Raw genomic sequence first — 115343 nt, 5'->3', positions numbered from 1 at the left:
TTTTTGCAGGAGAACATCATTATTGCCGCGTCTGAATCGCAAAGCCAAGGCAGCTCAGTGGCGCATCCCAATTGGCAACAGCAGCTTTCCCATGCCATTCGCGACCCAAAAGTCCTCTGCGAACGTATAGGACTCAGCCGCGAATGGTGGGCAGGCGCCAAAGTAGGCCACGATCTGTTTGAAGTGTGTGTGCCTGAAGCGTATCTCAACAGAATAGCCTATGCCGACATAAACGACCCGCTGCTGCGCCAAGTGATTCCGTTAGGCGAAGAAGCGCTCACGCCCCATGGCTACGTCAACGACCCACTTGAAGAAGCCGAACACCAGCCCGTTAAAGGGCTGATTCATAAGTATGCGGGCCGCGTGCTGCTGATCGCCAGCCCTAACTGTGCGATCAACTGCCGCTACTGCTTTCGTCGCCATTTTCCCTATAGCGACAACTCGCCCTCCAGGGCCCAGTGGCAGCAAGCTCTCGACTACCTTCGCAGCGACACCACTATTCACGAGGCGATTCTCTCCGGCGGCGATCCGCTGGCAGCCAATGATCGCCAGTTGGCATGGTTGGTGGAACAGTTAGAAAGCATCCCGCATCTTAAACGGCTGCGCATTCATACCCGCCTGCCGGTGGTGATTCCCGACCGGGTTGACGACGCCCTCCTTGGCTGGCTAGCGTCGACCCGCTTACAAAAAGTCGTGGTGCTGCATATCAACCACGCCAACGAGATTGACCAAGCAGTGGTCGAAGCCTGCGCGCGGCTTAAACAAGCCGGAGTGACGCTACTCAACCAGAGCGTCCTGCTGCGTGATGTTAACGACGATGTGCCAACCTTAGCTACTCTGTCGGAACGGCTATTTGAAGCGGGCATTTTGCCCTACTACTTACACGTACTCGACCCCGTACAGGGCGCTGCGCATTTTGATGTGCCGGATAGTGAAGCCCGTGAGCTTGTTGCTCAACTGCGCGATCATTTACCGGGGTTCTTGATGCCGCGCCTGGTGCGGGAAATTCCTAGTAAGGGCAGTAAAACGCCACTTTGACGCTGACCAAGCGGCACAAATTAGTGCATAAAGCTGTTTTTTCGCACCATTAAAATGCATACAGAAAATCAGTGCCTTAACTGTTCTTACAGTGCCTGCACTGTAATTAACTGAAATGGAAAGATTTAGGTTGAATCGGCCACGATTTTGCTCTGTATCTAAGCGTAACAAACGGGGTATCGGTAGCTAACGCTGCCAGACAATTTAGTTTCCAATAGATCGCTAGGGTTCCGACACCATCAACGTATTACCCCTGATGGCTGTGGCTGGTCCGAGAGCAATCGACCTAATGCTAAGGCAGAAGGTTACACGGCGGGACAAAAGCCCGGGAGGATAAGGTGCAGTGATGCGCCGATGCCCCCGAGTTTTCTCTTAGCCGCTGGAGGCTGCCATGACCCGTTGCAATCGTAACTCTCTGAAACTGTTTTCCCTCGCCCCCTTATCTACTGCACTGCTGGCTTCAACTATTGCCATCACTCCCGCCCAAGCCCAAGAACGCGATGAATTTAGCGTCTGCTGGTCGATTTATGCGGGCTGGATGCCTTGGGCCTACGCCGATATTGAAGGCGTAGTCGACAAATGGGCCGACGAGTACGGCATCAGCATCGATGTGGTACAGGTCAACGACTACGTCGAGTCAATTAACCAGTTTACCTCGGGCAACGTTGACGGCTGCGCCATGACCAATATGGATACGCTAACCATACCCGCCGCCAGTGGCGTTGATTCTACCGCTTTAATTGTTGGCGATTACTCCAACGGCAATGACGGCATTGTCATGAAAAACAGCGACGAACTTGCCGATATTGAGGGCAGCAACGTCAATCTGGTTCAGTTCAGCGTATCGCACTACCTGCTCGCTCGGGCGTTGGAGAGCGTCGGTTTGACTGAGCGCGATATTGAAACCATCAATACCGCCGACGCGGATATTGTCGGACTCTTCACCAGCGAATCAACCGAAGCCGTTACTACCTGGAATCCTCAACTCAGTGCCATCACTGAGATGCCCAACGCCAATGTTGTGTACACCTCTGCCGAAATTCCCGGCGAAATTCTTGATCTGATGGTCGTCAACACTCAAACCCTTGCCGAAAACCCCGACCTAGGTCACGCCCTGGTCGGTGCTTGGTACGAGGTCATGGAGCTGATGGCCAATAACGACGAGCGCGCACTAACGATGATGGCCGATGCGGCAGGTACAGATTTGGAGGGCTATCGGAATCAGTTGGCGGCCACCTATCTATATACCGATCCCGCTGAAGCTATTGAGTTGATGGAGAGCCCCGAGCTGCTCGACACCATGGAGCGGGTCGCCGAGTTCAGCTTTGAGCACGGTCTGCTCGGCGACATGGCGCCTAATGCGGGCGTTGTCGGCATCGAGACCCCCAGCGGCGTGTTTGGCGATGAGAACAACGTACTACTGCGCTTCAATCCAAGCTTTACCCAAGCTTATCTCGACGCCCAGTAACGGCTTGCAACTACTTTAGCGCGATGGGAGTGGCGTCTGCCGCTCCCCCTGCTCTCATCTTCCGTGGACACCGCCATGAAGCGATTAATAAACCTAACGCCTTCCCGGGGAAGCCGTTGGCTATTAGGGCTACTGCCTTTTTTGCTGCTGGCGATGCTTTATATGAGCCTCTCCAATGCAAGATTGGCAGAAAACCCTAACGACCGTCTGTTGCCGACACCCTCTAATATGGCCAGCACCTTTTATCATTTGGCCATCGCCGAAAATGTTCGTACGGGGGAGATTGTGCTATGGACAGACACCTTCGCAAGTCTAGAGCGCATCGTCATCGGCGTGGGCATTAGTGCCCTGATTGGCTTAGTCGTGGGCATCGTCAACGGCGGCATCCCCATCATTCGCGCCAAGTTCTCACCGCTGGTCACCGTCGCCTCACTGATTCCTCCCATGGCGATACTGCCCATTCTGTTTATCGCTTTTGGCACTGGCGAGGCTGCCAAGATCGCGCTAATTGTCATTGGGGTCACCCCGTTTCTTATTCGGGATTTACAAGGCCACGCCCTACGGCTTCCCGACGAGCAGTTGATCAAAGCGCAAACGCTAGGCGCCAGCTCTTGGCAGGTGCTGCTAAGGGTCCTGCTGCCCCAGCTTACGCCTCGGTTACTGAACGCCACCCGGTTGGCGCTAGGCACAGCGTGGCTGTTTTTGATCGCTGCAGAAGCCATTGCCGCTCAGGAAGGGCTTGGCTACCGCATCTTTCTCGTCCGTCGGTATCTTTCCATGGACATAATTCTGCCCTATGTCGCCTGGATCACCCTGCTGGCGTTCCTGCTTGACCAGCTGCTGGCCTGGGTATCGCGGCTGGCATTCCCTTGGTACCACTCAGGCGAAGGAGATAAGTCATGAGCCTGCTGGCGGCCAAACGGTTAGAAAAGCACTACGGCAACCATGTGGTGCTCGAAAATCTTAATTTCAGCGTTGAGCCTGGCGAGTTTGTCACCTTAGTGGGTGCTTCAGGCTGCGGTAAAACCACCTTTCTAAAAATGCTGTTAGGCACCGAAGCCATCTCGCGCGGCAGCTTAACCCTGGATGATCAGCCCATTCCCAATGAACCGGGGCCGGATCGCGGCGTGGTGTTCCAGAAGTACTCCGTGTTTCCCCACTTAACCGTGCTCGGCAACGTGATGATTGCCGATGAGCTGCACAGTTCCAAGCTGCTGGGCAAAAGCTTCGGCGCTACCAAGCGTCGCGCTGTGGAAAAAGCCCGCGCGCGCATCGACGAAGTCGGTTTAGATCACGCGCTTAACAAATACCCCCACGAGCTTTCCGGTGGTATGCAGCAGCGCCTGGCCATTGCCCAGGCGCTGATGATGCGGCCGCGTATTTTGCTGCTCGATGAGCCTTTCGGCGCGCTTGACCCGGGCATCCGCCAGGATATGCACGTGCTGATCAATCGCCTATGGCAAGAGCAGCAGCTGACAATTTTCATGATCACCCACGACTTAAAAGAGGCCTTCGAGCTAGGTACTCGGCTGTGGGTCTTCGATAAAACCCGCCACGACCCACAGGCACCTGAAGCCTTTGGGGCCACGATCACCTACGACCTGCCCATTTCCAGAGACCGTCCCTCAACAGATTTACAAGAGGCGCTTCAACAAGGCGGTCTGAATACCCACTCCCAGGAGACGCTGCTATGACAGACGCTGTTATCAATAGCCAGCCCGCTTACACCACCCATTTACCCGGCGGGCACCACTGGTCGCTGCGCCTGCGCCGTGGCACCACTCTGACCCTGACCGCGCAGGAAGCCGACAGCAACGTAGGGCTTTTGTGCTACAACCCAGAAAACCTGCTGGAACGCTTAAACCTGCCCGACACCTTGAAGTGCCAGCACACTTTTAAGCTCACCCAGGGCCACTGCCTTTACTCAGATATGGGGCGCATTTTCGCCTCTATCACCCATGACGACCTAGGCTGGCACGACAGCGTGAGCGGCAACCTGATGCCCCATCATCTGCTGAAAAAAGGCTGGCAGCCAATCAGCTATCAGCAGGCCCACAACGACTGGACCCTCACCGGTTTCGACGCCTTTTTGGTCGAGCTCGCCAAGTATGGCCTGGGCCGTCGGGATATGGCCGCCAATCTCAATCTCTTCTCCCGCGTCGAGAGCGACGACGAGGGCAAGCTACGCTATATGCCCGGCCACTGCCAACCCGGCAAAAGCGTGACGCTGCGCTTTGAAATGGACACGCTGGTGCTGCTGCACACCTGCCCGCACCCCCTCGACCCCAGCGCTGACTACCCCCGCCGCGGTTTGGATATCGCCCTCGGCACCGCCGAGCCGCCCACAGAAGACGACCCCTGCTATCGCTCACGGCCGGAAAACGCGCGCGGCTTTGCCAACAATCGCCTCTATCACCTCGGCTTATAAGGAAGACGCCGTATGATTATTGAAAGCACTTTACGCCCCGAAAATGCCTTGAGCCGCACCACGGTGAACGCGGGCGATCACTACATTGGCACCGTTAAGCGTGGCCAGACCCTGCGCATTCTCGATTTAGAGGGCAACCAGGCCGCCGACACGCTGTTCTTCAACGCCGACAATACCGCCGAGCGCTACAGCGCTATGGATACGGTACGCGAGCAGGGGGCGGTCTACCTCACCGCTGGCACTACGCTGATGTCCAGCGAAGGTCGCGCCATGCTGACGATCAGCGCCGATACCTGCGGCCGACACGATACCCTGGGCGGTGCCTGCGCCAGCGAAAGCAACACCGTGCGCTACGACCTGGAAAAGCGCCATATGCACTCCTGCCGGGATAACTGGATGCAGGCGATTGCCAACTATCCGGAGTTCGGCCTGACCAAGCGCGATATCACCCACAACATCAACTTCTTTATGAACGTGCCGGTCACCGCCGACGGCGGGCTGACCTTTGAGGACGGCATCTCCGCGCCGGGCAAGTACGTGGAAATGGTCGCCGAGATGGATGTGATCGTGCTGGTCTCCAACTGCCCCCAACTCAACAACCCCTGCAACGGCTACAACCCAACACCCATTGAACTGTTGGTTTGGGAATAAGTGATTCGCCCTAGGGACGACCCTAGAAGGCCAAGCAACCTGCGGGACGACCCGCCTTTGTTTGCAGGCAGTGCCATGTCCATCAAGAAAACATTTAACAAAGTCCTGATTGCCAATCGCGGTGCCATTGCCGCGCGCATTTTACGCACGCTGAAAGCCCTCGGCGTAGGCAGCGTGGTGGTTTACGCCGATGCGGATCGCGACGCCCCTTATGTCCACCAGGCCGATGAGGCTTACTCTCTCGGCGAGGGCGGCGCCAGCGACACCTATCTGGATATCGACAAGCTGATCGCCATTGCTAAGCAGAGCGGCGCCCAGGCAGTGCACCCCGGCTACGGTTTTCTGTCAGAGAACACCCGCTTTATCACCGCCTGCGACACAGCAGGACTGATCTTTTTAGGCCCCACCGCCGAGCAGATTGAACAGTTTGGCCTCAAACACCAAGCCCGTGCGCTGGCCGAAAAAGCCGGTGTTCCGCTGGTACCCGGCTCCAAGCTGCTTGACAGCATTGATGAAGCACTCAAAAGCGCCGAGCAGATCGGCTACCCGGTGATGCTTAAATCTACCGCCGGTGGCGGTGGGATCGGCATGCAGGTATGCCAAAATACCGCCGAACTTGAGCGTGCCTTTGACTCGGTCAAAGGTCTGGGCCAGCGCAACTTCGGCGACGACGGGGTGTTTCTGGAAGCCTATATTGCCCGCGCCCGCCATATCGAGGTGCAACTGTTTGGTGATGGCCAGGGCAAGGTGGTCGCGCTCGGTGAGCGGGACTGCTCCACCCAACGCCGCCACCAAAAAGTGCTTGAAGAGTGCCCTGCTCCCAACCTGCCGGAACATGTCCGCCAGGCACTCCACGAAACCGCCGTTCAGCTAGGCAAAGCAGTTAACTACCGCAGCGCCGGTACCGTTGAGTTTATTTACGATACCCAGCGCGAGGCATTTTATTTTCTTGAAGTGAATACCCGGCTACAGGTTGAGCACGGCGTCACCGAGATGGTCTACGGCGTCGATATTGTCGAATGGATGGTCAAACTGGGAGCAGGCGAACTGCCATCCCTTGAGTCACGGACCAAAGACCTTGCCCCCAGCGGCCACGCGGTGCAAGCCCGCCTCTACGCCGAAGACCCCGCTCACGACTTTCGCCCCAGCGCAGGCTTACTCACCGAAGTCGATTTCCCACAGGCTGACGGCCTGCGCATCGACCACGCCATCGAGGCCGGGCTTGAGATCTCTGCGTTGTTTGACCCCATGCTGGCCAAAGTGATTGTTCACGCCGACAGTCGTGACAATGCTATTGAACAGTTGGCGGACACTCTGGATCACGCCAGCGTTTATGGCATTACCACCAACCGCACCTGGCTCGCCCATGTGCTGCGCGCCGAGCGTTTTCTGCAGGCGGATCTAGACACGCACTGGCTAACCACGCTGGAGTGGGCACCGCCCGTTATCGAGGTGCTCGCGCCTGGCACGATGACCACCATTCAGGATTTCCCCGGCCGCCAGGGCCATTGGGATGTGGGCGTACCGCCCTCGGGGCCGTTTGATGACTGGTCGTTTCGGCTGGGTAATCGTCTGCTCGACAATCCCGCCGACGCCGCCGGGCTTGAGATCACCCTCACTGGCCCGACGCTGTGCTTTCACCGCGCGACGCAAATTGTGCTGGCGGGTGCCGATCTGCCTGCAACGCTCGATGGAAAAGCGGTCAGCTTCTGGCAGGTGATTGATATTCCCGCTGGCGCCACGCTGACCCTAGGAAAGGCCGCCGTAGGCGCGCGCGCCTATTTATTGGTTCGTGGCGGTATCCAGTGCCCGCGCTATCTAGGCTCCCGCAGTACCTTTACCCTGGGCCAGTTTGGTGGTCACGGCGGACGTGCGCTGCGCAGCGGTGATATGCTCGATTTACCCGTGCTTGCGGCTGTACCAGCGACACAACTTGATCAGGCGCTGATCCCCACTTTTGGCAATCAAGACGGTGGTAAAACCTGGCAGGTGGCCGTACTTTATGGCCCCCACGGTGCGCCGGACTTTTTTACCGGTGACGATATCGAGCGCTTCTTCGACCACGAGTGGGAAGTCCACTACAACTCCAGCCGCACTGGCGTCAGGCTGATTGGCCCACGGCCCGAGTGGGCCCGCGCCGACGGCGGCGAGGCGGGCCTGCACCCCTCCAATATCCACGATAACGCCTACGCCTTCGGCACTATCGACTTTACCGGCGATATGCCGGTCATCCTCGGCCCCGACGGGCCATCACTGGGCGGCTTTGTCTGCCCCGCCACCGTGGTGCGCGCCGAGCGCTGGAAGCTGGGGCAGCTCGCCGCGGGCGATAAAGTGCGCTTTGTGCCAGTCAGCCTTGCCACCGCCCGCGCCGTTGAAGAGCGCCAGCTAAAACAACTGGCGTCTCTCACCGTAGTGCCCGTCGAAGAGATTCAGCCCGAGCGCGACACTCCCATCGTCCGCGATGTGCCCACCGAGCAGGCCGGTGAGCGCATTGTTTACCGCCGCGCCGGGGATGATTTTCTGCTCATCGAGTTCGGGGCCATGGAGCTAGATATTGCGCTGCGCTTTCGGGTTCACGCCTGGATGCTGTGGTTACAGCAACACTCGCTACCCGGCCTGCGGGAATTAACCCCTGGGATTCGCTCGCTGCAGATTCACTACGAGCCATTGGAACTACCCCTGGATGAGCTGCTCGCCCATCTGCAAAACGCCGAGCAGGCGTTGGTCGATGTGGAGTCATTGGAGGTCGAGTCACGGGTAGTGCATCTACCGCTCTCCTGGGACGACCCAGCCTGCCAGGAAGCCATCGATAAATACCAGCGCAGCGTGCGCCCGGATGCGCCCTGGTGCCCCAGCAACCTGGATTTTATTCGCCGTATCAACGCCCTGGAAAGCGAACAGCAAGTGCGCGATATCGTCTTCGATGCCAGCTATCTGGTGATGGGCCTGGGGGATGTCTATCTGGGTGCGCCGGTGGCGACCCCACTTGATCCCCGCCAGCGCTTGGTCACCACCAAGTACAATCCCGCGCGCACCTGGACAGCGGAAAACTCCGTGGGCATTGGCGGTGCTTACCTGTGCGTTTACGGCATGGAGGGCCCCGGCGGCTACCAGTTTGTTGGCCGTACACTGCAAATGTGGAACCGCTACCGCACCACGGCGCACTTCGAGAACCCCTGGCTGCTGCGCTTTTTTGACCAGTTGCGCTTTCATGACGTCAGCCACGATGAGTTGGAGCAAATTCGCCGCGACTTCCCCCACGGCCGCTATGACTTAGCCATTGAAACCGCCCGCTTCCGCTTGGCGGACTATCAGGCCGAGATCGATAAGAACGCCGAGGCAATTGAGGCCTTTCGATCAAAACGCGAAGCCGCCTTCCAGGCAGAAATGGCCGCTTGGCGGGCCAATGGCCAGTTCACCTTTGAGGATCAAGCCCCGGAAAGCGTCGAGGTCGCAGCGCTAAATGACGATGAACTCGGCATCGAAAGCCCCGTCACCGGCAGTCTGTGGAAGTTACTGGTGAAAGAAGGCGAGCAGGTAACCGCTGGCCAGCCGGTGGCGCTGGTGGAGTCGATGAAAATGGAAGTTGAGATCACCGCCCACTGCGCAGGTCACGTTGTGCGGCTACCGATTGCTGAAGGCGCGTCCATTGCCGCTGGTCAGCCACTCGTTGTGCTTAGCAGTGAATAGGAGGCGCAATGCTGACCAGTGAACATTGCTTTTATCACCTTCCGTCACAGTTAATGAATACAGGAGTTTACTTATGCCACATCGCCTAGCCCTCGACATCACAAGCCTTCACACCGCCTACCAGCAGGGTGAGCTCACCCCTGCTTCGTTGATCGACGAGCTGCTCGCCCAAGCGGACGCCCACGGTAAAGAGCCCGCCTGGATTACTCGCTTGACCCGTGAGCAGCTGGAACCTCACCTCAAGCGCCTGGAAGGCGAATCGCCGCAAACCTTGCCGCTTTACGGCATTCCGTTTGCGATGAAGGACAATATCGATCTCGCTGGCATCCCCACCACGGCGGGTAGCCCGGCGTATGCCTATACACCCACCGAAAATGCCTTTGTGGTGCAGCAATTGATCGATGCGGGCGCCATTCCCATGGGAAAAACCAACCTGGATCAGTTCGCGACGGGCTTGGTGGGCGAACGAGCACTGGAAGTTTACGGCACTCCTGCCAATGCCTTCGACCCGATGCTGGTGCCCGGTGGCTCCAGCAGTGGCTCGGCAGTAGTGACGGCAGCGGGTATGGTCAGCTTTGCGCTGGGTACCGATACCGCGGGCTCTGGCCGTGTCCCCGCCTGCTTTCATAACCTTTACGGGGTTAAGCCGAGCTTAGGGCTGCTTAGCACCCGCGGCGTGGTGCCCGCCTGCGCCACGCTGGATACCATCAGCCTGTTTGCACTGACCGCTGACGATGGTGCCAAGGTGCTGGATATTACCGCGGCCTATGATAACCAGTGCGCCTGGTCACGCCAGCATGACTTTGCCGTACACGGCAAGCGCTACGGTAAGGCGCCTACGGCGTTTCGCTTCGGTGTACCGCTTGAATCCCAGTGGCAAACCGATGCGGCCTATACCCAAGGCATGCACCTGGCCATTGCCGAGCTGGAAGCCCTTGGCGGCAAAAAGGTTGAGCTTGACTATTCACCGCTACTGGCCGCAGCGCGTTTGCTCTACGAAGGGCCATGGGTGGCCGAGCGTTACCATGTGATTCGCGACCTGATGGCGAGTACTCCCGAGGCAGTACACCCGGTCACTTTCCAGATCACCCAAGGTGGCGCCACGCCACTGGCGGTCGACGCCTTCGATGCGCGCTATAAGCTCGCCGAGTACAAGCGCCAGGCCGACGCAATCATCAGTCAGGTGAATGTGATGCTCTCGCCCACCACCGTCACGCATCCAAGCAAGGCCGAGGTAGCGGCGGATCCCATCGGCGTTAACTCCCGCTTGGGCACTTGGACCAACTTTATGAACTTGCTCGACTACAGTGCTCTGGCGGTGCCGGTGGGCTTTAGCGAGCGCGATTTGCCGGTGGGCGTCACGCTGTTTGGGCCGGTGTTTGCTGACTTAACGCTACTCTCCCTGGCCCGTGCCCTTGAAGCGCGCTTGATGCTGCCGTTAGGGGCCACAGGCGTAAAACACCCACCGCTGGTCGAACTCCCCGTTGCTACCCAAGATGGCAGCATGGAGCTGGTGGTATGCGGTGCGCACCTGCAAGGCTTGCCGCTTAATCACCAGTTGACTGAACGCGGCGGCGTATTGGTGAGCACCACCCAAAGCGCACCGCGCTACAAACTGTTTGCCTTGGCAGGCGGGCCGCCTAAACGCCCGGCAATGCTTCGCGACGACAACGGCCAAGCCATTGACGTAGAAGTATGGCGACTGCCGATTGCGACCCTGGGGAGTTTTCTCGCGGGCATTCCTACCCCACTCGGTTTAGGCCAGGTGGAGCTCGCCGACGGTAGTTGGAAGTGTGGTTTTATCTGCACTGCAGGGGCGCTTAATGAAGGCGGTGAAGCAGAAGACATTACCGAGTTTGGCGGCTGGCGGGGGTGGCTGGCGAGTCGATCATAGCGCTAATACGAGGCCCATCGGCATGTGGAGCACTGCGCAGGGGCCTCTTTAACTATTTTTTAACTGAAACAAGTTTTAACTGACATATGTTTTCACTGAGATATGTTTTAACTGAGCTCTTCCGGCTTCCCTTGGGTGCGCTTGGCCAACGACCGATTAGCAACCTTAAAACATACTCGCATCAGCGGCATCAGAAGCCACAATAGCGGTGTGAGTAACCAGCGGTAGATAAAGCGTGTAATAAACAGCACCGGCAGAAGCACAAATAGCCAGATCAGAAACTGGCCCAACCACACTGGCCAACCAAGCCACGTCGAGAGATTGGCACCCAGCGCACTGACTAGGCTTGGGTGTCGCACCACCACGTAAGCAGTGCCCGCGACCGCTGCCACCTTAGCTATACGCGGCAGCGTGGCAAAGCGTCCGCCCGAGGCAATAAAGCCTTGGCGCAAACCGGCCCGAGCCCTCTGAGCTTCCACACTTCCCACTCGAGCAGCACGAGCGGCTCTGCCTGCGCGTAGCACCTTAACCGTACTGGCCATGACCAACAGATCGACACCGGCCCAGCCCAGATGGCTTGCACCAATATTGTCGCCCTGCCGCCACTGACTTTCTAAATCGCGCAAGCCGCTGGTAAAGAAATCGCCTACGCCCGCCACCAAGCGCTCGCCCTGCAACCACTCGACGTCGCCTTGATCATTGACCACGAACTGATTTAGCAGCGCATGGCCATTAGCATCCAGCAATGCAATCCCCATCTGGCCGCGTCGATAAGGTGTAAACTCCGAACTCACCTCGCCCTCTTCATCGCTCCACCATCGGCTAACCTGCTGATAGCGCTCACCAACCCAGTGCTGGGCGCGCAGGGTAGTGATATCGTGATCACGGAAGTAGCTGATGGGCAGTACCGCATCCGCGCCAAAACGCACCAGAACTGCCTGGAATTGAGAAGAAAGCCCGTAATCGAGCAGTGTGCTGCGTGCTAGATCACCATGGCGCAACACCGCCAGTGAGGCACTCATCCACAGCGCCTGGTCGGCGGCGTAGCTGAGAAACAGCGCGTTGATCTCTGCAGACTCTTGTTCAAGCGTGGACTCTAAAGAGGGAAGCGCCCGCCCTACTTCCAGGCGCACCAACTTGTCTTCAAACGGCTCGTGAGAGGCCACGGCAGAAAGCAGCCCGGCAATCACCACTGCTGATAGCGCTATTAACTGCCAGGGCCGCATCGCCATTTACCCCAACGTCTCCGCCGTCACGTTGGCCGCCGCAGGCTGGGTAGAATGGTGTCGATTGATCGCGCTGAGAACGCCTTTCATAGAGGCACTGGTGATGCTCTCATCGGTACCCACCCCAAACACCGCTTTGCCGTCGATGCGCACTTCCACATAGGCAATCGCTTCAGCGTCGGCGCCTTGGCCACGGGAATGTTCGTGGTAGTCGATGATTTCCACATCGTGCCCAGCCCTGGCAAGTGCTTTAATAAAAGCGGCTAACGGGCCATTGCCTTCACCGTTGAGCGTTTGTCGTTCGCCGTTTTGCTCGACCACGGCATCCAGCGTGACTTTGGGGCTATCAGGCTCCGACGACAAACGGTGGTTAACTAATCCAAACGGCGCACGCTGCTCTAAATATTCATCCGAGAACGCCTGATAGATCATCTGTGAGGTGATCTCACGCCCAGTGCGCTCGGCTACTTCCTGCACGACCTGACTGAACTCGATAGAGAGCCGACGCGGCAGCTCAATACCGTGTTCCTGCTCAAGTAAGTAGGAAACCCCGCCTTTACCCGACTGGCTATTAACCCGGATAACCGCTTCGTAACTGCGGCCCACATCCAGCGGGTCGATGGGCAGATAGGGCACATCCCACAGAGCGTCAGGATTAGCGCGGCGATCCGCCATGCCTTTTTTGATCGCGTCCTGGTGGGAACCGGAGAAAGCGGTAAACACCAAATCACCCACGTAAGGATGGCGCGGGTGTACCGGCAACTGGTTGCAGTACTCCACTTCGCGCATCATCGGGGTGATATTGGAGAAGTCGAGCTGCGGGTTAACGCCCTGGGTGTACATATTCATCGCCAGGGTCACGATATCGACGTTGCCGGTACGTTCGCCGTTGCCAAATAGAGTGCCTTCTACACGGTCAGCGCCAGCCATCAGCGTTAGCTCGGCTGCCGCAACGCCGGTGCCACGGTCGTTATGGGGGTGAACGCTGACAATCAAGTGGTCGCGATTTTTGACATGGCGGCAGAACCACTCGATCTGGTCGGCATAGTTATTCGGCGTTGCAACTTCCACCGTGGCGGGCAGATTGACGATCATGGGCTTTTCAGCGCTGGAACCGTAAGCGGCCATGACCGCTTCGACGATCTCAACGGCGAAGTCCATCTCAGTGGTGGTGAAAAGTTCCGGCGAGTACTGGAACGTCCAATTGGTTTCCGGCGCGGCATCCATTTGTGCGCGAATCTGCTGGGTAGCCTCCACGGCGATTTGCACGCACTCAGGCTTATCGACGTTGAATACCACTCGGCGAAACATGGGATCAGTGGCGTTATAAACGTGGACAATGGCGTTCTTGGCGCCTTTCAAGGCTTCAAAGGTGCGCTCAATCAAGTGCGGACGCGCCTGGGTCAGCACCTGAATGGTCACATCCTCAGGAATTTTATCCTGCTCAATCAACGAGCGCACAAAATCGAAGTCCGTTTGCGATGCTGACGGAAACCCCACCTCTATCTGTTTGAAACCGACACTAAGCAGCATGTCGAACAAGCGCTGCTTGCGCTCTTGATCCATGGGATCAATCAGCGATTGATTGCCGTCGCGCAGATCGACGCTGCACCAGATAGGCGCTGATTCAATGCGCTGGCTCGGCCACTGACGGTCGGGCAGATCAACGGCCACAAAGGGACGGTATTTTTTGGCAGGATCAGTCAACATCATGGCGGCTCTCCGAAAATCAGTCAGTTGCGGGCTTGTCGATGTGCTTGCAGCCCACTTTGTTCTGGGGTGTGGGGGCTATTGAGTAGGCTTGGGTGAGGGCTGACTCCATGCGATCAAGCTGTGCTTTCAGCCCGCGAACGTCATTGCGTAGCGACTGCAGCTCAGCCTCTTCGCCTTCGCCGTTGTCCAGCGCCATTTGCGCGCTCTCTTTCTGCATCACGTCCAGCACAATGCCAATCATCATATTGAGAAAGATAAAGGCGTTCAAAAAGATAAAGGTTAAAAAATAGATCCAGGCGTAGGGATAAACCTCCATGGCAGGATAGAGCACGGCGGTGGCCCAGCTCTCAAACGTCGCCACCTGAAACAGCGTTAGCATCGCTAGGGAGATGTTACCCCACAGCCCCTCATCAACATTGTGAAAAAGAAAACTGCCAATAGCGGCGTAAATATAGAAAATGATAAACATAAGTAGTACCACGTAGCCCATCCGTGGAACTGATTTCACCAGCGCACTGAGTAGCATCTGTAGCTCGGGAATCATCGACACCAAGCGCAGTACCCGGAAAATACGCAGCAGCCTCGCCAGCAGTACCATTTCCGAATCGTCCATGGGAATTAGGCTGGCGGTAACAATCAGAAAGTCAAAAACGTTCCAGCCCTTTTTGAAAAAGCTTAGCAGGCTGCGCTCTGCGGCCATTCGGATTAAAATTTCGATCAGGAAAAAAATCGTTACCGCAATATCAAGATAGAGCAGCCACTGCTCAACCTGAGTGGTTTCGTCATAGGTCTTTGCCCCTATTACCAGGGCGGAAATAACGATAATGGCGATCACCACGGCTTCAAAAAGCTTATTTGAGCGCAGCTTTTCAAAGCGGGCCTGCCAGGTAGTAAAGGCGTCACTCATGTAACAAAAAATCTCTTAACGGTTAATCCGCACACTTTATACTAAAATTACACACCTACTACACAAGTGATATCCTGTTGTTTCACTTGATGTATCCTACGCCACCAGAACGCCTCTATAGGCGCCCTGTTGGTACTCTTTTGTTTAGCCGCTGGATGACCCCATGACACTGCTTTGGATAGCCTTATTGCCTCTGCTAGGCGTACTGGTACCGGCACTTACCGCACAGCGCGGTCGCGGTTTCTGTTCACTTGCGACTGCCGTGCTGCCGGCGACTGCCTTAGTAATGACGCTACTCAACGTGCCGGCTCTGCTAGACGGTGAGCAGCTGCGCTTTTCGGCCGCCTGGATGCCTGAGCTGGCGCTGAACCTAGCGTTCCGCCTGGATGGGCTGTCGCTACTGTTCAATCTGCTGATACTCGGCATTGGCCTGCTGATTATTCTCTATGCTCACTACTATTTAGCCAAAGATGAGCCCTATGGCCGATTCTACGCCTTCCTGATGCTTTTTATGGCATCAATGGTGGGTATTTCAATGTCGGACAACCTGATTCTACTCTGGCTATTCTGGGAGTTAACCAGCCTTTCCTCGTTTTTGCTGATCGGTTACTGGTCGCACCAGTCGGACGCCCGTAAAGGCGCACGTATGGCGCTAACGGTGACGGGCGCAGGCGGTCTGGCACTGCTGGCAGGCTTACTGCTGCTCGGCGATATGGCGGGCAGCTTCAACATGGGCGAGGTGCTGGCCAGCGGAGACGTTATTCTTGCCGACCCGCGCTACCCGCTTATGCTGGGTTTAGTACTGTTGGGTGCGTTTACCAAATCAGCTCAGTTTCCGTTTCATTTTTGGTTGCCCCACGCCATGGCGGCGCCCACGCCAGTATCGGCCTACCTACACTCGGCCACCATGGTAAAAGCGGGCATTTTCCTAATGGCACGGCTGCACCCCGCCATTGCGGGTAGCGAACTGTGGAGCGTAGTGGTCTCGTTGGTGGGCATTGTCACCATGCTATATGGCGCCTGGTTTGCGCTGATGAAAACCGACTTGAAGGGCATTTTGGCGTTCTCCACCGTTAGCCATTTAGGCTTGATTACCGTGCTGTTGGGCATCGGCAGCCCCATGGCGATTTTGGCGGCGCTATTTCACATTCTGAATCACGCCACCTTTAAAGCCGCGTTGTTTATGAGTGCTGGCATTATCGATCATGAAACCGGCACCCGAGAGCTGAAACAGCTCGGTGGGCTGAAAAAAGCCATGCCGGTGACCGCGCTACTAACTACCCTGGCAGCGGCAGCGATGGCGGGCGTACCGCTGTTTAACGGCTTCTTATCCAAAGAAATGTTCTTCACCGAGGCGCTAGCGACGCCCGTTCTAGGTGGCCTAAGTTGGTTATTGCCTGCGTTGGCGGCGCTCGGTGGTATCCTTTCGGTCGCTTACTCGCTGCGTTTAGTACATGCCGTGTTCTTCAAACCGGCCCGTGAAGCGCCACCAAAATCGCCCCATGAGCCGCCGCACCTAATGCGCCTGCCGGTAGAAATATTGGTCGTACTCTGCGTAGTGGTGGGTCTGTTCCCGGCCTTTATGGCAACGGGATTGTTAGAACTTGCCAGCCAAGCGGTAATCGGGAGTCCGCTCGATTTTCATCTGGCGATCTGGCACGGCGTTAATCTACCGCTCATCATGAGCCTGCTTGCCTTTGTGGTGGGTATTGCGCTGTATTGGCGGCATGCCGATATGCGTCGATTTACCCAGCAGTTTGCCGGGGTGGATGCCCGGCGCGTGTTTGAACGTATTCTGGTTTCCATGGGCTATCGCGCCGAGCAGCTTATCGCGGCCCTGGAAGGCAACTCGCTGCAGCGCTATGTGGGATGGCTCTGGCTAGGCGCATTAGTCATGGGTGGGGTCGGTCTGGTTCAGATCACCGACTTAACGGGTGCTGCTGGCAATCAAGAGCTGGATGGTATCCTCATACTCGGGGCGGGAATGCTTATGTTTGGCGGCATAGCGACCGCCGCCACCCACCGCTACCGGCTGATTTCTTTGCTGATGCTTTCGGTCGTCGGATTATTTGTGGCACTCACCTTTGCCCGTTTCTCGGCGCCCGATTTAGCCCTGACACAGCTTTCGGTGGAAGTCGTGACCATGATTCTGCTGATGCTGGCGCTATTTTTCCTGCCGCAGAAAACACCCCGCGAATCCAGCCCGCTGAGGAATATCCGCGACATGCTGCTAGCCGGCTCACTGGGTCTGGTGATCGCCAGCCTTAACTACGCGGTGATGACCCGTGACACGCTGTCGATTTCTAGTTTCTTTATGGAAAACAGCAAGCCAGGCGGTGGCGGATACAACGTGGTCAACGTCATTTTGGTCGACTTCCGGGGCTTCGATACCTTGGGTGAAATCACCGTACTCGCCATCGCAGGTCTGGCGATTTTCAAGCTACTAAATCGTTTACGCTTGTTTATACCGCACAGTGATGGTGAAGGCCGAGTATGGTCACCTGATCGCTACCCGGCGATTCTAACCTCCATCTCAATGACGCTACTTCCATTGGCGCTATTGGTGTCAGCGTTTATCTTCCTGCGCGGCCATAACGAGCCTGGCGGCGGCTTTATTGCCGGGCTGATTACCGCGGTAGCACTGATTCTGCTGTATATGGCGCGAGGCGTGGCGTGGGCGCAAGAGCGCTTAAACTTCCCCTTCCAGCCAGTGGCGGTCATTGGGGTGGCCATTGCCACGCTAACAGGGTTAGGCAGTTGGCTGTTTGGCTACCCGTTCTTAACATCCGCATTTGGTTACTTCACGCTACCGCTGATCGGTACCTTTGAATTAGCCACCGCACTCCTATTCGACCTCGGCGTTTACTTAGCCGTCGTGGGCGCTACGTTAATGATTCTTGCCAACCTGGGCAAAGTGACCACCGCCCACCGCCCTGTGACCGAAGCTTCTGAAAAAGATGCCGAAGCCAGCGCTGCAACGCCCTCTGCCAAGGAGCCTCGCTAATGGAACTGCTCTATGCGATGACCACCGGCGTATTGACCGCTTGTGGGCTCTACCTCACTCTTCGCGGCCGCACCTTTCCGGTCGTAGTGGGCCTTACGCTGCTCTCTTATGCAGTGAATCTTTTCCTGTTTTCGATGGGTGGATTGACCACTGACGGGGCCACCATTGTGTCTGAAGGAACTGACTACGCCGACCCGCTCCCCCAGGCGCTGGTGCTCACCGCCATTGTGATCGGCTTTGCGATGACGGCATTTGTGGTGATCTTGGCGATGCGCGCACGTAGCGAAGTGGGTAACGACCACGTCGACGGTAAAAAGGAAGACCGAGAATGATGCAGCACCTGATTGTTTTTCCTGTTGTTCTACCGTTAGTGGCAGGTATTCTACTGCTTTATCAGCGCCAAGGATTAGTACGTTACAAGCGCGCAGTGAGTGTTACCGCCACCGCGCTACTGCTGCTGGTAGCGATTGGCTTGTTACGCCAAGCGGCTAGCGGTGAAATCACTTACTACGCACTCGGTGATTGGCAAGCTCCGTTCGGCATCGTACTGGTGCTTGATCGTCTCTCGGCCTTAATGTTGCTGCTGACTGCTGTATTGGCCGTTGGCGCAGTGGTCTTTGCCTGCGCGGGCGATGACGAGAAAGGCAGTAACTTCCATGGCCTTTTTCAGTGGCAATTGCTGGGCATCAACGGCGCTTTTTTAACTGGCGACTTGTTCAACCTGTTCGTCTTCTTTGAAGTGCTGCTGCTGGCGTCTTACGCCCTGCTACTGCACGGTGGCGGCAAAGCGCGCATTCAGGCAAGCGTCCACTATGTAGTGCTCAACCTGGCGGGCTCTTCGCTGTTTCTGATTGCGGTGGGGATTCTGTACGGCGCCACGGGCACGCTAAACATGGCCGATATGGCGATCCGGGTCGCTGACCTACCGGCAGAGCGCGATGGTTTAGTGACCGCCGGTGCACTCATGCTGCTAGTGGTGTTTGGGTTAAAAGCGGCGATTCTGCCGCTCTACTTCTGGCTGCCCAAAGCCTACGCCTCGGCCCCCGCGCCGGTGGCTGCACTGTTTGCGATTATGACCAAAGTGGGGATTTACGCCATTCTGCGCGTCTACTCACTTATTTTTGGCGATAGCGCTGGCGGCTTGGAGGCGCTGGAGCAGCCCTGGGTATGGTGGCTGTCGCTCGGCACCTTGGCCGCCGCTGGCGTTGGGGTAATGGCCGCACGGGATTTGCGCTTGCTGGTGGCTTACCTGGTGTTAGTATCGGTGGGCACGCTGCTGGCAGGTATCGGCATGCGCTCCTCCCAGGCGGTCTCGGCGTTACTCTATTACCTGATCCACACCACGCTGATCACCGGTGGTCTATTCCTGCTAGCAGAAATGATTGGCTTGCAACGTGGCAAAGCCGGCACCCGTTTGGTCAAGGGTCGCCCTATGGTGCAAGGCGCAGGACTCGCCATGCTGTTTTTTGTCGGCGCCATCGCCGTGGCAGGCGTGCCGCCGTTTTCCGGCGCGTTCGGCAAGGCATTAATGCTTAATGCCGCCGAGGGCTCCCAGCGCCTATGGCTCTGGCCGTTGCTGCTGCTGACCAGCCTTGCTTCGCTGATTGCCCTTTCCCGGGCAGGCTCTACGCTGTTTTGGCGTAGCCACCGGGGCACGATCAGCGGTAGCTCACTGCCCCGTTGCCAATGGTTTGGGGTTATCTGGCTGCTCAGTGCAGCCCCGCTATTAGTCGCACTTGCAGGGCCTGTGAGCAGCTACACTCAAGCCACGGCTGAGCAATTAGCCAACCCTCAAGTGCTGATTCGCACGCTACTACCTGATGCTGGAGATGCCCAATGATCGCCCCGCGTTCCTGGCTACCCACGCCTGTATTATCCCTACTGCTGCTGGTCGTTTGGCTGCTGTTAGTACGCAGCTACGCTTTTGGTCAGTTCGTACTCGGCGGCTCATTAGCTATTTTGATTCCCCTACTGACCCACCGCTTTTGGGATGCCCGTCCACTGATCGGCAAGCCCTTCATGCTGCTGCGGTTTATCTTCCGGGTACTGGGCGACATCATCACCGCCAACTTTGAAGTGGCTTACTTAATTGCCAACCCATGGCGCAGACTTAAGCCTCATTTTATTGAATATCCGCTAATGCTCGAAGAGCGCTTCACCATCACGCTACTGGCCAACACGATCAGCCTGACCCCAGGTACCGTATCGGCCAATTTGCGAATGGATGGTAAGTCTCTGCTAATTCACGCCTTAAATGTCGACGATGAAGAAGCGCTGATTAACCAGATTCGTGAGCGCTACGAACGCCCGCTCAAGGAGATTTACGAATGCTGAGCATTGCGCTTTATATCACCTTAGCGCTGGTGGTGATGGCACTGTTGATGAACCTATACCGGCTGACCATCGGCCCCAGCCTGCCCGACCGGGTACTGGCTCTAGACACTATGTACGTCAACTCGATTGCGCTAATTGTGTTGTTAGGGCTTTGGTTGAACAGTAAAACCTATTTTGAGTCGGCGCTGCTGATCGCGATGCTAGGTTTTATCAGCACCGTCGCGGTGTGCAAATATATTCTACGCGGAGACATCATCGAATGATTAACATGAGCTGTCGAATGATGAATACAAGCGGTCGTTTGATGAATATGCGTCAGGGGGAACTATGCCAGTCATCATAGAAGCGCTTATTTCGCTGCTGCTGATCGCTGGCGGTGTGTTTGTGTTTATCGGCTCGCTGGGGATGGCGCACCTGCGCGATTTCTATATGCGCCTACATGGCCCTACCAAGGCCACCACCTTGGGCATCGGCTGCATGCTGATTGCTTCGATGCTGTATTTCTGGAGCATTGACGGTAAACCGGATGCTCAAGAGCTGCTGATTACGCTATTCCTGTTTATTACCGCCCCCGTCAGCGCCCACCTGTTAGCCAAATCCGGCTTGCACCTGCGCTTAAAACACGCTGATAAAACCCAGGGTAAGCCGGTAGAGCTACGCCCTGAAGAAGTGGGCGAGAAGCCGGTACCGCACCCCGATAAAGGCCATGGCTAAAACGGGTAAAATCACATCAAAATAAAAAACAAGGCGGCGCCTAATGGCACCGCCTTTTTTATGGCGTTAAATTCTGCTGATGGTAACCCAGCAGGTAGAGAACACCGTCAAGGCCCACCGACGATATCGCCTGGCGCGCCTGGGCGCGCACTAAAGGTTTGGCGCGAAACGCGATACCCAGACCCGCCTTGGCGAGCATTTTCAGATCGTTGGCACCGTCACCCACAGCAATGGTTTGATCCAGGCTAAAACCTTCCCGCAAGGCAATGGTTTCTAACAGTGCAGCTTTGCGCTCGGCGTCGACAATCGGTTCGCTCACAGCGCCGGTTACTTTGCCCTCTTCGATGATCAACTCATTGGCATGGATCTCGTCAAAACCAAGCTTCTCCTGCAAGTGATGAGCAAAATAGGTAAAACCGCCTGAGAGGATCGCCGTGCGGTAGCCCAAGCGCTTTAGGTTGGCCATCAACCGTTCAACGCCCTCCATCAACGGCAGCTCTTCAGCGATTTCCGCTAGCACGGACTCATTCAAACCGGCCAGCTTACTCATCCGCTCGCGGAAACTCGCTTTAAAATCGAGCTCGCCGCGCATGGCCCGCTCGGTGACTTCTGCGACCTCTTCGCCAACCCCATGGCGGCGAGCCAGTTCGTCAATGACCTCGGCTTTGATCAGCGTGGAGTCCATATCGAAACAAACTAAACGGGGCTTAACGTGATCGCGTGTATCGGCTTGGATAACAATATCAACGCCCAGGGTTTCGCTCAGTACCAATGCGGCATTGCGCACGGCCTCAACATCTACCCCGCCTACCAGTCGTTGCTCAACACAGTCGATACCTTCGCCCTGCTGTCTATCGGCAAGGCGCTGGGTGCTGATTTCCTGTAGACCAAACTGCCCGATAAGTGCGTTTACTTGGGCCTGAATATCCGCGCTTAATCGCGGCGCTAAAACGGTTAGGATCAAGTCACCGTTTGCCATCACTTAGCTCCTACCATCATTTATTCCCCTGCCTCTAAACGGTCAACTTTTTGGAAGCCGCGGGGCAGCTTGCTACCACGTCGGCCCCGCTCGCCACGATAATAGGCCAGATCGTCGGCTTTTAGGGTTAACTTGCGCTTACCGGCATGAATCATGAGTGCGTCACTGGCGGCTAACACCGCGATACCGGTGACAAACTCCTCCCTGCGGGCAGCACGTGGGCCTGGGATATCGAGCATCTTATTGCCTTTGCCTTTGGACATCTCCGGCAATTGATCTAGCGGGAACAGCAGCAATCGGCCTTCGTTGGAAACCGAGGCCACCCACAGCTCGTCGCCCTCTGGCACGTCAACCGGCGCCATCACATTGCAGCCTTTGGGCAGGCTAAGCACCGCTTTACCGGCTTTGTTCTTGCCGGTGAGCGTATCCAGCCGCGCCACAAAACCATAGCCACCGTCGGTAGCGAGCACAAAGCGTCGTTCGGGTGGTGCAAACATCAGCCCTGCCATTTTCGCTCCAGCCGCCACATTAGCGCGCCCGGTAACCGGCTCACCCTGCCCCCGCGCACTCGGCAGGTTATGCGCCGATAGCGTATAGGCACGCCCGGTGTCATCCAGCAGCACCAGAGGCTGATTGGTTTTGCCTTTCGCTGCCAGCTGGAAGCTGTCCCCGGCTTTATAGGAGAGCCCCTCTGGGTCGATATCGTGCCCTTTCGCCGCGCGAATCCAGCCTTTATCAGACAGCACCACGGTAATCGGGTCAGCGCCAAGCAGCTCTACTTCAGACAGCGCTTTGGACTCTTCGCGCTCGACCAGCGGTGAACGGCGTTCATCACCATGCTCTTTACCCGCCGCGCGGATCTCTTTTTCGATCAGGGTGGTGAGCTTGGCTTCGCTGCCTAACAAGCCTTCTAAATATTTGCGCTCTTTTTCCAGCTCGTCCTGCTCGCCGCGAATTTTCATCTCTTCGAGCTTGGCAAGGTGGCGCAAGCGTAGCTCTAGAATGGCTTCGGCTTGACGCTCGGAGAGGCTAAAGGCCGCGATCAGCGAAGCTTTAGGGTCATCATCTTCGCGAATAATGCGGATCACTTCGTCCAGATCCAGGTAGGCGATCAGCAGGCCTTCCAGGATATGCAGGCGGTCTTCGACCTTGCCTAAGCGGTGTTCTAAACGGCGGCGCACCGTGCTGCGACGGAACTGCAGCCACTCGCCGAGCATTTCGGGCAGCGGCATCACCCGTGGGCGGCCATCCAGGCCGATCACGTTCATATTCACCCGCACGTTCTTTTCAAGATCCGTGGTGGCAAACAGGTGGGCCATCAGCGACTCAACGTCGATGCGGTTGGAGCGCGGTTCGATCACCAGACGAGTGGGTTCTTCGTGGGTCGATTCATCGCGCAGGTCGGCCACCATGGGCAGCTTTTTGGCCTGCATTTGGGCGGCAATCTGTTCAAGCACCTTGGCGCCGCTGACCTGATAGGGCACCGAGGTGATAACGATATTGGCTTCTTCGCGGATGAAGCGGGCGCGCAGCTTGACCGAGCCACGGCCGGACTCATAAAGCTTACGCAGATCCGCGGGCGGGGTAATAATTTCCGCATCGGTGGGAAAATCCGGCGCGGGCACGAATTCCATCAAATCCGCGGTAGTAGCCTTGGGGTTGCGCAGCAGATGGCAAGTGGCTTCGACAATTTCCGAAACGTTATGGGGCGGAATATCGGTAGCCATACCAACAGCGATCCCAGTACCGCCGTTGAGCAGCACATGGGGAAGCTTGGCGGGCAGCACCAGCGGTTCCTGCATGGTGCCATCGAAATTAGGCGCCCAATCGACGGTACCCTGACCCAACTCCCCCAGCAACACTTCGGCAAACTTGGAGAGTTTGGCCTCGGTGTAACGCATGGCGGCGAAGGATTTAGGGTCGTCGGGGCTACCCCAGTTGCCTTGGCCGTCCACCAGCGGGTAGCGGTAGCTAAACGGCTGCGCCATCAGCACCATGGCTTCGTAGCAGGCGCTATCGCCATGAGGGTGGAATTTACCCAGTACGTCGCCGACGGTACGCGCCGACTTTTTGTACTTGGCGTTGGCATGCAGCGCCAGCTCGCGCATGGCGTAAATAATCCGCCGCTGCACGGGCTTCATACCATCGCCAATGTTGGGCAGAGCGCGGTCGAGAATGACGTACATCGAGTAGTCGAGATACGCTTTTTCGGTGTAGTCGCGCAGGGAAAGACGTTCGACGTCGCCCTCCGCTACTTGAATATCCATATCGATCATATCCTACCTTAACAACAAAACCGCCCCAGTCGGGGCGGCTGATAAGCGGACGCGCGGCCACTTAACATGGCTCGCTAGGTTAATTGATACCTTTCGTTTGATGCCTTCGTTTCGTGTGCTAGTGCTGCCGTTTGAGAACTGCCGTGAAACTCATCAAGCAATCCTTTCAAGCGCTGGGCCTGAAGCGACAGCTCATTAGCAGCACCAGCGGCCTGGCTAACCAAACCGGCGTTCTGTTGCGTTACCGTATCCATTTGGGTAACGGCCCGATTGATCTCGTCAATGCCGTTGGTCTGCTCGCCAGACGCTTGGCTGATTTCACTAATTCGCGCGGTCACCTCTTCAATCGCCACTACAATTTCTTTCATGGCAGATTCAGCCGCCTGAGCATAGCCACTACCGGTCGCAATCTGCTCAGAAGTGGTTTTAATCAGCCCATTAATGTTTCTGGCAGAGGCAGCACTGCGTGACGCCAGCTCGCGGACTTCGCTAGCCACCACGGCGAACCCACGACCATGCTCACCTGCCCGCGCTGCCTCTACCGAGGCGTTTAGCGCCAATATATTGGTTTGGAAGGCAATATTTTCAATCACGCTAACAATGGTAGACACTTCACCGGAGCTTTCGTTGATCGCTTCCATGGATTGCGCCAGCCGCGATACTTGCTCACCACCTTGCTTAACTTTTTCCACTGACTCCTTCGCTCGCTGGTCTGCCTCTTGGGCGTTGTCAGCGTTGCGCTTCACCGTTGCCGCCATTTCTTCCATCGTGGAAGAGGTCTCTTGCAGAGAAGCTGCTTGCTCTTCGGTGCGGCTAGAAAGCTCGGTATTACCCGCGGCAATTTCCGTCGACTCACTGGCGATGGCATCCGCCACGCTGCGCACGTCGCCAAATAGATGCTGCAGTTTATCCGAGTAGCGGTTGACAGCGCTGCGTAGCTCGCCAATTTCATCGTCGCGATAAATAGTCAGCTCACGGCTAGAGCCACCCTGCCCTAACTGATCAATCTGCAGCGTGGTACTGCGAATTTGCCGCAACAGGATGCGTCCACCCCACCAACCAAGAGCAAGCAACAGCGCTAACAAGGGCAGAATGACAACCAACAAATCACGCGTTAGGGTACGCGCCAGCGCCGTCACTTCCTCTTGAGGCGTCATTAAACCAAGCGTCCAGCCAGTATCCTGCATATCAAACAAACGCACCGAAGCGGGGGCATTCAACACACCTGCGGTTTCAACGCTGACTTCGTCACGCCCTTCATTTAGGCCATCAATTACCGGCTGCAACCAAGGCATACTGCTTATTAAATTCGCCAGACCTTGCATCTCATCCGTTTCCAGATCAGCACCCGGGAAATGAATCACATTGCCCGCGCTATCAAGCACAAACGCATAACCACCGGTCGCACCGCCGTTTTCAGTTAAGAACTCGGCCACACCCTCAAGCTGCATATCAATAGTGGCCACGCCCGCAAACTCATCATCGAGATAGTAAGGGACGCTACACGTCACCATTGCCACGCCCGTAGCAGGATCACGATAGGCCGTTGACCACACGCACTGCCCTGGTTCGGCGTCACGGGCGCTGCTGTACCACTCTTCATCCTGATAGGGCGACATACCGGGGGCGTTGTAATCATCTAAAAACTCAAGCCCGCCCTGCTCGTTCCTTGCCCAAAAGAAGCTAAAGCGCTCAACCCCTGCTTCAAATGCATTAGGCTCTGGCCAAATCCCCCCGCCGACAATGACGCTGTTACCATTGTCATCCACCACTCTAGGGAAGGCTTGCAAATAAAGTTCTTCTTCGCGAGGTAACGACTCAGCCAACGCGGCAAGGCTCGATGTATTGCCTTCAACCCGCGATAACTGCGCATCCAAAGCGTTAACGATCGATCCGCCTGTTCGATCCACCAACGACTGGCTTGCTTCAATCACCAGCGGTTGCCCCCGCCACGCCATCACGGCGTAGATACTGGCGGCCATCAGTAGCATAAGTGCAAGTGCAGCCAGTGTTAGCTGCCTAGATATGGTTTTAAACAATTTTTTTCCCCTATGAATGTGCGGTTATTAGAATTTGTAAGCCCTACATTCAACTATCGGCTAAAGCACGCGTTACTGTAACGATGCCTTAACAACGCCTTATTAACGCTTAGCTGTTTTATCTACACCTCGATATCGGCAAGGTTACCGTAATCTTCCAACCACTTTTTACGATCGCCCGCGCGTTTTTTGGCTAGCAACATATCCATCATCTCCATGGTGCCATCGCCATCGGTCAAGGTGAGCTGCACCAGTCGCCGGGTTTCCGTGGACATAGTGGTTTCACGCAGTTGCAGCGGGCTCATCTCCCCCAAGCCTTTGAAACGCTGCACATTAGGCGTACCGCGCTTACTGGCCAGTTGCTTGAGAATGGCAGCCTTTTCGCTCTCATCCAGCGCGTAATGCACTTCTTTACCCAGATCGATGCGGTAAAGCGGCGGCATGGCCACATAGACGTGGCCCGCATCTACCAAACTCGGGAAGTGGCGCACAAACAGCGCACACAGCAGCGTAGCGATGTGCAGACCATCGGAGTCGGCGTCGGCGAGAATACAGATCTTGTGATAGCGCAGCTTTTCCAGATCGGCGCTGCCGGGGTCGGCGCCAATCGCCACCGCAATATCATGGACTTCCTGGGAGCCGTAAATATCGTGGGTTTCCACTTCCCAAGTATTCAGGATCTTACCGCGCAGCGGCAGTATCGCCTGGGTTTCACGGTTTCGCGCCTGTTTGGCACTGCCGCCGGCAGAGTCCCCCTCGACCAAAAACAGCTCGCTTTGCGCGGGGTCTTGGCCGGAGCAGTCCGCGAGCTTACCGGGCAGCGCCGGGCCAGAAGTGACCTTTTTACGGGCAACCTTCTTAGCTTTTTTCTGGCGATTCTGCGCCGCGCTGATGACCAGCTCAGCAATCGCTTCGGCTTGATCCACATGGTGGTTCAACCATAGGGAGAAAGCGTCTTTAACCACGCCGGAGACAAAGCCCGCAATAGTTCGCGACGAGAGACGCTCTTTGGTTTGCCCGGCAAATTGCGGGTCGAGCATTTTTACCGAGAGCACAAAGGAGGTGCGCTCCCAAAGGTCATCGGCGGTGAGCTTGATGCCGCGGGGCAACAAATTGCGGTATTCGCAGAATTCCCGTAACGCGTCCAACAGCCCAGAACGAAAGCCGTTTACATGGGTGCCGCCCTGGGGTGTGGGAATCAGGTTGACGTAACTCTCCAACAGCGCTTCGCCGCCTTCGGGTAGCCACTGAATCGCCCAGTCCACACCGTGCTCATCGTCGTTAAAATGGCCAACAAAGGGCTCCCGAGGCAGCACTTCATAGCCGTCGGTGGCTTCAACGAGATAGTCGCGCAGGCCATCGGCGAACTGCCACTCGGTGGAAGTGCCATCTGGTTCTAGCAGGGAGACTTTTAAACCGGGGCACAGCACCGCCTTGGCACGCAGCAGGTGTTTCAGCCGGGTCAGCGCTAACTTGGGGCTATCGAAGTAGCTTTCATCGGGCCAGAAACGCACCAGCGTGCCGCTCGCTCGCTTAGGCGCTTTGCCGATTTCATGCAGGTCTTCGACTTTTTCGCCAAACTCAAACGCCATGGCATGGCGCGCGCCATCGCGAGTGACTTCGACATCCAACCGGCGGGAAAGCGCATTCACCACCGATACACCTACCCCGTGTAGACCACCCGAGAAGCGGTAGCTAGTGGAGGAGAACTTACCGCCTGAATGCAGCTTGGTAAAGATAAGCTCAACGCCAGAAACGCCATGCTCAGGATGCAGGTCGATAGGCATACCACGGCCATTGTCCTGCACTTCGATCCCGCCGTCGCTATGCAGCACAACGTTGATCTCGGTGGCATGGCCCGCCAGCGCCTCATCGACGCTGTTATCGATGACTTCCTGAGCAAGGTGGTTAGGGCGTGTGGTGTCGGTGTACATACCGGGACGTTTACGAACCGGCTCGAGGCCCGACAGGACTTCGATGGAACTCGCGCCGTACTGAGAGGCATCAAACTGGGTCATGTAACGTCGGTTCCCTGAAAAAGCGTACTTATCAATTCGTACTTAGCAATTCGTACTTAGCAAATCGTACTGGCAGCCATATTGAATGCTGAAACGAGTCATTGGCGGCTTGCAAAGAAGCACAGGATAGCGGAAAAGCAAAAAGCTGTATATCTAGCCATGCTTATTGCCAGGGGCGCCAAGGATAGGTCACTCCTGCTCTGCCGCCCAGAATGCCTCAATCAACCCGCGGCTTGAGGCATCCATCCGCGATAGATCGCCTTCACCGTCGATGATTTTCTGGGTATCGGTGGCAATCTGTTTACCCAACTCAACGCCCCACTGGTCAAACGGATTAATATCCCAAATGACCGCCTGAACAAACACCTTATGCTCATAAAGCGCGATAAGCGCACCCAGCGTAGAAGGCGTGAGTTGATCAAGCAGCACCGTGGTGGAAGGCTGATTACCCCGGTAACGCTTATGCTCCGGCCTTGGGCCGTCATCTTCCAAGGCATCGTCACCAAGCATCAATACACGGGACTGGGCAAAGCAATTGGCCAGCGCCAGACGGTGCTGGGTTTTAAGGTGGCGCCGGGTATCCGGGTCTTCCACCTCATCGTAGCGTTTGAGCGGTGCAATAAAATCACACACCACCGGCTGCGTGCCCTGGTGCAGCAACTGGTAAAACGCGTGCTGGGCATTAGGGCCAAGCTGGCCCCAAAGCACCGGGCAAGTCGAGTAGTTAATCGGCTGGCCTTGACGGGTAACCGACTTGCCGTTGGACTCCATCTCCAGCTGTTCAAGGTAGGCAGCGAAATATTCCAATCGCCCGTCATAAGGCAGTATGGAGTGCGCGCGGATATCCAAAAAATTGACGTTCCAAATCCCCGCTAACGCCAGCAGCACGGGCAGGTTCTCCGACATTTCTGCCTTAGCGAAATGGTGATCCATGGCGTGCGCACCGGCCAAAAATTCGCGGAAGTTCTCCATCCCCACCACCAGCGCAATCGGCAAGCCAATAGTGCCCCACAGCGAGTAGCGCCCACCTACCCATTCCCAAAAAGTTAACTGGTGGTCGTCCGCAATGCCCCACTCGGTCATTTTGTCAGGACTCGCCGACACCCCGATGAAGTGTTGGCGAACAACTAACTCAGCACTAATCGGAGTCGCACCATGCTGGGTCAAACGGCCCAACAGCCATTCCCGGGCAGTGTTAGCGTTAGAGAGCGTATCAATGGTCGTGAACGACTTGGACGACAACACAAAGATAGTGGTTTCAGGGTTCAAACGGCTTAGATAATCCGCCAACTGCGAACCATCCATGGTAGAGGCAAAATGCACCTCAACCGGATGAATACCTTTCGGCCGAAAGTCTGCCAAGGCGTGGGTAACCATCAATGGCCCCAGGTCGGAGCCGCCAACGCCAAGATTCACCACATGCCGAATCGGTTTGCCGGTGGCGCCCCGCCACTGCCCTGCGTGCAGCCGACTGACCAAGCGCTCCATTTGGGCAAGGCTTTCGTGCACGGCAGCAACGATATTTTCACCTTCAACCTCGAGCGTGGCATCGGCAGGTAAACGCAACGCCGTGTGTAACGCCGGACGGTTTTCGCTAACGTTCACTCGCTTACCGCTTAGCAGTGCCTCAATCGCTGAAGGCACACCCGCTTCAGTAGCCAGCGTAAACAGATGCTCGAGCGTATCGTCATCCCAGCGCTGCTTGGAAAGATCCAGCGTCAAGCCCGCCACCTGGCGAGTAAAGCTCTCCCAGCGCGAGGGTTCGGTGCCAAACAGCGTTTTTAGGTGAACGTGCTGCAGCGTTTCAGCGTGATGCTTTAACGTCTGCCACGCAGGTAACGTATCGGGGGTAGCGCTTGATGCTGAGGCCATGTGGCATCTCCAGTGGCGTCGTTCCGTGCAAGGTCTGTTCTGGCGTACTGTTCTGACATACTGTTCTGACATACAAAGGGCGCGTAAACTACGCAGCCTCATTTACAATACCGGCTTGCCCATGAGTGATGCATCTTACCGTGACGCTATCTTTTCGACACCCCTTGACCGCGTAGCGCGGTTCTCTTTCGATGAGAAGGTAGTCGCCTGTTTTCCTGATATGATCCGCCGATCAGTGCCTGGCTACGGGCAAATTTTGGGCATGCTGAGTTTAATTGCCCAGCGCCATCTTCGCCATGGCGCCCATGTCTATGACCTCGGCTGCTCGCTGGGCGCCTCAGGCCTTGCGCTGGCGGGGGCGTTGGCGCCTGACGCTTTTCGCTACACAGGCGTCGATCTTTCACCCGCGATGGTGGCTCAGGCACGGCAAACCTTTGCGGATGAATGTCCAGCGCACTCTATCCAGGTGGAAGAAGCCGACATTCGTACCCTAGAGTATGCGCCTTCCGGCATGATCATTCTCAACTTTACCCTGCAGTTTCTGCCTGCTGCCGACCGCGATGCGCTGTTGGCACGGCTGTATGCAGCGCTGGAACCTGGCGGCGTGCTGATTCTTTCTGAGAAAACCGTGGATGCTGACGAGCGCGATAACGCTTGGCGGGTCGAACGCTACCACGATTTTAAGCGCGCCAATGGCTACAGCGATTTGGAAATCAGCCAAAAACGCACAGCCCTGGAGAACGTTCTGGTGCCAGACACGCTGGACGCGTTGCATGGGCGGCTAAAGCAGGCAGGCTTTCCGCGCTCAATGACCTGGTTTCAGTACCTCAACTTTGCCTCGCTGATTGCGTTTAAGGAGGGTTAAAGGTGTCGCCGTTATCCGACGATCATCGCGCGATTTATCAGGCGTTTTTAGATCAAGCTAGCCTGGATGCCTCGCTAACACCCTGGTTAGCGAAGCTGCCCGAGCAGCTAGCTTATGGGCTTGACCGCAACCGCCACGGCGACTTGTCTGCCTGGGAAAAGGCCGTGGCCAAACTTCCTGCGCTCCCCAATGAGCGGCACGTCCAGCTGGACAGCGATACTGTCAGCGTCGATCTCGATCTTAGCGACAGCCAGCGGCGCCAATGCTTTAATCTGCTGAGCAAGCTTGCCCCCTGGCGTAAAGGCCCTTTTCAACTGGGTGGCATCCATATTGACACTGAGTGGCGCTCGGATTGGAAGTGGCAAAGAGTGGCGCCACACCTGGCACCGCTAAAATATCGCAAGGTGCTCGATGTGGGCGGCGGCAGCGGCTACCACGCATGGCGCATGGCTGGGGCAGGTGCGGCTTTTGTGTTGGTGATCGACCCTTCGCCACGCTTCTACTGGCAGTTTCAGGCGGTTCGTCACTTCGTCGGCGATGCCGATGACGGTAGAACGCAGTTTTTACCCGTGGGTATAGAAGATGTGCCAGACAACCTAGGCTTTTTCGATACGGTGTTTTCCATGGGCGTGCTCTATCACCGTCCTGCTCCGCTGGAACATCTTCAGCAGCTAAAAGCGGCGTTGGCACCGGGTGGCGAGCTGGTGCTGGAGACCCTAGTGGTCGAAGGCGATGAGCGGACGGTCTTTGTACCCGGCGAGCGTTACGCCGCCATGCCCAACGTCTACTTCCTGCCCTCTTCCCAAGCGCTCTGCCACTGGCTGGAGCGCTGCGGCTTTACCAATGTGCGCGTGGTTGATGAAGCCGTTACCACGCTAGACGAGCAGCGATCAACCGAGTGGATGACTTACCAATCGTTGGCCGACTTTCTCGACCCTGAAGACCGCACCCGCACTATTGAAGGCTACCCCGCCCCGCGCAGAGCGGTGATTTTGGCCAATAAGCCTGGGTGAAAGCTACCTTCTCAAAATCACCAGCCAGCGCCCTAAGTTCATCACACTAGCGAGTGAGGCTGCCACATAGGTAAATGCGCAGGCGGTAAGCACATGCCGGGCGCCGGGCATATCGTAAGGTGGCACATACTCTTTTAGCAGCGGTAGTGCACGGTTAAAGCTGGCATCGAACTCTACCGGCAAGGTCACTAGATGCACCAATGCCGCGGTGCCAAAGCTGATGACCGCCATGGCAATCACAATCGCCAGGCCACCCGGCAAACGGGTCAATAGAAACAGGAACGGGGCGGCCATCATCAATAGAGCGCCGAGTTTTTCGGCTTTTTGCGCAACGCCGACTAATCGGCTGCGCGCCAGCAGTGGCGCGTAGCCCTGATGATGTTGAATAGCGTGACCGACCTCATGAGCGGCCACGGTGACGGCAGTTAGCGAGCGGCCATCATAGTTGTCTGGGGAAAGCCTCACGCAGCGCGTTTCGGGGTCGTAATGATCGCCAAATTCGGTGCGCTCCACACTTGCTCCCTCAATGCCCAGCCTGCGCAGCAAATGATCTGCCAGTTCGGCCCCCGTGCCGGGATAATCGTCTCGGCCACGGGTATGGCGCTTGAGCACCCATTTAGCCCACACATTGGGGAGCACAAAAACCGCCAGCGCAAAAATGATCAGCAGAACAACCATGGCAGCCCCTGTTGATAAGCCAATGCACGCGAATAGCCACACGCACATATTTTTCACAGACCGAATGGCTGTTTTACCACGGGGACTGACTTGGCAACAGCGTTATGCGGGAGTGTGGTTAGGTAGGATCGTTGCGGTGCTCTTCTACGTCGCGCTGAACCGCCTGCAAGCCGTGTGCAGAGATATCACCCTGGGCGTGGGCGTGTTCGGCGATCAGCACGCTATCGGCAGCTAGTACCAGCTCGCACTGGGTACCCACCAGCTCATCGCGCAAGCGCTGAATGGCCTCCTCCCGCTTAGGATCTTTATCCACACGCCGAATGTAGATAGCTTTAATGCGGTTTGGGTAGGCTTTGACAATTTCGATATACACTTCTGGATCGTGCTGGCCGCTATCACCAATGAGTATGCAAGGCATATCGTTATAAAGGGTAAGCATACGATTGATCAGATCACGTTTGTGCTCTTCGGCACGGCGCGGCCAGGGCTTGCGCCAGGAGATCCCCCACTCGCGCAGAAATATAATGGGGCCAACGGGGATACGGTTGATCTGAAAGAAGGTTTCAAGCATTTCGTATATCGCCCACGGCCCGCGAGAGACATACAAAATGGGGCGTTCAGCGCGTTCGCTTACGCCGCGATGCAGTGCTTGATAAAGCGATGCGACACCAGGAAAAGCGGTGCGGCGGTGGGGTTTTTTAACAAACAGGCGATAAAGCATTTTGAGTTTTTCCGCTACGCCGGTAAACATAACGGTGTCATCAATATCGCTAATCACCAGCAAGTCCGCCTCTGGCGGTGGCACGTAAACTTCTACATGGGTGCGTACCGGGGTCTGACCGGGGCAATGCACCAAGATATCAGCGCGGTGCCAAGAAACATCGATCGGCAGCGTATGGCTAATCGGCAAGTGGACATCAAAATAGCCATCGCGATCAGTGCCCACGCAGAGTTGGTTTTCGCCAATATGTATCTCAACCTGAGCATCAGCCAGCCCTCGGCGCAAAACCCGCCGTGCAACATCGGCGGTGTCGCGCAGCATGCCATGGCGAGGGATGATGCGTCCTAGCGCGGCTTGGCGAAACACCCTTCCCATGACAAACACTTCACGCTGAGATCCATAGCCACGGTAAGGATGCACCACCATACCACCGCGACCACTGTCACCTTTGATAGGTTTGGCAATTACGTGGACAAGCCTTTTGACAAAGCTTGCCCACTCACGCAATAAGCTCATCAAGCGTGCTGACCAGAATGACGCCCTTCTTGAAGCTCCTCAAGTAACTTGGCGTTAAAGGCATCCAAGTCTTTCGGCGTGCGGCTGGTCACAAGGCCACTATCAACTACAACCGATTCGTCGACCCATTCAACGCCTGCATTGCGCAAATCCTGGGCAACACTGGGTACCGAGGTCATGCGACGCCCTTCGACCACGCCTGCGTTGATTAAAATCCACGGCGCATGGCAAATAGCCGCGACGGGTTTGCCCGCCTGGAAAAACGCTTTGACGAAGTGAAGAGCTTCTTCATTGGTGCGCAGCTCATCAGGGTTGAATAGGCCACCGGGAAGAACCAAGCCGTGGTAGTCGGACTCATTGACATCAGCAAGCGCTTTATCTGCCTCGTAAGTATCCCCCCAATCGGTTTCCGCCCAAGCGCGAATCCCTTTTCTATCGGGAGTGATGATGTGAACCTCGACACCCTCTTTTTGCAGGGCAGCACGCGGCACGCTGAGCTCTGACTCTTCAAAACCATCGGCGGCTAAAATCGCCACGCGTTGTCCGTTTAATGCTTGTTTCATCATGCTCTCCTTTTCGTGATGATTTGCGTTAGTAACGCTTCACCATTGTGGCGCATACAGTAACAGCGTCAAGCTAACCTGCTAACGAGTTAACTGGCTGCACTAAGCGTTATAGACAATCTTGCCTGCCTCACCAAGATCGTAGCCGCCCAGCTGCCTCGCTCGCTCAGCAAAGCGTGCCTGATGAGTAAATGCCAACAGCCGCCGTACGGCGGGTTCGAAATAGCTACGCCGCTGCATCACTAAATCAAATGGCTCTTGGCATAGCGGAATAAAGCTTAACTGCTGACGATGGGCGGCAGCTTCAATGCCAAGCCCTACATCAGCTTCGCCCTGGCTGATGCTAATTGCCAAATCATCCTCACTTAATGAAGCGTGTGGCGCCCAGTTAAGCGCGGAGCTATCAATCCCCGCCCGTGCTAGCAAACAGCTCAGCAGCCTCGCTGCTCCCGCATCTGGCTGGCGATATGCCACGCGAATATCGGGCCGCTTCAAGTCGTTCATCCCATGGATTTTTAGCGGGTTATCTGTTGGCAAGAGCAACCCCTGGCGTCGCTTGGCCCAGTGCACTATCAGCAGGTCGCGCATACCGCTTAAACCAAGCAGGCTGGGCTCGTTGTAGCGTTGGGTGGAAGCATCCAGCAGATGAATACCTGCCAGCATCGCCTTGCCATCAATCAAACGCCGTACACCGTCGCCGCTGCCCTGGCAGAGCATCGCTAAATCAGAGCCGCTCTCTCGAATCGACCATTCCAGCAGCGGATCCTGACTCCCCGCGACGACCAGCGGTACCGAAAAACGCTGCGCCTGGCCGCCTTCCAAATGGCTCAGCACCCATAAATCAATCTGTTGGCGGGGAAACAGCAGCTTTCCCGTTACCCGGCTACAAGGAATCTGGCCTTGGCGAACCAGGTCGTAGACCTTGCGCTCTTTTAAGCGTAAATAGTCAGCGACTTCTGCGGTGGTCAGGTAAGCATATTGTTCAGCCATCGCAACGAGCCCTCCGCTGGGTATAAGCAATTTACTGCATAAGACTGCATGAATTTCAGCCTCAAGTGCATTAGGTCATTTTTCAGTACATCATGCTCAATATCACATAATAATGACGCCGATGCTCAATGCTGACCAGTGACAACGCCTTTAGTACCGCCCTCGCCCTAATCCTGAGTATGGATAACGCGTTAATCTCCATTGTGGTGCTCTCGCTGCAGGTATCGCTGGTGGCGGTGATTATTGCCAGCCTAATAGCGCTGCCCTTAGGCGCCGCGCTGGCGCTGTGGCGCTTTCCCGGTCGCAATGTAGTGATTATTGCCCTTAATGCCTTGATGGGTTTGCCACCCGTAGTCGCCGGGCTGTGCGTTTATCTGCTGCTTTCACGGGCAGGCCCGCTAGGCGCCTGGGGGCTACTATTTACGCCGACGGCGATGGTGATCGCTCAGGTGATTCTGGTACTTCCCATTATCGCCGCCCTTACCCGCCAACAGGTTGAAGCGCTCCACAGCGAGTATGCCGAGCAGTTGAACTCACTGGGGCTTACGCGCCTACGCATGATCCCCACTCTGCTATGGGATGCGCGCTTTGGGCTGATCACGGTGATCCTGGCCGGCTTTGGCCGCGCCAGTGCCGAGGTCGGCGCGGTGATGATTGTGGGTGGCAATATCGATGGCGTTACCCGCGTAATGACCACCAGCATTGTGCTGGAAACCAGCAAGGGCAACCTGCCTATGGCGCTTGGCCTGGGGATTATTCTGCTCGCCCTGGTCACCATGATTAATGCTATCGCCCATATAATCGGCGAAACGGCGAAAAGGCGGCTGGGATGAACGCACACTACGCTCCTCCCACCGCCACCCTAGAGCTCGATAGCGTGGGTTTTATCCATCGCGGCCATACGCTGCTCAAGCCTACTACCTTGCGCCTGACAGGCTGCCAGCGAACACTCATCATGGGCCCCAACGGCGCGGGCAAAAGCCTGCTCATGCGCTTGGCCCATGGCCTATTAACGCCTACCAGCGGCACAGTACACTGGCAAGGCGCGCCACCTGCCCAAGCCATGGTCTTCCAGCGCCCCGTGCTGCTGCGCCGCTCGGCGCTAAATAACCTGACCTACGTATTAGCCATTCATAAAACAGCCCGTCAAAACCGCAAATCCCAGGCAATGAGTGCGTTAGAGAGGTTTGGTCTGGCGCATCTCGCCAAACGGCCAGCGCGGGTGCTATCTGGCGGCGAACAGCAACGTTTGGCACTGGCACGTGCTTGGCTGCTCAATCCACAGGTGCTGTTTCTAGATGAACCCACCTCCGCACTCGACCCTGCCGCCATCAAGGCCGTTGAAGATGCCGTGCTTGAGTTTCACCACAGCGGCACGCGCATTGTGATGACCACCCACGACCTACACCAAGCACGCCGTTTGGCCGATGACGTGCTGTTTTTGCATAACGGCGAGTTGCTGGAACACACCTCCGCCAACGACTTTTTTACCGCTCCCTCCTCACGTGAGGCTGGTGCGTTTATTCGCGGCGAACTCGTTTGGTAGCCCTGAAACAGCTAGATAAATGAAAAACGATCAAGGAGCCATACCATGAATAAGACTACTGCATTGTTAATCGCAGGCACGCTAGGGCTCTCCTGGAGCGGCACGCTGCTGGCAGCGGATGACTACATCACACTGGCCTCGACCACCTCGACCGAAAACTCAGGTTTGTTCGACGCTATTATTCCTACCTTCACTGAAGAAACAGGGATTGATGTACGCGTGGTAGCCGTAGGCACCGGGCAGGCGTTTGAAATTGGTCGCCGTGGCGATGCCGATAGCCTGCTGGTACACGACACCGCGGGCGAAGAGCAGTTTGTGGCCGATGGCTACGCCACCGAGCGCCTTAATGTGATGTACAACGATTTTGTCATCGTTGGCCCCAGCGATGACCCTGCTGGCATCAGTGCCAGTGAATCAGTCACCGATGCCATGCAACGCATCGCCGAGAGCGAGTCGCCCTTTGCCTCACGGGGTGACGATAGCGGCACCAACCGCGCTGAGTTGCGTCTATGGGAAGATGCGGGCATCACGCCCCAGGGCGAGTGGTACCGCGAACTGGGTAGTGGCATGGGCCCTACGCTGAATACCGCCGCGGGTATGGGCGCCTACACGTTTACCGATCGCGCCACCTGGGTTGCGTTTGAAAATCCACAAGACTTAACGCTACTGTTTGAAGGCGATGAAGCGCTGTTCAATCAGTACGGTAGCCTGCTGCTTTCAGCCGAACGTCACCCGCACTTGAAACACGACCTCGCTGCCCAGTGGCACGAGTGGCTCGTATCAGACGAGGGGCAGCAAGCGATTGCCGATTACGAGGTGGATGGGCAGCAGCTGTTTTTCCCTAACGCCGAGTAATCTTGCAAGTCCCCAAAATAGTAACGGCACGCCTTGCAGGCGTGCCGTTTTGCTCTAAGCGATTACATTTAGCGGTTAAACAAGCTGCTGATATCTTTCGCTTCCCAGTGGGGGAAATGCTTACGCACCAAGGCATTCAGATCGCGTTCAAGGGCCGCCCAGTCGGTGGCACTTGATGCACTGCCTGAAGCGCTTGCAGTGCCACGAATCATACCTGCGCCTACGGTCACATTGGTCAGCCGATCGATAATGATAAAGCTGCCGGTGCCCGGGCTGGTGCGGTAGTCATCCACCGGAATGGCCGCGGTCAGCTCCACGTCGCAGCGGGCAATCGCATTTAAGTCCAGCGAGTGCGTGGCATGCTTTTCCAGAGTATTAACGTCGATTTGGTAATCAATCGCGCTGACCTGGCCGGAAAGGTCGCGGGTCGCCAGCTTGAAATCATACAGCTTACCCGGCGTTAAAGCCTCGTCCTGCATCCAGACAATATCGGCTTTAAAGCTATTGGAGAGCGGCAGTTCGCTATCTGCCGCTACCAGCCAATCGCCACGGGAGATATCGATCTCATCTTCCAGTGTTACGGTGATGGCTTGGCCAGGATAAGCCGCCGCAAGGTCGCCATCAAAGGTGACAATCCTTGCAACCCGCGATGTTTTACCCGACGGGAGCGCCTTAACAGCTTGCCCGGGACGCAACACACCAGCCGCCAAAGTGCCGCAGTAACCGCGAAAATCAAGGTTTGGGCGGTTGACGTACTGCACAGGCAAGCGCAGGTCAGTGAGGTTTTGATCGCGGGTTATCTCGACGCTCTCCAACAGCTCGATCAGCGTTTTCCCCTGATAACTGTCGGTAAAGTACCAGGGCGTTTGTTCACTACGATTGACCACATTGTCGCCATTCAGCGCCGACATTGGCACAAAGCGAATATCCGACGCTTGGAGATTAGTGGCAAAGGCACGGTACTCATCGACTATCTCGTTAAAGCGCTGCTCGGAGAAGCCCACCAGATCCATTTTATTGACCGCAATCACCAGATGCTGGATACCCAGCAGGTCGGCGATAAAGCTGTGACGACGAGTCTGGGTCTGCACACCGTAACGGGCATCGATCAAGATAATCGCCAGGCTGGCCGTGGAAGCGCCCGTGGCCATATTGCGGGTGTACTGCTCATGCCCCGGCGTATCGGCAATAATGAACTTACGCTTATCGGTAGAGAAAAAGCGGTACGCCACATCAATGGTAATGCCCTGCTCGCGTTCAGACTGCAGGCCATCCACCAATAGCGCCAGATCAACGGTATCACCGGTGGTACCGCTGGTTTTAGAGGCCTGGGTGATCGCCGCCAACTGATCTTCAAAGATCATTTTCGAGTCATGAAGCAGCCGACCAATCAGCGTCGATTTGCCGTCGTCAACGCTGCCGCAGGTAATAAAACGCAGCAGGTCTTTGTTTTCATGCTCGTGCAGGTACTCTTCGATATTGTCGGCAATTAAATTGGATTGGTGAGACATTAGAAGTACCCCTCGCGCTTTTTCTTCTCCATCGAACCCACTTGGTCACGGTCAATGGCGCGGCCACTGCGCTCGCTGGTACGGGTCAGCAGCATCTCTTGAATAATTTCCGGCAGCGTCGCCGCTTCTGACTCCACCGCACCGGTCAGCGGGTAGCAGCCAAGCGTTCTAAATCGCACCGACTTCATTTCCGGTACTTCGTCGGGCGCTAACGGCATACGCTCGTCATCCACCATAACTTGCATACCGTCGCGCTCAACGATAGGCCGTTTGGCCGAGTAGTAGAGCGGCACAATAGGAATCGACTCTAAATAGATGTACTGCCAGATATCCAGCTCAGTCCAGTTGGAGAGCGGGAACACGCGAATCGATTCGCCTTTATTAACCTTGGCGTTATACACATTCCACAGCTCAGGACGCTGATTTTTGGGATCCCAGCGGTGATACTTATCACGGAACGAGTAGACACGCTCCTTGGCCCGTGACGCCTCTTCATCGCGACGGGCACCACCAAAGGCCGCATCAAACCCGTGCTTTTCCAGCGCTTGTTTAAGCGCCTGGGTTTTCATGATGTCGGTATATTTAGCGCTGCCGTGGTCGAACGGATTGATATTCGCCGCCCGCCCCTCTTCATTGGTGTGCACGAGCAATTCCATACCCGCTTCAGCAGCCATACGGTTACGGAACTCGATCATCTCGCGAAATTTCCAGGTGGTGTCTACGTGCAGCAGCGGAAAAGGCGGCGTACCTGGGTAGAAGGCTTTACGCGCCAGATGCAGCATGACTGATGAGTCTTTACCAATGGAGTACATCATCACTGGGTTGGAGAACTCAGCGGCGACTTCGCGGATAATATGAATAGACTCCGCTTCTAACTGCTTAAGGTGGGTCAAACGCGCAGCATCAGGGGCGTTAAAAGCTTCCCCCTGCGTCGCTGAAGAAACAGTAGACAATTGGGTCATGGCCCCTTACCTCACAAAAACATGCTCGTCACACAAGCTAGAAACAGTGTACGTTCTAATATTGTACGTTCGTATGCAGTTAGGGTAACGCCTAGCTGATAATAACCCAAAAGAATTAATAACTATCTTTTTATTCCTAAATCACCTATCTGAGAGTGAGAAAGAGATAACTTCTGGAGACTGTCTTCTATTCGATGCGCTCAATCCAACTTTGCCACTCGCCCTGTTGAGCATCACTCCCAGTCAAATCAACAATGCGATAGCCAGGCCGAGAGGCCTCATCAACGGCGAACTGCTCAGCGGCAGGCAGGAACTGATCTGCCATTGCTGGGCAGCCATACACATCAATAGTGGGTTCGCCTGCACCTTCGCCTAAACCTTCACCTAAGCTATGGTGCTCGGCGTAGGCTTGATGTACGTGACCAAATAGGACGATTTTGACCTGTGGGCATTGGCTTAGCAGTTGCCAAAACGCGTCGCGATCCTGCAAACCAATGGCATCCATCCACACCGCGCCTACGTCCACAGGCGGGTGGTGCATGGCGATTAGCGTGGGTCGCCCATCCTGTTCAAGCTGCTCAGCGAGCTTGGCAAGTCGCTCGCTTCCCAGTTCCCCATAGGGCTTGCCTTCTACCTGGGTATTGAGCAGCAGTATGCGCCACGCCCCCATGTCCACTTGGTCGACCATCGGGCGCTCGGCAGCCATCAACTCGAGCTGGTCGTGATTACCCGGCAGCCAGTACCAGGGGCAAGGCAACTGTTCCATCGCCTGCACTGCTAAAGCGTAGGATGCGGCTGAGCCGTCCTGACTAACGTCACCGGTAAACAGCACGATATCGGGCCTTGCGGCGACAACGGCGCTCAACACCTGCTGAAACTGCCGCCAAGGGATGCCAGCGCGGGAGCGTGCCTGAGTATCCGCATACAAGTGAGCATCGGTAATCTGTACTACCCGCATTAGGGCATCTCCGGCACATCAGCGGTATGGCCGTGGGCAAGGCCGTGAGCCAGCCACTCGCCTAAGAAACGATTGAGCTGCAGCTTCTCATCCGGCTGATGCATGCGAGCGTTGGGATAGCGATAGCGGCCACTAAAGTGGCGCTCGCGCTGAAAGTCGGTCACCTCCGCCATACGCACATCGTGATAGAGGTGTACCCGCATACGCGGCCCTTCCAGAACAGCGTCTAGCGGGCCGGTCTGGGACACATCCACCATGGTGGTGTAAGGCGCCTGCTGTTGAATATAGAGATGCAGATCGCCGAAATGCTGTTTATCACCGCGCAGGGCAATATCACGGCGCTGGCCGGTCTCCATATCGCCCACCAGGCGCACCAAGCGTAAATAGTTGGCGCTGCACTCCCCTTGGAGCGATTTTAAATCGGTGACATAGGCCGTTCTCGCCATGTTCACTCCTTATCTGTTTCGCTTTGCGTCGTTTCGCTGTTCGTCGTCTCACTTGTCGTCGTCTCACTTGTCGACAAAGCTCGCTGAGAGGCGGCACGCAGTGAAGCTCGCTGGCTATTAAGCCAATGTAGACCAATTAAACACATGGCGTTGTCGAGTCGCCCCTGCTCTAAGAGTTCCCAGGCGTTCGCAAAAGGCATGACATGAACACGGATATCCTCATGCTCTTCGTCTAAGCCATGTATCCCACCTAATCCTTGGGTATCTACCAAACCACAAAATAGTGTTACTTGCTCGTTGCAGGCGCCAGGACTGGGATAATAAGTGTGTAGTTTGGTCAGTTGGGCCACTTTGCAACCGGCCTCTTCCCACGCCTCGCGACGCGCCACGTCTTCCAGCGATTCGTCTTTTTCTGCCAAACCGGCGACGATCTCAAGCTTCCAGGGAGATACGGCGTCATCAATGGCGCCAGCACGAAACTGCTCAATGAGCACCAGTGAGTCGCGCTCGGGGTCGTAAAGCAGGACACCCACCGCATCAAAGCGATTGTGCACTTCGCGGCGCATAGGTTCGCTCCAACCGCCTTCAAATAGCCGGTGGCGAAGCTCTAAAGCTTCCAAGCGGAAAAACCCCTGGTGCAGCGTTTCACGCTTAAGCAGCTCAACATCATCGCGCTTTAAATCTGGAACGCTAAGCGCCGTGTTTTTAAAAGGAGAGCGCTGAAAGAGAGAATTCTGAACAGAATCGTTCTTGGAGTTGGACGCCATGAGGCACTCCCAGTGGTGATAATCGATCTATTATCAATGCTTGCCACCGGGAATGCCAATTCAGTGGGTAGTTTACAGTTGATTAAGCAACGCCTCGGCATCGCGGCGTAGCGCCTCATCGGAGACTTGCCGATTTTCACGAGCGGTGCCGTTAACCGCACGCTGGGCGTGCTCGCGGGCGGCCTGCTCATTGCCCTCTTCTTTCAAAAAGGCGGCATAGTAGTAGTTCACATCAATACCGTCTGGGCGGATCTCCAGGGCACGCTGGAACATGCGTTCAGCGGTATCGCTATTGCCAAAGCCAAGTGGTCGCCCCGGAGCACGGTCATAAAGCGCCCCTAGCGTGACATAGGCTGAGCCATTCAACCCCTGGGGATCTATTTTAATCGCCTTTTCCAAGGCATCACGCGCATCACCGGCGGTACCTAATGCGCCTAAACCACCGCGTTCACGGGCATAAGAAGCCAGAATAATACCCTGCCAGACAAGTACGTCAGCTTCGTCGCTGTGCTGCTCGGCTAATTGCTCCGCTTCGCCAGCCAAGGACTTCAGGGTGCGTTCACGTTCGTTGGCGGGCATCTCAGTCACGGTATGCTCCCAGCGGTTCTTCAGCGAGAATAACTCACCTTCAAATGCGCTAGCGGTTAACGAAGATAGCACCAGCGTGCTGCCAATAGCGGCAGCGATCAATGAGCGTGATAAGGATATACGTGAAAAAGAGGGAGTTCGCATAGTTGCTCCTAAATTATTGTTGTCCTGCTCTTACCTACCATGAGACCCACCAACAGCGGGCCTCTCACCCAATATAGCAAAAAACCTAACGAACGTTTGAATGATTTACCAACAGTATGCTGCTTGGTTGCTTCGCGCAATTAACGTAAGGTAGATAGCTCGAAACACGATAGGGAATAGGTAATGAAAGGCCGCAATATGACCCGCTGGCGCGATCCAGCCAAAGATCCGCGTCAAGCCCCTAAGAGCAACCTGATTACTCCAGAGGGGGCGGCTCGTTTGCGCGCTATTTTGGATCACCTGTCGCGGGTTAAGCGCCCCGCTATTTCAGAGAAAGTAGGTGAAGCGGCCGCCCAGGGTGACCGCAGTGAAAATGCCGATTACACCTATAACAAAAAAGAGCTCAACCGCGTTATTGCCCGGATTACCTACCTGACAAAACGTTTGGACGAGCTGCAAATCGTCGACCGCCTACCTGCCGACACCAGTAAGGTTTTTTTCGGCGCCTACGTCAGCCTGGAAGATGAAAACGGCGGGAAGGTTCATCTTAGGATTGTGGGCCACGATGAAATCGACACCAAGAAGCGCTGGATCAGTATCGATGCCCCCATGGCCAAAGCATTGCTTAGCAAACAGGTGGGTGACGAAGCAAAGGTGCTCACGCCTAACGGTGATACGTTTTATACCATCACCGCTATTGATTACACTGGCTAACCGTTGCTCCGTTAACGCGTTGTTCCTTTAACGCCTAGCTTTGTAAGACCTAGCTTTGTAAGACCTAGCTTTCTTTGTAAGACCTAGTCTTGTAAGGAATAGTCCACTGTGGTGACGACGCGAACACGCTTAGTTTGCGGCGTGTAGCTATCCAAGTCCTCAATGGAAAAATAGCCCTGGGTCGCCTGACGAATCTGGCCCACCTGGCTACCGGAATCCTCGGCAAACTGCTGTGCGGCGTTGCGCGCATCAGCAGTGGCCGCCGCGATCATGTCGGGCTTGATAGCATCAAGACCGGTAAATAGAAACTCCGTGCGATATTCGTAGCTGGGCGAGAGCAATACGCCCTCGCGCACCAATGAAGTCGCACGGGGGATCGCCTCAATCACACCCTCAACATCCGGTGAGCGCAGCAGCAGCGTCGCTTCAGCGCGGTAGCGCTCATCCGGGCGCTGACCGCCGTACTGATTGCTAAATTGATCGGTAATCCTTGGTGGAGTGGAACTAACATGCTCCGTTGCAAACCCCTGCGCCTCCAGAAAATCACGAATAGCCTGCTCATCGCTGGATAACTGCTGCTCAAGCTCGCTCAAGCTATTGGCGCTGACACTGTAGTTGAACGGCCACAGCACCAAATCCGCAGGCACTTCTCGCTCGGCTAAGCCACGCACTGTGACGCTACGTGACGACTGCTGCCATACTTCCGCTGCTCCCTTGATATAACTACCGCTCCATACCAGCCCCAGCGCCAGCAGCCCGCCCAGCAAAACGGCACTGCCCAGTACCGCCGTATTTCGAATGTTTTCCGCCATTGCCGCCACTCCCGCTAACGCTCGTTAAATTAACGACTACTTATTTGCATCACAGCCTTTAACAACCTCAGTCCTTAACAACCTCAGCCCTTAACAACCATGGCCCTTAACAACCATAGCCCTTAACAATAGCGCTTAAAGGTAAATTAGTCGGTGGCCGATTGTGGCAAGTTTAAGGAAATTCCTGTTGCCCTTGAGCAGTAGGCGGGTATTAAAACCACTCTGTTTAGAAAAAAAGTGCGGGCAATGCCAGCGATACCGCAAGTACAATTATTGACGTACGTAAACCTGCACAACCGGAGTAATCCCGGTTGGGATCGCTGAATTGATTAGCGAGGATGCAGTGGTGGCCGCATTGTAAAAGGGCTTGAGATAGAGGCGCTTTCACAGTGACACTCCTCGTTTCCAAGGAATAAAGTCCATCTGCGACAAACGTGTTGCCTTAGTCACATAGCGGCCCGACGCAGTTTCAATACACAGGCTCAGCAACTGATCCGCTAACTCAGCGATCTCGCTTTCACCGCGAATGATCGGGCCAGCATCAAAGTCGATGACATCGCTCATTCTGCGTGCCAGTTCGCTGTTACTGGAGATTTTGATCACAGGAGCAACCGGGTTTCCCGTAGGTGTGCCTAAGCCGGTGGTAAACAGTACAAGATTGGCACCTGAACCCACCAGGCCAGTGGTGGACTCCACATCATTGCCAGGCGTGCAGAGCAGGTTAAGGCCCTTGCGGGTCATCGGTTCGGTGTAGTCGAGCACATCGACCACGGGACTGTCGCCGCCCTTCTTAGCCGCCCCTGCCGATTTCATGGCATCGGTGATTAAACCGTCGCGGACATTACCTGGCGAAGGGTTCATGGAGAAATCCGCCCCCACCGCATGGGCATGGCGCTGGTAAGCTGCCATTAACGAGGTAAACCGTTCGGCTACTTGCGGATCACCACAGCGGGCGAGCAACTCATGCTCTACGCCACACAGTTCGGGAAACTCGCTCAAGATGCCGCTACCGCCCAACGCCACCAGCCGATCCACCACGGCGCCAACCACTGGGTTGGCAGAGAGCCCGGAAAAACCATCCGAGCCACCGCATTCAACCCCAAGGGTCAGTTCAGAGAGCGGTGCTGGTTGACGAGTGACCTGATTGGCCTGCTTAAGTCCATCAAATATCGTCGTGAGTGCATCACGAATCAATGCCTCTTCGCTGTCGGTCTGCTGCTGCTCAAAATAGCTAACTGGCTTGTGGCCGTTTGGATCACGCGCGGCGATGGCTTCCTGCAACATAGTGATCTGCGCTTTTTGGCAGCCTAGGCTGAGCACGGTCGCCCCTGCCACATTGGGGTGGCAGATATAGCCTGCGAGTAAATCGCAGAGTGCGCCAGCATCGCCGTCCGTACCACCGCAGCCCAGCTGGTGCACCAGAAAACGCACGCCATCCACATTGGGGAATAGCCGCACACCAGCGGGCAGTGCCGATTCAGCGGCGCCGTCACCATGCAATAACTGCCTCGCCATACGCTTGTAATCGTGGAAGGGGTCGTCCCCCAGAGCATCAGCAACGCACTGGCGCAGCACCTCAATATTGCGGTTCTCGCAAAATACCAAAGGCACTACTAACCACACATTGGCCGTTCCCACTCGGCCATCCGGTCGGTGATAACCATCAAAGGTCGTCGCCTCAAACGCGGTTACCTCAGGGGGCTGCCACGCCTGCTGCTGAGTATTGACGGTTAACGCGTCTGTCGAGTGCACCAAGTTTTCAGTCGTAATAGCCCCACCCGCCTCAATAGGCTGGGTCACTTTACCGACCCTAACGCCATACATAATCACCATATCGCCAACAGCCATATCGTTAAGTACGAACTTATGCTTATGGCGTACAGGCCCAGGGAGTGTAATCACCAACCCTTGATCCTCGATCACCGTACCCGCTGGCAGGTCGCTCAAGGCAACACGCACATTATCCAGTGCATGGATTCGCAGCGTGAGATGGGGCGTTTGAGTAGCTATTAGGTCACTCATGCGTGTACCTCTTCAGCTTCAGCATCAATCGAAATTATGGCCTTAATAACCTGATTGGTCGGGTCGCACCATTGGGGCATATGGGTGGGCACATCGGCGAGCGGTGCCCGATGAGTAATCATGGCTTCAGCGTTAATACCGCCGCTCTCCATCAGCGCCACCACGGTATCGAAGTCTTCGCGAGTGGCATTGCGGCTACCCATCAGCGTTAGCTCTTTCTTATGAAAGTCTGGATCGCTAAAGGTAATATCGGCTTTCACCACACTTACCAGCACATAGCGCCCGCCATGGCCTGCCAGATCGAACCCTGCCTGCATGGCACGAGGGCTTCCAGTGGCATCGAACACTACGTCTGCTAATGCGCCCCCATTCAATTGGCTTATTAGCTCAGCCACATCAACGTCCTGAGGGTTCGCCACCGCATCGGCGCCGAGTACATCGCGGCAAAAAGCCAACCGGGAAGCGTTGGTATCTACCATCAGCGTTCGTGCACCTCGGCTTTTAGCTACTTGAAGCACGCCCATACCAATTGGCCCTGCGCCAACGATCACCGCAAGCTCATCTGCTTGTAGCACGCTACGCCTTACCGCGTGAGCACCAATCGCCATGCACTCAACCAGAGCGAGCTGATCGATAGAGAGTGTTTCCGATACCACCAAGTGAGGAGTAGGAACGGCTAAGTACTCCGTCATGCCGCCATCTTGATGCACGCCAATCACTTGCATGTTCTGGCAGCAATTGGTTTTATGCTGCTGGCAGGCACGGCATTCACCGCAATGCAGATAGGGTATGACATAAACCTGCTTACCCAGTAAGTGCTGGGTATGGCCATCAGCGACCTCGACTATCTCACCGGCAAGCTCATGGCCTAATACCCTGGGATATTCAAAATAGGGCTGATTACCACCATAAGCATGAATATCCGTTCCACAGATACCGATACGACGAATACGCACAATAGCGTAACCAGCGACACACTCAGGGCGGCTAGTGTTACGCAGCTCTAAATGGTGTGGTTTTGAACAGACGAGAACTTGCATTAACGCGCTCCTTTTACCAAGCCCTGGTTGCCAAGCGCAAGCTACTAGCGAGCCTATTACCCACCAATGCCTTTGACTTTAAGCCTGCACAACACGCTGCAGCTGCTCACCTAAGCCATCAATACCTAAACGCATTCGCTGCCCATCACGGAGGTAAACAGCGGGCTTCTGGCCCATGCCCACACCGGGAGGGGTGCCGGTTGAGATAACATCACCAGGCTGCAAACTCATGAAACGACTCAAGTAACTGATCAGAAAAGGCACTTGATACACCATGGTGCGCGTATTGCCATCCTGGTAACGGTGGCCATCAACCTCCAGCCACATATTCAACTGGTGTGGATCCGTCACTTCATCACGGGTTACCAACCAGGGGCCCAAGGGGCCGAACGTATCGCAGCCCTTGCCCTTGTCCCAAGTACCACTGCGCTCCAGTTGAAACTCGCGCTCGGATACATCATTAACCACGCAGAAACCCGCCACATGGGACATGGCCTCGGCTTCATCTATGTAACGGCCACCCTTGCCAATAATCACCCCAAGCTCTACTTCCCAATCGGTTTTTTTGGAGCCACGGGGGATTTCCACGTTGTCATTGGGGCCACAGATAGCGCTAGTCCACTTATTGAAAATGACCGGCTCTGGGGGAACCTCGGCGCCGGTTTCTGCTGCATGATCGGAGTAGTTGAGACCAATACAAATAAACTTGCCCACCTGACCAACACAAGGCCCTAGACGTACATCAGCCGAGACTTCTGGCAATGAAGAGAGATCCACATCGCGAAGCTTCTGCAACCCTTCGTCACTCAACACATCACTGGCCACATCGCTAACGATGGAGGAAAGATCACGCACCTTACCCTGGCTATCGACAATGCCCGGTTTTTCCTGGCCCGGCGTTCCAAAGCGTAAAAGTTTCATATTGTTATTCCTTCTAAAGTAATCAGTTAGCCCAACCACCATCGATCAATTGCGTGGTGCCGGTAATAAACTGCGACTCATCACAGGCCAGAAAAGCCGCCAGTGCAGCCACTTCTTCCACTCGCCCCAGCCTACCCATCGGTTGGCGGGCAATAAAAGAGGCTAACACTTCGGCATCGCTGCGCCCCTCTTTACGTGCCTGCTCAGCAATACGCTGTTTAAGAGAGGGTGACTCAACGGTGCCAGGGCAGATCGCATTGCAGCGAATGCCTTGGGTCATAAAGTCTGCTGCTACCGACTTGGTCAGTCCGATCACCGCAGCTTTAGAGGTTCCGTAAGCGCAGCGATTAGCCACCCCTTTAATGCTAGAGGCCAGGGAAGCCATGTTGATGATGCTGCCACCTCCCTTTGCCAACATGCCCGGTAAAAAAGCCTGCAAGGTATGAAACATTGAAGTGACATTAAGATCCATCGATCGCTGCCAAGTGGCCTCGTCACACTCAAGCACCGTGCCACCTGCCACCATACCGGCGCAGTTAAACAGTACATCCAAGGCCGGCAATGCATCGGCTAAATGGTGGATCGCTTGGCTATCCGTGACATCCAGGCGATAAGCTTCAACGCCCGGCATCCCCTCCAAGTTAGCAATATCAATATCTATCGCGAATACGCGTGCGCCCTCGGCAACAAAGCGCTCAACGCTAGCACGCCCAATGCCGTTTGCAGCGGCGGTGATCAGTGCAGTTTTGTTCTTGAGTCTCATGTTATTGCACATCCCTAACGGCTATGGCGCGTCCCTAAAAGCGGTGGCACGGCCTTGAAAAGAATGGGAACATACATCAGGTCAAAACATCCAGCCATCCAATGGCCTGACCAATAAACCGAGTATGATTGGAAAACTTTGGCACTGGCAAGCCTCAAAAGACCGAATAGCAGCTTTTGAGAATAAACTTTAGTAGTTATAAACCTTGGTAGCTATAAACTTTAGTAGCTATAAACTTCAGCCAAAACTCGCCAATGAAACGGATAGGAAATACTCTGAATGCCGATTCAAACCATCCGCTCGCAGCGCCTTTATCGCCAGATTGCTGATCAGTTACAGCAATTAATCAATGATGGTGAGTTCCCCCCAGGCACGCTCTTACCCCCCGAGCGAGAACTTGCCCAATCTCTCGGCGTCAGTCGGGCTTCGGTAAGAGAGGCTTTGATTGCTCTCGAGGTGGTTGGGCAGGTAGCTGTTCGGGTCGGTCATGGTGTCGTGGTTCTTGAGTCACGCCCCACGCCAATGGAATCGGTGATGCGCGCGGCCGCTCGCACGGAGCCCTGGGCAATAGACCCAGAGTTCGAGAGCGAAATTGAGCTCAATCTGGACGAAGAGATTCCCCCCTTTTCACTTCTCCAAACGCGCCGCTACCTGGAACCGGAAATTGCCGCGTTAGCAGCCATGAACGCCACCGAAGAGGATATGAAAGCGATCCGTTTGGCATTTGAGCGGAATGTATCTGACAACGCCAATGGCGGGCGCAACTGCGCCGGAGATCGATTGCTACATATTCGTATTGCTGAGGCCTCAGGCAACGCCGCCTACGCGCTTGTTATCAAGCATCTGCTTGGCCACAAGTACGGCGCCATGTTTCGTCGGCTCCAGGAACTATTTATGGAAACAGATATGCCCCAGCGCTCTCAGGACGACCACAAGCGCATCGTTGAGGCCATTGAAGAACGTAACCCAGCTGCTGCTCGCCGCGCCATGGAAGTGCATCTGGATCACGTACTTAATGTGTTCTTTGCAGAGTAAGCGTTTAATCAAAAGTCCAGGGCCTAGCGCTGTGTCTTAACCGCACCGTAGACCTTGAAGCGACGATTATCCGCCAGGGTCTGGAAGTCTTGAAAAGCGCGCTGTAAGTGGTCGGGGTACGGTAGAAATCCATTCGCTACAATGATCAAACGGCCGCCTGTGTTTAGGTGCTCGGGCGCTTGGCTAATCAAACGCTGGCTGGGGCCATAGCTAATATCGCGCTCTTTATGGAACGGCGGGTTACTGACAACCCAGTCAAACTGCTCGCCTTCAAGGGCGCTGAATACATCACTGCAGAGCACCCGCCCTTCTAGCCCATTGGCCGCTAAGGTTCGCTTGCATGCCTCTACCGCAAACGCGCTGACGTCTACTGCGGTCACCTGGTGGCCACGCTGGGCCAACCAGGCGCTAATAATGCCGTCGCCACAGCCCATATCCAGCACCTTAAGTGGTTTTTTGGGCAAACTACTTTCCAAGCTCTCCAACAGTAATAGCGTACCTTCATCAACTTTGCCGTGGCCAAATACACCTGGATGGCTGGCTAATGTTAAATCCAGCGTCTCAAACGTTTGCCAAGCGGTGTCGCTGGAGGAATCCAACGCGACGGTATGTGTAGCAAATAAAGAGCAGCGCCGCGCGTTGTCACGTTTATCCCAGGGCATGCCCAGCTCATCAAGTATCTTAGGGACACGCTTAATGCCGCCTTGATGCTCACCGACAATTTCAATGGGTGTCCCTTCAGGAAGCTGCTCGCATAACCATTTGAGCCACCAAATACCTAACTGGTGTGCCTTCGGCCAAAACAGCACAACCTCTTTGCCGAATGGCTCGTCCGCGGCTAAGTCAAAAGGCGTTCGGGCCTGCTTGCCGTTCGCCTGCCACTCATGCAGTGCGTCAAAATCGCCACTTACCACCCCCGTCGATTGGTCAATGAGCCAGCTATCAACCGGTGGGCCCACGACCCACAGCGATGCGTAGTTATCTTTTTGGCGCTCTAACAGCTGGCAAGCTGGGGCTTGGGCACTCATTCAATGAACTCCGGTTTAGTTAATGTATAAAGCAGGTAGCGACCCAAGCGCCAATGAGGGTCATGGCGACAGTAGTGTTTCTCCAGCGCCAGCAGCGTGGCACTTTCTGCTGGAGTGGCGGGCGGGTGGCGCAAGTAATCTTGAAAGACACGGATACCGGCGACAGCGTCTATTCGTAAGCCGCTCTCTGCGCTCCACAGCTCAATTTCCGCATGGCTAACGGGCGAAATAGGCGTCAATCGTTGGCGCTTGCCCTTACCGGCCAAGCGATCGCTCAAGGCTTTCTCTAAATTGCCTTTGACCGCATTCGAAAAGCGCAGGGCGTCGCGGTTGAACACCATTAAGCTAAGCTGGCCGCCAGGTACCAATAGATTACTCAAGGTACTTAGCGCCGCTTGAGGATCCCCCAGCCACTCCAACACTGCATGGCAAGTAATAAGAGGCCATGGGCCTGGGGCATGCTCCGTTAACCGCTGCAGCGGGGTCTGCAGATACGTAATAGACTCTTCCGGTAACGTTTTAGCATCCCGATGCCAGTTTTTTGCATAGCTAAGCATATCCACTGAGGGCTCAGTCATCGTTACTCTGTGCCCCCGCTCAGCGAACCATGCCGCTTGCTGGCCCAGGCCACCGCCCACATCCAGCAACCTCTGGCCTTTTAGTTGCAGCATTTCCGGCAGCAGGTAGTCGAGCATGGCTAAACGCAGCTCACCTCTGGGCGCCTGGTAGAGCGAACGGGAGAACTTCTCTGCCAGACCGTCAAAATAGCGATCGCCTGCTTGGGTTAACTCATAGCTGGTCAATTTAGGATTTATTAATTTAGATTTTTGCTGCATGCCACGGGCATCGCTGTAACAAGGAAATGCGCAGTTTAACTGATTATTTCTACTCAACCGAACGACAATCTAGCCCGTATCAAACACAAACAAAAGTTATCAAAACATTACAAATGACACTTAAAATAAATATAAATAGGTTTGCAAATAGGCGCAAAATGATAGCTAATCGACATGGGAATAGCGTTCTATCGAAGTAGCAGTGACAAGCACTAGTAAAGTGAATAGAAAGGTATGACAGTTACCACCAAGTAGATGTAAATTATAACAAAATAAATACGGTGGATTTTATATGCTTATCGACACAACTATTCAAAATACTACCAACCAAATAATTAAGTCGTTGTTCAATAAAGATCACATCATTACCATTTTTTCTAAAGAAGCTGCTCACTCTATCGAGGCGACAGCAGTTAAGGTTGAGCCTGATAACAGGAAAATCACGTTAGAAATAAAGTACACTGGCCTTTCGCTGTCTCCCTACCTAAATAACGACACCATATCGTTTGATATAGAGGCTTCGCGGCATGGGCATGACGCTGAAGAAATTTATAACATTGAGCACGTTCCTGCTCATATCATTCAAATAGACACCCACACTTACCACCTAGAGTGCCAACTACCCAACTCCATCTTTTCCTCTGATAACCGTGGTGCGTTGAGGGTTCCTTTTGTTCTTGGCATGCACGCCCGTGTGTACCTGGAAGTGTTTGCCCACGAGCTCAATATAGAGGGAAAAGTACGCAACCTTTCAGTGGGCGGCTGTATGGTAGATGTTCGCCTCGAAGACAGCATTGCGCTTTCTGTCGATCAGATACTTCCAGGTGTAACGCTAAAATTTCCCAATGGAGAGGCATTTAATACCCAAGGCCGCATACGGCATATGCGCCCTTTTGGCAATCATGGCCATGCCGCCATTGGCATAGAGTTCCTTGATATGAGCCCTGCCTCAACGGAAACGCTATTCCATTACGTTTCTGAAGCTGAGTTCGAGGCTGCTTTACGCTCGGGCACCCAACATAACGCGCGGGCAAGATCAAAACTGTTTATTGCCGATGCGAAAGAGAAAAAAATGCAGCGCCAAGAAGAGCAAGACCATCTAATAAGCTCGCAAAATACCCCCTTGCTGCGGGGCGTTCTCGAAATAGCCCAGCAGCTCCAAATCATGTTGATGTTTATGAAAAATAAACATTTATTACCCGCTGAAATTCTATATGAGTGCGTGGATAGCATTCTGTATATGGTTAACCATGATCGCAAAGCCCTACAGTATGCCCTGACGTATTTGCACGATGAGCCGGAGTGGGTACGCCACGCCATTCAAGTGGGTGGCCAGCTTGCCATGATGCTGATTAGCCGCGACCCCCACGCCTACAAAACGCGCGAAGCAGTCGCGGGCGCCTTACTCCATACCATGGGCAAACCACTGCTCGTTAGTGAACAGTTGCCTTCACTAAAAATTCACATGTCGCCGTCACAACGAGAGATGCTCAAGCAGCATGTACATGCCCTGAGCAAAAAACTGTCGGTTCTCGACTGGGCACCTAGCCCAACCTGCAGCGACATTATCCTCAATGCAAACGAACGGCTCGACGGCAGTGGCTATCCGGTGGGAAAGCAAACAGAAGCGTTATCAGACGTTGTTCGATTAGTGAGTGTGATCAAAATAATCAACAAGCTAACCCATGAACGCAATGGACAACACCCACAGCAACCTTTGGATGCTTACCGGTGGGTCAATAGCCGACCAGAGAAATATGAAAAGTCATTGCTAGTTGAGTATATCCAACACTTTGGCCTTTACCCTATCGGCAGCTTAGCTAAATTTTCAAACGGTTTTCTAGCCTGGATTGTGGATGTAGACGCAAAGGGAATGCCTTGCAAAGTAGACGTTGTTAAAAATTTGGCTTTTAAGGACACTTCCATTGATACAGTGCTGTCTAGTAACGATTTCAACCAGATTGGTCGACTAGAAGGGACGGTCAACCCCAGCGACTATAATGTAAGCATGAAAAAAGCATAGCGAGCCTAAGCCTTTCTCAAGTACAAAGACCCTTAAAAGTCATTGCTAAGTCATATTATTTTGCACAGAATGGAACCGATACCATTACCGTAAGTGGTTTATGTCTTCAAGCTCACGCCGTTCCACCATTCTCGAAGTAGCGCGCCTCGCAGGTGCCTCTAAAACCAGCGTATCACGCTATTTTGGCGAAGAACGTGACCGGCTCTCGCCCTCCCTTCAAGCGCGCATCGCCCATGCGGCGGACACCCTTGGCTACCAGCCGAACCAAATGGCCCGCGGCCTAAAAGGTGGTCGTTCTAAATTGATCGGCATGTTGGTGGCTGATATCCGCAATCCATTTTCAGTGGCCATCACACACGGTGTCGAACAAGCGTGCCGCCAATACGGCTATTCGCTGGTCGTGTGTAATACCGACAATGACCCGGAACAGGAGCGCCAGCACTTGGATCTACTGGGCGCCTATCAAGTAGAAGGTCTCGTAGTGAATGCGTCCGGCAACCCGGAACGCCAGTTGCACACCTTTATCAGCCTGGGAACGCCCATCGTGCTGCTAGACCGCGAAGTTGACCATGTGGAAGCGGAAGTGGTCGGGCTCGATAACCACCTAGCAATTGATATGGCACTAGAGCACTTAGCCGATCAGGGTTACCAAGCCGTGCTGTATGTCAGCGAAGCTCCCGAGCAGTCAAGCACGCGACAAAAACGCTTGTCACGTTTTAGCCACGCTGCCGAGCAGCATGGGCTGAATTACGCAACGTCACTGCTTGCTAACTCAGATAGCACTGCAACACTTCAAGCGCTAAGCGACTTTTTAGCCGTCCATCAGCAGCACGCTTGCGCCGTCTTGTGTGGTAACGGCAATGCCACCCTCGTAGTGACCCGCCTGTTTCAACAGTTGGGCTTACCGCTTGGCAAGGTAGGCTTGATGGGGATCGACGAGCTCGATTGGTGCGCCTTAGTCTCCCCCGGCATTACCACCCTTGCCCAACCCACCGATGCGATCGGCAAAACGGCGGTGGAGTGCTTGATGCATCGCATTGCGCCGCATACATCGGCAATGCCGACCACGGTAAGCTTTGCCCCTAGCCTGATTGAACGAGGTTCCACCCAGCGCTAATTTTTAAGCCACTGCTAGAAAAGAGCCGCAAAAATGGTATCGTTCCCATTGAATGATAATAAACAGCTCAAAGACAGCACAAAGGAAGAGAGTATTGCCCATGCCCCACTCCATCTCTAGCCCACCCGAAATTCTCACCTTTGGCGAAGCCATGGCTATGTTTGTAGCTGATACACCGGGGGAATTAGCTGGCATTGAGCGTTTCCACCGCCGCCTGGCCGGTGCCGATAACAATGTCGCTATCGGCCTCTCCAGGCTGGGTTTTCATGTCGGTTGGTTAAGCCGAGTGGGCACCGATAGTTTTGGGGGTTTTATTCAGGCGGCTTTAAAAGCGGAAGGTATCGATGACCGCTATATTCACGCCGATGCACACCACCCCACCGGACTGCTCTTTAAAGAACGCGCTCAGGACGGCACCGACCCGCGAGTCGAATATTTCAGACGTGGCAGTGCCGCCAGCCACCTCACTATTGACGACGCACGGAATATCGACTTTCAGGCGCTTAACCACCTTCACGCGACGGGCATTACCCCGGCTTTATCTGAAAGCGCCTGCCAGCTTAGCCATCATTTGATGGAACAGGCCCGCGCCTATGGCGCCAGTATTTCTTTTGACCCCAATTTGCGGCCGTCACTTTGGCCCAGCGAAAACGTAATGCGATCGACCCTCAATGAACTCGCCAGCCGCGCCGATTGGGTGTTGCCTGGGCTTTCAGAAGGCCAACTGCTCACCGGACAGAAGACACCTTACGACGTAGCAGGCTACTACCTGGATCAAGGTGCCTCGGCAGTGATCATCAAACTGGGGCCGGAAGGTAGCTATTACCGTGGCAACTTAGATGGGCGGGAAGAGAGCTTTACCGTAGACGGTTGCCACGTAGCTGAAGTCGTGGATACCGTAGGTGCAGGCGATGGCTTCGCCGTCGGTGTGATTAGCGCCCTGCTTGACGGCTGCACAGCGCGCCAAGCAGCCCAACGCGGCAACCTCATTGGCGCTCAAGCCATTCAGGTAGTGGGTGATATGGAAGGTCTGCCTAATCGCGAGCGACTACTAGCGCTTGAAGCCGACCAACCCATTGGCTAATCGCCACGCACTTTTTTAAATAACAGGTTTTAAATAACAGGCTTTTCACCATGGAGATAACAATGAAAAAACGCCTAGTGATTCAAGGACGACTCAGCGACGCTCAACAGGCTGAACTTAGCGATTTGTTTGAAGTGGATGTGTTGCCGAAAACCACCGCGCTGGATGCCCCTGAAAATCGCGCCCTATTAGCGGAGGTGCACGGCATTATCGGTTCCGGCTTGGCGATCACCCCTCAATTGCTGGACGCAGCGCCCAACTTGAAGGTCATCGCCACTGTCTCGGTTGGCTACGATAATATCCCCGTTGATGAACTGACTAAGCGCGGCATTATGCTGTGCAATACGCCAGACGTGCTTACCGAAACCACCGCCGATACTGGTTTTGCCCTGATCATGGCCACCGCCCGCCGGGTGGTGGAATTAGCCGAGTGGGTCAAGGCTGACAAGTGGCAGGCCAGCGTCGGGCCCGCCCTGTTTGGCAGCGATGTGCATGGTAAAACCCTAGGCATGGTGGGGTTTGGACGCATTGGCCAAGCAGTTGCCAGGCGCGGGGCCCTGGGCTTTGGCATGCAGGTACTCTACTCCAACGCCTCGCCCAAGCCAGCCCTTGAAAAAGAGCTTGGCGCGCAGCGCCGCGAACTCAACGAGCTGTTGGCCGAGGCCGATTTCGTCTGTGTTACGGTGCCGCTTACCGCCGAGACCGAGCATTTAATCGGTGCCCAAGAGTTCGCGCTGATGAAGCCTTCGGGCATTTTCATCAATATCGCCCGCGGCAAAGTGGTCGATGAACGCGCCTTGATACATGCATTGGAAAATGGGGTTATTCACGCGGCCGGGCTGGATGTTTTTGAGCAGGAGCCGCTACCCGCCTCGTCACCGCTACCGAAGATGCCCAATGTGGTCGCCCTGCCGCATATAGGCTCTGCCACCCATGAAACCCGCGACGCCATGGCCCAGCGGGCGGTCGATAATATTCGCCTAGCTCTCCAGGGCGAGCGGCCGATTAGCCTAGTCAACGAGGAAACCTATCAATGAATTCTGCGCTGAACACGGCCACGCCTCTCTGCCTACTGTTTGACTGCGATGGCACCCTGGTGGATAGCGAGATACTGCTCGCCGAGGTGATGGGCGATATCCTTCCCGAGTTCGGCTTACCTTTCTCAGCACGGCAATATATGGATGAATTTCGCGGGGTACGTTTCCAGACTATCGTCCAAACGCTAGAAAGCCGTTTTCAGGCGCTGGCAAAAGACACCTTTTCCCAGCTTGAGGCAGGCATGCGGGCGCGTATGGAGGCCCGTATGCGTGCCGAACTTGTGGCAATCCCCGGCATGCCTGCGGCTCTTGAACAGTTAAGCAACCACCCTATGGCCGTGGTCTCCAATGGCCCCGAGCCAAAAATTCGCTGCGCGCTGGAAAGCACTGACCTAGGCCACCATTTTGCCGACAGGCTGTTTAGCGCCTATACCCTCAACGTCTGGAAGCCCGACCCAGAACTGTATCGAAAAGCAGCCACTGCCATGGGCTACTTACCACAAGCGTGTGTTGTGATCGATGATGCGGCAGTGGGCGTGGAAGCGGGGTTAGCGGCAGGTATGCATGTGATTCATCTCAACCACTTTCCGAATGAAGAAAGCACGCCCGAAGGCGCGGTGGGTATTCACCACGCCAGCGAGCTACCAGCGGCAATCTTACGCTTATCGAACACCGCGAACGCATAGCGGCGGGAAGGCGCGGGCGATGTTTAAAAACAGGTCACCAAGTGCTGTTTCACGTTTAGTTCGTCATCGACGAGCAATAGCTGGCGCCACTTATCAAAGGTCAGACACGGGTGAGAGGTGCCAAACGCAATGATATCCCCAATTTCGACATCCAAAGCGTCTTCGGGAAGTCTCACGAACGTATGCTGATCCATCATTTTCGTTACCTCCCAGCCTGCAACCGACAACGTCTGCGCTGGGCCACCTTCTTCCCGGAACCGACGTAGCGCGATAGGCAACTGGTCAGGACCAATATCGCGCTTGCCTAGGGCGATAATGGCCAGCCCAGGTTCAGGCAGCGACTGCACCTGGGCAAAGACTTCCAGGGCAGGCTCAAGCCCCTGCTGTAAATCAGGACGGCGGCCTAATACCGCTGATTGCGCTTCACGATAAAGCCCATGATCGTGGACGACATAGCAACCTGGGCGTAGCACCGGGGTAAATCGCCCTTGAAGCGGTGCGCCTTGAAAGGCTTCCGCAATCAAGTCGTACCAGGCAGAGCCTGAGGCCGTTACGATCGGGTTTGCCTCCGCAAAGCGGCCAGCAGCTTCGAGCTCGACTGCAACATCCACCAGGTATTGAGCATAAGCACGAATGCCAGATTCGGGGTCGTCCCCGTGAACCACACCTTCATAACCTTCTAAACCTACCAGACAGAGCGCTGGCTCATTAGCAATGGCCTCTGCCAGCGAGAGAATCTGCTGCTTATTGCGGCAGCCACAACGACCACCGGTGACACCCACCTCAATGAGTACCGCCAGCGTCAGTCCCCGCTTAGCAAAGAAACGACCAAGCTGACGTACGTTCTCCTGGCTATCGACCACACAGTAAAACGTCGCACCCTGCTCGATCAGGCTGGCGATGATGGCCATATTGGCCTGGCCGACCAGTTGGTTGGCCATTAACAACTGAGTGACGCCATTGGCGAAAGCCGCACGACACTGAGGCGCGGTCGCGAGGGTAATACCCCACGCCCCCGCCTGAAGCTGACGATGGAAAAGTGCCGGCGTCATGGTGGTTTTGCCATGGGGCGCCAAGCGTGCTCCGTGAGCGTCTGCGAATCGTTGCATCCACTCTACGTTATGGGTCAGCGGGCCTTCATGCACCACGGCGGCGGGCAGGCTGACACCTGACAGAAGGTTTGATCCCAATTCCACACCGCCTTTATCCACCGCTAACGCCATTGTCTGCATTTGCCCATTTCCTCTCTCTATGTATAAGCATCAATGTTAGTTATTTTCACAAATATTGACTTAAGGTTAGAAACTAACATATTTTCTAGGTAAGGCAACCAATAGGAGTCCACGGTGAGCCAAGAAATCGACATCTTGTCACGTATTACCACTGACTTTGCTGCCCTGCGCGACGCTGAGAAAAAAGTCGCCGAGCTGATCTTTGCTGACATTGAGTTTGTTACCGAAGCGAGTATCGGTGAGATCGCCCAGCGCGCCGGGGTTAGCGATGCCAGCGTCACCCGATTTGCCCGCGCTATCGGCTGTACTAACGTGCGCGACTTAAAAACGCGCTTAACACGCGCTTTAGCAGCAGGCCGCCGCTTTATACAAGAAGCGACGCCAGAAGACAGCTCAAGCGTGGTGTATGACATTGCCACGCAAACCCTCGCGCTTAACCGTGACCTACTCGCCCAGGCCGATGTGGCAGGCGCGGTCGAACAGCTAGATAAAGCCCGCCAGATATTGGTATTTGGTGCAGGTGGCGGTTCCAGCATTCTCTGCCAAGAGTTTCAGTTTCGCTTGGTACGCCTTGGCTATGCGGTCTGCGCTTACCCCCAAGCGCTGCTGCCCCGCATGGTGGCGTCAACCCTTGAACCAGATGACGTGGTCGTCGTGCTATCTGTCACTGGCTACACCCCAGAGATGGTGGAGTCTGCACAGATTGCCAAACAGTACGGCGCAAAGGTGGTAGCCATCACTGCCATGAATTCTCCTTTGGCTGAAACATCCGACATTGTGCTCCCGGTTACCTCGCGGGAGACCGACTTTATCTACCACCCTTCCGCCTCACGTTACGCCATGCTAGCGGTCATTGACGTATTAGCGCTTGAACTTGCCATGCGCCATCGCGAGCGCTCGCGAACTAAATTGCGCCGACTCAAGCTTAGCCTCGATGACCATCGCGGTGGCGATAATCGCCAGCCACTAGGAGATTAAGATGGTTTACGACTTACTGATTCGTAATGCCAACGTGCTGGATGGCTCAGGCGCGGCTCATTTTCGTGCCGATGTAGCTATTCAAGGCGAGCGTATCTGCGCCGTCGGTGATATGCCCTATGCCACCGCCACCACCATTATTGACGCCGAAGGGCGCTATCTGGCCCCAGGCTTTATCGATGTCCACACTCACGACGACACCAATGTCATTCGTACCCCGGAGATGCTGCCAAAGCTCACCCAGGGAGTAACCACGGTGGTAGTGGGTAACTGCGGTATCAGCGCAAGCCCCGTGACACTTGCCAGCGAAGTCCCCGACCCCATGAATTTACTGGGCAAGCTAGAAGACTTCCGCTACCCAAGCTTCAGCGCCTATGCCAACGCCGTAGACGCTGCCGCGCCCAGTATCAACGTCGCCGCCTTGGTTGGGCATACCAGTTTACGCAGCCAAGTGATGGAAAGCTTTGCCCGCCCTGCGACTGCAGAAGAAATTGCACAAATGGAGGTGCTGCTAAGCCAAGCGCTGGATGAGGGAGCCCTAGGGCTTAGTTCAGGGCTTGCCTATCGAAACGCGATACACGCACCGACCACCGAGATGGCACCCCTGGTAGCAGCCGTTGGGAAATCGGGGGGCGTATATACCACCCATCTTCGAGATGAGTTTGCGGGCCTGCTGGATGCCATGGACGAAGCCTTTTCCACCGCTCGCAATGGCGATGTGCCTCTGGTGATCTCGCACCTAAAATGCGCAGGCGCAGGCAATTGGGGAGGCGCTGGTAAGGCGCTGAGTAAATTGGAGTCTGCCGCCCAGCATCAGCATGCTCACTGCGACTGCTACCCCTACACCGCGGGCTCCTCCACCCTCGACCTTGGCCAAGTGACAGATGAGATTGAAATCACCATTACCTGGTCACAACCGCACCCTGAGCAGGCGCGCCGCCCACTCAAAGAGATCGCCGCCGAGTGGGGGGTGTCACTGCTAGACGCTGCCAAGCAGCTACAGCCTGCGGGAGCGGTTTACCACAACATGAGTGAAGCAGATATGCAGCAAGTGTTAGCGCATCCGCTCTCCATGGTGGGATCCGATGGCCTGCCGAACGACCCGCATCCCCATCCACGCCTTTGGGGCGCCTTTCCCCGGGTGCTGGCACACTACAGCCGCGATTTAAAGCTAATGCCGCTGGCCGAAGCGGTACGCAAGATGACCAGCCTTTCAGCGGCTAATTTTGGCTTAACGGATCGCGGCGTAATCCGCATAGGCGCCTACGCAGATCTCACCCTTTTTGATCTCACGATTCTTGAAGATACGGCCAATTACGAGACCCCCATCGCGGCCGCTAAAGGCATCGAAATGGTCATAGTGAACGGCAAAGTCGCCTATCACCAAGGCGCAATTTCAGACCAACGCGCTGGCCGGATGCTGCGCAGAACAGAGCGTATTTCTCAATCGATCCCCACCTTTCAACCCAACCAGGAGCAAACACCATGAGCATTACTCGATACGGCACGGAAGGCGGCGTAGGCACCGGCGGACAGAAGCTGCCCTTTGCCCGCGCAGTAGAAGCAGGAGGCTGGCTATACGTCTCCGGCCAAACCCCAATGACCGATGGCGAAGTTGTTGAAGGCGGCATCGTTGAGCAGACCCGCCTCGCTTTTAACAACTGCCTGGCCATCATGCAAGAAGCCGGTTACGGCGTCGAGGACGTGGTGCATGTCACCACTGTGTTGACTGATGCGCGCTATTTCAGCTCTTTCAACAAAGTGTTTAAGGAGATATTTGGCGACAACCCACCGGCACGCATCTGCAGCGTTCAAGACTTGGTGGTGGATTGCAAAGTCGAGGTTGACGTGAAGTGCTTCCGCGCTGACCGCGTCTAGACATCCAGCTTTAAGTACCAAAAAAAGCGCCGCACCCCGGCAAGGGCGCAGCGCCAGATTACCGCGTGATTAGGATAAAAAAGCCCCGCGGTAATCACTTCCATTGTCTACCTTCGGCCGCGGCAACGGCCGGATACACAACGATAAGAGGTTAACATGAACAGTCAAATATTCCTTATCACCTTTGTGCTCTACATCGTCGCGATGATCGCGTTTGGTTGGTGGGTTTCAAGGCATAAACGCGGCAGCGGCGACGACTTTCTACTCGGCGGGCGAAGCGTGCCGCTCTTTCTTACCGTGGGCACTACGGTGGCGACTATGGTGGGGACTGGCTCCAGCATGGGCGCCGTTGGATTCGGTTACGCCAACGGTTGGGCAGGTGCTTTATACGGGCTTGGCGGGGCCGTGGGTATTTTACTTCTCGCGGTCTGTTTTGCTCCCGTACGTAAGCTGCGCTTTATGACCATGAGCGAGGAACTCGCCTACTACGTGGGCGCCAACCGGCTGGTACGTAATGTGGTCGCGCTACTTATCTATATCGCCTGTATAGGCTGGCTGGGCGCACATATTCTTGGCGGCGGTCTCTACCTCTCCTGGATGGCAGGTATCGATCTAACCACTGCGCGCATTCTGGTGGCGTTAGGCTTTGGCATTTACTGCGTGGTGGGGGGTTATTTTGCGGTTATCTGGACGGACACCATTCAAGCAGTCGTGCTGTTCACGGGCTTTATCTTGATGGCAATACTGGCACTGGTTGAGGTTGGTGGCTTCTCCGGCCTTACGGCAGGTATGGATGCAGGCGCTACTAGCTTTCTAGGTATTGGTCAAATTGGCGCGCTACCGGCGCTGTCACTGGCCGCCGTTATTGCCATTGGCGTGCTTGCTACGCCCTCCTTTCGTCAACGGATATACTCAGGTAAATCAGTGAAGTCGGTACGCCGTTCGTTCTTAATCACTGGCGTTCTTTACCTGGGCTTTTCGATCATTCCGGCGATTATTGGTATGGCCACCCACGCCCTTAACCCTGGGCTTGAAAATAGCAACTTCGCCTTCCCTTTCCTGGCCACTGAAATTATGCCCTTAGGATTAGGACTACTGCTATTGGTAGCGGGCCTCTCCGCCACCATGTCGAGCGCCAGCTCCGATGCGATTGCCGGTGTTTCAACCCTTATCCGCGATCTGTATGTGCTGGCAACGGGCCACACGCCCTCAGCGCGAAATGTAGTGCGCTTCTCGCGTATTGCGCTCGTTGCAACCATTGGCCTGGCGCTGCTGTTCGCGCTGGCCTCAGACAATGTCATCACCTACATCACCCGTATGATCTCGACAATTCTTTCAGGACTGTTTGTGAGTGCCATGCTGGGCCGATTCTGGCCGCGCTATAACTGGCAAGGTGCTATCGCGACGCTTATTTGCGCGTCGGCGACTTCCTTGACGATTATTGCCAATAGCGATTGGACAGCCTTCTGGGGCAACCCGAGCATTCCTGCGGTGCTAGTAGCACTGGTAGCGGGTGTGATTGTAAGCCTCGTCACGCCGGCTTCCCGCGTTACCTCAGCCCAGGCACTGGCAATTCTCGACCAAGAGCGCAAACGTATGGAGCAAGTGCCTGAGCCGACACTGACCGGTGCCGAAGCGCCTTCTACTGCGCGCTAACAGGTAGTCATTAGTACCCAAAAACCCCGTTGATTTAATCAATCAGCGGGGTTTTTAGTACAAGTATTTATAGCGCTGCGAGCGCCTCACGCAACCCATCCTGGGTCAGCTTTTGATACGCCGCCAACACCGCCTGTGTAAACGCCGTGTCTTTTGCCAGTGCGCTAGACACCACATCGTCTATGGCCAAAAAGGCGGCTACTAGTGCAGTGCTGTCGGAACCGTGTGCCTGGTGAAGCGAGGCAAAACGCGCGGCCAGCGGGTCATCAACGCTGTAGCTATTCCCCAGCAAATCTTCGCCTGCGGTATAGCGAATCCAGGCTGCCATTCCCAGCGCCACACAGGGTGACGTTTGGCCCGCGTTAGCACGTTCCAGCGTGCCAGTTAGCCAGCGCTGTGGAAGCTTTTGGCTGCCATCCATAGCGATTTGCTGCAGACGATGACGCAAACTGTCATTGGCAAAGCGTGCTAACAGCGAATCGGCGTAGCTCTCTAAATCTATTCCTGTAGGCATATCCAGTGTCGGCGCCGCCTCTTCAAGCATATAACGGCGCAACAACGTCCGAAGTTCGACGTGATTGACACCTTCAAAAACCGTGTCGATACCTGCAAGTGCGCCAAGATAGGCAAGCAATGAGTGGCTGCCATTGAGCATGCGCAGTTTCATTGTTTCAAAGGGCGCCACATCGGCAACCATCTCAACGCCCTCGGCTTCCCAGCTTGGGCGTCCCTGAGGGAAGTTATCTTCAACCACCCACTGCGTGAACGCTTCGCATACCACAGCGTTTGGATCGGTAACGCCCAGTACCGCTAAGCGCTCATAGTCGGTGTCGGTCATCGCGGGCACAATACGATCCACCATGCTGCTGGGAAACGCCACTTCTGTGGCAATCCAACTGGCCAATTCTGCGTCTCGATGCTCGGCCAGTTGCACCACTGCTTGGCGTGTACGCTTACCGTTATCCGGCATGTTGTCGCAAGACAGCACGGTAAAGGGGGCAATGCCTGCCTCACGCCGCCGAGCTAACGCTTCCACCAATAGTCCAGGGGCAGTACGCGGCTGTTGGGGCGAAGTTATATCACCAATGATCATCGGGTCATCAGCTATTAACTCACCGCTCGCGGGGTTTAAAAAGTAGCCCTTCTCGGTCACCGTTAAAGTAACAATGCGGGTATCCGCAGACGCCATACGCGCCAGCAAAGCCTCCCTGTCGCGGCTCCAGTTGCCCGCGCCATCGCGACCCGAGAACAGCGTCTCTTCAATTACACCTATTTCACGCAGCGTGATGCGCTCGCTGTCGGCGTACTCCGCTACATGATAGCGATGCCCTGCCGCACTTAATCCGTCGACTAACCCCACGCTAGAGCGTAAATTCGCGCTGCAGACGCCCCACTCACCATCGCCACTGCGTTGGCGGTAACGCTCTAAGTACACCGCTTGGTGAGCGCGATGGAAGGCGCCTAAGCCCAGGTGGACGATACCGATTTCGTGCTTTTCCATTTCGCTAGCAGGAAGCTGCAATACTTGACTCATGTGTCTCTCCTGGTTAGGCGCACACTATTAGGTCTCTTGGAGAGTCAACAATGTGTGCGCCAAATATCTACCAAGCTGAAAGTACTTCCACAAAACTATCAATAGAAGTTAAGAACACCCCTTTAAAAAATTGGCGTTATCAACCATATCGATATAAAAAACATCTCAACCGTTATTTAAGCATTCATAAACTAAGAACTATATTCCAAATGTCATCATCGACGGGAATACCTTTTTCAAAGTTATCTTTTCTTGTTTGTAAGGTTCTTTCGCCAGGATAACTGACTGTGCTGTACCCTTCAGCAGTTTCAGATTCGTGCAGATAGCTTACAAGCTCATTGACAGTTTCATTTAGAAAACTCTCTGACGATAACTTGATTGGATTAAACGCTATAAAAACTTGTGAAACACCATATCCAGATACATGCGGAGCTGGTTTTATAGCATCTAATTTGCTAGTAGATAGCCCCCCTGATAACAAGGCGGCTATTAAATCTAGCATGATCGCCAGCCCAGACCCTTTCCAATACCCTGCGGGCAAGATACGCATTGACTTCTCAATTTTCTCAGGAACTCTTGTCAGGTTTCCTTCACTATCAAAACCACCGTCAACAGGTAAAATTTCATTATTAAGTCTCGTGACCTCTAGCTTTCCATAGGAAAATTGAGACATTGCCATATCAAGCACAATAGGGCCATTCGGCCTAGGCACAGCAAGAATCATTGGGTTATTGCCCACTTTACGATCTTTAGCTCCCCATGGCGGCATACACGATTCAGTGTTCGTCCAGCAAAGCCCTATGCAACCAGCATTGGCCGCTTGCCATCCATAACTCCCCCCTCGCATCCAATGACTAGAGTTTTTAACCGTTACTATCCCAACACCATTTTCGTGAGCAAGAGAAATAGCACGATCCATTGAATACTTGGCATTAAGGTTTCCAGGGCCAAGGTTTCCATCATACTGCTCTAATATACCTAGACTACTAACTAGAGTTGGTTTGGCATGAATATCAACCCAACCATTATCAATATAGTTAACGAAACGAGGAACACGATTCAATCCATGTGAATACACACCATCGAGACTTGCCTCTGAAAATAATTTCGCACATTCTTCAGCACGCTCCTCATCAAAACCTTTACTTAACAATATACGCTGAATTTCATTTTTCATTACTTCAAAAGGTATTCTAGTCATTTTATTTTCCTCTCAACAAAATTAATTACCGCTGTAAGATGCTGTGTCTAAGCGCAACATCAAATTTCACATCAAAAGATCAGGTAAGAACATGACGATACCTGGAAAAAAAGCAAGCACAAGCACCAATACCACTACAGAAAGCAAGAATGGGAAAGACTCCCTCAAATATTGATCAATAGATATTCCTGTTAATGAACAGACTGTATACATCGTTACTCCAACAGGAGGTGTCATTCCACCTAGCGTTACTATAAGCATCATGATAATTCCAAAGTGAACCGGATCGACGCCAAATTGTTGAACGATAGGCAAAAAGATAGGAGTCAACAAAAGTGTGTTTACTGTTGCCTCCATAAACATCCCAGCTATTAATATGAACAATAGCACTAGAAGTAAAACTAGCGCTGGCTCACTTGTAACACCCATTATAAGTTCGGAAATACTGTGGGGTACACGGGCATAGGTAACAAGATATCCCAATATTGCTGCAGTGGAAATTATCAGCATGATAACGGCATTGTCCATCACCGTTGCACTAAGCACTTCCCTAACTTTAGAAAAACTTAGTTCACGATATACAAAGGCACCTATAAAAAGAGCATAAACGACCGCAAAAGCTCCACCTTCAGAAGCAGTGAATATACCAAAACGTATACCTACAATCAGTATAACGGGAAACAACAATGCCCAAAAACTATCTTTAAAGCTATCAACCACAACATTAAAAGATGGCCTTTCGATGTTAACTTGACTATCATATCCTCTTTTCTTAGCAATAATGTAAGAGGTTATCATTAAAACAAAAGTTAACAGCACACCAGGCACAATACCAGCAATGAAGAGTTTACCAATTGAAACCTCACCGACAAAGCCATAAAGAATCAAGCCAATACTTGGCGGAATAGTTGCCGTAATAAGCGAACTTACAGCTATAACAGAAATAGCATATCCTCCCGAGTACCCCCGCTTTAACATTTGCGGTGCAAGGATTCGGCTCTGCATTGCAGCGTCAGCATTAGCCGATCCAGAAACACCACCCATAAGCCCACTTAAAACAATTGAGACATGAGCTAAACCACCAATCAAATGACCAGTTAAAGCATTTGCAAAACGAATCAATCTTTTAGTAATACCCGCGGCATTCATAATATGCCCTGCCAATACAAAGAAAGGTACGGCTAGCAATGGAAAAGATTGAGTTCCACTAACCATACGCTGAACATAAAGGGATATAGGTAGGTTTGGCTCTACCAAGAAAAAAGAAAGACTAGCGATACCTATAGTAAATGCAATAGGCACATTCATCAAAAGAAAAACTAAAAACAATATACACACTAGCATCATTTTGATCACCCTATATATCAATAAAAATCAGCTCACAAATAAACAACAAAATATACAAAATCAAAAACGCCTAAGACCATTTCTCTCACATCCAAAAACTATAGAGTAAATTTTTCCAATCACAGTGAGAAACATTAGAAAAGAACCTACTGGGACAGCCATTGTAATGAATGAATAGCTGATCGGAGTATTACTAATCACTCTAGTAGAATTATCAATACTTAGCTTTACCCCATAAACAACACTGAGCAGCAGAAATGCTGACATTAATATCAAAACAAAAATCTCATTCAGCACCTGTAACCTTCTTGGCAGCAGGTTGCTAAAAATATCAACACCAATGTGCTTGTTGTTTCTAAGCGCCTGGTTTGAACCCAAAAAAATTATCCAAACAAAAAGCAGCTGGGCAATATTTACCGACCAGGCAACGGGCAATCCTGCCCACCTCCCAACTGCAGTAAAGAATACCAATAGAACGACAATTGACAGCAACAATCTGGATACAAACTCTTCCATCTTAGTAAAAAAGCTAATTATTTTTATCACAGAAACCTCCTCTTATAAATACTTTTGGCATCTAACAGTTGAAATCGTTATTTAAACAAACACAATAACCACTGCAAAAAAACTCGCCAAGACAATTTATAACACTTGTATCGTCTTGGCGATCTTAAAACTCACTTTACTTACCTAGCGTTTCATTAACCTTTTCTCGCAACTCTTTTAAATCTTCAAACTCATCATAAAACCGATCAGCTCTTTCTCTAAACAACTCAATATCAACTTGGTTAATACTAACTCCTTCGCCTTTCATCTGCTCTTCATATTCCATTGCCTTTTCAACATTAAGACTAGAAGCGTACTCTCCAGCATTAGTAGACTCATCAATTAATATTTCTTGATATTCCACAGGCAAACTATCAAACCAAGTTGTGCCAACTGTCAGGGCTGTCAAAAGCTGAAAATGACCAGTTTTCGCAATTGAATCAATAACTTCAGGCAATCGAGCGCCATGAATAGCAGAATAGTGAGCTTCAACACCATCAATAACACCTTGCTGTAAGCCTGGGTATGCTTCAGCCCATGCCAAACCAGTGGAGTTCCCGCCCATTACTTCAATAGCCTTATTAACTATTGAAGTACCATTAGTACGAATTGATAAGCCACTTAAGTCTTCGGGCACTAGCACCTGTTGAGTTGTTGCCAGATGTCGTTCGCCCTGAAACCAGTTAAAGGATAAAACTTTCACTCCATGAACAACTAACTCAGATTCCCAACTACGGAACAGCTCTGAAGACACTAATTCCCGCCCTTCATCTAGATCATCAACAATGTAAGGCGCTTGTAGAATTGAAATCTCACGTACCATGTCGCCTAGTGGACCCGCATCAGTCAAAGTTGCTACATTGGCACCCACTTTAGCTTGCTCTAGAAGATCAGCTGTACTACCAAGTTGAGAGCTAGAGAATACATTGACTTCCACCCCCCCTCTGGTACGTTCCTCTACTGCTTGCTTAAACTGCATAGCTCCCTCGTACATGGGATCTTTATCGTTCATTGCGATGCCAACATTTAAACTAAAAGTCTCATCAGCATCTGCGTTATTATCCGCACTCTCCTGTCCACACGCGCTTATGAGCAATAAAATTGTCGAAGCATATAGAAATTGTATTGTTTTTTTCATCGGTGAATTCCTCAAAAGTTGTTATTTCAGTCCGAGGCCCTGTCCCACCCTCAAGCACTGATTTGAATCAGCACCTTGCGGGCCTCTTCTGGTCGATGATCAAGCATGTCGATGGCGCTGGGCATGTCGCTTAGCGGCAACCGGTGGCTAACTAACGCCAACGGATCCAACTGCCCACTTGCCATTAGCTTAAGCACCTCCGGAAACTTACGATTGTTGAGTCGCGACCCAACCAGGGTCAGCTCTTTCTTAATCACTTCTAACTGCACTAGCTCGCTGGGTTGAACGCTGAAGCCCAGCAGACCAATGCGCCCCGCTGGCGATGCTAAACGCAGCATTTGCGGTAACAGCGCTGGCACGCAGGCTGCATCGGCAATCAGCGGCACGCCTTCCCCTTGGGTTAAGGCAAGCACCTCTTTTTCCACATCCTGCTCGCGGCTATTAAATACCTGCGTTGCCCCAAGCTGTTTTGCTGCCGCTAATCGCTCATTAATAACGTCAGTGACGATGACCTCTTCGATACCCTTAGCCAGGGCCATTTGCAGGATTGTCAGACCAATAACGCCGGCGCCCAGAATCATCAGCCGGTCACCAGGGTGCGGCTGCATACGATCGAGCACGTTCGCAGCAATGGTGTAAGGCTCAACTAAGGCAGCAGCGTCTAGCCCAATATGCTCGGGTAGGTGGTGCACGTTAGCCGCGGGGACGGCAACAAACTCTTCAAAGCCACCATCGCGATGCACGCCGATCACCTCAAGCGAACTGCACACATTGGGGCGGCCAATCCGGCAGGGGTAGCACTCACCACAGCTAATAACCGGGTCAACGCAGACGCGATCTCCGACGGCAACGCCGAGCACACCTTCCCCCACTGCTTCTACTACCCCGGCAAACTCATGACCGGTGATACGCGGAAAGCGCACAAAAGCGTTATCGCCATGGATAATATGCATATCCGAGCCGCAGATGCCGGCAAATGCCACACGCACTAGCGCTTCACCTGCGGCTACCTTGGGCGGCTCAACATCCGCGACCTGATAGTCGTGGGGCGCCTTCACCTGAAATGCTTTCATTGACGTCAACCTCCTTACCCGTGCTTTAAAATACCCATGCCCCAGCTCACCAGTTTCCCCAGTTCACCAGTGCCACAGGGTGCCGTCTTCCAACCTATTCACTGGGAGGCTGGCGCGCTTATAGGGATATTGCTTGGCTAGCTGTTCATCGATATCAACGCCGTGCCCCGGCGTTTCGCCAACAATGAAATGCCCGTCTTCAAAGCGGTAATCATGGGGAAAGACCTCGTCAGTGGCGCTGGTATGCGGCATATACTCCTGAATACCGAAGTTGGGCACCCAGGTGTCAAAGTGAATCGCCGCGCCAAGGCACACCGGCGAAAGATCCGTCGGCCCGTGGAAGCCGGTACGCACGTGGTAAAGACCCGCCAAATCGGCGATGCGACGCACATGGGTAATACCGCCAGCGTGGGTAAGGGTGGCGCGGATATAGTCGATCCACTGGTTTTCAATTAGCGCTTTGGCGTCAAACAGACTGTTGAAGACTTCGCCCACCGCCAGCGGTGTGGTGGTGTGCTGGCGAATCAGCCCAAACGCCTCCTGGTTTTCAGCCGGTACGCAGTCTTCAAGCCAAAACAGATGGTAGGGCTCCACTTCTTTGCCTAAGCGAGCAGCCTCAATGGGCGTCAGGCGGTGATGAACATCGTGTAGCACATGTAGATCGTCCCCAAAGCGCTCACGTACGGCGGCAAACAGCTTGGGCACATGATTTAAGTATTTGCTGGTACTCCAGACATGCTCGGCGGGCAAGTCAGAATCAGCAGGCTCATAAGGTTCGCCCTCCTTTTTGGCAACACCATAAATGCTCGCAATGCCAGGCACGCCCGCCTGAACACGCACAGCTTTGTAGCCTTCATCCACATGGCGGGCGACCTCTTCCAGGCACGCTTCGATGTCGCGTCCCGTTGCATGGCCATAGACCATGACGCGGTCACGGCTCTTACCACCTAACAATTGGTAAAGCGGCATGCCCGCCAGTTTCGCTTTAATGTCCCAAAGCGCCATATCCACAGCGGCAATCGCACTCATGGTAACGGGGCCGCGCCGCCAGTAAGCGCCGCGGTAAAGGTAGTGCCAGATATCTTCGATGCGCTGAGGATCGCGCCCGATTAACGTCGGGATTACGTGCTCTTCCAAATAAGCCACAACGGCCATTTCACGGCCATTGAGGGTGGCATCGCCAATACCGTATTCGCCCTGATCGGTCACAATCTTTAACGTCACAAAATTGCGCCCTGGCGAGGTCACAATGGTATAAGCCTGCTCTATCTTCATTGAATCGTCTCCTGCTGCAAAGCTGGGGTTTGTTGTTCTTCAAACGCTGCTTGGCCCTCAAACATGGCGGGGAAACGACGCACTAGATCAGGCATAGAGACCAAAATCTCACGCAGATGCAGCATCATCGCCTCTTCAGCTTTCTGAACGTCTCGCGCCTCAATGGCAGTCACGATGTTTGCATGCTGATCCACAAGCCGTTCCAGCGGGGTGCTGTGAGGCATACTGAGGTAACGTACCCGATCAAGCTGAGCGCGGACTTCTTCGATGACCTTCCAGGCTGCATGCTGCTTCACCCCCAGCGAAAGCGTTCGGTGAAAGGCTTCGTCAAGACGATAAAACCGGTCCGTATCGTTAGGCTCGATACAACGGCGCTGCCGCGCTAACAGATCATGCAGTTCCGTCAGCATCGCTGGCTCAATCCCCTTCTCTGCCGCCAACTTCACTACGGCTACTTCAACCGCTTCACGTACAAAGCGAGCCTCAAGTACCGCCCGCTGAGAGATCTTGACCACATAAGTGCCGCGCTGAGGCTTCACTTCTAACAGCCCAGCCTCAGAGAGCCTTATGAAAGCCTCCCGCACTGGCTGACGGCTAACCGAAAAGGTGTCGGCTATCTCCTTTTCCGATAGCGCCTGCCCCGGCGCCAGCACCATCTGGATAATCGACTGCCTCAGCACATGAAATAGCCGTTGGCGAACCGATTCTCCATCGTGGGTTTCCTGCCATAGCGTTTGTAATGTTGTGTGCATTGCACCTAATCCTGATAGAGAAGTTCGTGGCAGTAGCGGCCAGACCTGATATGACTAGTATGGTAGTTAGATAAAAATAAAAAAAGGCCAAATGCTTTACCCTTTAGTCGCACAGCATGGCGCATTTCCTAATCGTCAATTTCATACCTAATTTGAACATACACCTTACATAACAGCCTGGTTTAGCGTACTTTTTAACTATCAATCTCTAAGCGTGTTGGCATTTATATGTAGGTATTTAGCAAGCTATTCGCCTAAGATGGTTTAATACAAACGAATGAATACCAAGGCCACTGCCCAATTTGGCAGGCGTTATAAAACAGTTGGGGCTTAGGGCTGCTTCAAGATAATTATAGTTAGGAGAGAGGGATGCGGGTCATTCAGACAAAGGATAATTCGAAAGACCTAGTCTTATCGACTGAATTGCCTACATTTTTGGTAGCTGATCTACTCAGTTGTCAGACACTGCCTACGCTGCCATCCGTTGCTATCAACGTTTTGAGAATAGCCCGCACTGAGCACCCCTCCGTAAACGAATACGCCAATGCCATAGAGCGTGATCCCGCCTTGACCATGCGGATCATTACCCTTGCCAACAGTGCTTTTTTCTCGCGTAGCCATACAAAGGTGCACGCGTGCCAGGAAGCGACGGCCCGTCTGGGTTTAGACACCACGCTAGCAGCGGTAATGAGCTTCAGCCTACTTCAAAACAGGGGAATTGACGTTCATTACCAGCGTGTATGGATGCGTTCAATCATTGCCTCTATAGCAGCGCGCCATCTTGCCATCCGTCTCTGCCCCGACATGGCAGGGCCTGTATTTACGGCAGCCTTGCTCCAAGACATTGGGATCATGGCATTACGGGCGACATACCCTAAAGAGAGCAATCATTTATACACGGAAATCGCACTATCCCATCGGCAGTTATCTGAGTCTGAACGACAGCTTTTTGGCTGCGATCACTCTCAAGTAGGCGCTTGGCTTGCCGCTAAGTGGGGGGTTCCGACACCGCTTGCTCAGCGCATCAGTGATAGTCACGGCGAATACGACATTACCGCCCCCGATAGGTTATGCATTCAACTGTCGGGGCCCATTGCCGATGCCTGGCTCTCGTCCCACCCAGCGCAGTTACTAGTCGCCGTGGTGCGAGAATTTGAAACCTATCAGGGCGCCAACGCGCTATCTTTACGGCACTTACTCGAGAATATTCAGGAACAGCTGCCAGCACTGGCGGATATGCTGCAAATGACGGCTCCTCCTTTGCAAAATAACGAATCACTGCTGGCTGAAGCGCAACAACTGTTATTCCAACAAACGCTACAGCTCAAAGCGCGCCTTGATACGCACCAAGCGGAGCTCGCCTCTCTTCGCCTACGCCAAGATGAATTAGAAGAGCGCTCACGAACAGACATGCTCACCGGTCTTGCCAACCGATCCTGGCTTGAAGAGCAGATGCATAAGCGCTTTGTCTTGTGCCAGGAACAGTCTCGCATCATGTCAGTGGTGTTTATTGACCTTGACCACTTTAAGAAGCTAAACGATCAATACGGCCACCAAATGGGTGACAATGTGCTGCAAAAATTCGGTAAAACGCTACAGTCACTCATTCGTGACGGCGATCTTGCGGGGCGCTGGGGCGGCGAAGAGTTTTTGGTCGTTTTACCCGATGAAGATGCACAGGCAGCCCAGGTATTCGCCAAACGCATTACCCAGCGCCTAGAAAAAACACCGATGGCTCACGATGACCAGGAACCCATCCATGTATCGGTTTCCATCGGTATTGCCTGTTTAGGTGACGGCGGATTTGGCAGTGCTGATGAACTTATTGATGCCGCCGATAAGAGCATGTATTTCATCAAGCACACCGGGCGCGGCGGCATAGCAGTGTACGGAGATCGTGGCGCGACGGTAACGCCTATTAACGACTAGTCTTTTACATGACATGACTGGTTCGAGTCCCCTCTATCGCTATATCTATCTATCGCTCTATCTGTAGCAATATATGAGTACTCCCTATGCTGGAACTTCATCAGGTACATAAAACCTACGCGACGCCGCAAGGCCCGCTAAGGGTACTCGAAGATGTCTCCCTACGTTTGGCCGCAGGGCGCAGTCTGGCGCTAATGGGGGAGTCTGGGAGTGGCAAATCCACCCTACTGCACCTTGCCGCCAGTTTGGATCTTCCCGACCAAGGCAGGATCACCTTTAAAGACCAGAACGTCGCGTCATTAGCTGAGCCCGCCCGCGCCAAGCTGCGCCGTGAGCAACTGGGCTTAGTCTTCCAGCAGTTTCATTTAGTCCCCAGCCTAACGGTGCTCGACAATCTGCGCCTGCAGGCGCGCTTAGCCAAACGCGACGATGCCGACTGGGCAGACTACTTAATTGAGCGGCTAGGGCTGGCTGGCATGGAAAAACGTTACCCAGAGCAGCTCTCCGGGGGACAGCAGCAACGCTTAGCCATTGGCCGAGCTCTGGCACCGCGCCCATCCCTGCTACTTGCCGATGAGCCCACGGGCAATTTGGATGAAACCACCGCAGGCGAGGTACTTGAACTGCTATTGAGCCTGGTTCGCGAAACTCAGTGCGCTCTGCTAATCGTCACCCATAGCCTCCAAGTAGCGGCTCCGCTTGATCGCTGCCTACGCCTAAGCCACGGTCGTCTACTAGACGCGGCACCATGACCCAGGTTCTATCCACGCTACTTAGCCACTATCGCCGTCACCCCGGTCAATTGGTCATGCTGCTGCTCGGCCTATGGGTGGCTAGTGCCCTATGGAGTGGTATTCAAGCGATCAACGCCACCGCGCGCGACAGCTACGCCCGCGCCGACGCGCTGTTTGACACCCAGCTGGATCAACTAGAGCGGCGCGATGGCACGCCCCTCACGCGTGCCGAGTATTACGCCCTGCGCCAGGCAGGCTTGCCCGTTTCGCCCATGTTAGAGGGTGCCGTCGTTACCCAAGATGGCACCCGGCTAACGCTGATCGGTATTGACCCACTGACCCTATCCAGCGATAACGCCCTAGCCCAAACAAACACCTCCGCGTCGTTGAGTGATTTTCTAACCCCCCCATGGCAAACACGGGTAGCGCCTGACGCCTTGGCAGCCCTGGGGATAGAGCGCGAAAACGCATCGGGCGCTACCCCAACCTTGGCAGATGGCAAGACACTCCCACCGCTCGTTTTGTCGCCAGCGCTACCGCCAGACACGCTGATCATGGATATTGCCGCAGCAGCGCGGTTGCTTGAAAGCAGCGAAAAGATTACGCATATTGTGACCGCAGCGGGCGCCCTCTCTGAAGCGCCCCCCGGATTAACACTCACCCGCGCCACAACGCTTGCCTCGCCCGGTCAACTGACGGAAAGCTTCCACCTCAACCTTACCGCGCTGGGGCTACTAGCCTGGGTCGTAGGGCTATTCATTGTTCAAGCGGCGCTAGGCTTAGCGTTGGAGCAGCGCCTGGGCATGCTACGCACCCTTCGCGTGCTGGGTGTATCAGGGCGCCGTTTAGTGCTAGCGCTCAGCTTAGAGTTAATCCTGCTCGGGTTAATCGGAGCGCTTGCCGGAATAGCCAGCGGCGTATGGCTAGCACGTGTGTTACTGCCCGATGTGGCGGCAACCCTGGGCTCACTTTATGGCGCAGGCGTGGGGCAAGAGCTCAATCTGCCCTGGCATTACTGGGTCGGCGGGCTTGCGGTTAGCCTTGGTGGGCTGCTGCTGGCGGGCAGCGCTGTTCTGTGGCGCGCGGCACGCTTAAACATGCTGGAACTGGGCCAGATGCAGGCCTGGCGTAGCGGTTACCGCCGTCAATTAACGCTAATGAGCATCGGCGGAGCACTCGCTTTGAGTATTGCGCTAGCACTGTATGCCTGGCTCCGCCTTCAACCCCCTGGCGATGGATTAGTGGCAGGCTTTGGGCTGATTGCCGCGCTGTTGCTGGCAAGTGCCCTGTGGTTGCCGCCCTTTTTAGCGTTGATACTGAGAGTGCTGGCACACTTTGCCCGGCGGCGGCCGCTTATCCACTGGGCAGTCGCGGATATGCAGCTTCAGCTACCCAAGCTTTCGCTGGCCATGATGGCCTTGCTCATCGCCCTGGCAACCAATCTGGGTGTCGGCAGTATGGTCGGCGGCTTTCGTCTCACGTTTTTAGACTGGCTTGATCAGCGCCTGGTCGCCCCACTCTACTTAAATGCTCCCAGCGAACAATACGCCGAAATTGATGCCTGGCTTGCTAATCGCGCCGAGGTATCCGAACGGCTGCTTACTCGGCGTAGCAACGCTACCCTGCAGGCTGCCACTACGCCAGAAGGCAGTCGCTCGATAGGCCTGCCTATCGAGCTTTACGGCATTACCCCAGGCGAGTCCCTAACGCCTCACTGGCCGCTACTGGCAACTCAACAAGACCGCTCATCCGCCTGGACAGCCTTTGACGATGGCGCAGTTTTTGTTAACGAGCAACTCGCCACCGCTGAGAACCTTTCCCCCGGCGATCGCCTAACCCTAAGCGCGCCGGGCGCCAATGAAACGCTGACCATCACCGCTGTTTATCCCGACTACGGCAACCCTAGCGGCCAGGTGTTAATGTCGTCGCCTCAGCTTGCCGCACGTTTTAATGCGCCGCCAAGCTCCATGGGAGTAGTGCTGAATGAAAACGCCGATGTTGATGCCCTTCGGGCTGCCCTGCGCGAACGCTTTAACCTCGGCAACGATGCTCTGAGCGATCAAGCCGAGATCAAGCGTATCGCCACCGAGATTTTCGAGCGCACCTTTACCATTACTCGCGCGCTGAATGTATTGACCCTAGCGGTCGCGGCACTAGCGCTGTTCGCCAGCCTGCTGGCCCAGGCGCGCAGCCGACGCCAACAGTTATCACCCCTCTGGGCGCTGGGCGTGCCCCGAGTACAGCTGGCACAATTGAACCTGGCACAACTGGGCGGTGCGGCATTAGTGACCGGCCTGCTGGCCATTCCACTGGGTATTGCGATTACCTGGGGCTTAGTGGCGATTATTAATGTGGCCGCCTTCGGCTGGCGACTGCCGCTTTATCTGTTTCCTTGGGAGATGGCCATTACGCTAGCAACCGCCGTCATTGTGGCACTACTGGCAGCGGCCCTGCCCACGCTGCGTTTCTGGCGCGCCTCACCGCGGGCCTTACTAGCAGAAGAGGCCAACCAATGAGCGTACGACGACTGCCAAACCTGCCTATTCTGCTGATCGCTACCCTTGCGTTGATGCTTCAAGGCTGCGGCGAAGAAGATCCCACGACTGGAAGTAGTGCAGGCTTTGCCGGATTGGGCCAGGATGCCGCGGGGTTCCAACACGCCGAGTCAAACTCATCACTTACCTTCCCTACGGATCATTCAGCGCACCCCGATTACCGCATCGAATGGTGGTATTTAACCGCCAATTTGGAAGATGAGTCCGGCGAGCCCCTCGGCCTGCAGTGGACCCTGTTTCGTCAAGCCCTAATGCCGCCCAACGAACGCCCCGAACCTGCGCCCTGGGCAGCAGACCAGCTGTGGATGGCGCATATGGCTATCTCTCAAGGTGAGCACCACCAAGTGGCCGAACGCTTTGGGCGCAGCCATTCACAGGCGCCATTGAGTGCGCCCAACGACAGCCAAGCAGGCGTAATCGCCAGCCCGTTTCACGCCTGGCTGGATGACTGGCAGCTTAAAGCAAACGATGAAGTCGATCACCGCGATTTCGATAACCTTACCCTCACCGCCTATAGCGGCGAAGGGGATAGCCGCTTTGGCTATTCATTAACGCTGACCGCCGAAGGGCCGCTGGTATTGCATGGCGACGGAGGGTTCAGTCAAAAAGCCGCTAACGGTCAAGGCTCCATGTACTACAGCCAGCCCTTCTGGCAGATAGAGGGCGATGTCACCCTCAACGGCGAGACCAAAACCGTCAGCGGCCGCGGCTGGCTGGATCGTGAATGGAGCAGCCAACTGCTGGATGCCCGCCAATCCGGCTGGGACTGGTTCTCGCTTCATTTTGAAGACGGTCATAAGCTGATGGCGTTTCAGCTACGTGGTGGTGGCAGTGGTGGCAGTGATGGCAGCGAAGATACACATCCAAGCGCAGACTACCGCTCAGGCACCTGGATTTCGCCACAGGGCGAAGCCACGCCCTTGGCAACCGATGACATCACACTAACACCACTGGCAACCTCAGCTGTCGCCGGGCGCGATGTACCCACCCGCTGGCGGCTGGAAGTGCCATCAGCAGGCCTCGATATGACAATTGAAGCCCCTCACGCCAACCGCTGGATGGACACCAGCGTGCCCTACTGGGAAGGCGAAGTGCTGGTTAACGACCGCGCCAGCGGCGAACCGCTGGGCAAGGGGTATCTGGAAATGACCGGGTATTGAGTAGGGAATATCGAAAACTGCCGCAGTAGCAAAACCTTCACCATTTCGGGATGACACAGGAGCACGGATATCGACATTACCCATTTAGAGCATGTCATTATCGCCTTGATCATTCAGCTCTCACTCCTACCGTTTGTTTCTGCTCGCGTGGCCGGTGTAATACCGGTGGCGATACTGCTCGGGCGCGAGATCGCGCAGCACGAATACAGGTTAGGTATCCAACGTGGCTGGGAGTGGGGTGAAACGCTACCGGTCGGTATGTTTGAAGGCGTCTGGCGTGGGTGGACGTTAGACTCAGCGCTTGATGTGCTGCTGCCAGCACTGGCGTGCGGGCTGCTAGCGTTTCTAATTGGGTTTAAAAAACGTCATACCGCCAAAAACAGTTAATCACAATGACCGCCAAGAATGCGATAAAAAGCGCCAGCTAGTCATTATCGAGACGCTCAGTACGATATAGCTTCCACTCATTTTCAACCCGGCCATCCGGCAAGCGGCAGTAGCGACCCGTGCCCAGGCTGCTTTCGCGAATTACATTCTCCCCGCCGAGGCTTCTACAATATTCAGCGGCATATTGCGTCATCTGATTGGCTGAATCCGGGCCTCCCCTGCCGCTGGCACAACCGGCGAGCACCAGTACTGCTGGAATTGCTAAGTAGCGATATAGGTTACCAATACATACCGACATTGTGATCTTCCTTCGTCCCTAGAGCCTGTTGACCTAGCCATGCATCGACTACCCTTCATATTCGTAGAACAATAACGAAGTTACCAATCCCAATGACCCAGTGTCGGCTCAGTGTCAGCACCGAAATAGAGAAAATGCCTAATGAAACACCTCCTACTTCCGCTCTGCCTGTTCAGCACTACCCTACTGGCGAGTGCTGTCGTTTATGGCGAAGAAGCCCGGCAGTCAAATGATGCCTGTTTAGAAACCGCGGTCACCACCGTGGACATTGTGGCATGCATTACGGAAGAGTTTGAACGCGAAGACAAGCGGCTCAACGACAACTACCAGCAACTGCGCAGCCAGTTGAGTGATAGTCGTAAAGAGCAACTGCTAACCGCCCAGCGAGCTTGGATTGCGTATAAGGAGGCTAACTGTGATTTTTATGCCAACCCAGAAGGTGGCACCTTGGCGCGGATCAGTGCCAACTCTTGCGTACTAACCGAAACGACCAATCGCGCAGATGAGCTCGAAGCACTCATGCAACCCTAGGAATAAGAGCCGGCATCCGCCGAGAGGCATGCGGGAGACTCGGTTTGCTGTTATCGAAAATGGCAGCTAACCTTGTACAGGCCATATACATAAAGATGGTTGTGTTCATATAGAAAACCCATTTCATAAGGAAAGTGAAATTATGTCCAGCCCAGAGCATAAGCAGAAGATCTGGAAGATGATCAAAGATATTAAAGTCGGCATGCTGGTAACCCTAGATCACGAAGTGCCCCGGGCTCGTCCGATGCATCTAGTGCAGGAAGAGTACGATGGCACCCTGTGGTTTTTCACCCGCCGCAGTGCCGAAAAAGTGTTTGAAACCCAAAGCGACCACGATGTGTGCCTTAGCTTCTCCGACCAGGAAGATGGCGTCTACGTTTCGTTATCGGGTAAAGCCAACCTGACCGATAACCGCGAATTGATCGAGAAATACTGGAACCCCTTCATCGCCGCCTGGTTCCCGGAAGGCAAGGACGACCCTGACGTCGCCCTGCTCGAAATCAAAGTGCAAATGGGCGAGCACTGGAAAGCCAAAGAGAGCAAGACGTTCCAGCTTTACGAAATCGCCAAAGCCAACCTCAAAAAGGATGCCACCCCGAACCTTGGTGAGAATGAAAAGTTCGGTGGGTAACTTCCTTCTCAAGCGCCCCGCTGCTGGGGCGCTTTCCAGTCTAATGCTCGTCATGCTCCTGGCGTCAGGCAGCGCATGGGCCAATAGCCAGTCCCAGAATGATGATGCTACCCGTAAGGGTGAATGCGAACTCAACGATCAGCAGCAGGCAATGCTGTCTCAAATCAACGAGGCGCGTAGCCAGGCGCGACAATGCGGAGATCAACAGTTTGAGGCCGTAGAGCCGTTAACATGGAGCTGTAAGCTTGAAGCAGCAGCCCAGAGCCACTCCCAGGACATGGCCGAGAATGACTACTTTAGCCATACCGGCCCGGATGGCGCAGGTATCGAGCAACGGGTGGGCAATCAGGATTACGTATGGCAAGCCGTGGGGGAAAATATCGCCGCTGGCCTCACTTCTGTTTCCGCCGTGGTGGAAGGCTGGCTAGACAGCCCCGGCCATTGCCAAAACATCATGAATGACGCCTTTACCGAGATGGGCATGGCGAAAGCCGAGGATTCGGAGTCACGCTATTCGTCCTACTGGACACAAACACTTGGCCATCCTCGCTAAGCACCCACCAGTCAATTATTGCCCACCTCCTAGCTCACCGTAGTGGACAGCCGTAATCGCATTTTTAGGCGAGCCGTCCACCAGCTTGGTGCTGTAGGTCAGGTACACAAAGGTCTGGGTTTCGGCATCATGCATGCGAACAACGCGCATATTCTTGAACAGCGCCGAGCGGCGTTGACTAAAAATCACCTCTTGCTCCTCTACTTCTGCGGGGTCGAAGACAATCTCCCCTGTCTGCCGACACGCCACACTCGCCTCACTGGCCTCCTCAGCCAGCCCTACCGCACCAGAGATGCCACCAATCTGTGAGTAGGAGAGATAGCAGGAGATACCCTGAACATCTGGGTCGTCGAAGCGCTCAACTTCAATAGTGTTGTTCGGGCCCAGCAGCTTGAACTCGGTACGCACGCTGCCAATATGGGCATCCTGGGCGAATAGCGTGGGTGGCATCAGCGTAAACATAGCGATGAGCGACATAAGTGCAACGCGTTTAGATAACAACATGGGTAACTTCCTTGGCAATAGTCAGCCGCGTGAGGGGCTAAAATTATCGGATAGAACAAGATGAAAGCTGAGGCTAGGTTCTCAAACCGGGGGGGGTCGAGAATGCTCACTTAAGCAGCGAGGTGATCTTGTCTTCTATGAGCCTGGCTAACCTCCCCAAGCTTGGGGGACTATGTCCTGCCTCCTCGTCTTGGTATTCGATAAAATCGAAATGTCGGCCCTTCCTGCTGGACTCGACATGCTTAAGGAAGGGCTGATAGTGCTCGGTATAGTGATGGGTATCAAAGCTGTTCTGCAAGAATGTCACTTTGCTACTCTCTTTCAACTGATCCCACCCTAGTGCCATAAGGTTTGAGTCAATCTGCTCAGTTGTTCTGACGGATAAAAACGCGTCAACATGTTTACGGCTGTAGAATTTTAAAACATCGGTCTGGGGGTTGATGACGATGGCGTCATTCAAGAGACCCAACAGCACGCCGCTGAGCGCTGCAAACCCACCCCCAGAAGACCCAACGCCGATTTTTGTACAACCAGGGTGCTTACGGTCAACCAGCTCTAACAATGGGTTAAGGAGGTGAGGCAAATCACTAGACTGACTCTTCCCTAAATACCAGCCTAAAGTAAGAGAATCGTCCCCAGTAGTCAGAGGGTCGGCGATGACCACGACGGGGTGTTTAAATTTGTCCGCCCAGGACCACCTCTGAAAGACAGCACTATCCCGTCTTAGTTTATCGCGGGTTACAGCACCATTAAACAGCACAAGAAGCTTCGACCAATCTTTGGAATTGTGGAAGTAATAGTTACCATAAACGCCTTCGTCGCCGTCTAGTAACTGCTCTAGCGAGTCATAGGGCCTAAATGGATCACGCACCGTTTCCCTTATCTCATATCTCCAGGCTATGGTTTCGTTACACTTAAAGCCTATGCGAAGCTTTTCGGTAAACATGAAATCGAATTTGAACCCCAACAGCGCATCCTGGGAAACTGGCAGTCCTCGTTTCTGCAAATGCTGGGCAACGTCCTTGCGGCTGAGATGGGGGGCGGTGGTAAAAATATTGGCCCCTGTGTCGACAACGATGTCTATATCTTTGCCTTCCCAGTAGGCCCAGCCGGCTATGCGTATTCTGCCGTTTGTCGCGGCACTAGCCGGATCAGGCGAGTCTAAAACGCTCAGAATGGGGTAGCTAATGGGTAGCCGGTCGACTTGGATTACCACGTCCGCTCCTATCATCAAAAGAAAAGATGGCAACGCCTCATCTGGCGGGCATTAGCGAATTAAGTTGATCACTATAGCCGCGACCAAGGCCCAGAGTTAAAAATTAAGCCTGCTAGGCTTCCCAGCCCATAGACCTCGGTGAGCTCCTCACTGGGCTCGCAACTGCCATTCATTCGAGTATACCGTCATGTATAGGGGGAAACCCCTTTCAAATCAAGGCAAAGCATATTATCAAGCCAAGTAATGCGGTTTCGGTATTCATGGAGGAAGGCCATACTCAGAAATGTAAGTGCTTAACCAGAGGTGGCTTAATAAGTAGTGCTAAATCTAGCGCTGAAATAGGAGGGGGGAACGAAAACAAAAACAGGCGAAACCAGATAAACCACTAACTTATTGTTATTTATGGCGTCCTGGCAGGAGTCTAAAAAAAAAATGCAAGCCAAGCATATGATTTTTAATAACTTAATACAAACATGAAAAGAATTAGTATACCAGCGATCCCACCTGCAGCCCGCTAATATCCTATAAATTGATAACAGCACCACTGGTAATTTTGTATATGTCACATATGGGCAAATTATGACTAAAAACGGCCATTTAGACCTCGTGAATACACAATTTCTCGAGCACCGACGCCGCTTTGCGGGGTTCGAGTGCTAAGATTAATCATATGCAAGCTTATTAACCCTCAAATACTTAAGGTCTAACCTTAGTCCTTCACATTAAATTTTGATCATATGCAAAATTTAACTGGTTTAATATTTCTGTAGGTTGGCGCTCTCTTTGATTTCCAACATAACCAGTCATCCTTCCTGTTTCTGAAATAAGATGTAAGTTTTTTCTAGCCCTAGAACCAATTACATAGAGCAACCTTTTAGCGCTATCAACAGAAGAATCATTGAAATTAGGAACTAGACCTTGAAGAAGCCCGAAGGAGATAACTACATCATACTCACCACCCTTTACCCCATGTATCGTTGACACCTTAATACCAGTCCTAGGCTTAAATGCTTTCCGAAAAGCCTCTACATTTGTCGCGAATGAGGCATCCTCTTGCCTTAGCCTATCCATTCTATTCAGTGTACTGTTGAAGAACGATTCATAATGCTCCTTAAGCATTGGATATAGGGCGTAATCTAATTTCAGTTCACTAAAAATTTGCTCAAAAAATAAACGAAGATAAGTCAGACCATCATTTTCATATATTTTTATCGAATTGACAATTTTGAGTAACTGCTTAGAGGTCATTGCATGGGTATCGACCAGTGCAAGCTCCATGTCATATAAGATATCAGATGCCCACCGCAGACGCTTAACATACAAATTAGGTGAGGGCTCCGTTAAAATTATTTGAGTCAGCTTAAACCAAAAATTATCAATATCCCTTGAGAAAGGGACTAGTCCTGGCCCATCAAAACTATAATCGGGCAATCTGTTTACCAAGCTACGGGTGAGTGCAGCTAAATGCATCCACCAAGGTGCAATTACGCAAATTTCGCTCTCTGAGATACCAATTTTTTGTGTATTATGCTCAATATATTCACTGACTTTATCAACTAAGTTATCCTTATGAATAATTTGGTCATAAGTGATAAGACTAGGGTGATTTTTATACAAACCTTCAGCGGTATTTTCACTTTTGAAAACATTATAATTAAGATAATAATCTATGATTTTTCTAGAGCTTCTATAGTTTTTATCTAGTGCCATTGTAGTAAATGACACACCAGCTATCTGCTCGAATTCCTGCTGTGTTATTGCGTAGCCACCGAGCGAGCCATAGATAGCTTGATTTGGATCACCAACAATGAACGTTTTCAACCTGCTCTGACTAGCTTTAATCATACTAGCCACAATTGAGTATTGTATCTCTTTTGTGTCTTGATATTCATCAATAAGAATATACGAAAACAAATTCGCCAGTATTCTAGCAACAAATGAATTACTAGATAATATTTCATAAGAAAAGTATAAAATTTGCTCAAAGTCGATCTGATTATTATCTTCAAGTTGATTGTGATACTTGTCTATCACCTGTTTTGCTAATGATACATTACTTCCAGCACAAGACAGTATTAATCCTCGTGGGTTGTAGTAATGACTACACTCAAAATACCTAATACTTTCGGTAAAACTGGAGCATATCTGAGATATTATTTTTTCAGAATCGTATGAGTTAACTATTTTAAAACCGTTTTTTAGCTTGTCATGATATAGACCATATGGCTTCAATATCCATTCTAAACAAAATGCATGAATAGTCCCGATCCATAAATGGGATGTGTCTAATCCAAGAATTTCAATGCGCTCACGGATTTCATCAGCTGCTCTATGCGTGTAAGTAATAGCGACCACCCACTTTTTAATGTCATCTATTTTTGAAAGCTCATAAGCAATTTTGTAAGTAAGCGTCCGAGTTTTACCACTTCCTGGGCATGCAACTAAGAACACATTATTCGGTTCACGAATCGCCGCCACTTGTTCATTATTTAGATCACCTTCGTCAAACACGAACATAATTATATCCTTAATAAAATATCGTTTTGCGCACAAGGTAAATCGTTTAATAGGTTCGCCTTAAGTACATCTATATCACCATGGATAAAATCAAACGCTTCCCACTTAGGTGTGAACATTGCTAATCCGTTCTCGTATAGAGCCAAATAGACTTTCCATTCCTGCTCTAATATCGTATTACCTTCTGCAACTAGTCGTTCAATGGTTTTTCTGCCGAATTCTATATGTTCAATGACAGATTCGTAACGATGCTTAAGCATTTTCAACTTTAGTTCTCTGTTGAAATCACCGTGTGCAAATTTAATAGCATCGAAAATATACTCCGGAATAACCACTTTAAAATCAATAACTTTACCTAACGTTAGGGCAAACCACCCTTTACCTTGATAGTTCGCCATTGATAATGCTCTTGAACCTGAGATTGCGATATCACTTGAAGATAATTCATTTGATGCGATATCTATCGTAGCTTGCTGAGTGTATACATCTGTAGTTATGTTAATTAGATAATAACTATTGAGAGACTGTATAAAATCAACCTCAAACGTATGATTTGCATAAAAAGGAAAAACCCATGGGTTATTTAAACTGAAACCATTAAGCCTTGACTTTCGAGCTAGCCCAGCTTGCTGAGAACCAATAGCTTTTGTTTTCTTCTTTTTATCTAATTCACTATCAGTCGGATAAATCGAAATATCAAAAAACGCTGCATCTAAATCCGTAATAATACTGCAACGTTTTTTTATTCTTTGATTATCAAATAATATTGCAATATTCTCGAAACCAGTACTTCTAATATTAATTAGACTGATACCAATTTCATCCAAACTTAACCCTAAAGATTTCTTTATCAAAATAGGAATAAGTATCTCTTCGGCATCTCCTTCGACTAAAATTACACTACGGGCAAATAGTAAGTTGCTACGTGTAGCATCAAGATAACGTTGAACAAAGCCCACTTCCTCATTAGCAAGTCCTACTGACGGTTGAAACACCTCAACTAAACCGTCAACAACGCCAATAATGTTCATACTTTCAATATTACTCACTTCTGATATGTATGATGAGTGAGTTGAATATATAATTTGCGTATCTTCGTAATTGATATTATCGAATAGAGATTTTTGAATATGTGTGTGGATATGTGCTTCTGGCTCTTCAATCAAGAGAAAATTTCCGATTGATTGACTAGCCCTTTGGTATTTAAATTCCAGCAATTTTAATGTGAGAAATAGTAAATTGGCACCGCCTAAACTCATTTCATGAATAGCCATCTCATAGCCATCATCTGTTTCTGCAACAAAGAGTTTTAATGACTGAAACAACTGATCAGACTCGTCCGTCAAACTAGAACGAATAGAGATTGAATCAGGTGAATATGCATCGCCTACTGTATCACTGATAGTGGTTTTAATATCATCACGAACATCACAAATATCTGATAGGCCTTCGATCTCATTATTCAAATCTTTAATCAAATCGGCAATTGGCTGGAACTCAGATTGACTAATATCACCCGCTTTTCTTTTTAACAGTGTTAGCAAAGGGTTAGTTCTATTACTATGGAAATCCGACACCACATCCCTTAGTGCTTTAATAAATGTAAACGACACTTCATTAGGCACATTGAGTATATGAGGCAAACGTATACCAACATCGGAATTATTTAATTTCTTAGGAAATACTACTTTATCGAAGTCGCCTACTATTTTTTTGTATACAGCTGGATCATTGTAATCAGCTGAACTCTTACCAGTAAGAACAGTCTCATAGTCATCAATAGTTATACCCTTCAAATAGCTTTCTAGAGCAACTGAATCTCCTATTGGAATCTGTGACAGTTCTTGTCGGATGTTTGCCTTAGGTCTAAAAATCAAACTATAGGTTGCTCTAGTAACAACTTCATCTTCCGCATTCCCTGCACCATGAAGAAATAACGACTGACTAGACTCATCGCTAGCAATGTCATCAAATTCAATGCTAATTATGATCCAGTGTCCACGCCAGGTATCTAATGCCCTACAAAAATCCCCTTCGGTAAGCTTTGTGGCAGAACGAGGCATAGAATTATCAAGCAGTAATCTCATAGCCCTGAACAAGTTAGTTTTACCGGAACCATTTTCACCAATAACTGTATTGATCCCCTTATTAAAAAGCAACTTTACGTTTTTAAAATTTCTATAATTAATTAGAGACAACTTTGTAATGTGCATAAGCCCTCGGGAGTTTTAAAAAATTACATCCATTTTCAAAATTGGAAATAATATACAGCCATTTACTATCAATTTTGCCAGAATGATAATTATTTTTTGGTTTACTTATTCCATGATAGTCGATTTTCGTATTGAATATTAATTCATTCTTATTCTTACTTGGCAACATAGGACATAGAAATAACCAGTCTATACACTTGATACACCACTTCAATAAAAAGCATAAATACTGCCTGGCGATATAAGACCAATCATCATGAACACCACACATCCTTAATTAAATTTATATCAACTTTTTCTGCATGGCAATTCGGGTAGATGCAAATCTGAAGTCGAAGGTGTTGGTTATTAACTCAAAAGTCTATGTGCTCCTGTAGAAAAGCAATGAGATCGTCTCTCCCAGCCACCCATGGCGGCTGGTGATTCGCAGATCATGTTTACGAGCGAGTTTGTACTCATAGGCTCCTTGTCCATCACTTTAATTATCTTTAGCAGTATTGACTATTCCTTTACTCCTGTACAACCCGTTTAGCTGCTACTTTAGGCCATCCTGCCCCGTGTCTTTGTGTAAGTCTTTGGCTCTACAGGGTCTTGTCAGGAATGTCCTGTTTAGCTAACTGTCAGCCAATAGCCTAGCTCTAGATTGTTGCTCCCCATCCTATACGTTAAAAGTGCATAATCCCGCATGAATTCGCATAATTTTCATGCACCCATTTTTCTCCATCTAGCCCAGCAGTGGCGCGGCTTGGCGGCAGGCACAGGGGTGCATAAAAACCACTACATTTAGCGCGCGGGCGGGGCGGGGTGACGATGGTGCGGCGTGGGTCGCGGCCGGAGTGGGGCCGGTTGGTTGGCAACATTGCCGCATGAAGCCCTGTAGACGCTCGTTTAAGGCTGACCACCCTTCCGCCCTCTACTCCTTGCCTAACACGACAACGCCCCGCACAAAGCGGGGCGCTCATCCCTCCGGTGTAACCATCACTCTCCAACCTCCCCAACTACATTTCAGAAAAAGGAAATTGGGCAATTCATCTCCATCCGTAATCCTTTCACCAGCGATAGCAACGCGCCCATACCACCAAGCACGAAAAGCCCATAGGCAATATTTGGGTTGGCCAAAGCTGGATGAACGTCGCCAGGGTTCGATCCCCAAAGGATAAATAAACCTATACCGATCAATAGAAACGAGGGTGCGGCGAGCAGTTGAAGTTTCAGATCTTCCTTTGTCATAGGTGGTGTCCCTTTCGAGGCGAAAATAATAGTGTCTGAAGGCGGAATGGCGATAGCAAGCTGTGGGTCGCGGCCGGCATAGGGCGTAGGGCTGACAATATTGTAGATAGAAGGTCTATAGCCGCTTGCAGCTAGCCGCCTGCCCCTTATGCTTTTTACGCTCTAAGACTTATATCAACAGCGATGCTGATTTAGGCCAGCAATCTGTTCGCTGCACGCTTGATATACTGTCTGCGCGCTTTGCCATACCTTTTTATCTCTCTTCGATAAGGCTCAACGCCTATTTTTCTAAACAGTCGACAGTACTCCCGATATTCCTGATATAAGACGCCTGTTTCTAACTGGTGTAAAAATATCAGGGCCAATTCTTTTTTTTGGCTATCAGAAAGATCCGCAGATTTGAGTGCTCTAGCCATGCGCGCACGAATATAACCCGTTTTAGAGTACATTTCATTGTCTCGGATATAGTCAATAGCAAGCTGCACGCAGGCTTTATCACCTAACCGAACACCATCCACCACTGAGTCCATAATGTTATAAACCCAGGTAAAACCTCTCCGGTTTGTGTATGTTTTGCAGAACGGTTCAAAGCCATCCACGCTTCCTAGCGACAAGCTCAGTTTTGAGTATCTTTCTTTTACCGCCTCTACCGACCATTTACCGGTAGGGTTATAGTTTATCTTCATTGTCTCCTAACCTTGCGCTGACGTAAGGCTCACTGTTGAGCCAGCTTCAGTTTGAAGTTCCATTTTGGCATTTATTTGAGCGCCCCATAACCGCGCCGACACTCACCCAGTGCCATTTAGCAGCAATAAAGAAGCAGTGCATGAAAAGAGGCAGCCCTTAGCCCACCTTATTCATGAGGAAGGCTTAAAAACAAACATAGAGGATGTAAATATTTTTTATACTTAACAGGTTACAACAAAATCTTGATATGAGAAAAGTAGATCCGATTAAACCACTGGGCTTCCCTGCCCAAGGTGTTAGGAAATATCCTCGCTCTTTGCTAGCGAATGGTTAAGTGATGCTGCCGTAGCAATCGAAATACGGGCGGAGCCCTTCAACTAATTTAAAGCACCATGGCAGCGCCCCAGCCAAACACAATCAGCGGGATGTTGTAGTGCAGGAAGGTAGGCACCACGCTATCCCAGATATGGTCATGCTGCCCATCGGCATTGAGACCTGCGGTGGGGCCCAGGGTGGAGTCTGAAGCGGGTGAGCCTGCGTCGCCCAAGGCGGCGGCCGTACCCACCAGTGCTACTGTCGCCATAGGCGAAAAGCCAAAGCTCAGCGCCAAAGGCACATAGAGTGAAGCAATAATGGGAATGGTCGAAAACGAAGAGCCAATGCCCATGGTGATAAACAGCCCTACCAGCAGCATAATCAACGCGGCCAGGCCTTTATTGTCACCGATAAGCTCGGCTGAACTTGCCACCAGCCCTTCCACCTCGCCACTGGCTTGCATCACACTGGCAAAACCTGCCGCTGAGATCATGATAAAGCCGACCAGGGCCATCATGCGCATCCCCTCGGTAAAGATACCATCCTGCTCATGCCAGCGGAAAACGCCACTCATGGAGAGCAAGGCAAACCCGAAGATACCGCCCAGTACCATAGAGCCCGTCATCAGTTGCACGGTGACCGTACCTATTAGGGAAATAACCAACATGGCCTTTTGCCATCCGGCAAGCGAAAGCGCAGCTTCCTGGGGCGATCTATCCCCATGGGCCAGCTCACGATCTTGGTAGTCACGTCCCTTGCGGTAACTCCAAAACACGGCCACCGCTAACCCTAGTGCCATTCCACCAATGGGAATCGCCATTGCCAGTGGCACCATTTGACGGGTCACTTCCAACCCCAGCGCCGCGCCACTTTCGTTGAGGTTGGCGAGCAGTATGTCATTCAGGAAAATCGCCCCAAAACCCACGGGCAGTAACATGTAAGGCGCCGTGATACCGAAGGTAATCACGCAAGCCACCAGTCGCCGGTCAAGCTTCAGATGGTTCATCAGCTTTAGCATCGGCGGTACCAGCACTGGAATAAAAGCGATATGGACAGGAATCAGGTTCTGCGAGCTGACCGCCGCGGCCAATAACGCCGCCAGCAGTGTATAGGTCACCGTGCGACGGCTACCCCCGGACTCGTCTAGCTGGAAGCGTCTAATGGCCCGGCTGGCCAGCAGTTCGGTGATACCAGAACGGGATAAAGCGACGGCAAAGGCGCCTAACACCGCATAAGAGAGCGCGATGGTGGCGCCATTGCCCAGCCCCTCATTAAAGGCGTCAAGGATCTCGCCAATAGGCATGCCCGCATACAACCCACCTACCAGCGTGGCGACGATAAGCGCAAACACAACTGAAACGCGCGCAAGACTCAAGCCGACCATCACCAGGATAGCCAGAACGATAGCATTCATGAAAAGCCTACTTTGTTGTTAGATGGTAATTAGAGCGTTCCCTATGGCCTGGGGTCGTCACAGACTAGCGCCATAGGGAAGCATGAGACGCCTTAATGCTGGCTTGGCAGCGTATGCGGGTGAGCCAGTGGGGTTAACGTGCGCTCGCGTATCAGGTCGCTAGCGGCTTCGATATCCGGCGCGAAGAAGCGATCCTGTGTGTAGTGGCTGACGCGGGCACGCAGTAGATGCCTGGCTTGCTCTAGCGGCTGGGTAGTGGTCAAGCCCTCGCGCATGTCCAATCCCTGGCACGCCCCCAGCCATTCGATGGCCAAGATGCCGCACACGTTCTCGGCCATTTCCCACAGCCGCTTACCGGCAGCAGGCGCCATGGAGACATGGTCTTCCTGGTTAGCCGAGGTAGGCAGGCTGTCGACACTGTGCGGGTGCGCCAAGGCTTTATTTTCACTTGCCAGGGCGGCGGCGGTGACCTGGGCGATCATAAACCCGGAATTGACCCCACCGTTCTCGACCAGAAATGGCGGTAGCTGGGACATGTGCTTGTCCATCATCAAGGAGACACGACGCTCGGCAAGAGAACCGATCTCAGCGATGGCTAACGCCAGGTTGTCAGCGGCCATGGCCACCGGTTCAGCATGAAAATTACCGCCGGAAATAATGTCATCCTGTTCGGCAAATACCAGCGGGTTATCAGAGACCGCGTTGATTTCCACCGCCAGCACCTCGGCTGCCTGGCGGATCTGCGTTAATACAGCGCCCATCACCTGCGGCTGGCAGCGCAGTGAGTAGGGATCCTGGACTTTATCGCAGTTGGCATGGGAGTCGCCGACGGCACTATGTTCACCGAGCAGATGGCGATAAGCGGCGGCCGCGTCAATTTGGCCTTGCTGACCACGCACCTCATGAATTCGAGCGTCGAAGGGTGAACGTGACCCCAGGGTGGCTTCTACGGTTAGCGAACCGCATACCGTCGCCGCCGCAAACAGGTCTTCAGCATCGAAGAGCCCCCGCAAGGCATAGGCGGTGGATACCTGGGTGCCATTAAGCAGCGCCAGGCCCTCTTTGGGAGCCAGCGTGATGGGCGCCAGCCCAGCGATTTCCAACGCCTTTTCGGCGGAAATCCACTCCCCTTTGTAGCGGGCTTTGCCCTCGCCCAGCAGTACAACGCTCATATGCGCCAGGGGCGCCAAATCACCGGATGCCCCTACTGATCCTTTCAGAGGAATATGCGGATACACCTCGGCATTGATCAATGCCACCAGGGCATCCAATACCTCACGGCGGATGCCGGAGAAGCCCCTCGCCAGGCTGTTGACCTTGAGCACCATAATCAAACGCACCAGGGCGTCGTCTATCGCCCTTCCCACGCCAGTGGCGTGAGAGAGCACCAGGGAGCTCTGTAGCGATTCAAGGTCTTCGTTGGCAATACGGGTCTGGGCCAACAAGCCGAACCCCGTATTAATGCCGTAAACCGTGCGGTTCTCACTGACAACCCGGTTAACGCAATCAACGCTTCGCTGGATATCCGCATTAGCGCTTTCCGGTAACGTAACAGGCACATGCGCTTGATGGATCTGGCGGGCCTGGGCAAGGGTCATTTTGCCAGGCTGAATTTCTAGATGTTTCATTTGATCGCCTTTAGAAACAGGAAGGTGGTCACCCCACCTTCTTCGTTGCTGTCTATTTTAGTTGTTGCTGTTTTAGCTGTTGTAAGTGTGCGGGCTTTACGGATTAAGCATCGGCAAATCAAGACCGTTTTCCTGGGCGCACTGCTTGGCGATGTCATAGCCTGCGTCCGCATGGCGCATCACGCCGGTGCCCGGGTCGTTGCGCAGCACGCGGCCTAAGCGGGTGTGGGCATCATCGCTGCCATCACACACAATCACCACGCCCGAGTGCTGGGAATAGCCCATACCGACCCCGCCGCCATGGTGCAACGATACCCAGGTGGCACCGCCTGCGGTGTTGAGCAGCGCGTTGAGCAGTGGCCAGTCGGAAACGGCGTCAGAACCATCCATCATCGCCTCTGTTTCGCGGTTGGGGCTGGCAACGGATCCCGAATCGAGGTGGTCGCGGCCGATAACGATCGGTGCTTTTAGCTCGCCACTTTTGACCATTTCGTTGAAGGCTTGCCCCAGGCGGGCACGATCTTTAAGCCCCACCCAGCAAATGCGTGCTGGCAGCCCCTGGAAGCTGATGCGCTCGCGCGCCATGTCGAGCCAGTTATGCAAGTGCGGGTCGTCGGGAATGAGCTCTTTGACCTTCTGGTCGGTCTTATAAATGTCCTCAGGATCCCCAGAGAGCGCCACCCAGCGGAAGGGGCCGATGCCCTGGCAAAAGAGCGGGCGTATATAGGCGGGCACGAAGCCTGGAAAATCAAAGGCGTTGGCAACCCCCTCCTCCATTGCCATCTGGCGAATGTTATTGCCGTAATCAAAGGTGGGTACGCCGATCTTCTGGAAGTCGAGCATCGCTTGCACATGCACCGCCATCGATTGTTTGGCCGCTTTCACGGTGGCCTCAGGCTCAGACTTGCCGCGGGCCACGTACTCCTCCCATGTCCAGCCGGAAGGCAGGTAGCCGTGTAGCGGGTCGTGGGCGCTGGTTTGATCCGTGACCATATCCGGCTTAATGCCGCGTTTGATCAGTTCCGGCAGCACATCGGCGGCGTTACCGCACAGGCCGATAGAAATAGCCTTGCCTTCGGCGGTATAGCGTTCAATACGCGCCAGGGCGTCATCCAGGTTGTCAGCCTGCTCATCCAGGTAGCGGGTACGCAAGCGGAAGTCGAGGCTCGCCTGCCGACACTCAATATTTAGCGAACAGGCACCCGCCAACGTCGCCGCCAAAGGCTGAGCGCCGCCCATGCCACCCAGTCCAGCGGTCAGAATCCAGCGCCCCTTGAGTTCACCGTCGTAGTGCTGGCGCCCTGCCTCAACAAAGGTTTCATAGGTGCCTTGCACAATGCCCTGGGAGCCGATGTAGATCCAAGAACCCGCCGTCATCTGGCCGTACATCATCAAGCCTTTGCGATCCAGTTCGTTGAAGTGCTCCCAGTTAGCCCAGGCGGGCACCAGATTGGAGTTGGCAATCAGCACCCGGGGCGCATCCTTATGGGTTTCGAAGACACCAACGGGTTTACCCGACTGCACTAGCAGCGTCTGGGTATCTTCCAAGCGCTGCAGCGTTTCGACGATTTTGTCATAGCACGCCCAGTCACGGGCAGCGCGGCCGATGCCGCCATAAACCACTAAATCCTCGGGGCTTTCAGCCACATCCGGATGAAGGTTGTTCATCAGCATGCGAAGCGGCGCTTCGGTCAGCCAGCTTTTACAGCTGAGTTCAGTACCGGTCGGCGCAATGATCTTACGTGAAGCATCGTGACGTTTATCGTTGGTTGGCATGGCGTCATTCCTTGTGTTTCTGTTCGTTATTCGTTGGTCTAGAGGTGTGCCCTGTCAGTCATCCAGGGCTAGCTTTCGAAATTCAGTTATCTAAGGTCAGCAAGTGCACGAGCCGCGCCGCCGCTCTGGCGGTACGGCCGTCGATATCCAGGCTGGGGTTAAGCTCTGCCAAGTCCGCGAGGCGCAGCTTGCCGCTGTCACGCACCGCTTCAACAAGCGGCTCTATAAAGGCAAGCGAAACACCCCGGGCGGCGGGCGCACTCACGCCGGGGGCTTCGGCAGCAGGGAGTACATCCAGGTCGATGGTCAGATAAAGGTGGTCGCATTTGGCGATGAAGCGCTGCACGTCTCTGACGATAGAGTCCAGGCGTAGCGCATCGATCTCGCGATCTTCACGAATCAATGCTCCGAGCGCGTTGGCGCGCTTAAACAAGGCACGCGTATTAGCAGCGCGGCTTACCCCAAGGCAGGCGTAGCGAAACGACCAGCCATGTTTTTGGCACTGATCGGCAATCTGGGCGAAGGGTGTGCCTGAGGAGCGAATATGCGCTGGATCGCGCAAATCGAAGTGTGCGTCCAAGTTGATGATGCCAATCCGCGGCGCGAGACCTTCTGGCCCAGTCTCTTTTGAAGCTGACGCTTCTGGCATAAAAAACTGCGCCAGACCAAGCCAACTGGCGTAGGCCACTTCATGCCCACCGCCCAGTACAATAGGCAGATGGCCAGCGGCTAATAATGACGTCAGACGATCCGCCAGCGCCTGTTGCGCAGCCTCTAACGCATCATCAACACAACGTACATTGCCGGCATCGTAAGCAGGCGCTGTGCGATGCCAGGCCAACGGCGCCAGCGCACGGCGTAATGCATTTGGGCCCTCAGCAGCGCCAGTGCGGCCCTGGTTACGCGCAACACCTGCATCACTTTCGAAGCCTAGCAATGCACACCCCGGCGCGGCATTGTTGGCTAGCGGCTCAATACACTGATGCCAACGGTCACTATCGGGTTCAGGATCCGTGCGCCCCTGCCAGAGCGACATATCAATGGGCGTATCAGCGGCCATGGGTTAACTCCCCCTGATAGACGCGCTGCCTTAGCCGGCCTGGCTGCACCGCGTAGGCCAGTTCAGCGGGTGTCTCAATACCCCAGATGCACAGGTCAGCCACCGCGCCTTCGTGAAGCTGGCCCTCTCCTTTCAAGCCTAGCGCGGCAGCCCCATTGGCGGTCATGCCTGCCAACGCTTCCTGGGGCGTCATGCGAAACAGCGTGCAGGCCAGGTTGAGCATTAACGTGGGCATAAATATCGGCGAGCTGCCTGGGTTGGCGTCGGTCGCTACCGCCATCGGCACGCCCGCTTCGCGCAGCCCCGCAATGGGCGGCTGCTGGGTTTCACGCAGGGTGTGGAAAGCACCGGGGAGAATGACGGCCACGCTGCCTGCTTCGCGCATGGCAGCAATACCGGCGTCATCAAGATACTCAATATGGTCAGCAGACAGTGCGCCGTGGCGGGCAGCCATCGCAGCGCCCCCCAAGTTAGAGAGTTGCTCGGCATGCGCTTTGATGGGCAAGCCATGAGCCTGCGCTGCTTTAAAAACTCGCTCACATTGCGCTACTGAAAAGGCGATCTTTTCACAAAAAACATCGACGGCATCGGCCAACCCTTCCGCCGCTGCGGCAGGAATCATTTCATTGCAGACCAAATCGATATAGCCGTCGCTATCGTTCGCATACTCCGGCGGTAAGGCATGGGCGCCTAACAGTGTCGTCAAAATCCGCACTGGAAACGCTTCACCTAGACGTCGAGCAACCCGCAGCATCTTCAGTTCATTAGCCACGTCCAAGCCATAGCCTGACTTGATCTCGACCGTGGTAACGCCATCCTTAATCAGCGCTTCAAGGCGTGGCAAGGCGGCATTGAAGAGTGCTTGTTCACTCGCTTCCCGGGTCGCAAAAACGGTACTCAGAATGCCTCCGCCACGCCGCGCAATGTCTTCATAACTGACGCCTTCCAAACGCGCCTCGAACTCATCAGCGCGTGCGCCGCCAAACACCAGATGGGTATGGCAATCCACCAGACCGGGCGTCATGACGCCGCCCCGCCCCATATCGTGGCAACCCTCAGCCTGTGACTCATCGAAGCCATCCATAGGCGTCATAGTGACAACACGCGCATCTTGAGTAATGACGGCCATGGGCTCCGGCAACGTTTTCAGCCCATCGAAGACACTGATATCGCGCCAGATATAGCGCCGTTTGTTATTAGCCATGGAGGTCTCCTTGGAGCAAACATAATGTATATACAATTAAGCCCATGCCGGTTTCCTTCGTCAAGCCGTGAACTAAGCAAACAAGCACCAAGAAATGTCTAAAAAATCATCGTAAAGTAGTTAAAAACCATAAATAACAATTAATTATGTTAATAACTCATCAAACAAAAGATCATATAACACCCACCCTACTAGACTAATGTCTACTGCTAGGTGCTATACGCAAATGCTGTATGGGGTTAGCTTATTGTATATACATAAAACAAGCCCAAGTCATCAGAACGATAACCACACAATTAGAGGCCTCGCCATGCACCCCATAGACCCGCCCACCAAGCAGCGAGCTAGCGCTGCCACTATCTTTAAACTGTTTGTGCCTAGCGCTCTGGGCATCCTGATCTTTTTTGTTCCCATTGAGCTAGGTGGGCGAAGCACTATCCTGCTTGACCATATGGTTACAGGACTGCGCTCATTGATGGGCGAATACAGCGGTATCTATGCGTTAGTTATGATCGTTGCGGGCGCCGCCTACCCCCTGCTTAAAGGCTATTGGCGGCGAACAGTGACCGAAAGCATCTTCACGGTGCTGAAAATCATGGGGGTCGTTGTCGCCGTAATGGCGTTAACGGGTTGGGGCCCAGCGTTTCTGCACGAACCGGACATGCTGCCCTTCTTGTTCGAGAAACTGGTGATACCGGTAGGTTTAATCGTGCCGATTGGGGCTATTTTCCTGGCACTGCTGATCAGCTATGGGTTGCTGGAATTGATTGGCGTACTGGTTCAGCCGGTAATGCGGCCCATCTGGCGTACCCCTGGGCGCTCGGCAATCGATGCCGTTGCTTCTTTTGTGGGTAGTTACTCGATCGGGCTATTGATTACCAATCGGGTTTATCAAGCGGGACAGTATTCCGCTCGGGAAGCCGCCATCATTGCCACCGGTTTTTCCACGGTGTCGGCAACGTTCATGATCATCGTGGCCCGTACGCTGGATCTGATGAGTATCTGGAATATGTACTTCTGGATCACCCTGGTAATTACGTTCATCGTCACGGCTATTACGGTTCGGCTGCCACCTCTGGCAAGCATGGATGACCAGAAGCGTGACGGAGAACCGGAGGCAATCGCGGGGAAACGCTTGAGCACCGCCTGGCAAGCAGGAACGGAGGTTGCCGCCAACGCGCCCAGCCTTCACCGCAGCGTAGCGCTCAACTTTAAAGAAGGGTTGATAATGGCCATCAGCATCCTGCCGTCGATCATGTCGGTAGGCTTAATCGGGCTACTCATCGCCAAGTACACGCCGTTATTTGAGTGGTTGGGATGGCTGTTTTATCCCTTTGTCGCCATTTGGGGGCTAGACGACGCCGCAGCGCTGGCCCAGGCATCTGCTTCCGGGTTGGCAGAAATGTTCTTACCGGCACTGCTGATGGCCGAGGCCGAATTCGTCGCCCGTTTCGCTGCAGGCGTGGTGTCAGTCTCCGCCGTGCTGTTCTTCTCTGCGTCGATCCCCTGCATTCTCTCTACCAGTATTCCGCTTTCGGTAGGCCGCATGCTAATCGTGTGGTTTATTCGCGTTGCCTTGAGCTTGCTACTTGCGGTGCCCGCGGGCTACCTAGTTCAGTCACTGATCAGTTGAATATCCGCATTAACGATCAATCACGAGGTCGAAGGAGCCGACCTCGCTGGTTTTTCGCTGGGTTCTTAACATCGATTTAAGCGGTTTTCCGTTGCAGGGAGGAGCGTAACTTATAGCGATCGCCAGGGTGGATCAGGCGCGCATAGCTAATCAAATGCTCATCAGACCAGGTACGCCGCACCATGCTCAAGCAAGGAGTCTGGGTATCAATACTTAGCCATTTTGCCGTTTGCTCATCCACTAGCACCGCTTCAACAATGTGCTCCATATCCGTCATGGGGCAGGCGGCGACCAGCACCTCATTCGGCGTATGGCGTGAAAAATCGGTGTCCAGATAATCAGGCACCCAGCGTGGATTAACGTAGCGGTTCTCAAGCTGAATCGGAATGTCATTCTCATGGTGCACCAAGAGGGTATGAAACACCCGACTCCCCAGCCGCACGCCTAACCGCAGCGCCACTTCATCATCGGCCTCGATCACCTCTTGGGTGATCACCTTATTGCTGTAACGATGCCCACGCGAAAGCACTTCTTCGGCAATGTTGTATACCTCCACCAGAGAGGACTCAACCTTACGATCGGTAACGAAGGTGCCGACGCCGGGTTGACGCACAAGGTACCCTTGCTGCACCAAATCTCTAATGGCTTTATTGGCCGTCATCCGGCTCACGCCAAAGTCTTTCGCCAGCCGCTCTTCCGTAGGTATCTGATGATTCAGCTGCCAATCACCACACTGAATCTTATCCAACAGATGTTGACGGATCTGCTGGTAGAGAGGAGGACTAGTCATGAAGCTCCTTTGCGATTAAGGCCATTTGTCTATACAGATATCTTACATCTTACTAGCCTTGGTTTCTGGATTCATAGAATAACCGCAGCACTCTGGATAATGGGTCGGAATTTGCCGAGTACAGGAAAGGCCTGTTTTTGCGACCCGCACCGCTCATGCCAGCGTGCACCAATGAAAACACCACTGGCCTGATTTAGCGGTTTTTTTATGCCACAGTGACAATATTAGGCATACCACAGCTTGAAATCCCCGCCATCCAAGGGCTCGAGTTCAAATGCTGGAGCTTTTCCATATCGCCAAGGTTGGTTGTCCGTGGTCGAGAAACCACTTACGTAAGGCTTTTTTAGGTTGTCGGCAATCTTATTACACATACGCCCTCCTTCCGCGGGTGCCTCATTCGCTCGTACCTCGCGAGATTCGTTACCGCGCGCTACGGGTACGTGCACTAAGCTAAGTCGGTGGGTTTCGTAGCGCGTGGTAAGCCTACGGCGCACCCGCGAAAGCAGCGCGAAGCGGTGCCGGGGTTTGGCTCTTGCAGGCAGTGTTGGTTCGGTGTCACTGGGCGTCGTTCCGCCGCCATCCGCGGGTGCCTCATTCGCTCGTACCTCGCGAGATTCGTTACCGCGCGCTACGGGTACGTGTACTAAGCTAAATCGGTGGGTTTCGTAGCGCGTGGTAAGCCTACGGCGCACCCGCGAAAGCAGCGCGAAGCGGTGCCGGGGTTTGGCTCTTGCAGGCAGTGTTGGTTTGGTGCCCCTGGGCGTCGTGCCGCCGCCATTCGTGCCGGGCTGCCGCTGCAGGTGCCTACGAACGCTCGCTGAACTCGCGTTCTTCGTTACCACGCGCTACGGGTATGTGCACTAAGCTAAATCGGTGGGTTTCGTAGCGCGTGGTAAGCCTACGGCGCACCCGCGAAAGCAGCGCGAAGCGGTGCCGTGGTTGGTTGGCTGCATTGGGCCATATCCTAAGTTCTAATCCTTGGCCATCGCTGAGGGCCAAAATTTTCGTGCTCGGTTTGGTTGAGTTTATCTGGCGAACGGTGAGTGCCATGGAGGCATATACCATTCTGTATACCACTTAGCACCGGGATTCGGAAGGAACACAGAGGAACAACGAGGAGCTAAAAAACCATGTATTTCAGAGTATTGTACTCTTTTTTAGGCTTTCTCAGGCCTTCTCAAGAATGGCCGTTGGCGTCCCTGGCAGGAGTCGAACCTGCGACCTGCCGCTTAGGAGGCGGCTGCTCTATCCTACTGAGCTACAGGGACTTAAGGTCTTAACTTGCGGGCGCGTAGTATAACGCGTCGACTTAGGTAGGGCCAACCGAATGGCTATATCCAGCCAAGTAAACGCAGTGCGAAGACGCCTAGCGTAACGGTAATGCTCGCCATCAGCGTGGTGATGGCGATGATATTGGCTGAGAGGGCGACATTGCCACCTATTGCTTTCACCATTACAAAGCTTGCGGCGGCGGTGGGGCTGGCGAAAAACAGGAACAGCAAGCCCAACTGTTCGCCTGAAAACCCTATCAACCAAGCTGCCAAAGTGGAGAGTACCGGGAGCGTCACCATTTTCATCAAGCTAGCGCCGAGAGCTACTTGACTGCTGTCGCGCATACTCGAAACCGATAGCGTCGCCCCAATACATATCAACGCCAGCGGCAGTGTTAACGAGGCAAAGTAGTCTCCCGAGGTAATCACCCAGCTGGGTAACGGAATCGGCAGTACCGTAAAGGGCAGCGCCGCAAACACAGAAATAATCAGCGGATTTTTGGCAACATGCTTGAGCAGACTGCGCCAATCGGTGGACTGCCCCGGTTGGTAGAAGGCCAGCACAACAACCGAAAGCGCGTTGTACATCACAATCACCACACCCAATAGCAAGCTGCCTGCAGAAAGCCCGTAGTTACCGTACATGCCCGCCGCCAACGCCAGGCCCACAATCCCGCAGTTGCCGCGAAACGCCCCCTGAACGTAAATGCCACGATCCTGATGCGCTACACGGTATCGTGCCCATAGCCAACTCAATAAAAACTGCCCCAGCGTAGCCACAGCGAAAAACACCATCAGCGATACGTCTAGCGCAACGCTTAGGTCGGCTTTTATCAAACTCAGGAAGATCAGCGTGGGGAGCGTTGCTTTAAATACCAGTGCGGAAGCGGTCGAGACAAAGGCGCTATCAATCCATTTCAAGCGCTTAAGGCCCAAGCCCAAAAATACCATCGCGAAAACAGGCAACGTGACATCCAGCGTGCGGGCAAACAGTTCAAGTAGGTTCACAACAGTATCTCGGTCAGCCTTGATTTAAAATGACGGGCTTCCAACAACAAGTTTAGCACCTACTTATACTGTACTGCTGGGTGACGTTTGTCGACTGGCAAGAGCACCCTTAACTGTATGGAATGGAACAGGATCAAGCATTCGTTGACATTATTTAGACTGGTCAAAGAGCTCCATTACATCATCATTGGGCATATTAACCACAACCCCATCACGGCCGTGCTCCTTAGCTTTGTAACTACCGGCATCGGCACGCGCCAGGACATCGACCACACTGGTATCAATATCATCAAAGGTAGTCACACCGATACTCAAGGTGACCATGTACTCTTTGCCTTCATGGGTAACGGAGATTTCGCTAACCGATTGACGTAATGACTCTGCGATTCTCCTTGCCTGAGCCAGGGTGCAACTGGGGAGCAGCACGCCAAACTCGTCGCCCCCTTGGCGCGCCACATGGTCACTACGGCGAACCTCCCAGGCAACCACCTGGGCGATGCGGCGCAACATTTCGTCGCCTAGCGCATGGCCACCTTCGTCATTGATGGGCTTGAAGTGATCCAAGTCAAACAGCAAGAGAGCTGAAGGCGTGCTGGTTTTTTGGAAGTCGGCAAACGCTTCTTCAAGGCGGCGCTCAAAACCTCGGCGATTCAACAGCCCGGTTAATGGATCGTGCTCCGCCTCCCAGCGCTGAATAGCTTCTTGCTCACGGCGCTCGGTAATGTCTTTGACCACCCCTACTAAACCGAGGGTATGCCCATCTTGGGAAAGCGTAACCACGCGGGCATGAATATCCAGCCACAAAAGCTCTTTATCACTGCGTAAAAAACGCAACTGGCGGACAAAATCACTGCCGGTGCGAAGGCTATGCAGCCACATATCTTTCGCGCCAGCGATATCGTCAGTATGAATTTGCGTTAGCCATATTTTCATCGGCACTTCAATGGAGATCCCTAACATCTCCAGTAGCGCGGGGTTCATATAGGTAATGTCGCCCTTCATGTTGGCGACAAACATACCCTGAGGCGCCGCATTGAGCACCGAGTCTAGAAAAGCTTCGCGCTCTTGAAGATTGCCTAGTAACAGCTGCCGTTCATCTTCCACACGGTTAAAAGTGCTCGCCACCTGCTGCAACTCTTGCATATTAGTCGCCAGGCTGACGCTCTCACGGCGCCCTAAACCCACCTCGCCAATCTGCTTCTCTAAATGCCTCAAGGGCGTAAGCACTCGGCCAAGCACCCACCACAATAGAGGAAACATAAGCAAAACCAGCACAACCCATGTCCACCAGAGCTGTCTGATAAAATCCGTTAATGGAAGCTGCGCTTGATCCACAGGCAAATAGAGACCCACGACCCAACCAGCAGGCCATATCTGGGCATAAGATTGGAGCGCTGCTTCCCCATTTAAGAGCTGCCCAACGCCATCTCCCTCCCAACCATCCAAGGCCAAGTTTAACAACGGGTTAAATGTCTCGCTGGGGACGACTCCATTAATCAGTGATGTATCCGGATGGTATAAGACTTTTCCAGAAGCGGTAGCTACACCTGCATAGCCTTTTTCGCCCAGGCGCACTTTGGCTAAACGGCTAAATATGCCCCCTGAGTCCAAGTTAAGAACACCAGCAACAAAGCCATCGAAAGTACCTTGTTCCGTGAAGCGCGGCACTCCCACTAGCACCATGGGTATACCGCTCGCCCGCCCTACAAAGGGCTCACTAACATAGGGGCGGCGGATACCGCGCAGCATCCGAAAATACTCAAGCTCAGCGGTTTCGAGCCCGACACGCCCCACAATGGCAGGCCAATCGGCAATAATCTCTCCATCACGGTTGGCGACCACAATCCCTTCGAACCAAGCCAGCAGGCTATCATTTTGCCGCAACTGGTAGCTGATCCAACTCGCATCTTCGGTGGCGCCTATCATTTCGCTTAAACGCTCTAACGCCTGAAAGCGCATATCAATTTGTTGGGTGACCTCATCGGCGAGTAAAGTGGCTTCATAACGCAGGTGCGACATATTAGTCTCTTGCACCATGGTCTTACCGACTTGCCACGCCATGCCTAGCACCAATGCGAGCAGCAACAGCAAAGTAAAGGAAAGCCCCAGCAAAAGCCGGCCCTTTAACGAACTGAAAGAAAATAGATTTTTTAGCAGATAGGCGAAACGCACCGATTATCCTTTTTATACATACTTTACTTAACTCCTTACTTAACTCCAGAATCTAAGGAGTAGTTTCAACGGCACAAAGAATAGACAAATCTACCAAAAAAGGAGCAATCATGCGCGTTGAACGAATCAAACTTAAGGTAATTTTTTTATCGTGCAAAGGGTTGCTGTCAATAGAAAAAAATAGTGAGCACTCACTGCCTGGATTGATTACCCCCCTCAATTCACGTATGTTCGCCCGCCTATCCCTTATCCTGTTACCTCACTGCGGCCTTAATTTATGGCAAAACGAACGGCAGGTTACACATCTCCAGGTATTCGCAAGCTGGCTGCCCTGCCTGCGCTGCTGCCCGAATTTTACCAATTCTCCCGCATAAGTTCACTTAGACGCCCCCCCGATGCGGTAATCGGTTGGGGGTTAAAGCCTACCAGTGTCCGCGCTAGGCAATATGCCCAGCGTCGCCAGCTAGCTTATATCGCATTGGAAGATGGCTTTCTACGCTCATTGGGATTAGGCGTAAGCGGTTTTCAACCGCACAGCATGGTCGTCGATGAGACCGGAATTTACTACGATGCATCGCGTCCATCTGATTTAGAAAACTGGCTCAACACGGCCACTTTCGACGCAGAGGAGTTAGCCCAAGCAGAGCGCTGCATGGCGCTAATCGCCCGCTATCGACTGTCAAAATATAACCACGCCCCCGATCAACTCTCAAAGTATAACAGCCGGGCTAGGGTGCTAGTGGTCGATCAAACCGCTGGAGATGCCTCTATTCATTATGGCGGCGCCAGCTCCGAAAGCTTCCAGCAGATGCTGGAAGATGCCTTAGCCACGCATCCGGATGCCGATATTCTGGTCAAGATCCATCCGGATGTCATTGCTGGGAAAAAACAAGGCCACCTACTTAACGCCGCAGACCACCCGCGCTGTAAGGTAATTGGTGAAGACCTTAACCCCTGGGCGCTATTTGATCAGGTCGACCACGTTTATGTCGTGACCAGCCAGCTCGGCTTTGAAGCGCTGCTTGCTGGTAAGCAAGTGCACTGCTTTGGCATTCCGTTTTACTCAGGCTGGGGGCTTACCCACGATCAACTACCCTGCCACCGCCGTCGCACCAAACGCACGTTAACGGAAGTGTTTGCCGCCGCCTATTTACGCTACTGCCGCTATGCCAACCCTTACACCCGGCAGGCCGCAACGCTGGAAGAGACGATTGCCTTAATCGCCGACCAAAAGCGCCAGCAGGAACGCTATCGAGGCGACTGGAGGGCGTGTGGTTTCTCTTCATGGAAACGGCGCTTTATTGGCAATTTTTTAGGCACCGTCGCCAAGGTGAATTATCAGCCCGAGCTGCCCACCCTCAGCCCCCCTGAAGAGCGGCTACTGGTATGGTCGAGCCGCATCGATGATGATTTTAAACATCAGCACGCCCAGCACATGGCCAACCTATGGCGCATGGAGGATGGCTTTATTCGCTCGGTGGGTTTGGGAGTCGACCTTACGCAGCCATTGTCGCTAGTGATTGATTCACAGGGCATCTATTACGACCCCAGCCAGCCCAGCGATTTGGAGACGTTGCTCAACAACACATCTTTTAGCGACGACCTGTTGCTGCGTGCCCAGCATTTACGTGAAAGGCTAGTAGCCCTAAAGCTATCCAAGTACAACGTGCGTGGCGCGGCAGAGGTTGATCTGCCCAAAGGGCGTTACATTATTTTGGTGCCCGGCCAGGTGGAGAGCGACGCCTCGATTGCCACCGGCTCGCCGCACATTAATACCAATAGCGGGCTGTTGAGCGCCGTACGCAGCGCGCATCCAGAGGCTTTTATCGTTTATAAAGCCCACCCCGATGTATTAACCGGGGCGCGCGTCGGGGCACTCGATACTAAAGCCAAACGCCTGTATGATCTGGATGCCAGCGACATCGACATCGCCACCCTGCTAGAGCGTGTTGATGCAGTGCATACGATGAGCTCATTGACCGGGTTTGAAGCACTGTTACGTCAGCGAGAAGTCAGCACCTATGGACTGCCGTTTTATGCTGGCTGGGGGTTAACGCAGGATGCGCTTAGCTGCCCACGCCGAACGCGCGCGCTCACGCTGGATGCGCTGGTGGCCGGTACACTGATTCTCTACCCCGGCTATGTAGACCCAACGACCCACCAGCTATGCAATGCTGAAACCGTCGTCAGCCTGTTGGAACAGGCAAGAACACAGAAAAACACCCTTACATGGAAACAGCAACTCTACCGCTGTTATCGTAACTTGTTGATCGGAAGGCATTGAGTTGAAGGATCAAAAGCGTGCATTCTTATTTTTACAGGGCGTATGCTCACCGTTTTACCAGCGTTTAGCCAAGCGCCTGGTTAATGATGGGCATCGCGTCGTTAAGGTCAACTTTAATGCGGGCGATATCGCCTACTGGCAGCGCACCCACGGCGAAAGTCACCTGTTTCGCGGCCCCACATCCGAGCTACCCGGCTATATTCAAGCGCTGTGGCAGAAGTACGGCATTACCGACCAAGTAGTGTTCGGTGATCGTCGCCCTATTCACCGCCCCGCCGTCGATAATGCCGCCGCAGCCGGTGTACGCACCCACGTGTTTGAAGAGGGCTACTTTCGCCCTTTCTGGATTACTCTGGAGCGCGAAGGCGTTAACGGTCACTCGCTGCTGCCCCGTGACCCCAATTGGTTTTATGAGACCGGCAAAGCGCTGCCCGAACCGCCGGCACCGGTGCGCTTTCGCTCCTCGTTTAAAATCCGCGCAATGCACGATGTCGGCTACCATTTGGCCGGGCTGGCCAATCCGCTGGTGGCACCGCACTACCGCAATCATGCGCCGATCACTGCCCCCGTCGAATACGCGGGCTACCTCAAGCGTTTTGCTCAATTAAAAGCGGTTTGGAAAAAACGCGATGCCGCGCGCATTAAAGCGCTGATCGAAAGCGGACGCCCTTATTTCATGCTGCCACTGCAGTTAAATAGCGACGCGCAAATTCGTGATCACTCCCCCTACGCCAATATGCAGGAAGTGATGGATGACGTGATGGCTTCGTTCGCCCAGCACGCGCCCAGCGATACGCAGCTTTGCATTAAGAACCACCCTTTGGATATGGGGTTGGTCAATTACCCCAAGATCATCCAACGGCTTGCCGAACGCCACGGCCTACAAGGGCGTATCGTCTATCTGGAGTATGGGGATCTCAACGTACTGCTCAAACACGCCAAGGGCAATGTGACCGTAAACAGCACCGTGGGCATTGTCTCGCTGGAGAAGAGCTGCCCCACCTATGCGCTTAGCGACCCAATATACAATTTGGATGGGCTGACCTACCAAGGTGCCTTAGCGGATTTTTGGCAGCAGCCGCAGCCGCCTAACAGCGAACTATTTGGCTATTTTCAAAAGACCGTGATGCACGCCGTACAGGTTAACGGCGGTTACTACTGCCAGCCCGGCATCGATTTAGCCGTAGAAAACGCCGCTCGCATACTTGAAGCCTGCCCGTCGCCGTTGGAGAAGTTACTGTGACAGATGATGTGACAGAAAATGTGACAGCGACTGTGGCCGCTACTGAGAGAGCGACTGTGAGTCAGTCTACTCCAAACCGCTGTGTGCTGATCACTGGCGCAACCGGCGCGATTGGGGGTGCACTGGCAAATGCCTATGCCGCCACCGGCACCCATTTGGTGTTGCACGGACGGCAGCAGAAAAAGCTAGAGGCTCTTGCCGAGACTTGCCGTCAGCAAGGTGCTCAGGTCACGCTCTCAACTATTAACCTGACCGATGACCACGCCCTGCAAAGCTGGCTAGCCGGACTTTGCGCCGATCAGGTGCCGGATATCGTCATCGCCAACGCGGGCAAAAACACCCACCCCCAAGGGCCTGATATCTTAGAACCCTGGGCAGACGTGCAAGCGCTGCTGGAGATCAACCTAAAAACCCCTATCGCCATGGCGCAACGCTTGGTACCCGCGATGCAGGCCCGCGGTAGCGGCCAACTGGTACTGATTAGCTCGCTTGCAGCATGGCACGGCTTACCCACCACACCCAGCTATAGCGCCAGTAAAGCGGGTATTAAAGCCTACGGCGAAGGGTTACGTGGACTTCTCGCACCCCATGGTATCGGTGTAACCGTGGTGATGCCCGGCTATGTCACCTCCCCCATGTGCGAAGCCATGCCCGGCCCCAAACCCTGGGAGTGGCCGCCGGAGCGTGCCGCCAAGGTAATCAAACGCGGCATCACTGCCAATCGCGCGCGTATCAGCTTCCCCTTTCCACTTAATTTTGGCACCTGGTGGCTGGCGGTACTGCCCGCAGGAATTTCTCAGTGGTTGATCAAACGCCTGGGCTTTAACCACCCAGGAGACACGCCCCATGATTAATGCGCTGGTATGGCCGCTACTCGCGGGGCTATTGATCAGCAGCATGTTTGAAGCCCTGCTCAGCCCGCGGCCGCGCCCGTTTTGGCAACGCGGTAGTGCGGCCAATAGCGTACATATCGGCTCATGGCTACTGATTTTCGGCATATTGGTATTGTTACTTCAGCGCCCCTGGTTTGCGCTGATGGTGTTTCTGTCGCTGCAACTGGTCGTCGTGCAGTCGAGCAACGCCAAATCACATACCCTCAACGAGCCGTTTATCTGCCACGATTTTGAGTACTTTTGGGATGCCATTCTGCACCCGCGCCTATACGTGCCTTTTTTCGGCGTTGGCTTGGCAATCGCCGCCAGCAGCGCAGCCGCCGTTGCGATTGGTGCATTCTTTTATTGGGAAGGCTCGCTGGTAACCAGCGCAGGCGCTAGCCGCTTTTTGACCCATGCAGTGGGGGTAATGGCAGCAGGCGCCCTGCTGCTGGCATTCAGTATACCCAGGCTGCCTGCCATTACTTTGCGGCCCATAGATGACATGCACCACCTGGGGCTTTTCGCCAGCCTGTGGGCCTACGGCGTGGCGCTGATGCGCTCCCCCGTGCCAACACCCGAGCAATCACCTTTTCACGCCTTAACATCGAAGGTAAAAGCGCATAAAGGCGAACAGCCGCTTCCCAACGTGGTGTTAGTGCAGAGCGAGTCGTTTTTCGACCCACGCCCCTGGTGTAACGAGGTAAACCCAGAGTTACTTCCCGATTTTGATGCCACCCGTGCAAGCGCCATCCTGCACGGCGCGTTAAACGTGCCCGCCTGGGGCGCCAACACGGTGCGTACCGAGTGCGCCGTATTAACCGGCATTGCACCCACCCAATGGGGGGCGCGCCAGTTCAATCCTTACCGCACGCTTGCTCGCCACCCCATGCCCAGTTTAGCGAGCACGCTAAAAGCTGCGGGTTATCAAACAGTGTGCGTGCATCCGTACCTGGCGAGCTTCTATTTTCGCCACAAGGTGATGCCCCTGTTAGGCTTTGACCACTTTATAGATATCAATGCCTTCACGAGCAGCGACAAAAGCGGCCAGTACATTAGCGACCAGGCAGTAGCACGAAAGATTGGACGGCTGCTTGAAGATGACGATAATAGACCGCTATTTGTGTTTGTTATCACCATGGAAAATCACGGCCCGCTCCATTTAGAAGCACCCAGCCAAGCGACGCTAGCCACTACGCTGCCCGACGCGCACTGGCCGTTGCCCGATCATCTGCGTGATTTCGCGGTCTATTTGCAGCATTTAAGTGAATCCGACAAGATGTTGGCTAGCGTTAAAAATTCGCTCAATACTGCAAAGCGACCAGGACTGCTAGGCTGGTATGGGGATCATGTACCGATTCTGCCTGAGGCGTATGCACATTTTACGCCCCCAGATAGCCGCACCCCCTACATGATATGGTCAACGGCGGGTTGGGTAACAGCAGGCGAGCGGTTGGCAACGGCGCATAGAGCAACGGCTAATGAGCCACTTGAACTAGCCGCAAACGAACTTGGTGTCCAGTTATTTAAACAGGTGTTTGGACACGATATAAGTAACGATGTGATCAAGGCAGAACCAGAACCTCAGGAGCAAGAATGACTAAACGCGTTGCCATTATCGGCGCCGCCCATCGTTTCCCCGGCACCACCCCTGAAACGTTCTGGCAGGACCTGCAAGCCGAAAAAGATTTAGTTACCGAAGTGGCCGCTGACCGCTGGAGCCACGACGCCTTTTTGCACCCGGATAAACGCCACCCCGGCACCAGCGTGACTTTTGCCGCTGGCAGCCTAGGTGATATCAGCGGATTTGACGCTGAGTTTTTTGGTATTTCGCCCCGCGAAGCGGCCAATATGGATCCCCAGCAACGCATGCTCTTAGAGCTCGCTTGGGAAGCCATGGAAAACGCCAGCATTCTGCCGAGCTCCTTGCGCGGCAGCCAGTGTGGGGTATTTTTAGGCGTTGCCAGCCTCGACTACTCTTACCGTATAGCGGACGACATGGCGGCGATTGACGCCTCCACCGCTACCGGTAACACCTCCAGCATTGCCTCGAATCGGCTGTCGTATGTCTTCGACTTACACGGCCCCAGCATGTCGCTGGATACCGCCTGTTCGTCCTCAATGGTGGCCTTTCACCAAGCTTGCCAATCGATTCGCAGTGGCGAGACCAATATGGCGCTGGCAGGCGGTATTAGCCTTCACCTGCACCCCTATGGCTTTATCATTTTCTCCAAAGCCAGCATGCTCTCGCCCACTGGCCGCTGTCAGGTTTTCGATGAAGCGGGCAATGGCTATGTGCGCTCGGAAGGGGCAGGCATTTTCCTGCTCAAAGATTACGACCAGGCAGTCGCCGATGGCGATAATATTATTGCCGTGGTGGCAGGTTCGGCGGTCAACACCGACGGTCACAAATCCGGCCTAACGGTACCTAACCCCAGCGCCCAGATTGACTTGATGAAGCGCGCCTATCAGCAGGCGGGCATCTCTCCGGACGAGATCGACTACCTGGAAGCTCACGGTACCGGCACCGCCGTTGGCGATCCGATCGAGACCCGCGCAATTGGTGAAGCACTGGGCCAGCAGCGTAAAACACCGCTACTGATTGGCTCCATAAAAAGCAACCTGGGCCACCTGGAAACTGCATCTGGCGTGGCTGGGCTGGCCAAGGCGCTCTACAGCATTCAGCACCGTGAAGTACCGGCCACGATTGGCATTCGCAAACTCAATCCGCGTATCAAATTCGATGAGTGGAACATCTCGGTGGTCACCAAAGGCCAACCGCTGAAAAAACAGGGCCGCCTGGTCATCGGCGTTAACTCCTTCGGTTTTGGCGGGGCCAACGCCCACGTTATCTTGGAAAGCCCACCCGAGCGGACAAAACCCGAACCACAGGTGCCAAACTCACCACTACCGATTCGCCTTAGTGCCCGCAGCGAAGATGCGCTTACCCAAAGTGCCGAAACCTTGGCTAGCTATTTGCGTGAAAACGACTTGCGCGAAAACGACGGCACCAGCTTCTACGATATCGCCTACACGCTGTTCAACCACCGTGACAGGCATAGCCATGGCGCGCTGCTGTTTGCCCAAACAGCGGAAGAAGCCGCCGCGCGATTAAGTGAATTTGCCGCCGGTGAAACAAAAAGCGTCACTACGCTGGAGCGCTTGCCCAACGCGCTAGGCCCGGTATTTGTTTACGATGGCAACGGCTGCCAGTGGGAAACCATGGGCCGCGATCTGATTAGTGATTCGCTGGTTTTCGCTGAGGCTATTGACCGCGTTGACGCACTTTTTCAACAGCACGGTAATTTCTCGCTACGCGCCGAGCTTGAAGGTCGTAATCGTGAACAGGAAAGTGATAGCAACCGCTTTGCATTGACCGAAATCGCCCAGCCTGCGCTATTTGCACTGCAAGTGGCGCTGACCGAGTGGCTGCGTGATCAAGGTATTAAGCCCAAAGCAGTATTAGGCCATAGCGTAGGCGAAGTGGCCGCCGCCTGGGCCAGCGGAGCGCTTAGCCTGGAAGATGCGGTCAAAGTGATTTACTACCGCAGCGACTACCAGGGTAAGACCCGTGGTCAAGGCGAAATGACCGCCGTAGCCATGAGCGCCGACGATATTGCCGAGTGGCTCGAAAAGCCCGAGTTCAACCAGGTTTGTCTGGCAGGTATTAACAGCCCAAAAGGCATTACGCTAGCAGGCGACAGCCAACAGCTGGGTGCTCTGGAAGCCGCCCTGAGCGAACAGGATATTTTTGCCAAACGCCTGCCGCTGGACTATGCCTTCCACAGCCCTGCAATGGACAGTATTGAGGCAGGCGTCATCCAAGCGTTAGCTGACATTACTCCACGGGCCACGCAGATCCCCTACTACTCCACCGTGACCGGCGCGCTAAGTGACGGTCTCGTGCTGGATGCCACCTACTGGTGGAAAAACATTCGTGAACCGGTACTGTTTGATGCCGCCGCTAGCGCTCTAATTGAACAGGGCAACAACATCTTTATCGAGATTGGCGCCCATCCTATTTTGCGCCGTTATCTCAATGAGTCGCTCCGTCAATTGGAGCAACCAGGGTTGGTCTTTGGCACTATTGAGCGCCACAAACCGGGCCTAGAGGGCTTGCAGCACAGCCTGAGTCAAATGTTGTTAAGCGGCCTTGCCATGGGAAGCCGCTACTTCCCAGTGGAAGGACAGCGCGTGCCGTTACCCCGCTATGCCTGGCAGCGTAACCACCACTGGGTGCACGGCACCAACGACGGCCAGGGTCTGCTTTCGCGCTATTACCAGCACCCGCTGCTGGGCTACCCGCTGGCGCAGCACGAACACACCTGGGAAAGCCAGCTAGATACTCAACGTCAGCCCTGGCTGGCCGACCATGTGGTGGGTGAAGGCGCGGTATTCCCCGGTGCAGGTTTTGTAGAACTCACCCTGGCAGCGGCGCTGCAGCTAAAAGATATCCCGCTGCTGGATATCGAAGAACTGGAAATCCGTGCCCCGCTGCTGCTGGATGGCCCCCATGGGCGCACCATGCGGTTAACCTACCTGCCAGCAGATGGTCGCCTGGAGATCCACTCCCGCGAGCCGGCCACCGGAATTGAGTGGCAGCTAAATGCCGTGGCCCGCACCATGCGCGAAAGCCGTGGCTTTTTGCTCAACCGCACAGCGCCAGCGCTGCCTAAGCGTGCACCGGACTACACACTGGCAGACCACCTGGCAATGGCCGAGCGCATCGGCCTACATTACGGGCCCGCTTTCCAAGCCATCTCCCACGGCTGGATTGAAGGCGATGCGGTAATTGGCGAAATCGCGCTGTCGGATGAGGTGCAAGGGCAGTTAACTACGCTGCATGTCCACCCCGGCATTCTGGATAGCGCCTTCCAGATGTTTATCCCACTGCTCGCGCAGCACAGCGAGTTTGCCGCGCAGCTCGCCTTCGTGCCGGTTCGCGTTGGGCGCATTCAAGTCAACACTCAGGCCGGTGCGCCGGTACTCGCCCGCGCCGTAATGGGCAAGCGTGCGCCGCACTCCTTTACCGCTGACTTTGAGCTGTATGACGCCGCAGGCAATGCCGTTGCCGTATTGAGCAAAACCCGCTTCAAAGCGATTCGTCTCAACCGTGCCCATCACCAGCACTTCAGCTATCTGGATGTGGAACTCACCCCAGCGCCGCTGCAGGTAGAGCCGTTGGCACTGCCCGGTGATGCGCTCGCTCGTCTGGCCGATATCGCAAGCGTATACGCCGCCAGCACCGGGCAGCGTTACGGCAATGAAGTCGCGCCACTGCTTGATAGCCTTAGTGAAGCGTTTGCCCAGCAAAACGCGGTGGTTAAAGCCCAAGATCAGGCAACTGATGAAGCGCAGCACTCGCCAGACGTTATCTGGCAGCTGCTGGTGCAAGACTACCCCGACTACTTTGCGCCCATTCACTTAGTGGGCCGTTTAGGGTTTCACCAGCAGGCGCTACGCAGCGGCACCAGCGATCTTGAAGCGCTGGGCATTAGCCACGACCAGTTGGCGCGCTTGAACCGAGTGCTGGTGGGTGAAAGCGGCTGGCAGGCATTGGCAGGCGCGTTAGCCGAGTTGATCGATGCTCTGATAGCAGAGCTCCCCGTGGGGCAGCGCTTGCAACTGCTGGAAGCGGGCCCCAGCGCGCCTGCGTTGGGCGAACGGTTGCTGGAACGTAGCGCCCAGGCGCTTTACCACGACCTTACCCATTACCGCGTTATCACCACCCTTGATAGCACTCGTCATCAGGCGGAGCAGCTGCAAGAACGCTTCCCGCTGATGGACATTCAACACCTGGGGCAAGAGGACGCCACCGCGCTTACTGCCCCCGCTGGCGTTGAAAAAGCGCAATTGGCGTTTGTCAGCGTGGATATCACCCAACCTGCCGCGACGCGTCAGTTGATTGAGGTGCTGCCAGCGCAACTGGCCCCCGGTGCTCAAGTCATGCTGATCGGCATTGCGCCCAGCCGCTGGTTAGATGATCTGCTGGCCACACCCGGCATCGATCAAACCGCTCTGGAGCAAGAGACGCTGATCGGCTGGCTCAACGACCAAGGCTTTGTGGTTTCCGCGCCGATGGCGCTGGAAGAGAGTGATAGCGGCGCCTATCTTCTCCACGCCCACTATCCATTCGATACGCCTTCAGCCGAGACCGCTGACAGCGCGGCGCGGCGTCGGCATCTAGTCCTCGCGGATCACAGCAGTGAAGCGCTTGCCGCCAAACTGGTCGAGGCGCTGCAGCAGCGGGGAGATTCAGCCCTGCTTAGCGTTAGCCAAGCCGCCCCCGCTGAACTGCTGACGCAAGCGTTACTCGACAGTCAAACTGAGCTACCGCTCAATGTGATTGATTTGCGCGGCCTCGGCGCCAGCAGCACTGAGGCGCAAACCGCACGCTGTGAGCACGCCCTACAGTGGACGTTAGCC

Annotated in this window: 94 protein-coding genes, 1 tRNA gene and 1 riboswitch (1 of these 96 only partly in view); of the genes, 44 read left to right on the top strand and 51 right to left on the bottom strand. The window is 54.0% G+C overall.

Annotated elements, in window-relative coordinates; translation table 11 throughout:
- Positions 1 to 3: 3 nt before the first annotated feature.
- From epmB to atzF, 8 genes are all read left to right on the top strand, one after another.
- Entirely contained in the window at positions 4 to 1038 is a 1035-nt protein-coding gene (gene epmB / locus A6R74_RS21375; protein ID WP_064236497.1) for an EF-P beta-lysylation protein EpmB, read from the top strand.
- A gap of 211 nt (positions 1039 to 1249) precedes the next feature.
- Positions 1250 to 1372, top strand: a riboswitch (guanidine-I (ykkC/yxkD leader).
- A gap of 57 nt (positions 1373 to 1429) precedes the next feature.
- Positions 1430 to 2506, top strand: a complete 1077-nt coding sequence (locus tag A6R74_RS21370) for a putative urea ABC transporter substrate-binding protein (protein WP_064236496.1) — start codon at positions 1430 to 1432, stop codon at positions 2504 to 2506.
- A gap of 75 nt (positions 2507 to 2581) precedes the next feature.
- Positions 2582 to 3409, top strand: coding sequence for an ABC transporter permease (locus A6R74_RS21365; protein WP_064236495.1), 828 nt, complete (start codon positions 2582 to 2584; stop codon positions 3407 to 3409).
- Positions 3406 to 4200, top strand: coding sequence for an ABC transporter ATP-binding protein (locus A6R74_RS21360; RefSeq protein ID WP_064236494.1), 795 nt, complete (start codon positions 3406 to 3408; stop codon positions 4198 to 4200). The genes A6R74_RS21365 and A6R74_RS21360 overlap by 4 nt, the downstream gene beginning before the upstream one ends.
- On the top strand, positions 4197 to 4934 hold the full coding sequence (locus A6R74_RS21355; RefSeq protein ID WP_064236493.1) for an urea amidolyase associated protein UAAP1: 738 nt from the start codon (positions 4197 to 4199) through the stop codon (positions 4932 to 4934). The genes A6R74_RS21360 and A6R74_RS21355 overlap by 4 nt, the downstream gene beginning before the upstream one ends.
- A 12-nt stretch (positions 4935 to 4946) precedes the next feature.
- Positions 4947 to 5585, top strand: a complete 639-nt coding sequence (locus tag A6R74_RS21350; protein WP_064236492.1) for an urea amidolyase associated protein UAAP2 — start codon at positions 4947 to 4949, stop codon at positions 5583 to 5585.
- 75 nt (positions 5586 to 5660) lie between these two features.
- Positions 5661 to 9275 (top strand): urea carboxylase, encoded by a 3615-nt coding sequence (gene uca / locus A6R74_RS21345; protein WP_064236491.1) that lies wholly within the window; start codon positions 5661 to 5663, stop codon positions 9273 to 9275.
- A gap of 73 nt (positions 9276 to 9348) precedes the next feature.
- The gene (gene atzF, locus A6R74_RS21340) at positions 9349 to 11169 is read left to right on the top strand and encodes an allophanate hydrolase (protein ID WP_064236490.1); all 1821 of its coding nucleotides are present in this window, start codon (positions 9349 to 9351) and stop codon (positions 11167 to 11169) included.
- 107 nt (positions 11170 to 11276) lie between these two features.
- Here atzF and A6R74_RS21335 read toward each other — a convergent pair whose 3' ends face one another.
- From A6R74_RS21335 to A6R74_RS21325, 3 genes are read right to left on the bottom strand one after another with little or no spacing between them, the layout of a single operon-like run.
- The gene (locus A6R74_RS21335; protein ID WP_240488293.1) at positions 11277 to 12401 is read right to left on the bottom strand and encodes a hypothetical protein; all 1125 of its coding nucleotides are present in this window, start codon (positions 12399 to 12401) and stop codon (positions 11277 to 11279) included.
- A complete protein-coding gene (gene leuA, locus A6R74_RS21330; protein ID WP_064236489.1) occupies positions 12402 to 14108 on the bottom strand; it encodes a 2-isopropylmalate synthase in 1707 nt (568 codons plus the stop codon). It abuts the gene before it with no gap.
- 16 nt (positions 14109 to 14124) lie between these two features.
- Positions 14125 to 15015: an ion transporter gene (locus A6R74_RS21325; protein ID WP_064236488.1), complete on the bottom strand. Its 891-nt coding sequence runs from the start codon at positions 15013 to 15015 to the stop codon at positions 14125 to 14127.
- A 163-nt stretch (positions 15016 to 15178) separates the two neighbouring features.
- Between A6R74_RS21325 and A6R74_RS21320 the strand changes: the two genes are divergently transcribed.
- The 6 genes from A6R74_RS21320 (at position 15179) to A6R74_RS21295 (ending at position 21067) form a co-directional block, all read left to right on the top strand.
- Entirely contained in the window at positions 15179 to 18019 is a 2841-nt protein-coding gene (locus A6R74_RS21320) for a monovalent cation/H+ antiporter subunit A (protein WP_064236487.1), read from the top strand.
- Entirely contained in the window at positions 18019 to 18351 is a 333-nt protein-coding gene (locus tag A6R74_RS21315) for a Na+/H+ antiporter subunit C (protein ID WP_064236486.1), read from the top strand. The genes A6R74_RS21320 and A6R74_RS21315 overlap by 1 nt, the downstream gene beginning before the upstream one ends.
- On the top strand, positions 18348 to 19859 hold the full coding sequence (locus A6R74_RS21310; protein ID WP_064236485.1) for a monovalent cation/H+ antiporter subunit D: 1512 nt from the start codon (positions 18348 to 18350) through the stop codon (positions 19857 to 19859). The genes A6R74_RS21315 and A6R74_RS21310 overlap by 4 nt, the downstream gene beginning before the upstream one ends.
- The gene (locus A6R74_RS21305; RefSeq protein WP_064236484.1) at positions 19856 to 20353 is read left to right on the top strand and encodes a Na+/H+ antiporter subunit E; all 498 of its coding nucleotides are present in this window, start codon (positions 19856 to 19858) and stop codon (positions 20351 to 20353) included. The genes A6R74_RS21310 and A6R74_RS21305 overlap by 4 nt, the downstream gene beginning before the upstream one ends.
- A complete protein-coding gene (locus A6R74_RS21300; protein ID WP_008958594.1) occupies positions 20347 to 20616 on the top strand; it encodes a K+/H+ antiporter subunit F in 270 nt (89 codons plus the stop codon). Before A6R74_RS21305 ends, A6R74_RS21300 begins: the two co-directional genes overlap by 7 nt.
- Before the next feature lie 64 nt (positions 20617 to 20680).
- Positions 20681 to 21067, top strand: a complete 387-nt coding sequence (locus A6R74_RS21295) for a Na+/H+ antiporter subunit G (protein WP_064236483.1) — start codon at positions 20681 to 20683, stop codon at positions 21065 to 21067.
- A gap of 58 nt (positions 21068 to 21125) precedes the next feature.
- Here A6R74_RS21295 and serB read toward each other — a convergent pair whose 3' ends face one another.
- The 5 genes from serB to pgi all read right to left on the bottom strand — a co-directional run bounded on the left by serB (position 21126) and on the right by pgi (position 30251).
- The gene (gene serB, locus A6R74_RS21290; RefSeq protein ID WP_064236482.1) at positions 21126 to 22046 is read right to left on the bottom strand and encodes a phosphoserine phosphatase SerB; all 921 of its coding nucleotides are present in this window, start codon (positions 22044 to 22046) and stop codon (positions 21126 to 21128) included.
- A gap of 20 nt (positions 22047 to 22066) precedes the next feature.
- Complete coding sequence (gene parC, locus A6R74_RS21285; RefSeq protein WP_240488292.1) at positions 22067 to 24322, bottom strand: DNA topoisomerase IV subunit A; 2256 nt, start codon at positions 24320 to 24322, stop codon at positions 22067 to 22069.
- 74 nt (positions 24323 to 24396) lie between these two features.
- Positions 24397 to 26361, bottom strand: a complete 1965-nt coding sequence (locus A6R74_RS21280) for a methyl-accepting chemotaxis protein (protein WP_240488291.1) — start codon at positions 26359 to 26361, stop codon at positions 24397 to 24399.
- A 122-nt stretch (positions 26362 to 26483) separates the two neighbouring features.
- Positions 26484 to 28379 carry a DNA topoisomerase IV subunit B gene (parE, locus tag A6R74_RS21275; RefSeq protein ID WP_064236481.1) on the bottom strand — a complete coding sequence of 632 codons (1896 nt, stop codon included), beginning with the start codon at positions 28377 to 28379 and terminating at the stop codon, positions 26484 to 26486.
- Between the two features lie 189 nt (positions 28380 to 28568).
- Positions 28569 to 30251 (bottom strand): glucose-6-phosphate isomerase, encoded by a 1683-nt coding sequence (pgi, locus tag A6R74_RS21270; RefSeq protein ID WP_064236480.1) that lies wholly within the window; start codon positions 30249 to 30251, stop codon positions 28569 to 28571.
- Between the two features lie 121 nt (positions 30252 to 30372).
- Here pgi and cmoA point away from each other — a divergent pair, with 121 nt between their 5' ends.
- Together cmoA and cmoB are read left to right on the top strand one after the other, a co-directional pair.
- Positions 30373 to 31116, top strand: coding sequence for a carboxy-S-adenosyl-L-methionine synthase CmoA (gene cmoA / locus A6R74_RS21265; protein WP_064236479.1), 744 nt, complete (start codon positions 30373 to 30375; stop codon positions 31114 to 31116).
- A gap of 2 nt (positions 31117 to 31118) precedes the next feature.
- Positions 31119 to 32129, top strand: a complete 1011-nt coding sequence (cmoB, locus tag A6R74_RS21260; protein WP_064236478.1) for a tRNA 5-methoxyuridine(34)/uridine 5-oxyacetic acid(34) synthase CmoB — start codon at positions 31119 to 31121, stop codon at positions 32127 to 32129.
- A gap of 3 nt (positions 32130 to 32132) precedes the next feature.
- Here cmoB and A6R74_RS21255 read toward each other — a convergent pair whose 3' ends face one another.
- From A6R74_RS21255 to A6R74_RS21240, 4 genes are all read right to left on the bottom strand, one after another.
- Entirely contained in the window at positions 32133 to 32807 is a 675-nt protein-coding gene (locus A6R74_RS21255; RefSeq protein WP_064236477.1) for a zinc metallopeptidase, read from the bottom strand.
- A gap of 118 nt (positions 32808 to 32925) precedes the next feature.
- Positions 32926 to 34044, bottom strand: coding sequence for an App1 family protein (locus A6R74_RS21250; RefSeq protein ID WP_064236476.1), 1119 nt, complete (start codon positions 34042 to 34044; stop codon positions 32926 to 32928).
- Positions 34044 to 34607, bottom strand: a complete 564-nt coding sequence (locus tag A6R74_RS21245; RefSeq protein WP_064236475.1) for a type 1 glutamine amidotransferase domain-containing protein — start codon at positions 34605 to 34607, stop codon at positions 34044 to 34046. Before A6R74_RS21245 ends, A6R74_RS21250 begins: the two co-directional genes overlap by 1 nt.
- A 102-nt stretch (positions 34608 to 34709) precedes the next feature.
- Positions 34710 to 35597 (bottom strand): helix-turn-helix transcriptional regulator, encoded by an 888-nt coding sequence (locus tag A6R74_RS21240; protein WP_064236474.1) that lies wholly within the window; start codon positions 35595 to 35597, stop codon positions 34710 to 34712.
- A gap of 128 nt (positions 35598 to 35725) precedes the next feature.
- Here A6R74_RS21240 and A6R74_RS21235 point away from each other — a divergent pair, with 128 nt between their 5' ends.
- Genes A6R74_RS21235 through A6R74_RS21225 form a run of 3 tightly spaced genes read left to right on the top strand, consistent with a single transcriptional unit; the run spans position 35726 to position 37998 of the window.
- The gene (locus A6R74_RS21235) at positions 35726 to 36430 is read left to right on the top strand and encodes an ABC transporter permease (RefSeq protein WP_064236473.1); all 705 of its coding nucleotides are present in this window, start codon (positions 35726 to 35728) and stop codon (positions 36428 to 36430) included.
- The gene (locus A6R74_RS21230; RefSeq protein ID WP_064236472.1) at positions 36427 to 37143 is read left to right on the top strand and encodes an ATP-binding cassette domain-containing protein; all 717 of its coding nucleotides are present in this window, start codon (positions 36427 to 36429) and stop codon (positions 37141 to 37143) included. Before A6R74_RS21235 ends, A6R74_RS21230 begins: the two co-directional genes overlap by 4 nt.
- A 45-nt stretch (positions 37144 to 37188) precedes the next feature.
- A complete protein-coding gene (locus A6R74_RS21225; protein WP_064236471.1) occupies positions 37189 to 37998 on the top strand; it encodes a substrate-binding domain-containing protein in 810 nt (269 codons plus the stop codon).
- A 68-nt stretch (positions 37999 to 38066) separates the two neighbouring features.
- Here the strand turns inward: A6R74_RS21225 and cysN are convergent, their stop codons facing one another.
- The 6 genes from cysN to A6R74_RS21195 all read right to left on the bottom strand — a co-directional run bounded on the left by cysN (position 38067) and on the right by A6R74_RS21195 (position 43374).
- Positions 38067 to 39509, bottom strand: a complete 1443-nt coding sequence (cysN, locus tag A6R74_RS21220; RefSeq protein WP_064236470.1) for a sulfate adenylyltransferase subunit CysN — start codon at positions 39507 to 39509, stop codon at positions 38067 to 38069.
- Positions 39509 to 40471: a sulfate adenylyltransferase subunit CysD gene (gene cysD, locus A6R74_RS21215; protein ID WP_064236469.1), complete on the bottom strand. Its 963-nt coding sequence runs from the start codon at positions 40469 to 40471 to the stop codon at positions 39509 to 39511. Before cysD ends, cysN begins: the two co-directional genes overlap by 1 nt.
- A gap of 187 nt (positions 40472 to 40658) precedes the next feature.
- Complete coding sequence (locus tag A6R74_RS21210) at positions 40659 to 41429, bottom strand: phosphodiesterase (protein ID WP_064236468.1); 771 nt, start codon at positions 41427 to 41429, stop codon at positions 40659 to 40661.
- The gene (locus A6R74_RS21205; protein ID WP_064236467.1) at positions 41429 to 41875 is read right to left on the bottom strand and encodes a DUF1249 domain-containing protein; all 447 of its coding nucleotides are present in this window, start codon (positions 41873 to 41875) and stop codon (positions 41429 to 41431) included. Before A6R74_RS21205 ends, A6R74_RS21210 begins: the two co-directional genes overlap by 1 nt.
- Before the next feature lie 2 nt (positions 41876 to 41877).
- A complete protein-coding gene (locus A6R74_RS21200) occupies positions 41878 to 42642 on the bottom strand; it encodes an NUDIX domain-containing protein (protein WP_064236466.1) in 765 nt (254 codons plus the stop codon).
- Positions 42643 to 42714: 72 nt separating this feature from the next.
- Entirely contained in the window at positions 42715 to 43374 is a 660-nt protein-coding gene (locus tag A6R74_RS21195) for a hypothetical protein (RefSeq protein ID WP_064236465.1), read from the bottom strand.
- Positions 43375 to 43557: 183 nt separating this feature from the next.
- On the opposite strand from A6R74_RS21195, the gene greB reads away from it, so the two are divergent.
- Positions 43558 to 44088, top strand: coding sequence for a transcription elongation factor GreB (greB, locus tag A6R74_RS21190; protein ID WP_082906775.1), 531 nt, complete (start codon positions 43558 to 43560; stop codon positions 44086 to 44088).
- Positions 44089 to 44171: 83 nt separating this feature from the next.
- Here the strand turns inward: greB and A6R74_RS21185 are convergent, their stop codons facing one another.
- The 5 genes from A6R74_RS21185 to A6R74_RS21165 form a co-directional block, all read right to left on the bottom strand.
- Positions 44172 to 44900 (bottom strand): SIMPL domain-containing protein, encoded by a 729-nt coding sequence (locus A6R74_RS21185; RefSeq protein ID WP_064236464.1) that lies wholly within the window; start codon positions 44898 to 44900, stop codon positions 44172 to 44174.
- Between the two features lie 384 nt (positions 44901 to 45284).
- Positions 45285 to 46922, bottom strand: a complete 1638-nt coding sequence (locus tag A6R74_RS21180; RefSeq protein WP_064236463.1) for a UxaA family hydrolase — start codon at positions 46920 to 46922, stop codon at positions 45285 to 45287.
- A complete protein-coding gene (locus tag A6R74_RS21175; protein WP_064236462.1) occupies positions 46919 to 47962 on the bottom strand; it encodes a zinc-binding alcohol dehydrogenase family protein in 1044 nt (347 codons plus the stop codon). Before A6R74_RS21175 ends, A6R74_RS21180 begins: the two co-directional genes overlap by 4 nt.
- Positions 47963 to 48040: 78 nt before the next feature.
- Positions 48041 to 48883, bottom strand: a complete 843-nt coding sequence (locus A6R74_RS21170; protein WP_064236461.1) for a fumarylacetoacetate hydrolase family protein — start codon at positions 48881 to 48883, stop codon at positions 48041 to 48043.
- Positions 48884 to 48905: 22 nt separating this feature from the next.
- Entirely contained in the window at positions 48906 to 49646 is a 741-nt protein-coding gene (locus A6R74_RS21165) for an SDR family oxidoreductase (RefSeq protein ID WP_064236460.1), read from the bottom strand.
- Between the two features lie 279 nt (positions 49647 to 49925).
- Between A6R74_RS21165 and A6R74_RS21160 the strand changes: the two genes are divergently transcribed.
- Positions 49926 to 50681 carry a FadR/GntR family transcriptional regulator gene (locus A6R74_RS21160; RefSeq protein ID WP_064236459.1) on the top strand — a complete coding sequence of 252 codons (756 nt, stop codon included), beginning with the start codon at positions 49926 to 49928 and terminating at the stop codon, positions 50679 to 50681.
- 23 nt (positions 50682 to 50704) lie between these two features.
- Here A6R74_RS21160 and A6R74_RS21155 read toward each other — a convergent pair whose 3' ends face one another.
- Both A6R74_RS21155 and A6R74_RS21150 read right to left on the bottom strand, forming a co-directional pair.
- Positions 50705 to 51709, bottom strand: a complete 1005-nt coding sequence (locus A6R74_RS21155; RefSeq protein ID WP_064236458.1) for a methyltransferase — start codon at positions 51707 to 51709, stop codon at positions 50705 to 50707.
- Positions 51706 to 52545: a methyltransferase domain-containing protein gene (locus A6R74_RS21150; protein ID WP_064236457.1), complete on the bottom strand. Its 840-nt coding sequence runs from the start codon at positions 52543 to 52545 to the stop codon at positions 51706 to 51708. Before A6R74_RS21150 ends, A6R74_RS21155 begins: the two co-directional genes overlap by 4 nt.
- A 292-nt stretch (positions 52546 to 52837) precedes the next feature.
- On the opposite strand from A6R74_RS21150, the gene A6R74_RS21145 reads away from it, so the two are divergent.
- From A6R74_RS21145 to A6R74_RS21125, 5 genes are all read left to right on the top strand, one after another.
- On the top strand, positions 52838 to 54568 hold the full coding sequence (locus A6R74_RS21145) for a PilZ domain-containing protein (RefSeq protein WP_064236456.1): 1731 nt from the start codon (positions 52838 to 52840) through the stop codon (positions 54566 to 54568).
- Positions 54569 to 54668: 100 nt separating this feature from the next.
- Complete coding sequence (locus tag A6R74_RS21140) at positions 54669 to 55685, top strand: LacI family DNA-binding transcriptional regulator (protein ID WP_064236455.1); 1017 nt, start codon at positions 54669 to 54671, stop codon at positions 55683 to 55685.
- A 100-nt stretch (positions 55686 to 55785) separates the two neighbouring features.
- A complete protein-coding gene (locus A6R74_RS21135; protein ID WP_064236454.1) occupies positions 55786 to 56769 on the top strand; it encodes a sugar kinase in 984 nt (327 codons plus the stop codon).
- A gap of 62 nt (positions 56770 to 56831) precedes the next feature.
- Positions 56832 to 57806 carry a 2-hydroxyacid dehydrogenase gene (locus A6R74_RS21130; RefSeq protein ID WP_064236453.1) on the top strand — a complete coding sequence of 325 codons (975 nt, stop codon included), beginning with the start codon at positions 56832 to 56834 and terminating at the stop codon, positions 57804 to 57806.
- Positions 57803 to 58492, top strand: coding sequence for an HAD family hydrolase (locus A6R74_RS21125; RefSeq protein ID WP_064236452.1), 690 nt, complete (start codon positions 57803 to 57805; stop codon positions 58490 to 58492). The genes A6R74_RS21130 and A6R74_RS21125 overlap by 4 nt, the downstream gene beginning before the upstream one ends.
- Before the next feature lie 23 nt (positions 58493 to 58515).
- Here the strand turns inward: A6R74_RS21125 and A6R74_RS21120 are convergent, their stop codons facing one another.
- Positions 58516 to 59724 (bottom strand): amino acid deaminase, encoded by a 1209-nt coding sequence (locus A6R74_RS21120; protein ID WP_064236451.1) that lies wholly within the window; start codon positions 59722 to 59724, stop codon positions 58516 to 58518.
- A 114-nt stretch (positions 59725 to 59838) separates the two neighbouring features.
- On the opposite strand from A6R74_RS21120, the gene A6R74_RS21115 reads away from it, so the two are divergent.
- From A6R74_RS21115 to A6R74_RS21100, 4 genes are all read left to right on the top strand, one after another.
- On the top strand, positions 59839 to 60702 hold the full coding sequence (locus tag A6R74_RS21115; protein WP_064236450.1) for a MurR/RpiR family transcriptional regulator: 864 nt from the start codon (positions 59839 to 59841) through the stop codon (positions 60700 to 60702).
- Position 60703: 1 nt separating this feature from the next.
- Positions 60704 to 62191, top strand: coding sequence for an N-acyl-D-amino-acid deacylase family protein (locus A6R74_RS21110; RefSeq protein ID WP_064236449.1), 1488 nt, complete (start codon positions 60704 to 60706; stop codon positions 62189 to 62191).
- Positions 62188 to 62580, top strand: a complete 393-nt coding sequence (locus A6R74_RS21105; protein ID WP_064236448.1) for a RidA family protein — start codon at positions 62188 to 62190, stop codon at positions 62578 to 62580. The genes A6R74_RS21110 and A6R74_RS21105 overlap by 4 nt, the downstream gene beginning before the upstream one ends.
- Positions 62581 to 62736: 156 nt before the next feature.
- Entirely contained in the window at positions 62737 to 64236 is a 1500-nt protein-coding gene (locus A6R74_RS21100; RefSeq protein ID WP_064236447.1) for a sodium:solute symporter family protein, read from the top strand.
- Positions 64237 to 64303: 67 nt separating this feature from the next.
- Here the strand turns inward: A6R74_RS21100 and A6R74_RS21095 are convergent, their stop codons facing one another.
- The 8 genes from A6R74_RS21095 to A6R74_RS21060 form a co-directional block, all read right to left on the bottom strand.
- Positions 64304 to 65770 carry a mannitol dehydrogenase family protein gene (locus A6R74_RS21095; protein ID WP_064236446.1) on the bottom strand — a complete coding sequence of 489 codons (1467 nt, stop codon included), beginning with the start codon at positions 65768 to 65770 and terminating at the stop codon, positions 64304 to 64306.
- A gap of 184 nt (positions 65771 to 65954) precedes the next feature.
- The gene (gene yiaK, locus A6R74_RS21090; RefSeq protein WP_064236445.1) at positions 65955 to 66971 is read right to left on the bottom strand and encodes a 3-dehydro-L-gulonate 2-dehydrogenase; all 1017 of its coding nucleotides are present in this window, start codon (positions 66969 to 66971) and stop codon (positions 65955 to 65957) included.
- 66 nt (positions 66972 to 67037) lie between these two features.
- The gene (locus A6R74_RS21085) at positions 67038 to 68318 is read right to left on the bottom strand and encodes a TRAP transporter large permease (RefSeq protein WP_064236444.1); all 1281 of its coding nucleotides are present in this window, start codon (positions 68316 to 68318) and stop codon (positions 67038 to 67040) included.
- 60 nt (positions 68319 to 68378) lie between these two features.
- Entirely contained in the window at positions 68379 to 68864 is a 486-nt protein-coding gene (locus tag A6R74_RS21080) for a TRAP transporter small permease (protein WP_064236443.1), read from the bottom strand.
- Positions 68865 to 69000: 136 nt separating this feature from the next.
- Positions 69001 to 70002 (bottom strand): C4-dicarboxylate TRAP transporter substrate-binding protein, encoded by a 1002-nt coding sequence (locus A6R74_RS21075; protein ID WP_064236442.1) that lies wholly within the window; start codon positions 70000 to 70002, stop codon positions 69001 to 69003.
- 50 nt (positions 70003 to 70052) lie between these two features.
- Positions 70053 to 71075: a Zn-dependent oxidoreductase gene (locus tag A6R74_RS21070; RefSeq protein WP_064236441.1), complete on the bottom strand. Its 1023-nt coding sequence runs from the start codon at positions 71073 to 71075 to the stop codon at positions 70053 to 70055.
- Positions 71076 to 71138: 63 nt separating this feature from the next.
- On the bottom strand, positions 71139 to 72350 hold the full coding sequence (gene manD, locus A6R74_RS21065) for a D-mannonate dehydratase ManD (protein WP_064236440.1): 1212 nt from the start codon (positions 72348 to 72350) through the stop codon (positions 71139 to 71141).
- Complete coding sequence (locus A6R74_RS21060; protein WP_064236439.1) at positions 72347 to 73102, bottom strand: GntR family transcriptional regulator; 756 nt, start codon at positions 73100 to 73102, stop codon at positions 72347 to 72349. Before A6R74_RS21060 ends, manD begins: the two co-directional genes overlap by 4 nt.
- Before the next feature lie 369 nt (positions 73103 to 73471).
- Between A6R74_RS21060 and A6R74_RS21055 the strand changes: the two genes are divergently transcribed.
- From A6R74_RS21055 to A6R74_RS21035, 5 genes are all read left to right on the top strand, one after another.
- Positions 73472 to 75031 (top strand): sensor domain-containing diguanylate cyclase, encoded by a 1560-nt coding sequence (locus tag A6R74_RS21055; RefSeq protein ID WP_064236438.1) that lies wholly within the window; start codon positions 73472 to 73474, stop codon positions 75029 to 75031.
- A gap of 86 nt (positions 75032 to 75117) precedes the next feature.
- Positions 75118 to 75783, top strand: coding sequence for an ABC transporter ATP-binding protein (locus tag A6R74_RS21050; protein WP_064236437.1), 666 nt, complete (start codon positions 75118 to 75120; stop codon positions 75781 to 75783).
- A complete protein-coding gene (locus tag A6R74_RS21045; protein WP_064236436.1) occupies positions 75780 to 78281 on the top strand; it encodes an ABC transporter permease in 2502 nt (833 codons plus the stop codon). The genes A6R74_RS21050 and A6R74_RS21045 overlap by 4 nt, the downstream gene beginning before the upstream one ends.
- Positions 78278 to 79480 carry a lipocalin-like domain-containing protein gene (locus tag A6R74_RS21040; protein ID WP_064236435.1) on the top strand — a complete coding sequence of 401 codons (1203 nt, stop codon included), beginning with the start codon at positions 78278 to 78280 and terminating at the stop codon, positions 79478 to 79480. The genes A6R74_RS21045 and A6R74_RS21040 overlap by 4 nt, the downstream gene beginning before the upstream one ends.
- A gap of 105 nt (positions 79481 to 79585) precedes the next feature.
- A complete protein-coding gene (locus A6R74_RS21035) occupies positions 79586 to 79867 on the top strand; it encodes a hypothetical protein (protein WP_240488290.1) in 282 nt (93 codons plus the stop codon).
- 37 nt (positions 79868 to 79904) lie between these two features.
- On the opposite strand, the gene A6R74_RS21030 is transcribed toward A6R74_RS21035, so the two are convergent.
- Positions 79905 to 80165, bottom strand: coding sequence for a putative hemolysin (locus tag A6R74_RS21030; protein WP_064236433.1), 261 nt, complete (start codon positions 80163 to 80165; stop codon positions 79905 to 79907).
- A gap of 141 nt (positions 80166 to 80306) precedes the next feature.
- On the opposite strand from A6R74_RS21030, the gene A6R74_RS21025 reads away from it, so the two are divergent.
- The 3 genes from A6R74_RS21025 (at position 80307) to A6R74_RS21015 (ending at position 81880) form a co-directional block, all read left to right on the top strand.
- Positions 80307 to 80696, top strand: a complete 390-nt coding sequence (locus A6R74_RS21025) for a lysozyme inhibitor LprI family protein (protein WP_064236432.1) — start codon at positions 80307 to 80309, stop codon at positions 80694 to 80696.
- A gap of 142 nt (positions 80697 to 80838) precedes the next feature.
- On the top strand, positions 80839 to 81327 hold the full coding sequence (locus tag A6R74_RS21020) for a pyridoxamine 5'-phosphate oxidase family protein (protein WP_064236431.1): 489 nt from the start codon (positions 80839 to 80841) through the stop codon (positions 81325 to 81327).
- Positions 81308 to 81880 carry a CAP domain-containing protein gene (locus A6R74_RS21015; RefSeq protein ID WP_064236430.1) on the top strand — a complete coding sequence of 191 codons (573 nt, stop codon included), beginning with the start codon at positions 81308 to 81310 and terminating at the stop codon, positions 81878 to 81880. The genes A6R74_RS21020 and A6R74_RS21015 overlap by 20 nt, the downstream gene beginning before the upstream one ends.
- A gap of 15 nt (positions 81881 to 81895) precedes the next feature.
- Here the strand turns inward: A6R74_RS21015 and A6R74_RS21010 are convergent, their stop codons facing one another.
- The 11 genes from A6R74_RS21010 to hutI form a co-directional block, all read right to left on the bottom strand.
- Positions 81896 to 82384 carry a CreA family protein gene (locus tag A6R74_RS21010; RefSeq protein WP_064236429.1) on the bottom strand — a complete coding sequence of 163 codons (489 nt, stop codon included), beginning with the start codon at positions 82382 to 82384 and terminating at the stop codon, positions 81896 to 81898.
- A 106-nt stretch (positions 82385 to 82490) separates the two neighbouring features.
- Entirely contained in the window at positions 82491 to 83600 is a 1110-nt protein-coding gene (locus tag A6R74_RS21005; RefSeq protein ID WP_064236428.1) for a hypothetical protein, read from the bottom strand.
- Between the two features lie 717 nt (positions 83601 to 84317).
- Positions 84318 to 86117 (bottom strand): UvrD-helicase domain-containing protein, encoded by a 1800-nt coding sequence (locus A6R74_RS21000; RefSeq protein WP_064236427.1) that lies wholly within the window; start codon positions 86115 to 86117, stop codon positions 84318 to 84320.
- A 2-nt stretch (positions 86118 to 86119) separates the two neighbouring features.
- Positions 86120 to 88330, bottom strand: coding sequence for an ATP-dependent nuclease (locus A6R74_RS20995; protein ID WP_064236426.1), 2211 nt, complete (start codon positions 88328 to 88330; stop codon positions 86120 to 86122).
- A gap of 1005 nt (positions 88331 to 89335) precedes the next feature.
- Positions 89336 to 89560, bottom strand: coding sequence for a hypothetical protein (locus A6R74_RS20990; RefSeq protein ID WP_064236425.1), 225 nt, complete (start codon positions 89558 to 89560; stop codon positions 89336 to 89338).
- A gap of 191 nt (positions 89561 to 89751) precedes the next feature.
- Positions 89752 to 90246 (bottom strand): hypothetical protein, encoded by a 495-nt coding sequence (locus tag A6R74_RS20985; protein ID WP_064236424.1) that lies wholly within the window; start codon positions 90244 to 90246, stop codon positions 89752 to 89754.
- Positions 90247 to 90629: 383 nt separating this feature from the next.
- A complete protein-coding gene (locus A6R74_RS20980) occupies positions 90630 to 91976 on the bottom strand; it encodes a Na+/H+ antiporter family protein (RefSeq protein ID WP_064236423.1) in 1347 nt (448 codons plus the stop codon).
- Between the two features lie 92 nt (positions 91977 to 92068).
- Positions 92069 to 93604, bottom strand: a complete 1536-nt coding sequence (hutH, locus tag A6R74_RS20975; RefSeq protein WP_064236422.1) for a histidine ammonia-lyase — start codon at positions 93602 to 93604, stop codon at positions 92069 to 92071.
- A 96-nt stretch (positions 93605 to 93700) separates the two neighbouring features.
- Positions 93701 to 95380: a urocanate hydratase gene (hutU, locus tag A6R74_RS20970; RefSeq protein WP_064236421.1), complete on the bottom strand. Its 1680-nt coding sequence runs from the start codon at positions 95378 to 95380 to the stop codon at positions 93701 to 93703.
- Between the two features lie 82 nt (positions 95381 to 95462).
- Positions 95463 to 96440, bottom strand: coding sequence for a formimidoylglutamase (hutG, locus tag A6R74_RS20965; RefSeq protein WP_064236420.1), 978 nt, complete (start codon positions 96438 to 96440; stop codon positions 95463 to 95465).
- Positions 96430 to 97644 carry an imidazolonepropionase gene (hutI, locus tag A6R74_RS20960; protein ID WP_064236419.1) on the bottom strand — a complete coding sequence of 405 codons (1215 nt, stop codon included), beginning with the start codon at positions 97642 to 97644 and terminating at the stop codon, positions 96430 to 96432. The genes hutG and hutI overlap by 11 nt, the downstream gene beginning before the upstream one ends.
- Before the next feature lie 310 nt (positions 97645 to 97954).
- Between hutI and A6R74_RS20955 the strand changes: the two genes are divergently transcribed.
- Positions 97955 to 99277 carry a YjiH family protein gene (locus A6R74_RS20955; protein WP_064236418.1) on the top strand — a complete coding sequence of 441 codons (1323 nt, stop codon included), beginning with the start codon at positions 97955 to 97957 and terminating at the stop codon, positions 99275 to 99277.
- Positions 99278 to 99353: 76 nt separating this feature from the next.
- Here A6R74_RS20955 and hutC read toward each other — a convergent pair whose 3' ends face one another.
- From hutC to A6R74_RS20930, 5 genes are all read right to left on the bottom strand, one after another.
- The gene (gene hutC, locus A6R74_RS20950) at positions 99354 to 100067 is read right to left on the bottom strand and encodes a histidine utilization repressor (RefSeq protein WP_064236417.1); all 714 of its coding nucleotides are present in this window, start codon (positions 100065 to 100067) and stop codon (positions 99354 to 99356) included.
- Between the two features lie 224 nt (positions 100068 to 100291).
- Positions 100292 to 100438 (bottom strand): hypothetical protein, encoded by a 147-nt coding sequence (locus tag A6R74_RS22860; RefSeq protein WP_165603415.1) that lies wholly within the window; start codon positions 100436 to 100438, stop codon positions 100292 to 100294.
- 820 nt (positions 100439 to 101258) lie between these two features.
- Positions 101259 to 101335, bottom strand: a tRNA-Arg gene (locus A6R74_RS20940).
- Between the two features lie 63 nt (positions 101336 to 101398).
- A complete protein-coding gene (locus tag A6R74_RS20935; RefSeq protein ID WP_064236415.1) occupies positions 101399 to 102346 on the bottom strand; it encodes an AEC family transporter in 948 nt (315 codons plus the stop codon).
- Positions 102347 to 102496: 150 nt separating this feature from the next.
- The gene (locus A6R74_RS20930) at positions 102497 to 104407 is read right to left on the bottom strand and encodes a sensor domain-containing diguanylate cyclase (protein WP_240488289.1); all 1911 of its coding nucleotides are present in this window, start codon (positions 104405 to 104407) and stop codon (positions 102497 to 102499) included.
- 388 nt (positions 104408 to 104795) lie between these two features.
- On the opposite strand from A6R74_RS20930, the gene A6R74_RS20925 reads away from it, so the two are divergent.
- The 5 genes in view from A6R74_RS20925 to A6R74_RS20905 are tightly spaced (at most 56 nt apart) and all read left to right on the top strand, a layout consistent with a single transcriptional unit that may run on beyond the window.
- The gene (locus A6R74_RS20925; RefSeq protein WP_064236414.1) at positions 104796 to 106802 is read left to right on the top strand and encodes a capsular polysaccharide biosynthesis protein; all 2007 of its coding nucleotides are present in this window, start codon (positions 104796 to 104798) and stop codon (positions 106800 to 106802) included.
- 1 nt (position 106803) lies between these two features.
- On the top strand, positions 106804 to 108045 hold the full coding sequence (locus tag A6R74_RS20920) for a capsule biosynthesis protein (protein ID WP_064236413.1): 1242 nt from the start codon (positions 106804 to 106806) through the stop codon (positions 108043 to 108045).
- Between the two features lie 56 nt (positions 108046 to 108101).
- Positions 108102 to 108899: an SDR family NAD(P)-dependent oxidoreductase gene (locus tag A6R74_RS20915; protein WP_064236611.1), complete on the top strand. Its 798-nt coding sequence runs from the start codon at positions 108102 to 108104 to the stop codon at positions 108897 to 108899.
- Complete coding sequence (locus tag A6R74_RS20910) at positions 108892 to 110517, top strand: LTA synthase family protein (protein ID WP_064236412.1); 1626 nt, start codon at positions 108892 to 108894, stop codon at positions 110515 to 110517. Before A6R74_RS20915 ends, A6R74_RS20910 begins: the two co-directional genes overlap by 8 nt.
- Positions 110514 to 115343, top strand: partial view of a type I polyketide synthase gene (locus A6R74_RS20905; protein WP_064236411.1) — the 5' portion only. It continues 2619 nt past the right edge of the window; the window shows 4830 of its 7449 coding nt (coding positions 1–4830); its start codon is at positions 110514 to 110516; the stop codon falls past the right edge of the window. Before A6R74_RS20910 ends, A6R74_RS20905 begins: the two co-directional genes overlap by 4 nt.

It is taken from the genome of Halomonas sp. ALS9 (genome assembly GCF_001651035.1).
Taxonomy (GTDB): Bacteria; Pseudomonadota; Gammaproteobacteria; order Pseudomonadales; family Halomonadaceae; genus Vreelandella.
The sequence above is the reverse complement of the archived record's forward strand: the minus strand, read 5'-3'. Positions and strand labels throughout refer to the sequence as shown.

What these genes read in the sequence shown, in the direction of transcription:
- A6R74_RS21370 (WP_064236496.1), top strand. Translation starts at nt 1,430, where the DNA reads ATGACCCGTTGCAATCGTAACTCTCTGAAACTGTTTTCCCTCGCCCCC.
- A6R74_RS21365 (WP_064236495.1), top strand. Translation starts at nt 2,582, where the DNA reads ATGAAGCGATTAATAAACCTAACGCCTTCCCGGGGAAGCCGTTGGCTA.
- A6R74_RS21360 (WP_064236494.1), top strand. Translation starts at nt 3,406, where the DNA reads ATGAGCCTGCTGGCGGCCAAACGGTTAGAAAAGCACTACGGCAACCAT.
- A6R74_RS21355 (WP_064236493.1), top strand. Translation starts at nt 4,197, where the DNA reads ATGACAGACGCTGTTATCAATAGCCAGCCCGCTTACACCACCCATTTA.
- A6R74_RS21350 (WP_064236492.1), top strand. Translation starts at nt 4,947, where the DNA reads ATGATTATTGAAAGCACTTTACGCCCCGAAAATGCCTTGAGCCGCACC.
- uca (WP_064236491.1), top strand. Translation starts at nt 5,661, where the DNA reads ATGTCCATCAAGAAAACATTTAACAAAGTCCTGATTGCCAATCGCGGT.
- atzF (WP_064236490.1), top strand. Translation starts at nt 9,349, where the DNA reads ATGCCACATCGCCTAGCCCTCGACATCACAAGCCTTCACACCGCCTAC.
- A6R74_RS21335 (WP_240488293.1), bottom strand. Translation starts at nt 12,401, where the DNA reads ATGGCGATGCGGCCCTGGCAGTTAATAGCGCTATCAGCAGTGGTGATT.
- leuA (WP_064236489.1), bottom strand. Translation starts at nt 14,108, where the DNA reads ATGATGTTGACTGATCCTGCCAAAAAATACCGTCCCTTTGTGGCCGTT.
- A6R74_RS21325 (WP_064236488.1), bottom strand. Translation starts at nt 15,015, where the DNA reads ATGAGTGACGCCTTTACTACCTGGCAGGCCCGCTTTGAAAAGCTGCGC.
- A6R74_RS21320 (WP_064236487.1), top strand. Translation starts at nt 15,179, where the DNA reads ATGACACTGCTTTGGATAGCCTTATTGCCTCTGCTAGGCGTACTGGTA.
- A6R74_RS21315 (WP_064236486.1), top strand. Translation starts at nt 18,019, where the DNA reads ATGGAACTGCTCTATGCGATGACCACCGGCGTATTGACCGCTTGTGGG.
- A6R74_RS21310 (WP_064236485.1), top strand. Translation starts at nt 18,348, where the DNA reads ATGATGCAGCACCTGATTGTTTTTCCTGTTGTTCTACCGTTAGTGGCA.
- A6R74_RS21305 (WP_064236484.1), top strand. Translation starts at nt 19,856, where the DNA reads ATGATCGCCCCGCGTTCCTGGCTACCCACGCCTGTATTATCCCTACTG.
- A6R74_RS21300 (WP_008958594.1), top strand. Translation starts at nt 20,347, where the DNA reads ATGCTGAGCATTGCGCTTTATATCACCTTAGCGCTGGTGGTGATGGCA.
- A6R74_RS21295 (WP_064236483.1), top strand. Translation starts at nt 20,681, where the DNA reads ATGCCAGTCATCATAGAAGCGCTTATTTCGCTGCTGCTGATCGCTGGC.
- serB (WP_064236482.1), bottom strand. Translation starts at nt 22,046, where the DNA reads ATGGCAAACGGTGACTTGATCCTAACCGTTTTAGCGCCGCGATTAAGC.
- parC (WP_240488292.1), bottom strand. Translation starts at nt 24,322, where the DNA reads ATGATCGATATGGATATTCAAGTAGCGGAGGGCGACGTCGAACGTCTT.
- parE (WP_064236481.1), bottom strand. Translation starts at nt 28,379, where the DNA reads ATGACCCAGTTTGATGCCTCTCAGTACGGCGCGAGTTCCATCGAAGTC.
- pgi (WP_064236480.1), bottom strand. Translation starts at nt 30,251, where the DNA reads ATGGCCTCAGCATCAAGCGCTACCCCCGATACGTTACCTGCGTGGCAG.
- cmoA (WP_064236479.1), top strand. Translation starts at nt 30,373, where the DNA reads ATGAGTGATGCATCTTACCGTGACGCTATCTTTTCGACACCCCTTGAC.
- A6R74_RS21255 (WP_064236477.1), bottom strand. Translation starts at nt 32,807, where the DNA reads ATGGTTGTTCTGCTGATCATTTTTGCGCTGGCGGTTTTTGTGCTCCCC.
- A6R74_RS21250 (WP_064236476.1), bottom strand. Translation starts at nt 34,044, where the DNA reads ATGAGCTTATTGCGTGAGTGGGCAAGCTTTGTCAAAAGGCTTGTCCAC.
- A6R74_RS21245 (WP_064236475.1), bottom strand. Translation starts at nt 34,607, where the DNA reads ATGAAACAAGCATTAAACGGACAACGCGTGGCGATTTTAGCCGCCGAT.
- A6R74_RS21240 (WP_064236474.1), bottom strand. Translation starts at nt 35,597, where the DNA reads ATGGCTGAACAATATGCTTACCTGACCACCGCAGAAGTCGCTGACTAT.
- A6R74_RS21235 (WP_064236473.1), top strand. Translation starts at nt 35,726, where the DNA reads ATGCTGACCAGTGACAACGCCTTTAGTACCGCCCTCGCCCTAATCCTG.
- A6R74_RS21230 (WP_064236472.1), top strand. Translation starts at nt 36,427, where the DNA reads ATGAACGCACACTACGCTCCTCCCACCGCCACCCTAGAGCTCGATAGC.
- A6R74_RS21225 (WP_064236471.1), top strand. Translation starts at nt 37,189, where the DNA reads ATGAATAAGACTACTGCATTGTTAATCGCAGGCACGCTAGGGCTCTCC.
- cysN (WP_064236470.1), bottom strand. Translation starts at nt 39,509, where the DNA reads ATGTCTCACCAATCCAATTTAATTGCCGACAATATCGAAGAGTACCTG.
- cysD (WP_064236469.1), bottom strand. Translation starts at nt 40,471, where the DNA reads ATGACCCAATTGTCTACTGTTTCTTCAGCGACGCAGGGGGAAGCTTTT.
- A6R74_RS21210 (WP_064236468.1), bottom strand. Translation starts at nt 41,429, where the DNA reads ATGCGGGTAGTACAGATTACCGATGCTCACTTGTATGCGGATACTCAG.
- A6R74_RS21205 (WP_064236467.1), bottom strand. Translation starts at nt 41,875, where the DNA reads ATGGCGAGAACGGCCTATGTCACCGATTTAAAATCGCTCCAAGGGGAG.
- A6R74_RS21200 (WP_064236466.1), bottom strand. Translation starts at nt 42,642, where the DNA reads ATGGCGTCCAACTCCAAGAACGATTCTGTTCAGAATTCTCTCTTTCAG.
- A6R74_RS21195 (WP_064236465.1), bottom strand. Translation starts at nt 43,374, where the DNA reads ATGCGAACTCCCTCTTTTTCACGTATATCCTTATCACGCTCATTGATC.
- greB (WP_082906775.1), top strand. Translation starts at nt 43,558, where the DNA reads ATGAAAGGCCGCAATATGACCCGCTGGCGCGATCCAGCCAAAGATCCG.
- A6R74_RS21185 (WP_064236464.1), bottom strand. Translation starts at nt 44,900, where the DNA reads ATGGCGGAAAACATTCGAAATACGGCGGTACTGGGCAGTGCCGTTTTG.
- A6R74_RS21180 (WP_064236463.1), bottom strand. Translation starts at nt 46,922, where the DNA reads ATGAGTGACCTAATAGCTACTCAAACGCCCCATCTCACGCTGCGAATC.
- A6R74_RS21175 (WP_064236462.1), bottom strand. Translation starts at nt 47,962, where the DNA reads ATGCAAGTTCTCGTCTGTTCAAAACCACACCATTTAGAGCTGCGTAAC.
- A6R74_RS21170 (WP_064236461.1), bottom strand. Translation starts at nt 48,883, where the DNA reads ATGAAACTTTTACGCTTTGGAACGCCGGGCCAGGAAAAACCGGGCATT.
- A6R74_RS21165 (WP_064236460.1), bottom strand. Translation starts at nt 49,646, where the DNA reads ATGAGACTCAAGAACAAAACTGCACTGATCACCGCCGCTGCAAACGGC.
- A6R74_RS21160 (WP_064236459.1), top strand. Translation starts at nt 49,926, where the DNA reads ATGCCGATTCAAACCATCCGCTCGCAGCGCCTTTATCGCCAGATTGCT.
- A6R74_RS21155 (WP_064236458.1), bottom strand. Translation starts at nt 51,709, where the DNA reads ATGAGTGCCCAAGCCCCAGCTTGCCAGCTGTTAGAGCGCCAAAAAGAT.
- A6R74_RS21150 (WP_064236457.1), bottom strand. Translation starts at nt 52,545, where the DNA reads ATGCAGCAAAAATCTAAATTAATAAATCCTAAATTGACCAGCTATGAG.
- A6R74_RS21145 (WP_064236456.1), top strand. Translation starts at nt 52,838, where the DNA reads ATGCTTATCGACACAACTATTCAAAATACTACCAACCAAATAATTAAG.
- A6R74_RS21140 (WP_064236455.1), top strand. Translation starts at nt 54,669, where the DNA reads ATGTCTTCAAGCTCACGCCGTTCCACCATTCTCGAAGTAGCGCGCCTC.
- A6R74_RS21135 (WP_064236454.1), top strand. Translation starts at nt 55,786, where the DNA reads ATGCCCCACTCCATCTCTAGCCCACCCGAAATTCTCACCTTTGGCGAA.
- A6R74_RS21130 (WP_064236453.1), top strand. Translation starts at nt 56,832, where the DNA reads ATGAAAAAACGCCTAGTGATTCAAGGACGACTCAGCGACGCTCAACAG.
- A6R74_RS21125 (WP_064236452.1), top strand. Translation starts at nt 57,803, where the DNA reads ATGAATTCTGCGCTGAACACGGCCACGCCTCTCTGCCTACTGTTTGAC.
- A6R74_RS21120 (WP_064236451.1), bottom strand. Translation starts at nt 59,724, where the DNA reads ATGCAGACAATGGCGTTAGCGGTGGATAAAGGCGGTGTGGAATTGGGA.
- A6R74_RS21110 (WP_064236449.1), top strand. Translation starts at nt 60,704, where the DNA reads ATGGTTTACGACTTACTGATTCGTAATGCCAACGTGCTGGATGGCTCA.
- A6R74_RS21105 (WP_064236448.1), top strand. Translation starts at nt 62,188, where the DNA reads ATGAGCATTACTCGATACGGCACGGAAGGCGGCGTAGGCACCGGCGGA.
- A6R74_RS21100 (WP_064236447.1), top strand. Translation starts at nt 62,737, where the DNA reads ATGAACAGTCAAATATTCCTTATCACCTTTGTGCTCTACATCGTCGCG.
- A6R74_RS21095 (WP_064236446.1), bottom strand. Translation starts at nt 65,770, where the DNA reads ATGAGTCAAGTATTGCAGCTTCCTGCTAGCGAAATGGAAAAGCACGAA.
- yiaK (WP_064236445.1), bottom strand. Translation starts at nt 66,971, where the DNA reads ATGACTAGAATACCTTTTGAAGTAATGAAAAATGAAATTCAGCGTATA.
- A6R74_RS21085 (WP_064236444.1), bottom strand. Translation starts at nt 68,318, where the DNA reads ATGATGCTAGTGTGTATATTGTTTTTAGTTTTTCTTTTGATGAATGTG.
- A6R74_RS21075 (WP_064236442.1), bottom strand. Translation starts at nt 70,002, where the DNA reads ATGAAAAAAACAATACAATTTCTATATGCTTCGACAATTTTATTGCTC.
- A6R74_RS21070 (WP_064236441.1), bottom strand. Translation starts at nt 71,075, where the DNA reads ATGAAAGCATTTCAGGTGAAGGCGCCCCACGACTATCAGGTCGCGGAT.
- manD (WP_064236440.1), bottom strand. Translation starts at nt 72,350, where the DNA reads ATGAAGATAGAGCAGGCTTATACCATTGTGACCTCGCCAGGGCGCAAT.
- A6R74_RS21060 (WP_064236439.1), bottom strand. Translation starts at nt 73,102, where the DNA reads ATGCACACAACATTACAAACGCTATGGCAGGAAACCCACGATGGAGAA.
- A6R74_RS21055 (WP_064236438.1), top strand. Translation starts at nt 73,472, where the DNA reads ATGCGGGTCATTCAGACAAAGGATAATTCGAAAGACCTAGTCTTATCG.
- A6R74_RS21050 (WP_064236437.1), top strand. Translation starts at nt 75,118, where the DNA reads ATGCTGGAACTTCATCAGGTACATAAAACCTACGCGACGCCGCAAGGC.
- A6R74_RS21045 (WP_064236436.1), top strand. Translation starts at nt 75,780, where the DNA reads ATGACCCAGGTTCTATCCACGCTACTTAGCCACTATCGCCGTCACCCC.
- A6R74_RS21040 (WP_064236435.1), top strand. Translation starts at nt 78,278, where the DNA reads ATGAGCGTACGACGACTGCCAAACCTGCCTATTCTGCTGATCGCTACC.
- A6R74_RS21030 (WP_064236433.1), bottom strand. Translation starts at nt 80,165, where the DNA reads ATGTCGGTATGTATTGGTAACCTATATCGCTACTTAGCAATTCCAGCA.
- A6R74_RS21025 (WP_064236432.1), top strand. Translation starts at nt 80,307, where the DNA reads ATGAAACACCTCCTACTTCCGCTCTGCCTGTTCAGCACTACCCTACTG.
- A6R74_RS21020 (WP_064236431.1), top strand. Translation starts at nt 80,839, where the DNA reads ATGTCCAGCCCAGAGCATAAGCAGAAGATCTGGAAGATGATCAAAGAT.
- A6R74_RS21015 (WP_064236430.1), top strand. Translation starts at nt 81,308, where the DNA reads ATGAAAAGTTCGGTGGGTAACTTCCTTCTCAAGCGCCCCGCTGCTGGG.
- A6R74_RS21010 (WP_064236429.1), bottom strand. Translation starts at nt 82,384, where the DNA reads ATGTTGTTATCTAAACGCGTTGCACTTATGTCGCTCATCGCTATGTTT.
- A6R74_RS21000 (WP_064236427.1), bottom strand. Translation starts at nt 86,117, where the DNA reads ATGTTCGTGTTTGACGAAGGTGATCTAAATAATGAACAAGTGGCGGCG.
- A6R74_RS20995 (WP_064236426.1), bottom strand. Translation starts at nt 88,330, where the DNA reads ATGCACATTACAAAGTTGTCTCTAATTAATTATAGAAATTTTAAAAAC.
- A6R74_RS20990 (WP_064236425.1), bottom strand. Translation starts at nt 89,560, where the DNA reads ATGACAAAGGAAGATCTGAAACTTCAACTGCTCGCCGCACCCTCGTTT.
- A6R74_RS20985 (WP_064236424.1), bottom strand. Translation starts at nt 90,246, where the DNA reads ATGAAGATAAACTATAACCCTACCGGTAAATGGTCGGTAGAGGCGGTA.
- A6R74_RS20980 (WP_064236423.1), bottom strand. Translation starts at nt 91,976, where the DNA reads ATGAATGCTATCGTTCTGGCTATCCTGGTGATGGTCGGCTTGAGTCTT.
- hutH (WP_064236422.1), bottom strand. Translation starts at nt 93,604, where the DNA reads ATGAAACATCTAGAAATTCAGCCTGGCAAAATGACCCTTGCCCAGGCC.
- hutU (WP_064236421.1), bottom strand. Translation starts at nt 95,380, where the DNA reads ATGCCAACCAACGATAAACGTCACGATGCTTCACGTAAGATCATTGCG.
- hutG (WP_064236420.1), bottom strand. Translation starts at nt 96,440, where the DNA reads ATGGCCGCTGATACGCCCATTGATATGTCGCTCTGGCAGGGGCGCACG.
- hutI (WP_064236419.1), bottom strand. Translation starts at nt 97,644, where the DNA reads ATGGCTAATAACAAACGGCGCTATATCTGGCGCGATATCAGTGTCTTC.
- A6R74_RS20955 (WP_064236418.1), top strand. Translation starts at nt 97,955, where the DNA reads ATGCACCCCATAGACCCGCCCACCAAGCAGCGAGCTAGCGCTGCCACT.
- hutC (WP_064236417.1), bottom strand. Translation starts at nt 100,067, where the DNA reads ATGACTAGTCCTCCTCTCTACCAGCAGATCCGTCAACATCTGTTGGAT.
- A6R74_RS22860 (WP_165603415.1), bottom strand. Translation starts at nt 100,438, where the DNA reads ATGTGTAATAAGATTGCCGACAACCTAAAAAAGCCTTACGTAAGTGGT.
- A6R74_RS20930 (WP_240488289.1), bottom strand. Translation starts at nt 104,407, where the DNA reads ATGGCGTGGCAAGTCGGTAAGACCATGGTGCAAGAGACTAATATGTCG.
- A6R74_RS20925 (WP_064236414.1), top strand. Translation starts at nt 104,796, where the DNA reads ATGGCAAAACGAACGGCAGGTTACACATCTCCAGGTATTCGCAAGCTG.
- A6R74_RS20910 (WP_064236412.1), top strand. Translation starts at nt 108,892, where the DNA reads ATGATTAATGCGCTGGTATGGCCGCTACTCGCGGGGCTATTGATCAGC.